Here is a 113,041-nt window from a genome sequence, read left to right as displayed (position 1 = left end):
GCCGCCCGTCGATGCAGACGCAATGGGCGCGGCGTTGTCGCGCTGCCGTTCGAGGGCCTGTTGCGCCTGCTCGGCGTCGATCAGGTTGCGGATGCGGGTCCAGACGGCCGGGTCGGGCGCGACGGGCTGCTGCAGCTCGGTCATGCCGGCCAGCCGGCCCTGCCAGACCAGCGCGGCGGCGCGCACGGGCGCCTGCTCGCGCGCCAGGGTTTCGAAGCGGCGGCGGGCGCCGCCGCGCAGCGTGCCCAGCGCATGGCTGGCGGCCAGCAGTTCGAGCAGTTCGGGGTGGGCAAGGAGGTTCATGGGGCGGGTCTCGTGGTCAGGCGAAGCGGCCCATGCAGGTGCGCAGCTTCTCGAGCCCGCGCCGGATCCAGGTCTTCACGGTGCCCAGCGGCAGCTTGAGCTGTTCGGCCAGTTCGCCGTGGCTCATCTCGCGCAGGTAGGCCAGGCTGACCACCTCGCGCTGGCGGCCCTCGAGCTGGCTCAGGCACTGGTGCAGCGCCCAGGCCTGCTCGCTCGCATCGGCCATGTCGGCCGGGTTGGGCGTGTCGGATTCGAAGGTGTCGGCCATCAGCTCGTCGAACTCCTGGGTGAGCTGGGCGCGGTCGGCGGTGCGGCGGCGCAGCAGGTCGAGCGAGCGGCTGCGCACGATGAGCCCCAGCCAGGCCAGCGGCGGACTCAGCGAGGCGCGGTAGTCGCCAGCCACGCGCCAGATGGTGAGGAAGGACTCCTGCAGCACGTCTTCGGCCCATTCGCGCTGGCGCACCACCCGCATCGCCAGCCCCATGAGGCGGGGCGCGGTGCGGTCGTACAGCTGTCGCAGGGCGGCTTCGTCGCGATGGCCGATCCGGTCGATCAGCGCCATCAGTTCGGCGTCGGGGCTGGGGGCTGTCATTCGCGGATTGTGGGGCATCGGTGCGCATGTCCGAGGTACGGCCCGGCGGTGCGGGCGGATTCAGCGCGACCGGTCTGAATCCAACAGCCCTCGGGCTGCGTACAGGGGGCAGGGGGGCGCCGACATGCAGAACTCCAGACGGCGGCTCTTTCTTTTTCACCACCGATCCGACACCGAGGAAACGACCATGCACATCCGCACCCTGACCGTCCTGGCTTCCACCACCGCAGCGGCGCTTGGCCTGGCCGCCTGTTCCGGCATGGGCGCCAAGCCCCTGCCGATGTTCTCGCAGGCCAGCCTGCCCGACGCCGTGAAGGTGCCCGCCGGCCACCGCGTGGCCATGGAAACCGTGGGCGCGGGCGACATCACCTACGAGTGCCGCGCCAAGGCCAACGCGCCGGGCGCGCACGAATGGGTCTTCGTCGGCCCCGACGCCAAGCTGATGGACCGCGCCGGCAAGCAGGTCGGCAAGTACTACGGCCCGCCCGCCACCTGGGAGAACCTGGACGGCTCGAAGCTCACGGCCACGCAGGTGGCGGTGGCGCCGAACGGCAGCGGCAACATTCCCCACCAATTGGTGAAGGCCAACCCCGCCACCGGCATGGGCGCCATGCAGGGCGTGAGCTACATCCAGCGCGTCGCCACGCAGGGCGGCGTGGCGCCCGCCGCCGCCTGCGGCGCCACGAACCTGGGCCAGAAACAGGTCGTGAAGTACCAGGCCGACTACATCTTCTATCGCGCCAGCTGACGCGTTAAGCGCCCTCATCCCGCCGCCGTTTGGAAACATTCGGCAACGTATACTGCGCCGCAAAACGGAGCGGGACCGCGTGCGCGCGGGGGCGGGAATGAAGCAAATTGCGATCGTGATCGCGCTCTGCGTGGGCGCGTGGTTCTTCTTTGTCGGCGGCCGCAAGCTCGACGAGGCGATGGTGCGCGACTACTACCGGAAGGACGCCCACGCCGTGTACTCGCGCGACGCCGAGGCGATCTGCAAGCAACTCAGCCGCAAGGCGGTGATCGAGAGCAAGGTCACGGCCATGGGCCGCACCCTCGAGACCACCCAGAACCGCGACGAAGCCTGCGACACGGTGAAGGAAAACATCGAGCTGTTTCGCACCGTCGGCGACCGCATGGGCGGCATCCTCACCATCGAGTACGACTACCACATCGACAGCATCGAGGTGGCCACCGACCGCAAGAGCGCCACCGTCACGGGCACCAGCGTGCTGAAGATGGGCGAGTCGGTGCTGCAGTACAAGAGCAGTTTCACCCAGCGCCTGGAGCGCGAACTCGGCCAGATGCGCCTCGTGCATTCCAACGGCGTCACCGTGGTGCGCCTGGGCGGCGCGGGCGCGATGAGCCAGAGCGACTTCTTCCGCAAGTAGCCGCATCAGCACCCCAGGCCCCGCCATGATCGACCGCGACTCCCTGCCGCCGCCCCCGCCGTTCTGGCACCGCCTGAACAGCTTCTTCGCCTTTCCGCTCCAGCTGCGGCCGCTGGCCTACGGCCTGGTGCTGTCGTTCTGCAGCCTGCTGTTCGAGGCCGTGTTCTTCCTGCCCGATGCGCTGGCCTTCGTCGTCATCGAGGTCGGCATCATCCTGGCGGCCAGCCGCTACGGCTTCAAGGTCATTGCGCTGGGCGCGCGCGGCATCCGCGACTCGGCGGACTTCGGGCGCGAATCGAGCGACGAGTGGACCTACCTGCCGTGGAAGCTCTTCGCCATTTCGCTGGTGCAGACGATGCTCATCGGCTGGCTCGCGTGGTACGAGCCGGTGCTGGGCACGGTGGGGCTGTTCATCATGTCCTTCACCTTCCCGGCCGCGGTGATCGTGCTGGTGCAGTCGGGCAGCTTCTTCCAGGCCATGAACCCGGGCTACGTGATGGACGCGATGCGCACCATCGGCTGGCCTTATGCGCTGCTGTGCTTCTTTTTGTTCCTGTTGAGCACGGGCGCGCAGGTGGCGATCTCGATGGTGCTGCCGGTGTTCGACGGGCGCATCGTGCTGCCGATCGTCAACTTCGCGTTCATCTACTTCGGCTGGGTGATGGCCAGCCTCTTGGGCTACGTGATGTACCAGCACCACGACGCCTTCGGCATCGACCTCGTGCCCGGCGCGGGCGCGGACATCGGCGCCCCGGTCGACCGCCGCACGCCCGCGCAGATCGCCGCGCAGCGCACCGACGCCGAGGTGGCGCAGTGCATCACCGACGGCGACCTGCCTGCCGCGCTCGGCATTGCCTACGAGGCGCAGCGCACCGCCGACGCCGACGACCTGGCCGCGCAGCGCCGCTACCACCGCGTGCTGGCGCTCATGCCCGACAAGAAGGACACGCTGTTCGACCACGCGCGCCGCTTCATTCCGCTCTTGATGCGGCGCGACCTGGCATCGGACGCGCTGAAGGTCTTCAAGGCCTGCCGCGCCATCGACAAGACCTTCGTGATCGACGACCCGGCGATGGTCATCGCGATGGCGCGCGCCGAATGGCGCGGCGGCGACGCGCACGGCACGCTGGCGCTGCTGTCGGGCTTCGACAAGCGCTTCCGCGGCCACGCGGCGATCCCGCAGGCCTACGAACTCGCGGCCCGCGCGCTGGTGCAGGGGCTGGGCCGCGCGGACATGGCGCAGCCGATCCTCACGACGCTCGAGGCCCGCTACCCCGAGAGCGAACAGACGCAGGAAGTGCGCTGGCTGCTGCGGCCGGCGGCCTGAGAGGGAGCCGGCCCGCGGATCAGGGCAAAATTCCGCACGCCGCGCCGGCCGGACCTGCGGACCTGCCTCCCATGCCGCCCCTTTCGCCCGAACCGTCCCTTCCTGCTTCCTCTTCTTCTGCATCGCCGGCGCGTTCCCGCCGCCGCGCACTGGTGGCCTGGGCGGGCGCCGTCGCGCTGGCGCTGCTGCTGATCGCCGTGGCCGGCCAGTGGGCCGCGCGGCGCGAGGCGAACTTCCAGGCCGACTCGATCCGCCGCGCCATGGAGGTGCACGTGCTCGGCCTGCGCGACGCCGCCGGCAAGTACGGCTACCTGCCGTTCACCGCCGGCATGCACCCCGACGTGCTCGCCGTGCTGGCCCATCCGCAGGACCCCGCCGCGCGGCAGCGCGCCAATCACCACATCGAGGAAGTGAACCGCCTCGCGGGCTCCGACGCGCTGTACCTCACCGACCCGCAGGGCCTCACGCTGGCCGCGAGCAACTGGGCCACGCCGCAGAGCTTCGTGGGCGAGTCGTACGCCAACCGGCCGTACTTTCTCGATGCGCGGGCCGGGCGGCGCGGCCTGTTCTACGGCGTGGGCCAGACCACGGGCGAGCCGGGGCTGTTCATGTCGGCACCGGTGCGCGCCGAGGGCGGCGGCGAGGTGCTGGGCGTGGTCACCGTCAAGGTCAGCCTGCGCCAGCTGCACGACGCCTGGGCTTTCGTGCGCGATCCGATCCTGCTGACCGACGCGCGCGGCATCGTGTTCCTGAGTTCGGTGCCGGGCTGGATGTACCAGGCCACGCGCGCGCTGAGCCCCGCCGACCTGGCCGGCATCGAGCACGACCAGCAGTACGGCGCGCGCACCCGCTTCGCGCCACTGCCCTGGCGCGTCGAGCACATCGAGGGGGCGCCGGGCTACCTGGTGCGCACCACGGTCGGCGGCAAGGCGCGCCGTTTTCTCGCCGTCGACGAGCCCTTGCCCGACCTGGGCTGGACCCTGACGGTGATGGCCGACCACGCCGAAGTCACCCGCGCGCGCGAGCGCACCTGGATGCTCGGCCTGCTGGGCGCCGGCGTGCTGCTGCTGGGCGCGCTGTACTGGCGGCTGCGCGAGCGCCGCTTCGCCGAGCAGCGCGACGCGCGGCGCGACCTGGAGCTGCGCGTGCGCGAGCGCACCCACGAGCTGGACCAGGCCCACGCCTTTCGCAAGGCGATGGAAGACTCGCTGCTGGTCGGCATGCGCGCGCGCGACCTGCAGGGCCGCATCATCTACGTCAACCCGGCCTTCTGCGAGATGACCGGCTACGGCGCCGACGAGCTGCTGGGGCGGCTGCCGCCGTACCCCTACTGGCACCCCGACGACGTGACGCAGCACTGGTTCCACTACGAGGCCATGATGAGCGGGCAGCCCGCGCGCTCGGGCTTCGAGTCGCGCCTGCGGCACCGCGACGGGCACGAGGTCATCACCATGGTCTACACCGCGCGGCTCATCGACGCCGACGGCCGCCACAGCGGCTGGATGAGCTCGGTGGTCGACATCACCGAGCAGAAGCGCGCCGAGCTGCGCCAGCGCCAGAACGACGAGCAGCTGCAGCACGCGCAGCGCCTGGCCAGCCTGGGCGAGATGGCGTCCACGCTGGCGCACGAACTCAACCAGCCGCTGATGGCGCTGAGCAACTTCGCCAGCGCCGCCAAGGCCTTCGCCGCGCAGGGCAACCAGCCGCTCCTGGCCAGCAGCCTCGACGAGACCGTGGCGCAGGCCAAGCGCAGCGCCGAGATCGTGCGGCGCATCCGCGGCTTCGTGCGCCAGCGCACCGCCGGCACCGAAGACTGCGCCGTGGCCGCGCTGGTGAGCAATGCGCTGGCGCTGCTGCAGGGCGAGATGCGCCAGCGGCAGGTGCGCGCCGAGGTGCGCATTCCGCCCGCGCTGCCGCCGGTGCGCGGCGATCGCGTGCTGCTCGAACAAGTGCTGCTGAACCTGCTGTCCAACAGCCTGCAGGCGATGCAGCAGGGCACGCCGCCCGAGCGGCGCGTGGTCGAGGTCGAGGCCGAACTGCGCGAAGGCCGCGTGCACATCCGCATCGCCGACCACGGCCCGGGCATCGACGCCGCGCTGGCCGAGCAGGTCTTCGCGCCCTTCTTCACCACCAAGGCCGGCGGGCTCGGGCTGGGCCTGAACATCTGCCGCACCATCGTGGAGGCCCACCGCGGCCGGCTGTCGTTTACCGATCGGCCTGGCGGCGGCACGGTCTTCACTCTCGAACTGGAGGCTTCCCCGTGAACGCACCCCTGCTTGCCAACCACCTGTGCGTCGTCGACGACGACGAGGCCGTGCGCCGCTCCCTGGGCCTGCTGCTGCTGTCGCGCGGCCATGCGGTGCAGGCCTTTGCCTCGGGCGAGGCCTTCCTGGCCGGCGCCGACCTGCAGCGCCCGGGCTGCGCCATCCTCGACCTGCGCATGGAAGGCATGAGCGGGCTGCAGGTGTTCGACGCGCTGCGCGCGCAGGACAGCCCGCTGGTCGTGATCTTCCTGTCCGGGCACGGCGACATCCCGATGGCGGTCGAGGCGGTGCAGAACGGCGCCTTCGGCTGGCTGGAAAAACCCTGCAACGACGAGCGCCTGCTCGACAGCATCGCCAAGGCGTTGCAGAAGGCCGAAGAGGTTGCCGTGCGCCGCCAGGCCCGGCAGGCCGCGCAGGCGCTGTGGGCCAAGCTCACGCCGCGCGAGATGCAGGTCGCCCGGCTCGTGGCCGAAGGCCTGCCCAACAAGCGCATCGCGCAGGAGCTGGCGCCGCTGGAGCTGCGCACGGTGGAAACGCACCGGGCGCACATGTTCGCGAAGCTGGGCTTTTCGAGCAGCCTGGAGCTGGATCGCTTCCTGCGCGAGCACGGGCTGTAGGTTTGTTCGGGGCGCGTGCCCAGGCCACCGGGTACTTCCCTCCGCGAATGTCCCCCGGCCTGCGGCCTCCTCCTTGATTTCGCTGCGGGAAGCACCCGGTGTCCTGGGCACAGGGCACGCTGTGGGTGCTCAGCCGATCAACGACTGCACTGAACACGCTCACGCCGATGGGGTGCCTTGCGCAGCGAAATCAAGGAGGAGGGCGAAGCCCGGGGGACATTCGCGGAGCAAGGTGCCCCGTCGGCGGGAGCGTCGCCCTGAAGGCGCCCCAACTTCTGGCTAGAACTTAGGGTTTACCCCTGCGTACCGGTACGCAGTCCCGCGGCGGGGGCCCTACGGACGACAGCGTGCCCCCGGCGGACCAGACTCCCCGGCACGGCTTTCCGCGGGCTTCGCGGGGGCTGCAGCCAGAGACAAGGACCCCCCGCATGACCGCCATTGCCAGCAGCAGCACGAGCGCCGGCGCTTCCATCCCGGACGCGACCCGCGACACCACCCCCTACACCTTCGAGGAAAAGCGCAAGCGCATCTTCGCCATCTTTGCCGCCTCGTCCGGCAACCTGGTGGAGTGGTTCGACTTCTACGTCTACGCCTTCTGCGCGATCTACTTCGCGCCCTCGTTCTTCCCCAAGTCGGACCCGACGGTCCAGCTGCTGAACACCGCCGGCGTGTTTGCCGCCGGCTTCCTGATGCGCCCGATCGGCGGCTGGCTGTTCGGCCGGCTGGCCGACCGCAAGGGCCGCAAGACGTCGATGGTGACCTCGGTCGTCATGATGTGCGTGGGCTCGCTGGTCATTGCCTGCCTGCCCACCTACGCGCAGATCGGCGCCTGGGCGCCCGCGCTGCTGCTGGCCGCGCGCCTGCTGCAGGGCCTGTCGGTCGGCGGCGAATACGGCACCACCGCCACCTACATGAGCGAAGTGGCGATGCGCGGCCAGCGCGGCTTCTTCTCGTCGTTCCAGTACGTCACGCTGATCGGCGGCCAGCTGCTGGCCGTGGTGGCCGTGGTGGTGCTGCAGCAGCTGCTCACCGAGGCCGAGCTCAAGGCCTGGGGCTGGCGCATTCCCTTCGTGCTGGGTGCCCTGGCCGCCGTCGTGGCGCTGATGCTGCGCCGCACGCTGACCGAAACGGCCAGCACCAAGACCCGCGCTGCCAAGGGCGCCGGCAGCGTCGCCGAGCTGTTCAAGCACCACAAGCGCGCCTTCCTCGTGGTGCTGGGCTACACGGCCGGCGGCTCGCTGATCTTCTACACCTTCACCACCTACATGCAGAAGTACCTGGTGAACTCGGCCGGCATGTCGATCAAGACCGCCAGCAACGTGATGACGGCGTGCCTGTTCCTGTACATGTGCATGCAGCCGCTGTTCGGCGCGCTGTCGGACCGCATCGGCCGTCGCAGCAACATGCTGCTGTTCGGCGCCCTGGGCGCGCTGATGACGGTGCCCGTGCTGAGCAACCTGCAAAGCGTGAGCAGCCCGCTGATGGCCGGCGTGCTGATCACGCTGGCGCTGGCGGTGGTGAGCTTCTACACCTCGATCAGCGGCATCGTGAAGGCCGAGATGTTCCCGCCCGAAGTGCGCGCGCTGGGCGTGGGCCTGTCGTACGCGGTGGGCAACGCCATCTTCGGCGGCAGCGCCGAGTACGTGGCGCTGGGCCTGAAGTCGATCGGCCACGAGTCGTATTTCTACTGGTACGTGACGGCGATGATGGGCGTGGCCTTCCTGGTCAGCCTGCTGCTGCCGAAGCAGGCCACCTACCTGCACAACGACAAGTAAGCGCAGCGGTGCTTCATCAATGAACCCGGCCTCGCGCCGGGTTTTTTACGTGCGCTGCAACGCGCGCGTGACCATGTCGTTGGGCGCCAGCCGCAGCAGGTGCGGCAGCAGGCCCAGGGCGCGATCGCGTTCGCCCGCATGCAGCAGGCCGTTGGCGCACACCGAGAGCGTGTCGGCCAGCTCGGGGTGGTCGGGCGCGGTCTTCAGCAGGATGCGGCAGAGCTTGTCGGCGTCGCCGAACTGGCGGATGCGCGCGAAGCGGCGCGCCAGCCGGGCCATGTCGTCGGGCTTCAGGCGCACGCCGGGTTTGGCCTGGTCGAGGTAGGTCGTGAAGCTGGCGTGCTGCAGCGCCAGGGTGTCGGCGTCGGTGGCGGGCAGGCGGAAGATGCGGCGCGCGGCCTGGTGGAAGTCGTCGCTCGCGGGCTGCAGGCGCGCGGTGTGGAACCAGGCGCGCAGCGTGTCGGTGTCGCCGGGGCGCAGGGCGGCCGCGGCGCGCCATTCGGCGCAGGCGGGCTCGAACTTCATGGCCGCCGACAGCTTGCGCGCGGCGGCCACGTGCTGGTCGAAGCGGTGGTCGTCGGTCACCATTTCCGACTTCACGGTCTCGGGCGTCTTCACGCGGCCCAGCCACATGGCGCCGGCCATCAGCGCGGCGCCCGTCAGCAGGCCGCCCAGGTGGGCCATGTAGGCGATGCCCTGGCCGCCGATCCAGTGCTGCACCAGCTCGTTGGCGATCCAGGCCGGCAGCAAGAGCAGGGCGGGCGCCGTGACGTAGTTGAAATAGAAGAACAGTTGGTAGAAAAAGCGGATGCGCCGCAGCCGGTACATCACGGCGTACATGCCCATCAGCGCCGAGATCGCGCCCGAGGCCCCCAGCCCGTAGCCGCCCTTGCCCGCGTAGGCCCAGCCGGCCAGCAGCGCGGAGCCCACGCCGCCCAGCAGGTAGAAGCTCAGGTAGGTGCCGCGCCCCAGCGCCAGCTCGACAGAGAAGCCGAACAGGAAGAGGAACAGCATGTTGCCCAGCAGGTGGCCCGTGCTGCCGTGCAGGAAGGTGGCGGTGAGCCAGGTCCAGGGTTTGAATTCGGCGTCCTTGCCGTAGTCCTGCGACCAGCGCGCGGTGAACGGCGCGGGCAGCATCGCCTCGTACTGGCGGCGGTCGCGCTGCCATTCGTCGAAGCGCGGGTTCGCGGGCGTCACGACCTGGTCGGCGCGCAGCTTTTTCAGAAAGGGCTGGTCGTTTTGCAGGCCTTCGAGCAGCTGCGGGTAGGCCTCTTCATGGGCCAGCATGCGGCGCGCCAGCTTGCCGCGCTTGGGGTCGGTCTTTTCGAGCCACTCGACGAAGGGCGGCAGCTCCAGTTCGGGCAGCACGCTCTGCACGTAGAACTGCGCCGCGCGCTCGCGGCCGTTCTCTTCGCTGCGCTGCGGCCCCCAGAACACGAGCATGTTCAGGAGGATCAGCAGCACCGTCATCCACGGCGGGTTGCGCCAGCTCGGCTTGTTTTCGAGCGGGATGGCGTAGAACATGAAGCGCGGCCCTCGGTGGCGTGGCCGCGGGCTTCAGCCCAGGCGCGCGCGGTGGCGGGCGACCTGTGCTTTCACCTGCACGGGCGCGGTGCCGCCCAGCACGTTGCGGGCGTTGAGCGAGCCGCGCAGGCTCAGCACGTCGTACACGTCCTTCTCGATGTTCGGGTTGAACTGCTGCAGCACCGACAGCGGCAGCTCCGACAGGTCGACCTGGTGCGAGGTGGCGGCCTTCACGGCGTGGGCCACGGTTTCGTGCGCGTCGCGGAAGGGCAGGCCCTTCTTCACGAGGTAGTCGGCCAGGTCGGTGGCGGTGGCGTAGCCGCGCAGCGCGGCGGCTTCCATGGCCTGCGGCTTCACGGTGATGCCGCCGATCATCTCGGCAAAGATGCGCAGGGTGTCCTTGAGCGTGTCGACGGTGTCGAACAGCGGCTCCTTGTCTTCCTGGTTGTCCTTGTTGTAGGCCAGCGGCTGGCCCTTCATGAGCGTGATGAGCGCCATCAGGTGGCCGACCACGCGGCCGGTCTTGCCGCGCGCCAGCTCGGGCACGTCGGGGTTCTTCTTCTGCGGCATGATCGACGAGCCGGTGGTGAAGCGGTCGGCGATGTTGATGAAGCCGAAGTTCTGGCTCATCCAGATGATGAGTTCTTCGCTCAGGCGGCTCACGTGCACCATGCACAGGCTGGCGGCGGCGGTGAACTCGATCGCGAAGTCGCGGTCGCTCACGGCGTCCAGGCTGTTCTGGCAGACGCTGTCCATCTTCAGGGTGCGCGCCACGAGCTCGCGGTCCAGTGGGTAGCTGGTGCCGGCCAGGGCGGCGGCGCCCAGCGGCAGGCGGTTGACGCGCTTGCGCACCTCGCCCATGCGCTCGGCGTCGCGGCTGAACATTTCCACGTAGGCCAGCATGTGGTGGCCGAAGCTCACGGGCTGGGCCACCTGCAGGTGGGTGAAGCCGGGCAGGATCACCTCGACGTTCTTCTCGGCGATGTCGACCAGCGCCTTCTGCAGCTCGACCAGCAGGTCGCCGATGAGGTCGATTTCGCCGCGCAGCCACAGGCGCACGTCGGTGGCGACCTGGTCGTTGCGGCTGCGGCCGGTGTGCAGGCGCTTGCCGGCGTCGCCGACCAGTTGGGTCAGGCGGGCCTCGATGTTCAGGTGCACGTCCTCGAGGTCGAGCTTCCATTCGAAGCTGCCGGCCTCGATCTCGCCGCGGATCTGCGTCATGCCGCGCTCGATGGCGGCGTGGTCCTGCACGCTGATGATGCCCTGGGCCGCGAGCATGCCGGCGTGCGCCAGCGAGCCCTCGATGTCGGCCTGCCACAGGCGCTTGTCGAAGAAGACGCTGGAGGTGTAGCGCTTCACCAGGTCGCTCATCGGTTCGGAGAACAGGGCCGACCAGGCTTCGGATTTCTTGTCGAGTTGGTTTTGGGTCATGGGAGCCGTCCAGGAAGGCAATAATGGGTTGGTCACCCGATGGATCTGATGTCTGCGATGCGCAACCCGGCGATTTTATCGGCCAGCTCCCCCTCCACGTCCGCTTCGTCGCCGGAACGCGTGCGCGCGCCCGTGCGCGGCGGCCCGGCGCTGTTCGACGCCTGCCAGATCGGCGTGGTGCTGCGCACCGTGGTGTTCGTCGAAGCGGTGGTGGCGGTGGCCACGCTGTTCGTGGTCGGCACCTTCGGCGAATGGCTGGTGCAGGCGGCCACGGTCACCGGCGGCGCGCTGCCCGCCACGCTGCTGTGGCTGGTGGCGGCCTGTGGGCTCAAGAAGCAATTGCGGCGCCTGCCGCCCCCGGGCCAGTACGCCGCGGGCGCCGTGCTGGGCGCCGTGGCCTCGCTGTACGGCTGCGGCCTGCTGCGCCTGACCGGCGTGATCGCCAGCGCCCCCTGGCTGGCCAGTGCGCTGGCCGGCGGCCTGTTCGCGGGGCTGGTGATGGCGGCGATGGTGCTGCGCGCGCGCGGCCAGACGCCGGCCGCCACCACGGCCCGGCTCGAAGAGCTGCAGTCGCGCATCCGCCCGCACTTTTTGTTCAACACGCTCAACAGCGCCATCGCGCTGGTGCGCGAGGAGCCGGCCAAGGCCGAGACCATGCTCGAAGACCTGGCCGAGCTGTTCCGCCAGGCGCTCACCGTGCCCGGCGAATCGGGCACGCTGGCCGACGAGATCGCGCTGGCCGAGCGCTACCTGGCCATCGAGCAGGTGCGCTTCGGCGAGCGCCTGCGCATCCGCTGGGACCTCGATGCCGCCGCCAGCGACGCGCGCCTGCCGCCGCTGCTGCTGCAGCCGCTGGTCGAGAACGCCATCAAGCACGGCGTGGAGCCCAGCCCCGAGGGCGGCAAGCTGCGCATCCGCACCGAGCGGCGCGGCGGCATGGTCGTGATCGAGGTGGTCAACAGCCTGCCGCCGCTGCGCTGGGCCGACGAGCCGCTGCCGCGCGGCCACGGCATCGCCCTGGACAACGTGCGCGAGCGGCTGCGCCTGCTGCACGACATGCAGATGCAGTTCAGCGCCGGCATGGACCAGAAGAACTACCGCGTACGCATTGCCATTCCCGCCGAATCATGAGCCTCAAGACCCTGATCGTTGACGACGAAGCCCTGGCCCGCTCGCGCCTGCGCACGCTGCTGCGCGACTGCACCTCGCCCGCCGCCGAGGTGACGGCCGAGGCTGCGCAGGGCGAAGAGGCGCTGGCCCACCTGGCCGCGATGGACCTGGACCTGGTGCTGCTCGACGTGCACATGCCCGGCGTCGACGGCATCGAGGTGGCGCGCGCGCTGCGCCACCGGCCCGACGCGCCGGCCGTGGTGTTCGTGACGGCGCACGCCAGCCACGCGGTCACGGCCTTCGAGCTGGAAGCGGTCGACTACCTCACCAAGCCCGTGCGCGCCGAGCGGCTGCAGCAGGCGCTGCAGAAGGTCGAACGCTTCCTGAAAGAGCGCCGCGCCGCCCAGCCGGCCCCCGAGGCCACGCCCGAGTGCGTGCTGATCCAGGACCGGGGCCGCGCCGAGCGCGTGCCGCTGTCCGAGGTGCTGTACCTCAAGTCCGAATACAAGTACCTCACGGTGCGCACCGCCACGCGCAGCCACATCCTCGACGGCTCGCTCAACGATTTCGAGGAGCGCTACCCGAACCGCTTCCTGCGCGTGCACCGCAACGCGCTGGTGGCGCGCTCGGCCATCCGCGCGCTCGAGCGCTACGACGACGGCGAGGACGCTGATGGCTGGGCGCTGCGGCTGGACTCGGTGCCCGAGCCCGTGGCGGTGTCGCGCCGCCAGCTGGCCGCAGTGCGCGAGATGCTGAAGGAATCGCGATGACCGACGACACCCCGGCCGGCCCGAAGCCGGCGCCTGAACGGCCGGTGGCTGCGGATGAGCCGCCGCCTGCGCCTGCACCCGCTCCGGCGCCGCCGCCGCCGGTCGAACCCGTCGAGCCCGCTGCGCCGGTCGAGGCGAGCGCGACCGCCGAAGAGGCCACCTCCGCCTTGCGCAGGCGCTTCGTGCTGCACATGCCGGTCGACGTGCGCAGCGCCTCGCTCGTGGTGCTGGCCGTGCTCGCCAGCGTCTTCGCGCTGCGCTGGGGCCAGGCCGTGTTCGTGCCGCTGATGCTGAGCCTGCTGCTGAACTACGCGCTGTCGCCGTTGGTCGAGCGCCTGCACCGCTGGTACGTGCCGCGCTGGATCGGCGCGGCGGCGATCCTGCTGGGCCTGTTCGGCGGGCTCGGGTGGACGGGCTATTCGCTCTCGGGCAGCGCCTCGCAACTGCTCGACTCGCTGCCGGTCGCCGCGCAAAAACTCGGCCAGGCCATGCGCCGCGACAAGAACGCCAGCGCCACCCCGCTGGACAGCGTGCAGCAGGCCGCCGCGCAGCTCGAGAAGGCGGCCGAGGAAAACTCCGCGCGCGTCGCCTCGCGCAAGGGCGTGGCGCGCGTCGTGATCGAGCGGCCGGGCTTCAACGTGCGCGACTACCTGCTCAGCGGCACCGTCGGCCTGCTCAACGCCTTGGGGCAGCTCACGCTGGTGGCCTTCCTCACCTACTTCGCGCTGTGCTCGGGCGACACCTTCCGGCGCAAGCTCATCAAGATCACCGGGCCCAGCCTGCAGAAGAAGAAGGTCACGGTGCACGTGCTGGACGACATCACGCGCAACATCGAACGCTACCTGCTGGTGCAGATTTTGGTGAGCGGGTTGGTGGGGCTGACCACCGGCCTGGCGTTCTGGCTGCTCGGCGTGGAGAACGCGGCCGTGTGGGGAATCATCGCGGCCGTGACCAACCTCATTCCCTACATCGGCTCGGTGATCGTGCTGGTGGCGGCGGGGCTCGTGGCCTTCCTGCAGTTCAGCAGCATCGAGATGGCGCTGCTGGTGGGCGGCGTGTCGCTGGCCATCCACACGGTGGTGGGCAACCTGCTGATGCCCTGGCTCACCAGTCGCACCAGCCGCATGAACCCGGTGGCGGTGTTCGTGGGCGTGATCTTTTGGGGCTGGCTGTGGGGCATCTGGGGGCTGCTGCTGGGCATCCCGATCACCATGGTCATCAAGTCGATCTGCGACCGGGTGGAAGACCTGCAGCCCATCGGCGAACTGCTGGGCGAATAAACCGGCCCTTCAACCCCTTCAGGAGGGTGCATCGTCCGATGCTGTAAATTATTGCGAATCAATTCGCAATAATCAAATGCCCGACGTTTCATCCGCTTCCTTGCCACCCGGGGCCGGCGCCCCGGCCCGGCTGCTCTCCATCGACGCGCTGCGCGGCCTCGTGATCCTGTTCATGCTGCTGGACCACGTGCGCGAGACCTTCTACCTGCACCACCAGGTGCCCGACCCGATGCTCGTGGCGCAGACGCCGCCGGCGCTGTTCTTCGGCCGCCTGCTGGCGCACCTGTGCGCGCCGGTGTTCGTGTTCCTGACCGGGCTGTCGGCCTTTCTCTACGGTGCGAAGCAGGCGGACGGCCGCGCGGCGGCGTCCTCGTTCCTGTGGAAACGGGGTCTGTTCCTCGTGCTGCTGGAGGTCACGGTCGTCAACTTTGCCTGGACCTTCCAGTTCCCGCCGGCGACGATGTTCCTGCAGGTGATCTGGGTGATCGGGCTGTCGATGCTGGCGTTGTCGGCGCTGGTGTGGCTGCCGCGCCGGGCGCTGGTCGTGTTGGGTGTGGTGCTGGTGGCGGGGCACAACCTGCTCGACGGCGTGCACTTTCCCGTCGGCCATGTGCTGCATGTGCCTTGGGCCGTGCTGCACGACCGGGGCTGGATCGAGCTGTCCGACGCCTTGAGGCTGCGCACGTCGTACCCGCTGCTGCCGTGGATCGGCATCATCGCGCTGGGCTATGTCACCGGGCCGTGGTTCCTGCCCGGCGCCGATGCGCCGCAGCGCCAGCGGCGGCTGCTCGCATGGGCCGTGGGCCTGCTCATTGGCTTCGTGGCGCTGCGCGCACTCGATGCCTACGGCGACAAGCCCTGGGCAGCAGGCGACAGCGCGCTGACGACCGTGATGGCCTTCCTCAACGTCACGAAGTACCCGCCGTCCTTGCTGTTCATCGCGCTGACGCTCGGCGTGGGGCTGTGGCTGCTGCGCCTGTTCGAGCGCCGGCAGGGCGCGCCCTGGCTCGCACCGCTGGCCGTGTTCGGCGCGGCGCCCATGTTCTTCTATGTGCTGCACCTGTACGTGCTCAAGTTCCTCTACCTGGGGGCCGAGGCGGTCTGGGGCCCCAACCAGGGCCGGCTCTTCGGGTTCGACAGTGTCTGGATGGTGTGGCTCACCACCGGCGTGCTGGCCTTCGCGCTGTACCCCGCCGTGCGCGCCTTTGCCGCTCTGAAGGCGCGCCGCCGCGACATCGCGTGGCTCAAGTACCTGTGAAGGGCCGGCGATGAAGCGGGTCTGCGGCGCGGCCCTCGCGATGCTGGGCACGTCCGCCCTCGCGGCCGAAGGTGGCGGCTTCGTCGAGGACACGCGCTGGCACGTGCTCCAGCGCAGCGTGTACGAGCACCGGAGCTACCTGCACGGCGACCGCAGCAACGGCGGGCGCAACGCCACGCTGCCGAAGGCGCGGCGCAGCGACTACGCGCAGGAGTGGGGCTACGGTGTCATGGGCACCCTCGCGTCGGGCTTCACCCCGGGCTGGATCGGCTTCGGCGTGGACGCGCATGCCTCGCTCGCGCGCAGCCTCGACGGCGACGATCTGCGCGTCGGCAAGATCCGCATGCTGCCGGTGGACGGCGCGGGCTACGCGCAGGACGGCATCGCGCGCGGCGGCGTGGCGCTGAAGGCGCGCATCTCCGCCACCGTGCTGACGGTGGGCGAGCAACGCGTCAAGACGCCGGTCTTCAGCGCGTCCGATTCCCGCCTGCTGCCCGAGACCATGCGCGGCTGGCTGCTGACGAGCCGCGAGTTCGACACGCTCACGCTGCAGGCCGGCCGCTTCACCGGGTCGACCGACCGCCATGCGCGCGGCACGAACCACCCGTTGATCGTCAATTACCTCGACCCGAAGTCACCGCGTGGCGACGTGTTCGACTTTGCCGGCGGCACCTGGAAGGGCAGCGCTTCGCTGTCGCTCACGGCCTATGTCGCACGCCTGAAGGACACCTGGCGCACGGGCTACCTGGGCGCCCACTACACGGTGCCGCTCCCGGAGAAGCGTGCGCTGTCCTTCGACCTGCAGGTGTACCGCAGCAAGGACACGGGCCGCGCGCTGGCCGGCCCGGTGGACAACACCACCGCGAGCCTCATGACCAGCTACGCCCACGGCCCCCACCGCCTGGGCCTGGGCTGGCAGAAGGTCGCGGGCGACACGCCGTTCGACTACGTGACGCGCGGCGCCGTCTGGCTCGGCAATGCAGCGCAGCTGTCCGACTTCAACGCGCCGCATGAGCGGTCGTGGCAGCTGCGGTACGAAGTGGATGCCGCGCGTTGGGGCGCACCCGGGTTGAGCCTGGGCGCGGCCTACATCCGCGGCAGTGGCATCGACGGCAGCCGGGTGCCGCCGAGCGGAGGCTACGCATGGCTGGGCTACGGGCAGGGCGGCCGGCACTGGGAGCGCGACCTCTGGCTGCGCTACACGGTCCAGCAAGGCAGCGCCAAGGGCCTGGCCTTTCTGCTGCGCTACGGCGAGCACCGCAACAACAAGGCGCAGGCCGAACTCAACACGCGCCAGATCCGCGTCGCGCTGGAGTACCCGATCGGCAACGACTGAGCGGGCGGCGCTGTCAGGGGGCCGTGACGGGCAGCTTCTTCACGAAGGTCGCGGTGGGGTCGAGCGGCTGGCCGTCGCGCGTGCGCAGGTCGATCGGCGCTACCGGCTCACCGTTCTCGCGCTCCAGCAGCACCGAATGCGGCTCGCCGGGCGCGAACAGGTTCGCCTCGCCCCAGTGCCGCAGGCCGACCACCACGGGGAACAGGCCGCGGCCCTTGGCCGTCAGCGCGTACTCCTGGTAGAGCGAGCCGTCCGAGGCCGGTACGAGGTCGAACACGCCTTCCTGCACCAGCCACTTCAGCCGGTCGGCCAGGATGTTCTTGGCCACGCCCAGGCTCTGCTGGAACTCGCCGAAGCGCCGCATGCCGTCGAAGGCGTCGCGCACGATCAGCAGCGACCACTGGTCGCCGACGATCTCGAGCGCGCGCGCCATCGGGCAAGCGTCGAACCTCAGACTTTTTCTCCTGGCCATCGTGTGTTTCCTGTGCGTCCCTGGGATGGCGGGATTAGACCGTAGCGCTGGATTGGTTGCAAATTAAAACCGATGCGACTAGCATCCGAATGGTTTTAATTTGAAACCTGAAATGGCCATGACCCTCCCGACCCCCGCTCCCCATGACATTCCCTCCGGCGGCGACGCCGTACCCGGCCTGCGCGCCAGCCCCGTGCGCGTGGCCGTCGTGCAGTTCGACCCGCAGGTCGGCGTCGAGAACCTCGCGCGCAACGCCGCCGCGGTGCGCGCGCAACTCGAAGCGGCGGTGGCCGGCGGCGCGCAACTCATCGTGCTGCCCGAACTGGCGACCACCGGCTACTGCTTCAACGGCCGCGCCGAGGCCTTCGCCCACGCCGAGCCCGTGCCGCACGGCCCCACCGTGCAGGGCTGGGTCGCGTTCGCGGCAAAACACGGCGTGTACCTCGTCGGCTGCCTGGCCGAGCAGGACGGCATGCAGCTGTTCGACACCGCCGTGCTCGTCGGCCCCGAGGGCTACATCGGCCGCTACCGCAAGACGCACCTGTGGAACAACGAGAAGCTGTGGTTCACGCCCGGCAACGAGGGCTACCCGGTGTTCGAGACGAAGATCGGCCGCATCGGCCTGCTCGTGTGCTGGGACATCTGGTTTCCCGAGGCGCCGCGCATCGTGGCGCAGCAGGGCGCCGACATCATTTGCGTGCCCACGGGCTGGGTCTGGACGCCGCCGCCGCTGTACGACGCCAGCGGCGTGTGCATGGCGGCCTACCTGACGATGACGGCCGCGCACGCCAACAACGTCTTCATCGCCACCGCCGACCGCGTGGGCCGCGAGCGCGGCACGGGCTTCATGGGCAACTCGCTGATCGCGGGCACGAACGGCTGGCCGATGGGGCGCATCGCCGGGCCCGAGGAAGAGACCATCCTCTATGCCGACGTCGACCTGGGCGCCGCGCGCTCCGCGCCGATCTGGACGCCGCTCAACGACCTGCACCGCGACCGGCGAACCGATCTGTACGACGCGATGCTGGGCTATCGGGGCGGTGTGGCCCTACCGCGCTGACTCGCGCTGAGCCGCGCAAAACGCACGATCATCCACGGCCCGAGCAGCGCCCCGAGCCCGACCGAGCTCCACGCCGCCACCCACGCGTACGTGCTGCCGAAGCCGAACCGCGCCTGCCCCCAGTCGAGCGCCAGCCCGAACACCCAAGGGCTGAGCGCGCCCGCGCCGAAGCCCATCACCGAGCGCACCGAGAACGCCACGCCGAGCCGGTGCGGCGCCACCACGTCGGCCAGTGCGGTCGAGTAGACCGACGAATCGGCGATGGCCAGCAGGTTGTACAGCGCCGCCATCGCGGCCAGCGCCCACAGCGGCCAGGTCCACATCCAGCCGAAGGCGAACGACAGGGCCAGGCTCGCAAGGGTGGCGATCATCATCACGCGCGCGCGGCCCAGCCGGTCGGAGGCCGCGCCGCCCACCACGCTGCCGAACACGCTCACGAGGTGCGCGAACGCCGCCAGCGCGATGCCCGCGGCCGGCCACGCGGTCGCGCCGCCGCGGGACGAGGCCATGAGGTAGGCGGGCAGCCAGGCCCACAGCGCCATGAGTTCCCAGCAGTGGAAGGCGTAGGCCCAGTTGCCGGCCATCGCGGGCCGGTCGCGCACGGTCGCGTTCAGCGCCTGCAGCACGCCCTCGCGCGGCGCACCGGCGAGCCGTGGCGCAGGCGGTGCCATGCGCCGCAGCGCGAGCTGGGCCAGCAGCACGCCCATCACCGTGCAGCCCGCCGCCACCAGCAGCCCGGTGCGCCAGTGCGCCACCACGCTGAAGCCCGCCACCACCGCGAGCGACAACGCATAGCCCATCGATGCCGCGCCGAGGAAGAGCCCCATGGCACGCCCGCGCACCGCCGGCCCGGCGTTGAGCGACAGCAGCTGCAGTCCCGGTGTGTACGAGGCACCTGCGCACAGCCCCGCCAAGCCGTACAGCAGCAGCGCCGAGCGGTGGTCGTGCGCGAAGAGGGCGAAGGCCAGCGAGGCGGCCGCGCCGATCACGCCACCGACCGCGAAGATGCGGTGCGGGCCAAAGCGGTCGGCCAGCAGGCCCACGGCGAACAGCGAGCTCATGTAGCCCACGTGCCAGGCGCTCTGGATCGAGCCGGCCTGCGCGGCCGTCATCTGCCAATCGTCGCGCATGAACGGCAGCACGCCCGAGTAGGCCGTGACGATCATGCCCTGCAGCAGGCGGCTCGCGCACAGCAGCGCGAGCCATCCGCGCCGCGGCGACGCTGGGGTGGGGTCAGCGCAGTGCACGCTGCATCAGCACGGTGTCGACCCACCGGCCGAACTTGAAGCCGACGTGGCGCAGCACGCCGACCGTCTCGAAGCCCAGGCGCGCATGCAGCCGCTGCGAGCCCGCGTTGCCGCTGTGCCCGATGCACGCGACCATCTGCGTGAAGCCGGCCTCGGTGCAGCGGTGGATCACCGCCTGCAGCAGCGCCGTGCCGATGCCGTGGCCGTGCATGTCGGGCGCGACGTAGATCGAGTCTTCCACCGTGTGCCGGTAGGCCGAGCGCGCGCGGTAGGGGGCGGCGTAGGCGTAGCCGGCCACCTCGCCGTCCTTCAGCGCCACGAGGTAGGGCAGGCCGCGTTCCTGCACGTCGATGCGGCGCGTCTGCATCTGCGCGACGGGGGGCACTTCTTCCTCGAACGAGCACAGGTCGTGCAGCACGTAGTGGCTGTAGATGGCCTGCACGCGGGCCATGTGGTGGGGCTCGGCATCGGCGATGTCTAGCGCGGTGAAAGCAAGGGTGGGGGAGGACATGGCTCGATCTTGACGAGGCGAGAGCTATAAGTGAAGCTGGGTTCACCTATGCAGCGCATAAGGAATACTTTGGAAAAAAACCTCAACCTCGACCAACTCGCCACCTTCGGCCTGGTGATCGAAACCGGCAGCTTCTCCGCCGCGGCCGATCGGCTCGGCCTGTCGCAGCCGGCCGTGAGCCTGCAGGTGCGCCAGCTCGAACGACGGCTGGCCGTGCGGCTCATCGAGCGTGTCGGCAAGCGCGCGCGGGCCACGCCGGCTGGTGCGGAATTGCTGCGTCACGTGCCGCAGATCGAGGCCGCGGTCGAGAACGCCGTCGACGCGGTGGCCGACCATGCGCGCGGCGTCACGGGCCGCGTGCGGCTGGGCACGGGCGCCACGGCGTGCCTGTACTTTCTGCCGGCCGTATTGCGCCAGTTGCGCGAGGCGTTCCCCGCGCTCAGCGTGGTGGTGAGCACCGGCAACACCGACGAGCACGTGCGCAAGGTGGAAGACAACAGCATCGACCTCGCGCTGGTCACGCTGCCAGCGGCGGGGCGCTCGCTGAGCGTGATCCCGGTGTGCGACGACGAGTTCGTCGCCATCGGCCGCGCCGACCTCGCGCCGCTCAAGGCCCGCGTGACACCGGCCGACCTCGCGACGCTGCCGCTGGTGTTGTTCGAGCCCGCGGCCAACACGCGCAAGCTGGTCGACCGCTGGTTCGCGGCCGAGGGCCTGCAGCCGCAGCCCGTGATGGAGCTGGGCAGCGTCGAGGCGATGAAGGAGATGGTGGCCGCGGGGCTGGGCTACGGCCTGGTGCCCGGCATGTCGATGGCGGGGCGCGGTGCCCATCCGGCGCTGAAGGCCAGCCGCCTGGCCCCGCGCATGCACCGCACGCTGGCGGTGGTGATCCGTCGCGACAAGCCGCTCAACAAGGCGCTGCGCACGGTGCTCGAGGCGATCGTGGCGGCCGGCAGGAAGCCCGGCCGCCGTTGAAGGTACTTACTCCGGAATGGCCGCCAGCGGCGCCGCACCGCCGCGTGCGCGTCCCAGCGTGCCGACGATGAGCGCGGCGATCAGCACCAGCACGCCGCTGAGCACCATGGTGGGCGAGATGCCGCGGCTGTCGACCATCAGGCCGCCGATCAGCGCGCCCGAGGCAATCGCCACCTGGAAGCCCGTCACCAGCAGGGCCTGGCCGGCTTCCTGCGCGTCGGGCACGGCTTCCATCATCCAGCCGGTGAGCGCCACCGGGATCAGGCCGAAGGCCACGCCCCAGATCACCACCACCACCGCGCCGGCCACCATGCCGGTGCCGATCAGCGTCGACAGCAGCAGCGCCGTGGCGAGCATCAGCGCCGCCAGCAAGGTGGTGCCGCGCACGCTGCGCGCCACCAGGCTGCCGCCCAGGAAGGTGCCGATGAAGCCCACCGCGCCGTAGACCAGCAGCAGCGTCGAAACCGCGTTTGCCTGCAGGCCGAACACCTGCTGCAGCAGCGGCTTCAGGTAGGTGTACGCCGCGAAGTGGCCGGCGATGAAGAACAGCACGGCGAGCAGGCCGACCTGCGCCATGCGGCGCGTGAGCGGCGTGAGCAGGTCGCGCGCACCGATGGCGCGTTGCGGCGGAATGGCGGGCAGCAGCCACAGCTGCACCAGCAGCACGGCCGCGGCCAGCGCGCCGGTCACGGCGAACGAGGCGCGCCAGCCGAACATCGTGCCCAGCCACGAGCCCGCGGGCACGCCGAGCACCGTGGCGGCCGACACGCCGGCCAGCACCAGCGACATGGCGCGTGCCTTCGAGGCGTCGGGCACCAGCTGCGTGGCGGCGGCGGGCGCGAAGGTCCAGAAGCCGCCCACGGCCAGGCCGAGCATCAGGCGCGCGACCAGCATGGTCGTGAAGTTGGGCGCGAACGCGGCCAGCAGGTTCGAGGCGATCAAGAGCAGCGTGAGCGCGATCAGCACCGTGCGCCGGTCGAGCCGGCCCGACGCGACGATCAGCGCCGGCCCGGCAAAGGCGGCGAGCACGCCGGGCATGGTGATCATCAGGCCGGCCGTGCCGTCCGACACGCTCAGGCCGCGCGCGATGTCGGTGAGCAGGCCGATGGGCATGAACTCGGTCGACACCATCGCGAAGGTGCCGACGGCAATGGAGCCGACCGCGAGCCACGCGGAGCGGGTGGGGGCGGCCACGGCGTCGCGCGCGGGCGCCGCCAGGTCGTCGATGCAGGGGGTGCTGCCGGAAGAATTCATCATGGAGATGCAGTCCTTGAACGCATCGGCGATGAAGACGCCAATGCCGGTGAGGGGGCATTGGAGTGTGCGAGCCGGCCGCCTTGCGACCAAGGGGCGGTGGAGCAGTAGACAGTTTCCCTGCGGCGAACAATCGACCCCTTTGCTGTCTGCAGCCGCCCGGGGATGCGGCAATGGCGCCTTTCGCCATCACCGTCTTTTTGAGTTGCCGAGATTAAGTGTGGGCAGGGCGCAACTGCAGCGCCTGTCCATCGGCCACGAACGATTCGTCGACCAGCACGCGAAAGGCCGTGCCCTGCACGAACTTCGGCTGCGCGACGGCCGGCGAGAGGAACTCGATGTCGAGCGCGACCGGCGTGCCGCGCACCAGCGATTCGCCCTGCGGCACGCGCCAGCGCGCCGAGAAGCCTTCGGTGTCGAGCACCAGCGCGCCCCGGTATTCGCCGGGGCCCAGCGGCACGTCCTGCGCCGGCACCGAGGGGCGGCGGAAGGTGAGCTCCACGGCCAGGTGCGGCGTGAACTCGGGCAGCGCGTCGAAGCCCGCGGGCGGGGCCTGCTTCGGCGTGCGGCGCGGCAGCTTGCCGATGAGCCACCCGATCACGTTGCCGATGATCGGCACCCACAGCACCATCAGCAGCGTGGCGATGTCGCGCGTGGTGGTGCCGGGCGCCGCGTAGTGCCGCACGATGCCGCCGCCCACGGCCACGCACAGGAGGATCAGGACGATGACGCGTCGGCGGAACTGGATTTTGGTCATGAATGCGCGGGGTGAAAGCGGGTCCGGACCATAACCTACGCCGTCATCTGCCCCTTGCCTGCCGCTTGAGCGACCCGCAGCACCGCATCCGCCGGCAGCGCCTGCCAGTCGATCCATTCGCCCACCGCCACATGGTGCGTGGGCGCGGCGGCGCCTTCGACGGTGCCCCATTGCAGCGTCAGCCGGTGCGTGCCGAGCCGCAGCGCGAGCTCGAAGCCTGGCCAGTGCGCGGGCACATGCGGCGTCATCGACAACTGCCTGCCCTTCACGTTCAGGCCCAGCAAGGTCTCGACGGCCGCGCGGTGCAGCCACGCGGCCGAGCCGGTGTACCAGCTCCAGCCGCCCCGGCCCACATACGGCGCGGCGCCATAGACGTCGCCCGCCATCACATAGGGCTCCAGCTCGTAGACCGGGCCGCGCGCGGGGTGCTGCGAACGGTGGGCCGGGCTCAGGCCCTCGAAGCTCTGCCAGGCCGCTTCATGGTCGCCCTGCAACGCCTGCGCCATCAGCGCCCACACGGCGCCGTGCGAGTACTGGCCGCCGTTCTCGCGCACGCCCGGCGGGTAGGCCTGGATGTAGCCCGGGTTGGGGGTCGACTGGGCAAACGGCGGCGCCAGCAGCCGCAGCAGGCCGGCCGGTTCGTCGTGCAGGTGCTTGCCGATGGCGGCCATGGCCGGGCCGGTGTGGGCCGCGTCCGAGGCGCCCGACAGCACCGACCAGGCCTGTGCGATCAGGTCGATGCGGCACTCGCTGTTGATCGACGAACCCAGCGGCGCGCCGTTGTCGAAGAAGGCACGGCGGAACCAGGCGCCGTCCCAGCCGGCGTCGTGCAGCGCGGTGATCCAGCCCGTGCGCGCTTCGGTCCAGCGCGCGGCGCGTTCGTGTTCGCCGCGCGCTTGCGCGATGGGCGCGAAGCGCTCGACGACGCTGCACAGGAACCACGCGAGCCACACCGATTCGCCACGGCCCTCGTGGCCGACGCGGTTCATGCCGTCGTTCCAGTCGCCGGTGCCCATCAGCGGCAGGCCGTGCACGCCGGTCTTCAGGCTGCGGTCGATGGCGCGCGCGCCATGGTCGAACACGGTGGCCATGCGGCCGCTGTTCTGCGGCGCGTAGTAGGCGTCTTCGGCGCCCTCGGGAATGCCGGGGCCTTCGATGAAGCCGACCATCTCGTCGAGCAGCGAGGCGTCGCCCGTCACCTCGATGTAGTGCGCCGACGCGTAGGGCAGCCACAGCAGGTCGTCCGAGAAATGCGTGCGCACGCCGGCGCCGCCGGGCATGTGCCACCAGTGCTGCACGTCGCCTTCGGGGAACTGGCGCGCTGCGTTCACGAGGATCTGCGCGCGCAGGCGCGGCGGGTCGGTGAGCGCGAAGGCCATCGCGTCCTGCAGCTGGTCGCGAAAGCCGAAGGCGCCGCCGGCCTGGTAGAAGCCGGCCTTCGACCAGAGCCGGCAGGCCAGCGTCTGGTACACGAGCCAGCGGTTGACCAGTGCGTCGAACAGCGGGTCGGGCGTGCGCACCTGCAGGCGGCCCAGCAGCTCGTCCCAGAAGCCGCGCACCTGTGCCAGTGCCTCGGGCACGTCGCGCTGCCGCCAGCGGCGCGCGAGCTCGAGCGCCGCATCGGCGTTGCCCGCGTGGCCCAGCACGAAGCTGAAGCGCGCGGTCTCGCCGGCCGCCACGACGAACTCACCGCCAATCGCCGCGCAGGCATCGAGCCCGCTGCCGGCGCGCCGCGCCAGCGTGTCGGGCACTTCGACGATGCCGCGGCCGGCGAAGAACTCGCTGCGGTCGCAGGTCCATTGCGTGGCCCCGGTTGTCGCGCCTTGCAAGCCAGCGAGCAGCAGGAAGGCCGCGCTGCCGCCGAAGCCCGCGCTCGATTCGCGCTGCTGGCCGAACACGGCGGGCTGGTCTTCGGGCTTCCAGCAATGCACGGTGCGCCGTTCGCCGCGCGCGGCGCCCAGTTGCCACTCGACCATCGCGAGCGCGCGCAGGCGGCGCTGGCCGGCGCCTTCGTTGCGCACGCGCACGTGCACCAGCTTGACGGCCTCGTCGCGGTCCGCGAAGAAGGTGGTTTCGAGTGCGAGGCCGCCCTGGCGGCATTCGAAGACGGTGTAGCCCTGGCCGTGCCGCACGCGGTGGCGGGTGGCGCCGTCGCCACCGCCAGCGGGCGTGAGCGGCAGCATCTCGCGTGTCGTGACGTCCTGCAGCAGGTAGTGCTCGAAGGCCGGGTCCTGCACCGGGTCGTTCGACCAGGGCGTGACCTGGTGCATGCGGCTGTTGCCGGCCCAGGTGTAGCCGGTGCCCCACTCGGACACTTGGAAGCCGAAGGTGGCGTTGGCGATCACGTTGATCCAGGGGCGCGGCGTGCGGCGGTCGGGGCCGACCTCGAAGCGGAACTCGCCGCTCTCGGCATCGAAGTCGCCGGTGGGTGCGGTGACATTCGACGAGGTTGCCTGCCGCGTCAGCAGCGGCGTGCGGTGCTGCACAGGTGCGCTGCTGTCGTCCGCAATCGTCGGACTGCGTGCCTCATGCAACGCCGCCACCTGCACTTCGAGCGCACGGCCGTCGGCCGTGAACACCACGCGCGCCAGGCTGGAGAGCGCGGCCTTTTCCGACGGCACCACGTCTTGGTCGCGCAAGAGGTAGAAGCCGGCGGTGTCGTTGCGCGGAAAGCTGTTCTGCGTCTGCTGCGCGACGCGCGTGCGCAGCATCTCGATCTCGCGCTGCAGCGGCATGAGGTACGAGTTGGGTTCGCTGTTGAGCACCACCAGGTCGCAGGCCACGCCGCCGAAGCCCCACCACGGCTGCGCGCGCAGCAGCGTGTTGATCAGGCCCATGCCGTTCATCGAGTGGATGTAGACCAGCACGATGGGCTTGTCGCCCGAGATGCCGAAGCGCCAGATCTGGCGCAGGTCGATCAGCCCGCGGTCGCTCATCACGCGCGGCGTGGTGTAGGTGAGGATGGTCGTCAGGTCCTGCAGCGCCAGGTTCTGCGCGGGCGCGATGCTCAGGTCGCGCAGCCGCACCTGCGCCAGCGTGGCGGCCATGCGGGTGGCGCGCTCCACGTGCATGGGCTGCAGGTAGCGGTCGATGCAGGGCATCAGCGCCTCGATGCTTTCGTCGGCGGCGGTGGCGAAGCTCAGGCGCGCGGTGGTGCCCGGCGCGATCGACAGGCGCACGCGCAGGCAGGCGATGGGGTCCAGGCCGTTCACCTGCTTGCCCTGGGCCGTGAGCGGTTGCGGGTCGAGCGCAGGGTCGGCCAGCGTGCGGTTGCGGCCGATGAAGGCGCGCCGGTCGGTCATGCAGTCGATCGACAGCACGTTGGCATCGACCGAGGCCACAAAGTGCACCGCGGCCACCACCGCATCGCCATGCAGGCGCGGCTTGCGCGACAGCAGCAGCGCGCGCCATGCCGGTTCCCAACGCGATTCGACGAACAGGTTGGCAAAGGCCGGATGCGCCTCGTCGGCCTTGGGGTTCGACAGCACGGGCTCGAAGTAGGAGACGAGTTCGAGCGTGCGCGTTTCGTCGCCGCTGTTGTGCAGCGTGATGTTGCGCAACTCGGTGTCGTCCTCGGGGCTGATGAGCACCGTGGTGCGCACCTGCAGCCCGGGGCCGGTCGCATCGAACTGCACCTGGTCGGCCAGGAAGCGGGTGCGGTAGTGCCAGTCGGCGCCGGGCGCGGGCAGGGCGGTGAGCGAGGTGAGCTCGGCTTTCCCTTCGTCGCGTACATAGAAGAAGGTGCCGTAGCTGTCGCGCAGCGGATCGTCGCGCCAGCGCGTCACGTTGAACGCGCGCCAGCGGCTCACGCCCGCGCCGTTGGCCCGCAGCGCCACCGTGTAGCGGCCGTTCGACAGCAGGTGCGTGGGCTGGAAGCCCGGCCCCGTCGGGTCGACCACGCGCGGCTGGAACAGCGGCGCCAGCTCGGCCCGGCTGGGCTCGGGCGGCGTGCGCGGGTCGGCGCTGCCGATGATCTGGCGCGGCGTGCGCTCGTGCAGCAGCGACTCGTGCGCCTGCACCAGCGCGGCGCTGCCGAACCAGCGGCGCGGCGCGTCGTCGCGCAGCACGTTGCACAGCGCCACCAACGACATGCCCTGGTGGTGCGCCATGAAGTTGCGCACCACGGTGAAGTCCTGGCCCTCGGCCTGGCGCGAGGTGGTGAAGTCGATCGCGTCGTGAAAACCGAACTCGCCGCGCGCGCCGAGCGATTCGAGCAGCTCGAGGTTGCGCACCGCCGCTTCGGGCGCGAACGGCGCGGCCATCAGGCTGGCGTAGGGCGCCACCACGCGGTCGGTCGGCGGCGTGCGCCGCAGCGCCAGGCGGGGCACGCCGAAGGGCGAGTACTGGTACGCCAGCGAATGGTCTTGCGCGAAGTAGGCCGACTCGGACACGCCCCACGGCATGTTCTGCGCGCGGCCGAAGGCCTGCTGCTCGGCGATGGCCGCGGCGTTGGCGACCTGCAGCAGGCCGTCGGTGGGCTCGGTCATCACGAGGGCCGGCATCAGGTACTCGAACATCGAGCCCGACCATGATTTCAGGCTGGGCTGGAAGCCCACCAGAAGGAACGGCCGGCCCAGTGCCATCCAGTGGCGGCGCGGCACGTCGCCCTTCGCAATCGCCAGGAAGCTCAACAGGCGCGACTCGGAGGCCAGCAGGTCGTAGTAGCTCGCGTCGAGCACGTTCTCTTCGACGCGCAGGCCGATGTGGAACAGGTGGCGCTTGGCGTCGTAGAGGCCGCTGAAATCCATGCCGTCGTGCAGCGCGTCGCAGCGTCGGGCCAGTGCTTCCAGTGCGGGTGCTTCATGGGGCTGGCAGCTTGCGTCCGCTGCGAAGGCGCGGCAGGCCTGTGCCACGGCCACGAGGTGGCCCGCGAAGTTGCCGCTGTCCACGCTGGACACATAGTCCGGCGGCAGCGGCTTGAGCGTCTGCGTGTCGTACCAGTTGAACAGGTGGCCGTTGTGCTTGTGCATGCGGTCGACGGTGTCGAGCGTGGCCGTGAGGCGCGCCAGCAGGGCTTGGGTGTCGATCCAGCCGAACTCGCGCGCGCAGCAGGTGGCCAGCAGGTACATGCCGATGTTGGTCGGCGAGGTGCGGTGCGCGAGGGTCGGCTGCGGCTCGAGCTGCAGGTTGTCGGGCGGCAGGTGGTGGTCGTCCGGGCCCACCACGTGCTCGAAGAAGCGCCAGGTGTCGTGCGCCAGCGTCTCGAGGTAGCTGCGTTGCGCGGGCGCGAGCGGGTCTTCGGGTTGCACGTCGACACGGCTGCCCCACCAGGCCGCAATGGGCGCCAGCGACCACAGCACGAAGAGCAGGGGGCCGAGCACCGGCCAGGCGCTCCAGTTGGCGAGCACGGCCAGCACCAGGCACACCGCGCTGCTGAGGGCCGCGCTGCGCACGAAGGGCTTCAGGCGCTGGCTCGATTGCGCCTGCGCCTGGTCGGCCGTCGTCCACTGCAGCAGGTGCCTGCGGCTCACGACCAGCCGCCAGGTGGCGAGGAAGGCCGCGTCGAGCAGCAGGCGCGTCTGCGCCGCCAGCTGCACGAACTGCCAGGCCGCACCGGCCAGGGCGCGCAGCAGCTCGACCGCGCCCGCGTCGAAGAAGTGGCGCAGCTCGATGGCGCGGCGTGTCGGCACCAGGCCGGCCAGTGCGCCCAGCAGCGGGCCCAGCGTGAGCGCCGCGCCGACGGCCGCCAGCGCCCAGCCCAGCGGCATGGCCTGCGTGAAGATCACCAGCACCAGCAGCGCGAAAGACGCCGGCACCACCAGCGACCGGCGCAGGTTGTCGCTCATCTTCCACAGGCCCAGCGCGTCGATGCCGAAACGGCGCGCGCGCCACATCAGCGGCAGCAGCTGCCAGTCGCCGCGCACCCAGCGGTGTACGCGCGAGGCGGCCACGCCGGCATGGTGCGGATGGTCTTCGACCAGCACCACGTCGCTGACCATCGCGCAGCGCGCGACGCTGCCTTCGAGCAGGTCGTGGCTCAGCACGGCGCTGTCGGGCAGGCGGTCGTTCAGCGTGGCGTGCACCGCGCGCACGTTGAGCAAGCCCTTGCCGGTGAAGGAGCCGCTGCCGAACACGTCCTGGTAGATGTCGGAGGCGCCGCTGCCGTAGGGGTCGAGCCCGCACTGCCCGGCGAACACCCAGTGGAAGAAGGAGCGCTCACTGCGCATCGGGAACGGCGTGACGATGCGCGGCTGCAGGATGCCGAAGCCCGCGACCACGCGCCGGCTCGGCATGTCGATCTCGGGCGCGTTCAGCGGATGCGCGGCAATCGACACGAGGTCGCGCAGCGCGCCGGGCGGCAGGCCCGTGTCGCTGTCGAGCGTCAGCACATAGGGCGTGCGGCCGGGCGCGAGCTGCTGGCCCGGTGCGAGCGGCAGAAAGCCGCTGGCGTCGCCGCTGGCCAGCAGGCGCATCAGCATTTCGAGCTTGCCGCGCTTGCGTTCCCAGCCCATCCAGCGCTGCTCGGTCTCGCTCCAGCTGCGTGGACGGTGCAGCAGCAGGAAGCGCGGCGCCGTGCCTTCGGCCGGCGGGTACTTGGCGTTGAGCGCGGCGATGCGTTGCTGGGCGTCATCGAGCAAGGGCGCGTCGTCGGGCATCGCCGCTTGCGAAGCGTCGGCCCAGTCGGTCAGCAGTGCGAACTGCGCGTGGGGCTCGCGGTTGGCGAGCCAGTGCAGTTCGAGGCGGTGCGCGAGCCTGGCGTTGTTCGCGGTCGAACCCAGCATCGTGGGCATGACGACGAGCGCGCGGTGCCGCTCGGGAATGCCGTTCGCGAAATCGAGGCGTGGCAGGGCCTGCACGCGCACCGACTCCGCCATGATGCGTTGCGCCAATGCAATCAGCGCCTCGGACAGCGGCCACGCGAGCAGCAGCAACGCCGCGACGGCGGTCCAGTCGCCGCGATGCGGCAGGCCGTGCACCACGGCGGCCAGCAGCAGCGCGGTGCCGAGGGCGACGGACCCCACGTAGACGGGCAGACGCCAGCCGCGATGGCTGCGCGCGGGGCGTGTGTGCGCGGTGCGTGCGGCTTGGCCCGGCGCTGCGTTCGCCTGCAGCGACGCGATCAGCGCGGGCCGGCCCTGGCCGAAGAGGTAGTAGCCGGCGGTGCCGTCGGCGCGGTCGGTCTCTGCGCCGGCTTCGTCGGCCGGCGCACTGAACGCCAGCGTGACCACGGCCTGCGCCACTTCGCGCTCGGGCCGTTCGGTGCTGCGCGCCACCTGCTCCATCGCATGCGTGATCTGCTGGCGCGTGAGTTCGCTCTCGTTCGCAAAGCTTGGCAGTTCGCGCAGCACGCGCAGCGAGCGGCTCACCGGTTCGATGAGGTCGCTCCACTCGACCTGGCCGATCATGCGCAGGGTCGTGATGATGTTGCCGACTGTGAGGTTGGCCGCGGCCTGCGCGTTCTGCGCGTCGCCGATCAGCGCCGGGCCGTTGGGGCAGTGCTGTTCGGTCCAGCGCACCAGCGCGGGCATGTCGTCGCCGTGCTCGACGGGCAGGCGCTGCCACAGCTGCGTGAGGTAGCTGTCCTGCAGGCCGTGGCTCTGCAATGCGCGGTAGAGCACGTCGAGGTCCTGCACCGGGAGGTGCGGCGCTGCGTCCCAGGCCGCATGCGCGATCTCGCGCGCGACCTTGTTCTCGGCGATGCGCTCGGCCACGCGGCGCAGGTTTTCGAGCAGCACCACGCGCAGGGTGGTGGGCAGCGCCCACAGCTCGCCGAGCATGAGCTCGTCGATGTCCTGGTAGGCGTTGAGGAAGGCCGTGAACAGCGTCTTGTTGAGCACGCTGTCGGTGTGCGCCACATAGGCCCACGCAATGCCGTACACGCGCGGCAGTCCCGCCAGCGGCGGCGTGACGAGCTTGGGCAGGCGCGCGTAGTAGCTGCGCGGCACGCCGTCATGGATCTGCTGGAGCTGCGCCTCGACGAGGTGGAAGTTGTCGAGCAGCCATTCGGCTGCCGGCGACACATAGCGCCCGCTCAGCGAGATCAGCGCGATGTAGTCGAAGGCGGCGCGCAGCGACTCGAGGTTCTCGTCGACCCGCGGAAAGAAGGGCGCGCCTTTGCGCGCGCGGTGGTGCTCGTCTTCCACCACCTGGGCACGGGCCAGGCTGTGGCCGTGCTGTTCGAAACGTTGGGCACCGAAGAGTTCGGCGCGAATCGGGAGGGCTACCGGGTCGTGCGGACCGAGCAGAAGGGTCCGGGCGTAGTGACTGAGCCCTTGGAGGCGGTCGACGACGGCAGCGGCGCTCAAGTGACCGCGAACAGGCCGATGCCCAACACCACGGCCACGCAGGCCATCGTGACAATGCGACCCGCAGCGAGCGCGCGCACACGTTGCATGTGGCTTCGCAGCGAGAACCATCGCCCATGGGCACGTGCACAGTGGTGCATGTGGGAAGCCAGGGCTTCGAAATCGCTGCCGACGAAATCGATCTGAGAATGGGAAAGGGACTGCGGGACGGACATTGCAACGGGCTCCTGTGAAACGACTTCGAGCTGCCGCGCGATTGCGAGAACTGTGAACGTGTCCCGACCGTACCCTTTTAAATGACCTTACAGGTACCTCATTGCCGACAGCGCACGTAGGAAAGGGCGCACAAGGCGCCCTTTGTCCATGGAGGCCGTGTGCAGGTCAGCCCGTGTTGCGCAGCCCCGCCGCCACCCCGTTGATCGAGATGTGGATGCCGCGCTGCAGCCGCTCGCCGCCGTCACCCGCGCGATAACGCCGCATCAGCTCGACCTGCAGGTGGTGCAGCGGGTCGATGTAGGGGAAGCGATGGCGCACCGAGCGCTGCATCTCGGCATTGCCCTCGAGCCGCTGCTTGGCGCCCGTGATGAGCGTGAGCGCGTCCGAGGTGCGTTGCCATTCGGCCTCGATCATCGAGAACACCTTCTGGCGCAGCTTGCGGTCGGTGACCAGCTCGGCATAGCGCGAGGCCAGCGCGAGGTCGCTCTTGGCGAGCACCATGTCCATGTTCGACAGCAGCGTGCGAAAGAACGGCCACTGCGCGTACATGCGCTGCAGCAGTGCCTGGCGTTCCTTCTTGCCCGCGGCGGTGCCGGCGGCGGCCAGGAACTGCTCCACGCCCGAGCCGAAGCCGAACCAGCCCGGCAGCGTGAGGCGGCACTGGCCCCAGCTGAAGCTCCACGGCACGGCGCGCAGGTCGTCGATCTTGTGGCTCGGGTTGCGCGAGGCGGGGCGCGAGCCGATGTTGAGTTCGGCGATCTCGCGGATCGGCGTGGAGCCGAAGAAGTAGTCGCCGAAGCCCGGGGTCTCGTACACCAGCTTGCGGTACGCGGCCATGCTCGCGGTCGAGAGTTCGCCTGCGGCCGAGAGGAAGTTCGCCGGCGCCGACTTGCCCTGCGGCAGCAGAGTCGCTTCGAGCGTGGCGGCCACCAGCGTTTCGAGGTTGCGCCGGCCGATCTCGCGGTTGGCGTACTTCGAACCGATCACTTCGCCCTGCTCGGTGAGGCGGATCTGGCCGCGCACCGTGCCGGGCGGCTGCGCCAGGATGGCCTGGTAGCTCGGGCCGCCGCCGCGTCCCACCGTGCCGCCACGGCCGTGGAACATGCGCAGGCGGATCGGGTTCTTTTTCTTCTTGTTCAGCTCGTCGAACAGCGACACCAGCGCGATGCCCGCGCGATACAGCTCCCAGTTGCTGGTGAAGATGCCGCCGTCCTTGTTGCTGTCGGAGTAGCCCAGCATCACGTCCTGCTCGGCACCCGAGCGCTCGATGAGCGCCTGGATGTTCGGCAGCGCATAGAAGGCGCGCACGATGGGCGCGGCGTTGCGCAGGTCTTCGATGGTCTCGAACAGCGGCACCACGATCAGGTCGCAGGTCGCGTTGCTGTCCATCGCGCCGCGCAGCAGGCCCACTTCCTTCTGCAGCAGCAGCGCCTCGAGCAGGTCGCTCACCGTTTCGGTGTGGCTGATGATGTAGTGGCGGATGGCCGCCGCGCCGTAGCGTGCACGCGCGGTGCGTGCGGCGGCGAAGATGGCCAGCTCGCTTCGGGCGAGCGGCGAGTAGTCGGCGTCGGGCACGCGCAGCGGACGCGCGTCGTCGAGCAGCTTGAGCAGCAGGGTCTGCTTGGCCTCTTCGGCCAGCGACGCATACGAGGGCTCGATGCGCGCGGTGGCCAGCAGCTCGGCGATCACGGCCTCGTGCTTGTCGGAGCTCTGGCGCAGGTCGACCGTGGCCAGGTGGAAGCCGAACACCTCCACCGCGCGGATCAGCGGACGCAGGCGCGGCGCCGCGAGCACGGTGCCGTGCTTCTCGACCAGCGACTCCTCGATGGTGCGCAGCTCGGCCAGGAATTCTTCGGCGTTCGCATACGGGTTCTGCGGCGCGACCGCATGGCGCGCGGCCTCGCCGCCGCTGAGTTCGCGCAGCGTGGCCGCCAGGCGCGCGTACACGCCGGTGAGGGCGCGGCGGTAGGGCTCGTCCTTGCGGTGCTCATTGGTGTCGGGCGAACGCTCGGCCAGCGCCTGCATCTCGACCGACACATCGACCAGCGTGGCCGACAGCGACAGCTCGCCGCCCAGGTAGTGCACCTCGGTGAGGTAGTGGCGCAGCGCGAGTTCCGACTGGCGGCTCAGCGCGTACTCGAGCGTCTCGGCCGTGACGTTGGGGTTGCCGTCGCGGTCGCCGCCGATCCACTGGCCCATGCGCAGGAAGGGCGCGACCGAGGGCGTCTGCCCGCCTTGCACCAGCGCCTTCTCGAGGTCGGCGTACACGCGCGGGATCTCGCGCAGGAAGGTGGCTTCGTAGTAGCTCAGCGCGTTCTCGATCTCGTCGGCCACGGTGAGCTTGGAGAAACGCAGGATGCGCGTCTGCCAGATCTGCGTGACGCGGATGCGCACCTGGGTTTCGTTGTCGGCCAGCTCGATGGGCGAGAGCGCGTCTTTTCCGCCCGCATAGGCGTTCTGGCGCAGCTTGATCTCGTCGCGCGTGGTCAGCAGCAGGGCGATGGCGCGCTCGGCGTCGAGGATGCTCTTGCGCTGCACTTCGGTCGGGTGCGCCGTGAGCACGGGCGACACGTAGCTGTGGGCCAGCGAGGCGACGATCTCGTCGGGCTTGATGCCGGCCTTGCGGATGCGGGCCAGGGCGGTCTGCAGGTCGCCGTCGGCCTGCACGCCTTCGCGCTCGGCCTCGGTGCGGCGGCGGATCTGGTGGCGGTCTTCGGCCAGGTTGGCCAGGTGGCTGAAGTAGGTGAAGGCGCGGATCACGCGCACCGTTTCGGCGGCGCTCAGGCCCTTGAGCAGGTTCTTCAGCGCGCGGTCGGCGGCGTGGTCGGCGTCGCGCCGGAACGACACCGACAGGGTGCGGATCTTCTCGACCAGCGCGTAGGTTTCGTCGCCCTCCTGCTCCCGGATCACGTCGCCGAGGATTCGGCCCAACAGCCGGATGTCGTCGATCAATGGCTGGTCTTCGGTCTGGCGGCGCTTGGCGGGAGATGCAGGAGTCTTGCTGGCTTTCATTCGATGTTGTTCCTGGGGACTTGAATGGACGCGCCGCCTCCGTTGCTGCGGCGCAACATGCTAGCATTCCAGAGGTCAGAAACCATGTACTTTTTTGGGAGCGATCTTGAGCAACATCGTGATCGCCACGCGCGAAAGCCGGCTGGCCCTGTGGCAGGCCGAACACGTGCAAACGCTTTTGCAAGAACGAGGCCACACGGTCAGCCTGCTGGGCATGACGACCCGTGGTGACCAGATCCTGGACCGCACGCTGAGCAAGGTCGGCGGCAAGGGCCTCTTCGTCAAGGAACTCGAAGCCGCGCTCGAAGACGGACGCGCCGACATCGCCGTGCATTCGCTCAAGGATGTGCCGATGGAGCTGCCCGAGGGCTTCACGCTGGCCTGCGTGCTGGAGCGCGAAGACCCGCGCGACGCGCTGGTGTCGCCGCGGTACGCCTCGCTCGACGCACTGCCGCAGGGCGCGGTGGTCGGCACCTCCAGCCTGCGCCGCGTGGTACTGCTGCGCGCGCAGCGGCCCGACCTGCGCATCGAACCGCTGCGCGGCAACCTCGACACCCGCCTGCGCAAGCTCGACGAAGGCCATTACGACGCCATCGTGCTGGCGGCGGCCGGGCTCAAGCGGCTGGGCCTCGAAGACCGCATCCGCGTCGCCTTCGACCCCGACACCATGCTGCCCGCCGCGGGGCAGGGCGCCCTCGGCATCGAGGTGCGCGCCGACCGCCAGGACCTCATCGACCTGCTGGCGCCGCTGGCGCACCGCGGCGACTGGCTCAGCACCACCGCCGAGCGCGCCGTGAGCCGCGCGATGGGCGGCAGCTGCTCCATGCCGCTCGCAGCCCATGCGCGTCGGCAGGCCGACGGCACGCTGCGCATCGACGCCGCCTGGGGCGACCCGGAAGGCGACGCGCCGCTGGTGCGCGTGCACGCCCAGGCCGAGGCCGGCGACTTCGCGGGGGCTGATGCCCTCGGCCAGCACGCCGCCGGGCTGCTGCGCGACGCCGGTGCCCACTGATCACGGTGGGCGCCGAGCGATGCGCGCGGGGCCTGTCATCGTCACGCGGCCGGCGCACGAAGCGGCGGCGTGGGTCCGTGATTTCCAGTCGGCCGGGCTCGAGGCCGTGGCGCTGCCGCTGATCGCCATCGCGCCTGCCCTCGATGTGGAGCCGCTGCGCGCCGCGTGGGCGCGGCTCGCGGACTACGCGGCGCTGATGTTCGTGAGCGCCACCGCCGTCGATCACTTCTTCCAGCACCGAGGCAGCTCGACCCTCGCCGGTTGCCGCTTCTGGGCCACCGGCCCCGGTACCGAGCGCGCACTGTTGCGTGCCGGCGTGCCGCCCGCCGCCATCGACGCCCCACCACCCGGCGCCACGCGCTTCGACTCCGAGGCGCTGTGGGCGCTGGCCCACGGGCAGGTGTCGCCGGGCGTGCGCGTGCTCATCGTGCGCGGCGGCGACGAAGCCGGCCAGCCGGCCGGGCGCCAATGGCTGGCCCGCGAGATCGATGCCGCCGGCGGCGTGCGCGACACCGTCGTGGCCTACCGGCGCCTGGCGCCCGCGCTAGACGAGGCGCAGCGCCGCATCGCGACCGAAGCTGCCGCCGGATATGGCATCTGGCTCTTCAGCAGCTCGGAGGCCATCGGCAACCTGCAGCGCGCCATGCCGGGCACCTCGTGGCAGGCCGCGCGCGCCATCGCCACGCATGCACGCATCGGCGAAGCCGCGCAGGCCGCGGGTTTCGGGGCGTTGCGTGTCTGCACACCCCTGCGGGAAGCGCTGATCGCGTCGATAGAATCCTTCGCATGAGCGCCGCGTCCCCGTCCGACGACCTTTCTCCCCCTTCCGCCGCCCCGGTGCAGGTGCCCGCCACGGTGGCGCCGCACCAGACGCCCGCCGCCCAGGCGGCCGCGGCCACCCTGCTGGCACGCATCGGCATGGGCCTCGTGGCCCTCGTGGCTCTGATCGCGCTGCTGTCGACCATCGCGCTGTGGCAGAAGGTCGGCGGCATGAAGGAACAGCTCGCGCGCCAGAGCGCCGAGGCCACCGCCCAGTCGATGGAAGCGCGCACGCTGGCGCGCCAGGCCAGCGACACGGTGCGCGACGCCGCCGCCCGCGTGGCCCTCATCGAGACCCGCGTGGCCGAAGTCGCGTTGCAGCGCTCTCAGCTGGAAGAACTCATTCAAAGCCTCTCGCGTTCGCGCGACGAGAACCTGGTGATCGACATCGAATCCGCCGTGCGCCTCGCGCTGCAGCAGGCACAGGTCACCGGCAGCCTCGAGCCGCTGCTCGCGGCGCTCAAGGCCGGCGACCTGCGCATCGCGCGCGCCGCGCAGCCCCGGCTCGCGCCCGTGCAGCGCGCCATGCAGCGCGATGCCGACCGCCTGCGCAGCAGCGCCAGCACCGACAGCGCCGAAGCGCTGCAGAAGCTCGACGAACTGGTGCGCAGCGTGGACGACCTGCCCACGCTCAATGCGGTGGCCGTTCGCGGCAACGGCGTCAACGCCTGGCGTCCCGAACCCATTCCCGCCGATGCGCCCTGGTGGCAGCGCGTGCTGCTGACGATCCGCGGCGAGGCCCGTTCGCTGGTGCGCGTGGGCCGCATCGAGAGCCCCGAGGCGGTGCTGCTGGCGCCCGAGCAGTCGTACTTCCTGCGCGAGAACCTCAAGCTCAAGCTGCTCAACGCGCGGCTGTCGCTGTTGTCGCGCCAGATGGACGCCGCGCGCGGCGAACTGGGCCAGGTCACCACATCGCTCAACCGCTATTTCGATCCGGCCTCGCGCCGCACGCAGGCCGCGGCCACGCAGCTGCAGCAACTGCAGCAGCTCGTGCGCAGCACGGAGCCGGTGCGCATCGACGACACGCTGGCCGCGCTGACCACCGCGGCCGCAGGGCGCTGATCCGTTCATGCGCGCTGCAATCTGGCTCCTCGCGCTGTTCGCCGTCGCTGCGGCGGTGGCGCTGTTCGCCGGCAACAACCAGGGCACGATCACCGTGTTCTGGCCGCCGTGGCGGGTCGATCTCTCGCTGAACCTCGTGCTCGTGATCCTGCTGCTGACCTTCGTGCTGCTGCACGTCGCGTTGCGCGCGCTCGCGGCGCTGTTCTCGCTGCCCACGCAGGCGCGCCACTGGCGGCTGCAGCAGAAGGAACGCATGCTGCACTCCGCCTTGCTCGATGCGATGGTGCAGCTGATCGCCGGCCGCTTCTCGCGCGCCCGCAAGGCCGCGCAAGCTGCGCTCACGCAGGAAAAAACACTGGCCGCGCTCGGCGCCGAGCTGCCGCAGGCGCAGCAGGTGCGTGTGCTGTCGCACCTGCTGGCCGCCGAAAGCGCGCAGGCCCTGCAGGACAAGGCCGCGCGCGACGCCCACCTGCAGCAGGCCCTCAACGAAAGCGCCGACCGCACCGTGCTCGCGAGCCCTGAAACCCGCGAAGGCGTGCAGCTGCGCGCCGCACGCTGGGCGCTCGACGACCGCGACCCCACGGCCGCGCTCGCACGGCTCGAAGAACTGCCGCAAGGCGCGCAGCGCCGCACGCTGGCGCTGCGGCTGCGGCTCAAGGCCGCGCGCCAGGACCGCCGCACGGTCGAGGCGCTCGACACCGCGCGCCTGCTGGCCAAGCACCGCGCCTTCTCCGACGCGGCGGCGCAAAGCATCGTGCGCGGCCTCGCGACCGAACTGCTGACCGGCGCGCACGACCCGGCGCAGCTGCTGCGTGCGTGGTCCGAACTCGATTCGGCCGAACGGCAGATGCCCGAGGTGGCCATCCACGCGGCCCAGCGCATGGTCGCGCTGCGCGGTGACTTGGCGCTGGCACGCGGCTGGCTGCTGCCGGCCTGGGAGCGCATGGTGGCGAACCCGCGCGGTCTCGGCGACGGGCTGCGCGTGAAGCTCACGCGCGCGCTCGAGGCGGGGCTCGATTCGGTCGACGCCGACTGGCTCGCACGCATCGAAAGCGCGCAGCGCAACAACCCGCGCGACGCCAACCTGCAGTACCTTGCCGGCATGGCCTGCATGAAGCGCCAGCTGTGGGGCAAGGCCCAGCAGCTGCTCACGCAGGCCGGGCTGGGCCTGCAGGACCCCGACCTCTACCGGCGCGCCTGGCTCGCGTTGGCCCAGCTGGCCGAGGCGCGCGAAGACCACGCGCAAGCAGCCGACGCGTGGAAGCGCGCGGCGCAGGTCGACAACACGCCCTGAGCGTTGTCTCGGTCCGCCGGCTTCAAGAGCATGCGGATTCCTTGGCGGTCGCCAGGCCCGTTGTTCGCACCGACGGCTTGCCATTGCCGAAGATCAGCAGGCTGAAGCCGGCCAGCACCCACACCCCGATGCCACCGTAGAGCATCACCCATCCGAAGCTGTTCACCAGCGCCGCATGCACGGCGGCGCCCGATGGGTCGGCCTGAGACAGCGCCGGAAAACTCTCGGTCAGCGACGCGAAACTGCCCGCCGCGACCTTCTCTGCCAGCGCGCGCAGCTGCACCGCGTCGAGCGACGCGGACAGGGCGCTCTTCAGGTGCGAGTGAATGCCTTCGAGCAGGAGGAAGCCCATCAGCGCGATGTTGATGGCCAGCGTGATCAGCCGTGCGCTCATGTCCATGCCCGAGGCCATGCCTGCGCGTGCACTCGACACCGAACCGGTGGTGGTGTTGGTCACGGGCGTGTTCGTCAGCCCCAGCCCGATGCCGGCCAGCAGGCAGCCGGGCAGCAGCGTGAGCCAGCTCGCATGCGCCACGCCGCTGCCCCAGCGCATCGCGATGAAGCCCAGCCCGATCACGAACAGCCCCGCCGGGATCACCACGCCAGGCCGGTAGCGCATCGACAGGCGCTCGGCCAGCGGCGGCAGCACGAGCGTGGGCAGCGTGTAGGCCAGCAGCGCCGAGCCGGCCGTGACGGCGTCGTAGCCCAGGCCGCTCTGGAAGTAGATCGGCAGGTAGATCATGAACGGCCAGAAGCTGAAGTTCATGCCGATGGAGCCGACAATCGAGCCCGAGAAATTGCGGATGCGGAACACCGAGAAGTCGAACATCGGGTGCGGGTTGATCTTCTCCACCCACACGAAGACCGCGAAGCAGGCCAGCGTCGCCACGAGGATGGCCACGGCCACAGGGCTCGCGAACCCGAGGCCCGGCCCCTGCGTGATGAAGTAGGTGAGGCCGAACACCGCGAGCGACAGCGTGACGATGCCCGGCAGGTCGAGCTGTTTCGCGTCGGGGTCGCTGGACTCTTCCACGCTGCCCAGGACCAGCGCCAGCGCCACCACGGCCAGCGGCACATGGACCAGGAACACCCATTGCCAGCTCGACAGCGCAACGATCGCGCCGCCGACGATCGGCCCGAAGCCCAGCCCCATGCCGAACACCACGCCCCAGATGGCGAAGGCCTTGCTGCGTTCCTTGCCTTCCTGGAACTGGTGCGAGAGCACCGCGAGCTGGCAGATCAGCATCGCGCCGCCGGCCAGGCCCTGCAGGAAGCGGCTGACGATCAGCACCGGCGCGTTGCCCGCGATGCCGCAGGCCAGCGAGGTGGCGCCGAACAGCACCACGCCGACGATCAGCACGCGCTTGCGGCCGTAGCGGTCGGCCAGCGTGCCGGCGGCCATCAGCACCGTGGTGCAGGCGATGGTGTAGGCGTTCATGATCCACTGCATGTCGCTGAAGTCGCCGTGCAGTGATTTTTCGAGCGTGGGAAGAATGACCGGCACGCTGGAGATTTCCAGGCCGAACATCAAGGCAATGAGGCAGACCGCGGACAGGGCGATCCGGTTCTTGCCGGCAGGGGAGAGGGACATCGGACGGTTTCCAAAAAGGCAGAGCGGCCGATTCTGGTGAAACCCTCTTCATGATGGAAATGATTTGATTTCCTAGAATTCATTAGGAAACATCATTTATTCAGGATCGCCATGGACTTCGACCCCACGCTGTTGCGCGCCTTCGTGGCCGTCAAGGAAACCGGCGGCTTCACGCGCGCCGCCGAGCGCCTGCACCTGACCCAGTCGGCCATCAGCCACCAGATCCGCAAGCTCGAAGAGCAGGTGGGCCGGCCGCTGCTGCACCGCACGACGCGCCGCCTCACGGTGACCGAGGACGGTGAAGACTTCCTGCGCTACGCGACGCAGATCCTGGACACGCTCGACGCGATGACGCGGCGCTTCCAGCCCTCGCCGATCTCGGGCGTGGTGCGCTTCGGCGTGCCGGACAACTTCATGGGCGACCGCCTGCCGCCGCTGCTCTCGCAGTTCGCGCGCGGGTTCCCGGCCGTGCGCATGGAGGTCTGCGTGAGCATGCACACCGACTTGCGCGCGGCCATCCGCGCCGGCGAGCTCGACCTCGCGGTCGTGATGTCGCCGCCCGACGTGGTGGAGGGCACCTGCCTGCGGCGCACGCAACTGGTGTGGGCCGCGGCCGAGGCCTTCGAGGCGCCGAAGGGCGCGTCGCTGCCGCTGGCCTTCTTTCCGAAGCCGTGCGTCAACCGGCAGGTGGCCGGGTCGGCGCTCGACCTCACGTCGTCGCTCGACTGGCACGTGGTCTTCACCTCGGCCAGCCCGCAGGGCATTCGCGCCGCGGTGCTGGCAGGGCTGGCGGTGACGGTGCTCACGCGCGAGGAGGTGGAGCCGGGCATGAAGATCGTCGACGGCCGCTACGGCCTGCCGCCGCTGCCGAGCGTGAACTTCTCGCTGATCTGGAGCGAGAACGGCAAGACGCCGTGCGCCTGCCGCTTCGGGCAACTGATCCTGGAGATGCCGGACCTGCCTGGTGTCGAGGCGCTGCCGCAGCAGGCCTGAACTCCGAAGCAAAAAAAAACGGCGCCACGAAGGCGCCGTTTTCATTTGCGAGGAGGCAGGGCTCAGAGCGAGCGCTGCTGTTCCTGCGGCTGCTGTTGTTGCTGCTCGAACGGCAGCGACATCGAGCCGAGGTCGCGGCGGGTTTCGACCAGAACCAGCGGGCCTTCGTCGAGCACGATCACCGGCGGGCGTTCGCGCGGCACGTGCACCGGCTTCGGCTCGGCGGCGATCGCGGCGCGCGCCTGCGCGATGCGTTCGGCGTCCGAGTTGACCCACTGCAGGCCCGAGCTTTCGGCAATCTGCGCGAGCTCGTTCAGCGGCAGTTCGAAGGCCTGCACCTTGGGCAGTGCGCGGCCGTTGCCGGCGGGCGCTGCTGCTGCGGGCTTGGCTGCGGCTTCGACCACGATGGGCGCTGCGACGGGTGCCGGTGCCGGTGCGGCGGGGCGCTCGAAGCGCGGCTGCTCCTGCACCTGCGGCGCGGGTTCGCGCACTTCGACCGCGGTGGCGACCACGGCCACTGCAGCGGCTTCCGCCACCAGCGGCAGTTGCTGCTGCGGCTGGCGCTCGGCCTGGCCTTCGGCAGCCACGGCGCCTTCGGCGACCGGTGCGGCGTCTGCGCCGTTGGCTTCGTTGCCACCGTTGCCGGCGTCGTCACGCGGACCGCGTTCGCGGCGGTCACGGCCGTAACGGTCGCGCGAACGGCCGCGGCGCTCTTCGCCTTCGCGGCGCGGGGCTTGCTGCTCGTTGCCTTCGTTGTTGCCTTGCTCGGCATCGCCGGCGGCAGCCGATTCGGCCACGCGTGCATCGCCTTCGTTGGCGGCAGGCGCGTCGTTGCGGCGCTCGCGGCGGCCGTCGTTGCGCTCACCGCGCGGGCCGCGCGACTCGTCGCCACGGCCGTTGCGGGGCTGGCGCTCGCCGTCGCCGGCGGTGGCTTCATCGCGCGGCTGTTGCTGCTGTGCGTCGCCGTTGCGCTCACCGCGCTCGTTGCGTTCGCCGCCACGTTCACCACGCTCGCCGCGCTCACGGCGCTCGCCGCGGGCGCGGGGTGCGCGTTCCGCTGCGGCATTGCCGTTTTCGTCGCCGCCGGGTGCCGGCTGCTGTTGTTGCGCGTCGAGGTTCAGGTTGCCGTCGAGCAGGGCTTCGGCCGGCGCGTTGCGGCCTTCGCCACCTTCGCGGCGCTCGCCGCGACCGCCACGGCGTTGTTCGCCGTCGCGCGGTGCGCGTGCTTCACGGGGCTCGCGTTGCTCGCGTGCCGGGTTGGTGCTGTCGTTGCGCTGCTCGGTGTTGCGAGCCTCGCCGCGGCGTTCGCCACCGCCGCCTTCACGGCGCTCGCCGCCGCGTCCGCCACGGCGGTCGCCGTCGCGTCCACCCGAACGGCCGCCGCCTTCGCCACGGCTTTCGCCGCCGCGTCCGCCGCGGCGCTGTTCGCCGTCGGCGCCACGTGCACCGCGCGTTTCGCCGTCACGGCCCGGGCGACCGCCTTCGCGGCGGGGCTTCGGTGCTTCGACCGGAATGGCGCTGGGCGCCGGTGCCGGTGCGGGTGCCGGCGAGGCGCCGCCGAAGAAGCTCTTGATCCAGGCCATGAAGCCGGTCTGTGCCGGGGCCGGAGCGACCACCGCGGGCGGGGCCACCGGGGCGGGAGCGGGCGCAGCGCGCACCGCTTCGGGCTTGGGCGGCACCACCGGCGCGGGTGCGTCGGGCAGCACGCCCTTGATGACCGGCGTCTGCTTGTTGGTGGGTTCTTGCGAACGGCGCGTGACCGAGGTCGGGTCTTCGATCTCGTCGGCCATCTTGTAGCTGGCTTCGATGTGGTCCAGGCGCGGATCGTCGTGCTTCAGGCGCTCGAGCTTGTAGTTCGGCGTTTCGAGCGTCTTGTTGGGCACCATCAGCACGGTGACGCGCTGCTTGAGCTCGATCTTGGCGATTTCGGGACGCTTTTCGTTCAGCAGGAACGAAGCGACTTCCACGGGCACCTGCACATGCACGGCGGCCGTGTTGTCCTTCATGGACTCTTCCTGAATGATGCGCAGGATCTGCAGCGCGCTCGATTCGGTGTCGCGGATGTGGCCCGAGCCGCCGCAGCGGGGGCAGGGGATCGACGAACCTTCGGACAGCGCCGGCTTCAGGCGCTGGCGGCTCATTTCCATCAGGCCGAACTTGCTGATCGAGCCGAACTGCACGCGGGCGCGGTCTTGCCGGAGCGCGTCGCGCAGGCGGCTTTCGACTTCGCGGCGGTTCTTCGACTCGTCCATGTCGATGAAGTCGATGACGATCAGTCCGCCCAGGTCGCGCAGGCGCATCTGGCGGGCCACTTCGTCGGCGGCTTCGAGGTTGGTGCGGGTGGCGGTTTCTTCGATGTCGCCGCCCTTGATGGCGCGGGCCGAGTTCACGTCGACCGACACCAGTGCTTCGGTGTGGTCGATCACGATGGCGCCGCCCGAAGGCAGCTGCACGGTGCGGGCGTAGGCCGACTCGATCTGGTGCTCGATCTGGAAGCGGCTGAACAGCGCCGCGTCGTCGCGGTAGCGCTTCACGCGGGCGGCATGCTCGGGCATGACGTGCGCCATGAACTGCTGCGCCTGGTCGTAGATGTCGTCGGTGTCGATCAGGATGTCGCCGATGTCGTGATTGAAGTAATCACGGATGGCGCGGATGACGAGCGACGATTCCTGGTAGATCAGGAAGGCGCCCTTGCCGCCCTTGGCCGCGCCGTCGATGGCGGTCCACAGCTTGAGCAGGTAGTTCAGGTCCCACTGGAGTTCGGGCGCCGAGCGGCCGATGCCGGCGGTGCGCGCGATGATGCTCATGCCCTTCGGGTACTCGAGCTGGTCCATCGCCTCCTTGAGTTCGGCGCGGTCGTCGCCCTCGATGCGGCGCGACACGCCACCGCCACGGGGGTTGTTGGGCATCAGCACGACATAGCGGCCGGCCAGCGAGATGAAGGTGGTGAGGGCTGCGCCCTTGTTGCCGCGTTCTTCCTTTTCGACCTGGACGGTGAGTTCCTGGCCTTCACGGATCACGTCCTGGATGCGGGCCTGGCTGGCCGACACGCCTTCGGCGAAGTACTGCTTGGAGATTTCCTTGAACGGCAGGAAGCCGTGGCGGTCTTCGCCGTAGTCGACGAAACAGGCTTCGAGCGACGGCTCGACGCGGGTCACGACCGCCTTGTAGATGTTGCCCTTGCGCTGTTCGCGCCCTTCGATTTCGATTTCGTAGTCGAGCAGTTTCTGCCCGTCGACGATGGCCAGGCGGCGTTCTTCGGCCTGCGTGGCATTGATCAGCATCCGCTTCATGATGCGTTGTCCTTATATGTATCGTTCTACCGGCTCATGACGAGCCAACGATGCACGGACGACGCCCGCGAAACCAGGGAATTGCCGCTTGGCCCCGGATGCTGTGACTGCCGCGCCAGGCGCGAGCAGGCCTCTCGAGCGTCAGCTCAAGAAGACAGCCGGGGTGGGGGCGCGTGGATGGGCGCGAGCCAGATTCGGTGTTGGGTAGCTATCTTTTTGATAGCCGATTGCGCAAGGGTGGCGCGCACTGCGGGCGATTCAATGCCTGAGGCGACTGGTCGAAACCAGGTCGACCAGCGCAGGCATATTTGAATCAGCAGCATCAACACAACAAGGGACTCGCTTCGATCCGCCTGCAGCTTGGAAGCTGCAGGCTGGGTATTCCGTATCGGTGTTTCGTGGGTGTCGGCTTGACTTGGGTGCCTGGCCTGCCACTTTGCGCGATTGCGCGGGGTTTGCGGGCTGGACGCCAAAGCGGCATCGACCTCACAGCATGGTCGTCAGTGCTCTAAACTTCTGTCTAATCAAGCACTTACACGACCGCGCTGGTGAAAAACATTATAGGTGCGAAGAAAAGCCCCGCGGGGGCTCCAAATCCCGCGGATCGACCCGCGGGCGCCGACACCGGCACGCCGCACGCCGCCATCCACTTCCTGACCGTCGACGCCGAATCCGCCGGGCAACGGCTCGACAACTTCCTGTTTCGCCATCTGAAAGGCGTGCCGAAGACGCACGTCTACCGGATCATCCGGTCGGGCGAAGTGCGCATCAACAAGGGCCGGGCCCAGGCCGAGACCCGCATCGAAGACGGTGACCTGGTCCGGATTCCGCCGGTCCGCATATCGCCGCGCGCCGAAGAGGGCGCCACGCCGCCCGCGCCGGCGCGCGAGTTTCCGGTGCTGCTCGAAGACGAGGCCGTGCTGGCCATCGACAAGCCGGCCGGCGTGGCGGTGCACGGCGGCAGCGGCGTGAGCTTCGGCGTGATCGAGCAATTGCGCACGGCCCGTCCGGGCGCCAAGTTCCTGGAACTGGTGCACCGGCTCGACCGCGAAACCTCCGGCATCCTGCTGGTCGCCAAGAAGCGCAGCGCACTGGTGGCATTGCAGGACCAGTTTCGCGAGCGCGAGACCGGCAAGACCTACCTGGCGCTGGTCGAAGGCGACTGGCCCGCCAACAAGAAGGTGCTCGACGCGCCGCTGGCCAAGTACCTGCTGCCCGACGGCTCGGGCGCCGGTGCCGGCGAACGCCGCGTGCGCGTGGTCGCCAAGGACCACCCCGACGCCATGCGGGCCGTCACGCTGGTGCGCGTGCTGGCCCGCCTCAGCCTGCCGGGCGACGCCACGCCGCTGTCATTGCTGGCGGTGACCATCAAGACCGGGCGCACCCACCAGATCCGCGTGCACCTGGCCTCGGCCGGGCATCCGATTGCCGGCGACGACAAATATGGCGAGTCCGAGCGCCAGCGCGCCTTGCACAAACTCGGCCTCAAGCGCATGTTCCTGCATGCGTGGCGGCTGCAATTCAACCACCCGGCCAGCGGCGAGCGCATTGCGCTGCAGGCCGGGCTGCCGCCAGAGCTGCATGCGCTGATGTCGCGTGCGGCGCTCGAGGCGATGGCCCAACACCCCACCCCCACGGCCCATGACTGATTCTTCCGCCCGCCCTGCACGTTCCCCTCGCTTCGACCTGATCGCCTTCGACTGGGACGGCACGCTCTACGACTCCACCCGCCTGATCGTGCGCTGCATCCAGGCGGCCGTGGTCGATGTCGGCGGCGCCAAGCCCAGCGAGGACGATGCCGCCTGGGTGATCGGCCTGGGCCTGGCCGAGGCGCTCGCGCGCGCGGCGCCCGACGTGCCCAAGGAAAAGTACCCCGAGCTTGGCGCCCGCTACCGCTACCACTTCCTGCAGCACCAGGACGACCTCGTGCTGTTCGACGGCGTGCTGCCCATGCTCGACGCGCTGCGCGCGCGCGGCCACAAGCTGGCCGTGGCCACGGGCAAGTCGCGCCGCGGCCTCAACGAGGCCCTGAAGACGGTGGCGCTGCGCGACCGCTTCGACGCCTCGCGCACCGCCGACGAAACCTTCGGCAAGCCGCATCCGCGCATGCTGCTCGAACTCATGGAAGAGCTCGACGTGCCGGCCGAGCGCACGCTGATGATCGGCGACACCACGCACGACCTGCAGCTGGCGCAGAACGCCGGCTGCGCCAGCGTGGGCGTGGGCTTCGGCGCGCACGCGTCGTCGACCTTCGACGAATTCAAGCCGCTGTACGTGGCGCAGTCGATCGCCGAGCTGCAGGCCTGGCTGCTCGACAACGCCTGAGGGACGCTGCATGAGCGACCAGCGCATCCCGTTGTGCAATGCCTCGGACCTGGTCGAGGGCGGCAACGCCGTTCCCTTCGACGTGGTCCACGGCGGCGAAACCTGCCGTGCCTTCGCGGTGCGCTTCGAGGGCCTGCCGCATGCGTACCTCAACCGCTGCAGCCATGTGGCGATGGAGATGGACTTCCAGCCCGACCGCTTCTTCGACGACAGCGGCCAGTGGCTGCTGTGCGCCACCCATGGCGCCGTCTACAAGCCCGACACCGGCGAATGCGCGGGCGGGCCCTGCCGCGGCGGGCTCGTGAAGATCGCGCTGAGCGAAGAAGACGGCGTGGTGCACTGGCATACTGACTGGAACCTCCAACCTCTTTCCTTCTGACATGACCGATCCGAACCGCAGGGAACCCCAGGGTTTCGAACCGCTGGAGCCGGCCGTCCCCCTCACGACATCCCAAGACAGCCCCCGCACCATGGCCCAAGACCCCACGCAGCGCCCCGGGTGGGAGCGCGCCACGCTCGAGAAACTCGCGTTCGCCTCCCTGAATGAGCAGAAGGCCACGCGCCGCTGGAAGACCTTCGTGCGCCTGGGCTGGCTGGCCTTCTTCGTGTTCCTGGCCTGGTTCGCGTTCTCGCGCAGCACGCCCAGCACCGCCAAGACCACGGCCCACACGGCCGTCGTCGAGATCAAGGGCGAGATCGCCAACGGCGGCGACGCCAGCGCCGAGTTCGTGATCGCCGCCATGAAGACGGCCTTCGAGGACGAGGGCGCCAAGGGCGTGGTACTGCTGATCAACTCGCCCGGCGGCAGCCCGGTGCAGGCCGGCATCATCAACGACGAGATCAAGCGCCTGAAGGCCAAGCACAAGAAGCCGGTCTACGCGGTGGTCGAAGAAACCTGCGCCTCGGCGGCGTACTACATCGCTGCGGCCGCCGACAAAATCTTCGTCGACAAGGCCAGCATCGTCGGCAGCATCGGCGTGCTGATGGACGGCTTCGGCTTCACCGGCGTGATGGAAAAGGTCGGCGTCGAGCGCCGCCTGCTGACGGCCGGTGAAAACAAGGGCTTCCTCGATCCGTTCAGCCCGATGAATGATGCGCAGCGCGCGCACGCCCAGGCGATGCTCAACCAGATCCACACCCAGTTCATCAACGTGGTGAAGACCGGCCGTGGCGACCGCCTCAAGCTCGACACCCCGGGCCTGTTCAGTGGCCTGTTCTGGAGCGGCGAGCAGGCCGTGGAGTTCGGCCTGGCCGACCAGCTGGGCAACGTCGACTTCGTGGCACGCGAGGTGATCAAGGCCGAGGAAGTCATCGACTACACGCGCCGCGACAACGTGGCCGAGAAGCTGGCCAAGAAGTTCGGCGCCGCCATGGGCGCGGCCTCGGTGAGTGCGCTGAAGACCTCGCCGGCGCTGCGCTGAGCGCGGCTTTTGTCAGGCGGCGCTGCTGTCGCCGCTGCCGGTGAACCGGGCCGAGGCCGCCAGCGCGGCGGCAAAGGCCACCACCACATAGAGCGCGGCGGTCAGCGAGCTGACCCGCGCCAGCAGGCCGATCACCGCGGGCCCTGCCATGAACCCCAGGTAAGCGATGGCCGACACGGCGGCGATGCCGTTGGCAGGCGCCACGCCCGGCACGCGGGCCGAGGCGCCGAACAGGATCGGCACCACGTTCGCGAAACCAACGCCGACGCCTGCGAAGCCCAGCAAGGCGAGCCAGGGCAGGTCGGTCAGCAGCACCAGCGTCATCGCCCCGGCCGCGAGCAGGCCGCTGCCGCGTAGCAAGGCCGTGGGGGAGAAGCGGGCGCGCATCGCGTCGCCGCCGAAACGCGCGGCTGCCATCGCGGCGGAAAAGCTCGCATAGGCCAGCGCGGCCTGCTGCTGCGGGCTGCCCAGTTCCTGCTGCATGTAGAGCACGCTCCAGTCGTAGATGGCGCCCTCGGCGATCAGCCCCAGCGCGGCCAGCACGCCGAGCACCGCGAGCACACCGCGCGGCAGGCGAAAGCCGTGGTCCGCTGCAGCCGCGCCGCCGGCGGGTGCGGCCGGCGTGGGCAGCATGCGCGTCGACGCGATTGCGACCAGCCCGATCATCACCACGGCCACCGTCCACAAGTGGGTCTGCGGCGCCATGCCGGCGGCCAGCGCCGCGCTGCCGCTCGCGGCACCGACCATGCCGCCGAGGCTGAACATGCCGTGCATGCCGCTCATCAACGGCTGATTGCCGCGCAGTTCGAGCTGCGCAGCCTCGGTATTGATCGCCACGTCGAACACGCTGGTGACCAGGCCGAACACCGCCAGCAGGCCCAGCAGCGCAGCGTAGCCCGGCATCGCGATGAGGCCGGCGATCAGCAGTGCGTAGATGCAGCCGCAGAGTGCGGCCATACAACGCGGGCCGTGGCGGCCGATCCAGCGCCCGGCGCTGGTCAGGCCCACCATCGCGCCGGCGCCGGCCGCGAGCATGGCGAGCCCGAGCTGCGCCTCGTCGATGGCGTAGTGCGCCTTGACCGTCGGCACGTGCACGCCCCAGGTCGCGAAGATGAAGCCTGACGCGAAGAACTGGGCGCGCGACGCCCAGCGCGTACCGGCCGTGACGCCCGGCCCCACCCTCAGCGCCCGATCGCGAACACGGCGGGCAGGCGCTCGTCGGTCGTGGCCTGCGGCTTGGCGGCGCGCCAGGCTTTCACCGTCTCGCTGCGCACCTGCGCGGTCGCCAGCGTCAGGCCGCGCGCGACGGCGAGCCGGGTGTTGTGCTGCAGCGTCTGCACCAGCGCCTGCAGCAGGGCCGCGTTGCGGTACGGCGTTTCGATGAAGAGCTGCGTCTGGCCGGTCTTGAGTGCGAGCGCTTCGAGCTCGCGGATGCGCGCCTGGCGTTCGCCGCCGTCCTGCGGCAGGTAGCCGACAAAGGCGAAGTTCTGTCCGTTCAGGCCGCTTGCTGCGAGGGCCAGCAGCAAAGACACCGGCCCGGTGAGCGGCGCGACGGTGATGCCCAGGTCGTGCGCGGCGCGTGCCACCGACGAGCCCGGGTCGGCCACCGCGGGCATGCCGGCTTCGCTCAGCAGGCCGACGTCGTGGCCTGCGAGCGCGGCGGCCAGCAGGGGGCGGGCGTCGAACTGGCCGGCGTGGTCGCCTTTCTTGTGCACTTCGCGCGGCAGTTCCTGGATGTTCTGCGCCTGCAGCGGCGCGGCCAGCGGCACGACGGCATCGATGCGCTTCAGGTAGGCGCGGGCCGACTTGGCGTTCTCGCAGATCCAGTGCGTGATGCCGGCGGCGGCCTGCAGCGTGCCCAGCGGCAGGGCGTCCTGCAGCGGGGCCTGGAGATCGCAGCCGAAATCGAGCGGCGCGGGGACGAGGTAGAGCTTGCCTTTGGTGGTCACAGCAGGTCGACCCCCGCGGCGCGCAGCATCCGGCAGGTGCGGATCAGGGGCAGGCCGACCAGCGCGGTCGGGTCGTCGCTGTCGATGGCATCGAGCAGCGCGATGCCGAAGCCCTCGCTCTTGGCGCTGCCGGCGCAGTCGTAGGGCTGTTCGGCTAATAGATAGCGCTCGATGGCGGTGTCGGAAAGGTCGCGGAACACCACGCGCACGGGGGCGATGTCGCGCTGGACGAAGCCCGTGGCGTGGCAAACGACGGCCACGGCGGTCTGGAAGATCAGCGTCTGGCCGCGCATGCGGCGCAGCTGGGCGGTGGCCCGTGCGTGGTCGCCGGGCTTGCCGAGCGCGTCGCCCGCCAGGTCGGCGACCTGGTCGGAGCCGATCACCACCGCGTCGGGAAAGCGCGCGGCCACGGCGTTGGCCTTTTCCAGTGCCAGGCGCTCGGCCAGCGCGCGGGGCGTTTCGCCGTCGAGCGGGGTTTCGTCGACTTCGGGGGCGTGCACCTCGAAGGGCAGATGGAGGCGGGTGAGCAGTTCGCGCCGGTAGCGCGAGGTCGAGGCGAGGATCACGGTGCGTTGCATGCAGCGATTGTGCGTGAGCGACCGGACCCGACCGGCTCGGCGGGTTGCTCGCCTGGGAGGCCGGCCGGCGCGCTAGACTGGGGCAGATGAAGAGAGAATTTGCCCCCGAAAGGCTCAATGTGCCCGCGTTCACCGCGGCGGCTGCCACGCTGGATGGTGCCGATCCGGTCCCGGGTTTCGCACGCCTGGTCGCCGAACTGGCGACGCCGGCCACCGACGCCGTGGTCCGCTGGGAAGCGACCGGCGAAGAGCGCCCCGGCGCCGACGGTAAGGCGACGCCCTGGCTGCACCTGGATGTCGAAACCACCGTGCCCCTGGTCTGCCAGCGCTGCCTGTCGCCGGTCGATACAGAACTGTTCGTGGACCGCTGGTTCCGCTTCGTGGCCGACGAGGCCACGGCCGAGGCGGAAGACGAGGAGTCCGATGAAGACTTGCTGGTCGTCAGCCGCGATTTCGACCTGCGCGGGCTGATCGAGGACGAGCTGCTGATGGAAATCCCCGTCATGCCGGTCCACGACGTGTGCCCGACGCCGGTGCGCCTGTCGTCCAGCGACGACGATTTCCAGGCGGCCGAAGAGGCCAAGCCGAACCCCTTTGCCGTGCTCGGCGCGTTGCGTCCGCGCAAGCCCGAAGAGGGAAAGTAGCCCTTTCTCCGTGGCTGGGCTATAATCATGGGCTTCGCGCGCGCCGCCGTGAGCAGCAATGCATACAAGGCAAAGGCAGAACGTGGCATTCCATGCATGCCGCCGGAGCTTTCGCCTCATTGCCACCGCTTGAGCCCGCATCCAGTCACCCACCTAACCGTCCAGGAGCCATCATGGCCGTCCAGCAAAACAAGAAGTCGCCTTCCAAGCGCGGCATGCACCGTTCCCACAACGCCCTGGGCGTGCCCGGCATCGCTGTCGAGCCCACCACCGGCGAAACGCACCTGCGCCACCACATCAGCCCGAACGGTTTCTACCGCGGCCGTCAGGTGCTCAAGAACAAGTCCGAAGCCTGATCTCGAATCCCAAGGCCAAGGCCCGAAGCTACTTTTGCTGTAGCGTCGGGCCTTTGTTTTGATGGCTGCGCCTTTTTCTCCCGAACTCACTGCTGCGCCCGCCGCAATCACGCTCGCCGTGGATTGCATGGGGGGTGACCATGGGCCGCGTGTCACGCTCGCGGCCTGCCGCGCGTTTCTCGAGCGGCACAGCGAAGCCTCGTTGCTGCTCGTCGGTGCGCCGGCCGCATTGGCGGGGTTTGCCGATCATCCGCGAGCCCGCATCGTGCCGGCCAGCGAAGTGGTCGGCATGGACGATCCCATCGAAATCGCCCTGCGCAAGAAGAAAGACTCTTCGATGCGCGTCGCGATCCAGCAGGTCAAGGATGGCGCGGCGCAAGCGGCGATATCTGCCGGCAACACGGGTGCATTGATGGCGATCGCGCGCTATCTGCTTAAAACGCTCGACGGCATCGACCGGCCTGCCATTGCGCCCCAGCTACCGAACGTGAAGGGTGGGGCGACCACCGTGCTCGATCTCGGTGCGAACGTCGATTGCGATGCCGAGGATCTGCTTCAGTTCGCCGTGCTGGGCTCGGCGCTCGTTTCGGCGCTGACCGGCAACGAATCGCCTTCGGTCGGCTTGCTCAATATTGGCGAAGAAGCCATCAAGGGCAGCGAAACCATCAAGAAGGCCAGCCAACTGCTGCGTGCAGCTGCCAACTCCAAGGATCTGAACTTCTACGGCAACGTCGAAGGGAACGACATTTTCAAGGGCACGACCGACATCGTCGTGTGCGACGGATTTGTCGGCAATGTGGCGCTGAAGGCCAGCGAAGGCGTCGCGTCGATGATCGGTGAGTTCATTCGCGTCGAGTTCTCGCGAAACATTCTCACGAAATTGGCGGCTATTGTTGCTTACCCGGTTCTAAAAGCGTTCAAAGGTCGTCTGGATCACCGTCGCTACAACGGCGCGGCCCTGCTCGGCCTGCGCGGGCTGGTGTTCAAGAGCCATGGCTCGGCCGACGAAGTGGCTTTCGGCCATGCGTTGGATCGCGCTTATGATGCCGCTCGCAACAACCTGCTCGATCGCGTGCGGGCCCGCATCGCCCACGCCGCGCCTTTGCTCGCGCGGCAGGAGTCGGCGGCGCCGGCCGACGCGACAGCCCTTCACGCTTGATGACCCCTTTTTCGCGCATTACCGGCACCGGCAGCTACCTGCCCCCTCGCCGCGTCACCAATGACGACCTTGCCAAGGATCTGGCGACACGCGGCATCGAAACTTCCGATCAGTGGATCGTCGAGCGCACCGGCATCCACGCGCGCCACTTTGCGGCGCCCGATGTCAGCAGCAGCGATCTCGGCCTTGAAGCCGCGAAGCATGCGCTGGAAGCCGCCGGCCGCAAGGCGAGCGACGTCGACCTGATCATCGTCGCGACATCGACGCCCGACATGGTGTTTCCGTCGTCGGCCGCGATCCTCCAGCACAAGCTCGGCATTGCCGGCTGCCCGGCCTTCGACGTCCAGGCGGTCTGCAGCGGTTTCGTCTACGCACTGACGGTGGCCGACGCGATGATCCGCACGGGCACCGCGCGCTGCGCGCTGGTGATCGGCGCCGAAGTGTTCTCCCGCATCCTCGACTTCAACGACCGCACCACCTGCGTGCTGTTCGGCGACGGCGCGGGCGCGGTGGTGCTCGAGGCCTCCGACGAGCCCGGCATCCTGGCCAGCGACCTGCATGCCGACGGCAAGCACGTCGGCATCCTGTGCGTGCCGGGCCATGTGTCGGGCGGCAACGTGCTCGGCACGCCGCTGCTGCACATGGACGGCCAGGCCGTCTTCAAGCTGGCGGTCCGCGTGCTCGAAGACGCCGCGCGCGCCACGCTCGCCAAGGCGGGCAAGACCGAGGCCGACATCGACTGGCTGATCCCGCACCAGGCCAACATCCGCATCATGGAAGGCACAGCCAAGAAGCTGAAGCTGCCGCGCGAAAAGCTGGTCGTCACGGTGCACGAGCACGGCAACACCTCGGCCGCCTCGATCCCGCTGGCGCTCGATGAAGCCGTGCGCTCGGGCAAGGTGAAGAAGGGTGAGACCCTCATGCTGGAAGGCGTGGGCGGTGGCTTCACCTGGGGCGCGGTGCTATTGAATCTGTAGTGCGTCGCGGCGCCCCGAAGCGGGCGTCGGCGCGGTGACGAAGAAACAACAATGAAATCCTTTGCTTTTGTCTTTCCGGGTCAGGGCTCGCAGGCGGTCGGCATGCTCGACGCCTGGGGCGATCACCCGGCCGTGGTCGAGACCTTGCGCGAAGCCTCCGAAGCGCTGGGCGAAGACATCGGCGCGCTGATCAGGAACGGCCCCAAGGAAGAACTGGCGCTCACCACCAACACGCAGCCCGTGATGCTGGTGGCTGGCGTGGCCGCTTGGCGTGCCTGGCTGGCTGAAGGCGGCGCCACGCCGTCCGTGGTCGCCGGTCATTCGCTGGGCGAGTATTCGGCGCTGGTGGCCTCGGGCGTGCTCACGCTCTCGCAGGCCGCGCCGCTGGTGCGTTTCCGCGCGCAGGCCATGCAGCAGGCCGTGCCGGTCGGCGTCGGCGCGATGGCGGCGATCCTCGGCATGGCGTCCGACAAGGTGGTCGCCGGCTGCGCCGAAGCCACCGCCACGTTCGGCCCCGGCAGCGCCGAAGTGGTCGAGGCCGTGAACTTCAACGATCCGATGCAGACCGTGATCGCCGGCAGCAAGGCCGCGGTCGACAAGGCCTGCGAGCTGCTGAAGGCTAACGGCGCCAAGCGCGCATTGCCGCTGCCGGTGTCGGCGCCGTTCCATTCGAGCCTGATGAAGCCCGCGGCCGAAGCCCTGCGCGAGAAGCTCGCGAGCGTGGCGTTGGCTGCGCCGCAGATTCCGGTGCTCAACAACATCGACGTGGCCGTCGAGACCGATGCCGACCGCATCCGCGACGCCCTGGTGCGCCAGGCCGCCGGTCCGGTGCGCTGGGTCGAGAGCGTTCAGGCCTTGAAACTGCGCGGTGCAACCGCCATCATCGAGTGCGGTCCCGGCAAGGTGCTGGCCGGCATGGTGAAGCGCATCGCCCCCGAACTGGAAGCCGCGTCGGTGTACGACCCGGCCACCCTCGCGGACGTCCGACAATCGCTCGCCGGCTGAACGCCGCCAGGCCCCGATACTTTTTCTCTTTTATGAGCACTCCCAAATTCGAAGGCCAGGTCGCCCTGGTCACCGGCGCAACGCGCGGCATCGGCGCTGCCATTGCACTCGAACTCGCGCAGCGCGGCCTGAAGGTCGTGGGCACCGGCACCACCGACGACGGCGCTGCCAAGATCACACAGGCGCTGAGCGCGTTCGACGGCCGCGGCCGTGCGCTCGACGTGAACGACGGCGCTGCCGTCGAAGCCCTGATCGACGAGATCGTGCAGGCTTACGGCGCGATCCACGTGCTGGTCAACAACGCCGGCATCACGCGCGACACGCTTGCCATGCGCATGAAGGACGACGACTGGGATGCGGTGCTCGACACCAACCTCAAGGCCGTGTTCCGCCTCTCGCGCGCCGTGATCCGCCCGATGATGAAGCAGCGCTATGGCCGCATCATCAGCATCACGAGCGTGGTGGGCGCATCCGGCAATGCCGGCCAGGCCAACTACGCGGCCGCCAAGGCCGGCGTGTCGGGCATGACCCGTGCGCTGGCCCGCGAACTCGGCAGCCGCAACATCACGGTCAACTGCGTCGCGCCGGGCTTCATCGAAACCGACATGACGGCCAGCCTGCCGGAAGCCCAGCAACAGGCGCTGCTCTCGCAGATCCCGCTGGGCCACCTGGGCAAGCCGGCCGACATCGCGCATGCGGTGGCCTACCTCGCATCGCCGCAGGCCTCGTACGTGACGGGGCAGGAACTGCACGTCAACGGCGGCATGCACATGTAGCCGAAAGGCGCAATCTTTTTCCGTACCGGAGCGCGGGGCAAATGCCACGGGCCGCCCGGCTAAAATCCACCAGTTACCTACAACCCTTAGAGGGAATCAAATGAGCGATATCGAAGCACGTGTCAAGAAAATCATCGCCGAGCAACTCGGCGTGGAAGAGTCCCAAGTGACGAACGAAAAGGCTTTCGTGGCCGACCTCGGCGCTGACTCGCTCGACACGGTCGAACTCGTGATGGCACTCGAAGACGAGTTCGGCATCGAGATCCCGGACGAAGACGCAGAGAAGATCACGACGGTGCAGAACGCCGTCGACTACGCCACCAAGAATCAAAAGGCCTGATCGGCCAGCTGACACTGCAACGACGGCCGGCGGCTCTTTTTTCAACCGCCCGCGCCGCTCGGCAGCTGCTCAGCGCTTCCAGAAAGGTTTGCCGGCATGACCAAACGCCGCGTCGTCGTGACCGGACTCGGTTGCATCGCTCCTGTCGGAAACACCGCAACCGAATCCTGGACCAACCTGTTGGCCGGGAAGTCGGGCATTGCGAACATCACTGCGTTCGATGCAAGCGCCTTCGCCTGCAAGTTCGCCGGTGAGGTCAAGGGTTTCGACATCACCCAATACATCTCGGAGAAAGAAGCGCGTCACATGGACCGCTTCATTCATCTGGGTCTCGCCGCCGCCATCCAGGCGGTGCAGGACAGCGGACTGCCGACCGGCGACGCGCTGTCTTATGAAAAGGCCGTGCGCATCGGCTGCAACATCGGCTCGGGCATCGGCGGTCTGCCGATGATCGAACAGACGCATGGCGAATACGCGAGCCGCGGCCCGCGCCGCATTTCGCCGTTCTTCGTGCCGGCGTCGATCATCAACATGATCTCGGGCCACGTCTCGATCAAGTACGGCTTCAAGGGCCCGAACATCGCAGTGGTTACCGCCTGCACCACCGGCCTGCATGCCATCGGCACGTCGGCACGCATGATCGAGTACGGCGATGCCGACGTCATGATCGCGGGCGGCGCCGAATCGACCATATCTCCGCTCGGCATCGGCGGCTTCACCGCGCCTCGCGCATTGAGCACCCGCAACGACGATCCCGCCACGGCCTCGCGCCCGTGGGACAAGGACCGCGACGGCTTCGTGCTGGGCGAGGGCGCCGGCGTGCTGGTGCTCGAGGAGTACGAACACGCCAAGGCGCGCGGCGCCAAGATCTACGCCGAGGTCTCTGGTTTCGGCATGACCGGCGACGCGTACCACATGACCGCGCCCGACGTCGACGGCCCGCGCCGTTCGATGGCGATGGCACTGGCCAATGCGGGTGTCAACGCCGACGAGGTCCAGTACCTGAACGCGCACGGCACTTCGACGCTGATCGGTGACCTCAACGAGACCAACGCGGTCAAGCTGGCGTTCGGCGATCACGCGAAGAAGCTCGTCGTCAATTCGACCAAGTCCATGACCGGCCACCTGCTGGGCGGCGCGGGCGGCATCGAATCGGTGTTCACGGTGCTTGCGCTGCATCACCAGAAGAGCCCGCCGACGATCAACATCTTCAACCAGGATCCGGAGTGCGATCTCGACTACTGCGCCAACGAGGCGCGCGATCTGAAGATCGACGTCGCGGTCAAGAACAACTTCGGCTTCGGCGGTACCAACGGTACGCTGGTGTTCAAGCGCGCTTGAGCGTCGCTCTCCCATGCACAGCGCACCGTCGGTGACCTATCCGGTGGGGCGCACCCGCGGCGCGACCCGGATTCTTCTGGCCCTTTGGACTCTGGGCGTCTGCTGCGCCGGCGCGGCCTGCTATCTGTTCGATAGCAATGGCTGGCGCCAGCTGCTGCTGCTCCTCAGCGTCGTCTTCTCTGGTGTCGCGGCAGGCTTCGGCCTGCGGCGGGACGGTGCGGCCACGCTGCATTTCGATGGCTTGCACTGGTCGCTGACCGGTGCCGATCCGTCGCGCGGCGTGCTCGCTGCGCGCGCCGTCGTGGCGCTCGATTTCCAGTCGCTGCTGCTGGTCCGTCTGGCCGAACCCGGCCGCGCGGCCCGCTGGGTCTGGCTCGAGCAGCGGGCCATGCCCGAGCGCTGGCGCGACGTGCGCCGTGCGGTCTACGCGCGGCCCCCGGTCGCCGAGGTGGCCGGCGACCCCTGGCGCGCGACCGCTCCGGCCGACGCGCCCTGATCCGTTTCGATGACCACTTCCTTGCCTCCCGTGCCTCCGGAGTCCGCGCTGCCCGATGAGGCGGCGCAGGCGCCGCGCCCGGGTGAGGTCGATTTCCAGCTGGTGCAGCGCACCGTCGCGGGCGACCAGAAGGCGTTCGAGCTGCTGGTCATCAAGTACCAGCGCCGCATCGAACGGCTGATCGGGCGCATGGTGCGCGATGTCGACCTGATCGAGGACATCGCCCAGGAAACCTTCATCCGCGCCTACCGCGCGCTGCACCAGTTTCGCGGCGAGGCCCAGTTCTACACCTGGCTGTACCGGATCGCCGTCAACACCGCCAAGAAGGCGCTGGTGGACATGAAGCGCGATCCGACCGTCTCCGAAAGCGCACTGCGTTCGTCCTCGGACGACGAAGATGAAACTTACCGTCCTGGAAACGAACCAACCAGCGATGAAACCCCCGAATCGGTCATGGCGGCGAACGAAATCGCCAGTGCCGTCGAGGCTGCCATGGAAGCGCTCCCGACCGAGTTGCGCCAGGCGGTCACGCTGCGCGAGATCGAGGGGATGAGTTACGAAGAGATTGCCGAGGTCATGGATTGCCCGATCGGCACGGTGCGCTCGCGTATTTTCCGGGCGCGCGAGGCCATTTCGGCCAGGGTCAAGCCGCTGCTGGACAACCAGTCCGGCAAGCGTTGGTAGATCAGCAGGTGAATGACATGAATCAGACGATGACGGTTCGGGAACAGGTGTCCGCACTCGCGGACGGCCATTTGCAGGGCGAGGCGTTCGCGCGTGCGATCGAATCCGTCTGCGCCGAGGACGACTCGCGCGACGCCTGGCACGCGTACCACGTGGTGGGCGACGTGCTGCGCTCGTCGGCGCATTCGCGCTGCAGCGACAGCTCGGCCTTCCTGGCGCGTTTCCAGCAGCGGCTGGCGCAGGAGCCGGTCGTGATGGCGCCGCCCGCGGCCGTGGCGCCGCTGGCCGCCGTGCCGGCCGCGATGCCCGTGCGACAACGCGCCGAGGCGGCCAACGAGCCGGTGTTCCGCTGGAAGCTGGTGGCCGGCGCCGCGTCGCTGATGGCCGTGGCGGCCATCAGCTGGACGCTGGTCGGCAACGGTGCCGCGGTGCCGAACGGCGGTGCCCAACTGGCCGCGGTGCAGCCGCCCGTGGCGAACTCGGTGCTCGCGGCCGCGGCCGGTGGCAGCGCGGCGCCCGGCAGCGGCGCTCTGACGCCGACCCGCGTGCTGGTCGGCAATGGCAATCCGCAGGTCATGCTGCGCGATCCGCGCCTTGACCAGCTGCTCGAAGCCCACCAGCAGGCCGGTGGTGCATCGCAAATGCCGTCCGGTTTCCTGCGCAACGCCACCTTCGAGGGCCCCACGCGCTGATTGCGCGACCGTCGCCGCCTGCAATGACCGTTGTTCACATGCCGATTTCCGCACGCACCCTGGTGCTCGCGTTTGCTGTTCTTTGCCTGGGGCAGATGGCCACCGCGCAGACCCGCTACGGTGCGGCGAACACGAAGAGCGTGCCCTCGGTGCAGACCGACGAACCGCCGGCCATGGGCGTGACCGAGTGGCTGCAGCGCATGCATGCGGGCGCACGGCAGCGCAGCTATGTGGGCACCTTCGTGGTGTCGGCCCCGGGCGGGGACCTGTCGAGCGCGCGCATCTGGCATGTGCGCGACGGCGATCACCAGCTGGAGCGCATCGAAGCGCTGTCGGGCCCGCCGCGCTCGACCTTCCGGCGCAACCGCAACGTGATGACCTTCCTGCCCGAGGCGAAGGTCGTGAAGGTCGAGAAGCGCGAGAACCTCGACCTCTTCCCCAATCTGCCCGACAAGCCCGATTCGTCGGTGGGCGACTACTACGACGTGCGCGCCATCGGCAAGGACCGCGTCGCGGGCTTCGATGCCGACGTGGTGCAGCTGGTGCCGCGCGACGGCCTGCGCTTCGGCTACCGCATCTGGAGCGAACGCCGCTCCGGCCTCGTGGTGAAGCTCCAGACCGTCGACAGCGACACCCGCGTGGTCGAGCAGTCGGCGTTCTCCGAGCTGCAGCTCGATGCGCCCGTGAAGGCGCAGGCACTGGCGCAGATGATGGCCAACACGAGCGGCTACCGCATCGAGAAGCTCGAACTCGAGCGCAGCACGGCGCAGGACGAAGGCTGGATGCTGCGCACACCCGTGGCCGGATTCAAGCCCCGAAGCTTCTTCCGACGCCCCGCGCTGCCCGCCGGCGACGGCAAGCCGCCCAAGCCCGAGGCGACCACCGTCCAGTGGACCTTCTCCGATGGCCTGGCGACGGTCTCGCTCTTCATCGAACGCTACGATCCCACGCGCACGCCGGGCGACGGCGTGCTGACCATCGGCGCCACCAACGCGATCCGCCGGCGACTGCCCGCACCGGCCAGCGACTGGTGGCTGACCGCGGTCGGCGAGGTGCCGCAGCAGACGCTCAATGCCTTTGCCCAGAGCCTCGCGCGCACGCGCTGACGGGCGATGGGCTGACGCCGTGCAGGCGTTCGGGCTGAACCAAGCCGGCGCCGGGTACTCATAGCCTCTGTCGTTATTTGCAGCTCTGTTCTTTTTGAAAGACAACCGATGATGTTCAAAGTCGAGGGACACAAGCTTCGTTCCGGTCTGCTGGCCTTTGCGCTGGCAATGACGGCCGGCGCCACTTTCCTGCCGGTCGAGTCGGTGCATGCGCAGACGCGCACGCTGCCCGACTTCACCGACCTGGTCGACCAGGTCGGTCCGTCCGTGGTCAACATCCGCACCGTCGAGAAGGTCGCGCAGCGCGGCGGCGGCAACGGCGAGATGGACGAGGAGATGCAGGAGTTCTTCCGTCGCTTCTTCGGCCAGCCGCTGCCGGGCACGCCGCGCCAGGGGCCGCGCCCGAACCGTCCGCAGCAGGAAGAAGAGCGTCCGCGCGGCGTGGGCTCGGGCTTCATCCTGACGGGCGACGGCTACGTCATGACCAACGCACACGTGGTGGAAGACGCCTCCGAGGTGCTGGTCACGCTGCCCGACAAGCGCGAGTTCAAGGCCAAGATCATTGGCGCCGACAAGCGCACCGACGTGGCCGTGGTGAAGATCGAAGCCACGGGCCTGCCCGCGGTGAAGGTGGGCGACATCTCCAAGCTGCGCGTGGGCGAGTGGGTGATGGCGATCGGCTCGCCCTTCGGCCTGGAGAACACCGTCACCGCCGGCATCGTGAGCGCCAAGCAGCGCGACACAGGCGAGTACCTGCCGTTCATCCAGACCGACGTGGCCATCAACCCCGGCAACTCGGGCGGCCCGCTGATCAACATGCGCGGCGAAGTGGTGGGCATCAACAGCCAGATCTATTCGCGCTCGGGCGGCTTCATGGGCATCTCGTTCTCGATCCCGATCGACGAGGCCATCCGCGTCAGCGAGCAGCTGCGCACCTCGGGGCGCGTGTCGCGTGGCCGCATCGGCGTGCAGATCGACCAGGTCACGAAGGACGTGGCCGAGGCCATCGGCCTGGGCAAGGCGCAGGGCGCGCTGGTGCGCGGCGTCGAAGCCGGTTCGCCGGGCGAGAAGGCCGGCGTGGAGCCGGGCGACGTCATCACCAAGTTCGACGGCAAGGCGATCGAGAAGCCGAGCGACCTGCCGCGCCTCGTGGGCAACACCAAGCCGGGTACCAAGAGCACGTTGACCGTGTTCCGCCGTGGCAGCTCGCGCGACCTCAGCGTGACCATCGCCGAGATCGAGCCCGACAAGCCCGCCAAGCGCGCAACCGACCGCGATGAGCCGGCTGCGAAGCCGTCTGCTTCCGCGGCCCTCAAGTCGCTCGGCCTCGCGGTCAGCGACCTCAGCGATGCACAGAAGAAAGAGCTCAAGCTGAAGGGCGGCGTGAAGGTCGATGCCGCCAACGACGCCGCGGCACGGGCCGGCCTGCGTGAGGGTGACGTCATCCTCGCGGTGGGCAATCTCGAGGTGGCGAATGCCCGCGAATTCGAGGCGGCGGTCGCCAAGGCGGACAAGGCCAAGTCGCTCAGCGTGCTCTACCGCCGGGGCGACTGGGCGCAGTACGCCCTGATCCGACCCGCACGCTGATACGGCGGCGGCGTCAAGTGGCCCCACCCGGCAGTCGGGTTTGGGGCCATTTTTTCGAGGTGTTTACGACGCTTCGGCGTCGGCCTCTAAAAAAATCCGGGGCCTTGAAAACGCCAAGATTTGTTTGCGATCACTAACTTATAAAATGGCTAAGGACGAATTTCGGTAGAATAGACAGCTCCTGGCGGCCAGTCAGCGCATAAAGAGGGCGATGGCCTTCACGATGCGAGATGTCACACAGCCGTCCACCGGTGCTCCACAGATCGCCCACAAGTTGTTCAGCTACTGCTCCACCGATCCTGTTGATAAGTTGTGAGTATCTTTGATGTTGTGGACCTGCAACGAGCCCTTTGGACCCTGTTCCCGGATGTACGTGCTTCCCTTTTTGCCTACAATGAAGTTCCAACTACTGCAGTTGCCATTGCTTGTTGGTTCAGGGCGCGTCTCCAGAAGACGCGCCCTTTTTTCTTGGCCCCGCCCCTCGGCGCCCGAGCCAATTCAAGTACTTAAGCGTTCCCGTTGATGAATCACATCAGAAATTTTTCGATCATTGCGCACATCGATCATGGCAAGTCGACGCTCGCAGACCGTTTGATCCAACGTTGCGGCGGCCTCGCGGAACGCGAGATGGAAGCGCAGGTGCTCGACTCGATGGACATCGAAAAAGAGCGTGGGATAACCATCAAGGCGCAGACCGCCGCGCTGCACTACAAGGCACGCGATGGACAGGTCTACAACCTCAATCTGATCGACACGCCGGGCCACGTCGACTTCTCGTACGAAGTGAGCCGCTCGCTGTCCGCGTGCGAAGGCGCATTGCTCGTTGTCGACGCATCGCAAGGCGTCGAAGCGCAGACGGTGGCCAACTGCTACACCGCGCTCGACCTCGGCGTCGAAGTGATCCCGGTGCTCAACAAGATCGATCTGCCGAATGCAGACCTCGACAACGCGCGCACTGAGATCGAAGACGTGATCGGCATCGATGCGACCGACGCGATTCCGTGCTCCGCAAAAACCGGTGTCGGCATCGACGACATCCTCGAGACCATCGTCGCGCGCATGCCCGCACCGCGCGGCAATCCCGACGGCCCGCTGCGCGCGATGATCATCGACAGCTGGTTCGACCCGTACGTCGGCGTCGTGATGCTGGTGCGCGTGGTCGACGGCCGCCTCGTGAAGGGCGAGCGCATCAAGATGATGGCGTCGGGTGCGATGTACAACGCCGACAGCATCGGCGTCTTCACGCCCGCCAACGAAGCGCGCGCGTCGCTCGAAGCCGGCGAGGTGGGCTACATCATCGCGGGCATCAAGGAGCTGCAGGCGGCCAAGGTCGGCGACACGGTCACGCTGATCCGGCCCGGCACTGGTGGCGCGGCCGCCACGGCCACCGAGGCGCTGCCCGGCTTCAAGGAAATCCAGCCGCAGGTGTTCGCGGGCCTGTACCCGACCGAAGCCAGCGAGTACGACTCGCTGCGCGACGCGCTCGAGAAGCTCAAGCTCAACGATTCGTCGCTGCGCTACGAACCCGAAGTGAGCCAGGCGCTGGGCTTCGGCTTCCGCTGCGGCTTCCTGGGCCTGCTGCACATGGAGATCGTGCAGGAGCGCCTGGAGCGCGAGTTCGACCAGGACCTGATCACGACCGCGCCCAGCGTGGTCTACCAGGTGGTGCGCAACGACGGTGAAGTGATCATGGTCGAGAACCCGTCCAAGATGCCCGACGTCGGCAAGATGGCGGAGATCCGCGAGCCCATCGTCACCGTGCACCTGTACATGCCGCAGGAATACGTCGGCTCCGTCATGACGCTGGCCAACCAGAAGCGTGGCGTGCAGCTGAACATGGCCTACCACGGCCGCCAGGTCATGCTGACCTACGAGATGCCGCTGGGCGAAATCGTGCTCGACTTCTTCGACAAGCTGAAGTCGGTGAGCCGCGGCTACGCCTCCATGGACTACGAGTTCAAGGAGTACCGCGCCTCCGACGTGGTGAAGGTCGACATCCTGCTCAACGGCGACAAGGTCGATGCGCTGTCGATCATCGTGCACCGCAGCCAGTCGCAGTACCGTGGCCGGGCCGTGGTGTCGAAGATGCGCGAGATCATTTCGCGCCAGATGTACGACGTGGCGATCCAGGCGGCCATCGGGGTCACGATCATTGCGCGTGAGACAATCAAGGCACTTCGCAAGAACGTGCTCGCCAAGTGCTACGGCGGCGACATCTCCCGCAAGAAGAAGCTGCTCGAGAAGCAGAAGGCGGGCAAGAAAAGAATGAAGCAGATCGGCTCCGTCGAAGTCCCGCAAGAGGCCTTCCTCGCGATTCTGCAGGTCGAAGACTGATCACCACGAACATGGCATACCTCACCACCCTGGTTCTCGCGGCGTTCGCCAGCTACGTCGGCGCCTGGTATTTCGGCGCGCTCGAAGGCAACTTCGCGCTGCTGCTGTTCGTGGCCACGGTGGTCACCGGGGTCTACTGGCTGGCCGAGCGCTTCTACTTCCTGCCGCAGCGCGAACGCGCCGCCGCCACGCTCGAGAGCTCCATCGCCGAACGCAACACGCGGCTGGCGGGGCAGGGCATCACCCAGGTCGACACCACCGACGCCAAGGCCAGCGAGCGCCTGCTGATGCAGCCCTGGTGGCTCGACTGGACGGCGGGCCTGTTCCCGGTGATCCTGGTGGTGTTCCTGCTGCGCTCGTTCCTGTACGAGCCCTTCAAGATTCCCTCGGGCTCGATGATGCCCACGCTGCTGACCGGCGACCTGATCCTGGTCAACAAGTTCACCTACGGCCTGCGCCTGCCGGTCGTCAACACCAAGCTCACCGACGGCACGCCGCTGGCGCGCGGCGACGTGGTGGTGTTCCGCTACCCGCCCAAGCCCAGCATGGACTACATCAAGCGCGTGGTCGGCATCCCGGGCGACGAGGTGGCCTACCTGAACAAGAAGCTCACGATCAACGGCCAGCCGGTGGGCAAGGCCCCGATCGCCGACTACCTCGATGGCGAGTCGATGCGCATCCTGAAGCAGTTCGACGAAGACCTCGGCGGCAAGCAGCACAAGATCCTCAACGACGAGAACGCCCCCGCCTTCGTGCCGGGTGCCAGCGACTTCCCGTTCCGCGAGAACTGCCGCTACTCGGTCGAGGGCGTGGTGTGCAAAGTGCCCGAAGGCAACTACTTCATGATGGGCGACAACCGCGATAATTCGGCCGATTCCCGTTTCTGGGGATTCGTACCGGACAAGAACATCGTGGGCAGGGCCTTCTTCGTCTGGATGAACTTCGGCGATCTCGGTCGCATCGGTCCGTTTCAATAATTAATCAACAGTCAACGTTACTGTTCGAGGGGTAAGAGGGCATGAGAACCAACAGTCGGTCCGTCCGTGGCAGTGCCGCGCACCAGCGCGGCATCTCGTTCATCGGCCTGGTGTTCGTCGCGGCGGTGCTGGGCTGCGTGGGCGTTGTCGTCGCGCAGGTCATTCCGACGCTGATCGAATGGCAGGCCATCGACAAGGCCGCCAACAAGGCCAAGGAAGGCGCCACGGTGCCCGAGATCCGCGCGATCTTCGACCGTGCCCAGGCCATCGACGACTTCAAGTCGGTCAGCGGCCGGGACCTCGAGATCAAGAAGGTGGGCGACAAGGTCGTCGTGTCGTATGCGTACGAGCGCGAGATCCCCCTGTTCGGGCCGGCCTACCTGACGCTCAAATACAAGGGCGCGTCCCGCTGACCGCGGTGTCGAACAAGAAGGTGGACGGCAGCCTCGTCGCGCTGCAGGCGCGCCTTCAGTACACGTTCTCGGACCCGCGCCTGCTCCAGCTCGCGCTCACGCACCGCAGTTTCTCGGCCGACCACAACGAGCGCCTCGAGTTTCTCGGCGACTCGGTGCTGAACCTGGCCGTCTCGCACCTGCTGTACATCCGTCTCTCGGAACTGCCCGAGGGCGACCTGTCGCGCGTGCGGGCCAACCTGGTCAAGCAGGACACGTTGCACCGGCTCGCGCTGGGGCTGGCGCTGTCGCCGCTGCTGCGCCTGGGCGAAGGCGAAGCCCGCTCGGGCGGCCCGAACCGGCCTTCCATCCTGGCCGACGCGCTCGAAGCGCTGATCGGCGCGGTCTACCTGGACGCCGGCTTTGCCGCCGCGCAGGCGCTGGTGCACCGGCTCTACGAGGCGGTCGAGATCAATCCGCGCATGGAAGCCGCCGCGAAAGACCCGAAGACCGAATTGCAGGAATGGCTGCAGGGCCACAAAATGAAGCTGCCGGTGTACCGCGTGGCAGCGACGCTGGGTGCAGCGCACAAGCAGACCTTCGATGTCGAGTGCGAGGTGCCCGAGCTGGGCCTTCGCGAGCGCGGCATCGGCGGCTCGCGCCGCGCCGGCGAGCAAGCTGCCGCGGCCGCCATGTTGATCCGGCTCAAGGCACGCGGCGCCGCGTGAAATCAGAATGAACGATGTAACCAATCCCGCAGCGGGACCCGAAGACACCGCAGGCGAAACGCCTGCCACGGGGCCGCAGCACTGCGGCCTGATCGCCATCGTCGGCAAGCCCAATGTGGGCAAGTCGACGCTGCTCAATGCGCTGGTCGGCCAGAAGATCAGCATCACCTCGCGCAAGGCGCAGACCACGCGTCATCGCATCACCGGCATGCGCACGCTGGGCGCCACGCAGTTCGTGTTCGTCGACACGCCGGGTTTCCAGACCCTGCATGCCAACGCGCTGAACAAGTCGCTCAACAAGACCGTGCAGGGCGCGGTCGGCGACGTCGACCTGATCCTGTTCGTGGTCGAGGCCGGCAGCTTCACGCCGGCCGACGAGCGCGTGCTCAAGCTGCTGGGCAAGGGCATCCCCACGGTGCTGCTGGCCAACAAGCTGGACAACGTGCACCGCCGCGGCGACATCGCGCCCTGGCTGCAGACCATGCAGGCCAAGCACAGCTTCGCGGAGTTCGTGCCGATGTCGGCCAAGAACGCGAAGGACGTCGAGCGCCTGTTCGGCATCTGCGAAAAATACCTGCCCGAGCAGCCCTGGTTCTACGACGAGGACGAGCTCACCGACCGCAGCGAGAAATTCCTCGCCGGCGAGCTGGTGCGCGAAAAGCTCTTCCGCCTCACGGGCGACGAGCTGCCCTACACCTCGACCGTCATCATCGACAAGTTCGAGGAAGAGCCGCCCCAGAAGAAGGGCCAGAAGCGCCTGCTGCGCATTGCCGCCACCATCGTGGTCGAGCGCGACGGCCACAAGGCCATGGTGATCGGCGACAAGGGCGAGCGCATCAAGCGCATCGGCATGGAAACCCGCGTCGAGCTCGAGAAGCTGGCCGACGCCAAGGTGTTCCTCGAGCTGTGGGTGAAGGTGCGCTCCGGCTGGGCCGACGACGAGGCGCGCGTCCGTTCCTTCGGCTACGAATGAAGTGGCCGCCGCTCATCGCGTTTCGCATGAACCGGCTTACGTGCTCCATCGCTACGACTGGAGCGAGTCGAGCCTGATCCTCGAAGTCTTCACCCGCCACCACGGGCGCATCGCGCTCGTGGCCAAGGGGGCGAAGCGGCCGAGTTCCAATTTCCGTCCCGTGCTGCTGCCGCTGCAGCCGCTGCAGCTCAACTACGGCGGCGACGCCGAGATCCGCACGCTCAAAGGCGCTGAATGGATGGGCGGCCACGTCATGCCGACCGGCGAGGCGTTGCTCTCGGGCTACTACGTCAACGAACTCCTGTTGCGCCTGCTGGCGCGCGACGATGCGCACGAGGCGCTGTTCGACGCCTACGCAGGCGTGGTGCAGGTGCTGGCCGGCGACCATGCGGGCGCCCAGGCCGCGACGCAGGCCGCCGCGCTGCGCGCCTTCGAGCTGCTGCTGTTGCGCTCGGTCGGCCTGCTGCCCTCGCTCGACGTGCAGACGCTCACCCTGGAGCCGCTGGCGGCCCGCACGCGCTACACGCTCGTGCCCGAAGCCGGCCTGCGCCAGGCGGCCAAGGACGAGGCCGCGCTGGCCGGTGCCGACTGGCAGGTGCTGCAGAGCGTGCTCGACGACCGCACCCCGTTCACCGCCACCCTGCGCGAGGTCGCGACCATGAACGCCGGCAGCAACAGTGCCCTGCGCAACCAGCTGCGGGCCTTGCTCAACTACCATTGCGGCGTGACCACGCTGCGCACGCGGCAAATGATGAGAGACCTGCAAGCGCTCTAGCCCGGCGCACGATCGATCGAAACGCCAACCTGAGAACCGAAGCCATGCGTCTGGGTGTCCTCGTCTACGTCGACGACAAGAAAGAAATCGTCGACGAGTTCCACTGGCTGTACCGGAGCATGATCGTCTCCGGCGTCTTCGCGCGCGGCGGCGAACTGATCGCGGTGTGCCACCCGAACGTCATCGCGCAGCTGCCCACCGACGACCGCGTCGTCGTGATTCCGGGCCTGCCCTACGCCGACCAGCACCCCGGATGGGCCGGCTACGGCTACATCAATTCGATCGCGAACCTGTGCGACCCGGCGGTGCTCGCCGTGTGCCGCAACTACGACGCGATCCTCAAGACCGACTGCGACACCTTCGTCACGCCGGCGCTGGCCAGCTTCGAGCCGACCGGCCTGTGCTTCGGCTTCGGCGCCTATGCGTACCAGGAAGAGGTGCGCCGCAAGCTCTCCGAATGCAGCGCGCGCTGGGGCTTTCCGCATTCGGGGCTGCACAACGTCGGCGCGTCGGTGCTGGGGCCGACCGAGTTCGTGGGCAACTTCGTGCAGGCCCAGCTGGACTACTGCCACAAGCTGCTCGACGAGGAGTTCCGCGATTTCCAGGGCGAGTGGCCCGGCTGGTGCAAGAACGTGCTCACCATGTACGCCGGCGAGCTGGCGCTGCGGCGCACCTACCCCCAGCGCTGCTCGCTGGGCCTGCTCGACCACTTGCCGTACACCGACCGCAGGCTGGGCGGCGACGTGCTGCACATCCACGGCTGGCACACCGACCAGTACTGGTCCAAGCATCATTTCCGTGCCGGCGCCTACGACCACATGGCGCCCGGCGACATCGACAGGACGACGCTCGGCGGCTACTGTCACTGGCTTGCCGTCACCCCCACCGACGACCTTCGGGCCGGCGCGGGCGGCGAATGAACGAAGAGAAGAAAGCGATTGCGTCCATGAGCGATACCTCGTCCTCCCTCCCTCGCACCACCACGGCCCTGTCGGTCAACCTCAACAAGGTGGCCCTGGTGCGCAACACGCGCCACCTCGGCATCCCGAGCGTGGTGGGCGCCGCCCAGGCCTGCCTGGCGGCGGGCGCGCAGGGCATCACCGTGCACCCGCGCCCCGACGCGCGCCACATCCGCGCGCACGACGTGAGCGACCTGTCGGAACTGCTCGCGCGCGACTGGCCGAACATCGAGTTCAACATCGAAGGCAACCCCTTCCACAACCTGATGGATTTCGTGCGCGACCTGAAGCCGCACCAGGCCACCTTCGTGCCCGACAGCGAAACCCAGTCGACCAGCGACCACGGCTGGAGCTTCCCCGAAGACGCCGAGCGCCTGCGTCCGCTGATCGCCGAAGCCAAGGCGCTGGGCGTGCGCGTGAGCCTGTTCATGGACCCGATCCCCGAGATGATGGCCGCCGTCAAGGCCGTGGGCGCCGACCGCGTCGAGCTCTACACCGAAGGCTACGCCGCCTCGCGCGGCACGCCGCAGGAAGCCGCCGTGCTCGCGCGCTACGTGGCCGCGGCGCAGGCCGCCCATGCGGCGGGCCTGGGCGTCAACGCCGGCCACGACCTGAGCCGCGACAACCTCACGCCGTTCCTGCGCGCCGTGCGCGGCGTGCACGAGGTGTCGATCGGCCATGCCTTCGTCGCCGATGCGCTCGAACTCGGGTACGCCGCGACCACGCGCGACTACCTGCGCTGCATCGCCGACGCCGCATGATCTACGGCATCGGGACCGACATCTGCGACGTGCGCCGCATCGCGGCCACTTTCGAGCGCCAGGGCGAGCGCTTCGCCCGCCGGGTCCTGAGCGACGCCGAGTTCGCCATCTGGCAGGCCCGTGCCGCACGCTGGCCCAAGCGCGGCCTGAGCTACCTCGCCACGCGTTTTTCCGCCAAGGAAGCCTTCAGCAAGGCCATCGGCCTGGGCATGCGCATGCCGATGAGCTGGCGCCTGTGCGAGATCGCCAACCTGCGCAGCGGCAAGCCGGTGATCGTGCTGCACGGCGAGCTCAAAGACTGGTTTGATGCGCAGGGCCTGACGGCGCACGTGACCGTCACCGACGAAACCGAGTACGCCGCCAGCTTCGTGGTGGTGGAAAAGGCCTGAACGAATCTCCGGCGCCGTTGCGCCTTGCCGACCGATCGACCGACATGACCGACCTGAACCACGCGCCGCTCCTCATCGATGTGGCCGGCACCGAACTCACCGCCGCCGACCGCCAGCGCCTCGCCAACCCGCATGTGGGCGGCGTGATCCACTTCACCCGCAACTGGCAGGACCGCGCGCAGATGACCGCGCTGAACGCCGAGATCAAGGCGATCCGGCCCGACCTGCTGATCTGCGTCGACCACGAAGGCGGCCGGGTGCAGCGCTTTCGCACCGACGGCTTCACGCGGCTGCCCTCGATGCGCAGCCTGGGCGAGCTGTGGATGCACGATGCCCTGCGCGCTACGCAGGTCGCCACTGCGGCCGGGCAGGTGCTGGCCGGCGAGCTGCGCGCCTGCGGCGTCGACTTCAGCTTCGCGCCGGTGCTCGACCTGGACTACGGCGGCAGCAGCGTGATCGGCGACCGCAGCTTCCACCGCGACCCGCGCGTGGTCGCGCTGCTTGCCAAGAGCGTGATGCACGGCATGCTTCAGATGGGCATGCGCAACTGCGGCAAGCACTTTCCGGGGCACGGCTTCGTGCAGGCCGATTCGCACGTCGAGATTCCGGTCGACCGGCGCAGCCTGAAGGCCATCCTGGCCGACGACGCGCGGCCCTACGACTGGCTGGGCGGCACGCTCGCGGCCGTGATGCCGGCGCACGTGATCTACCCGAAGGTCGACAAGCGGCCGGCGGGTTTCTCCGAAAAATGGCTGAAGGACATCCTGCGCCAGCGCTTCGCTTTCGACGGCGCGGTGTTCAGCGACGACCTGAGCATGGAGGCCGGTCGCTACATCGACGGCCAATTGCTGAGCTACACCGACGCCGTGCTGGCGGCCCTTGCAGCGGGTTGCGACCTCGCGCTGCTGTGTAACCAGAGCATCGGCGAAGGCCGGCCGCTGGACGAGATGCTGGACGGCTTCACCGCCGCGGCGGCCGATGGTCGCTGGCAGGGCGATGCGGCCAGCGAGGCGCGGCGTCGGTCGCTGCTGCCGGGCGACGAAGCGCTGGGTTGGCAGGCGCTCAAGGCCTCGGCGCGCTACGTGCAGGCGCAACGCCTGCTGGCCGGCGCTCAGCCCCGGAAGGGCCGCACCGGCAGCTGATTCGCCGCGGGGCCGAGCAACGCGGCCACCTCGGGCGTCTCGAACAGCGACTCCAGCCAGAGCTTGTCGGCCAGGCCGGCCTGGAAGAACACCTGCAGCAGCCGCAGGGTTTCGGTGCGCAGCGCGCGCGTCAGCATTTCAGCGTCGATCCGCGGCGTGCCGGCGGGCGCTGCGCAGGCGTGTGCCACGGTGCGCAGCAGCTGTTCGGCGAAGTCGCGCTGCGGCGGCCACAGGTGGGCGTAGAGCTGGGCGATGAGGTCGATGTCTTCCACACGGCTGCGCGGCAGCAGGTGACGCAGCACCGCGCGCCGCGCGCGCATGGCGAGCGAGGCGGCCTGCGCGAGGTCGGCGGGCGGCGCGACCGGTGCCGCGCGGTGCAGCAGTTCGGGAATGACCGCGAAGCGTGCGCCGGCCACGATGCAGCGGCACAGCATCTGCAGGCTGTCGTGCACCGCGAACTCGGGGTCGTGGCGTACGCCGGTGCGTTTCAGGAAGCGGCGGCGCACCAGGCAGGCCGACAGCCGCAGCGGCTCGGGGCCCAGCGCTTCGGCCACGATCTCGTCGTGCCGCTGGGCGTATTTCAGCAGCCCGGCCGGCGTCTCGCTCCAGCAGCCGACGATGTCCAGGTCCGGGCAGGCGGCGAGCAGTGCGGCCTGCCGCTGCAGGCGGCCGGGCAGGGCGCGGTCGCCCGCATCGGCGAAGACGACGTGCTCGCCGGTGGCTTGTGCGAGCGCGAGGTTGCGCAAGGTGGCGCGGTCGCAGGCCATGGGCAGCGCGATCCAGCGCAGGTCGGGGGCGATGGCGCGCGCCTCGCTTTCGGCCGCTGCGGGCAGGCCTGCCGCCACCACGACCAGTTCCAGCGCCACGTCGGCTTGTGTCGTCCAGTCGCGCAGGTCCTGCAGCCAGTCATCACCGCTGCCGTCGGGTGTCAGGCAGACCGACACGCGCGGCATCGCCACGGGCGGCACGCGGTCGGGCTGCTGGGCGCGCCAGACGAAGTAGCGTTCAAGCGCGGGGCCGATGTCCGGCGGCGCGAAGGCCCGCTCGAGCGTGTCGAGCCCCTCGCGTTCGAGCTGCGCGCGGCGCGGCGCATCGGCGACCAGCGCGACCACGGTGTCGACCAGCTGGTCGTAGGGCACGCCCACCACCGCATCGCGGAAGGCGGGGTCGATCTCGCTGTCGGGGTAGAGCTCGCAGACCACGGCCTTGCGATGGCGCAGCAGGATCGACAGCCGCGGCGTTTCGACCACGCGGGACGCTTCCCAGTTGTGCAGGTTCAGCATGACCTTGGCGCGGCGCATGCGGTCTTCGCGCTCGGCCTGGGTCCAGAACCCGCCGCGCGTCATCTCGACGCGCAGGCCGCGCGCCATCAGCGCTTCCAGCACGTCGATCCGACGCTGCGTGAACGAGCCGAAGAAGCAGACGTCGATGTCGCGCTCCTCCTCGGGCAGGACTTCCGACAACGGCAGGATGCGGGCCGCGTCGGGTTCCCAGCCCAGCGGCACGTAGTCGGCGTTCTGGTAGCCGAGCTCGCGGTGGCGATGGAAGTTGGTCTTGCTGTACTCCCACAGGTAGCAGCGCGGGAGCAGGTCGAGGTAACGGTCGTTCCAGGCATGCGTGCCTTCGACCATCGGCTCGAAGTTGACGACGATGCAATTCGGGTGGAACGGCTCGAGGCTCTTCCAGGGGAAGTTCCAGAAGAAGAACAGGATGTTGATCGCGCCGGGGTCGATGTTCGCCGGCGTGTAGCTCGTCGGGTAGCCCAGCCGCTCGGCCGCCAGCCGGTAGGTCCGCACGATGTCGCCGCAGACCGCGTCTTCGGACAGTGACGTGAAGTGCAGCCGTGGCAGGGTCATGGGCGACGACTGTACCGGGTCAGTCCGCGGCCGGCGCGCCCACCGCCGCGGGCCACAGCGGCGCACCGCCCGCCTCCAGGTGCGTCAGGTACAGGCGCAGCTCGAACTCGAAGCGGTGGTACTCGGGCTCCATGTGCGTGCACAGCGCGTAGAAGGGCTTGTCGTGGTTCTTCTCGCGCGTGTGGGCCAGCTCGTGCACGACGATCATGCGCAGCCATTCGAGCGGCACGGTCTTGAACAGGCTGGCCACGCGGATCTCGCGCTTGGTCTTGAGCTTGCTGCCCTGCACGCGCGCGATGGTGGTGTGGGTGCCCAGCGCATGGCGCACCACATGCAGCTTGTTGTCGAACACGGCCTTGGCCAGCGGCTCGGCCTTGCGCATGTACTCGCCCTTGAGCTCGCAGGCGTAGTCGTACAGCGCGCGGTCGGTGCGGATGTCGTGCAGGCCGGTGTAGCGTCCGCGCAGCAGGGCGCCGAGCTTGTCGGCGGCCATCAGCTCGCTCACCTGCGCGAGCAGCGCGGGCGGGTACGCGGACAGGTACTTCATCGGTGACTCACCCCGCCGTGCGTGCCGAATAGGCGAGCCCGGCCGCCACGCCGCCGAGCAGGTCGCCTTCGATCAGCGGTACGCCCGCGAAGCTCGCGCGCAGCGCCCGCTGGAACGGGCGCAGGGCCGACGAGCCGCCGGTGAGGTAGATGGCGTCGAGGTCGCCGCTGCGCAGGCCGGCGCGCTTCACGCAGGCGTGGGCACAGGCCACCACGTTCTCCAGCGGTGCCGCGAGCTGCTGCGCCATGTCGGTCGGCGTCAGCGCCGAGGCCAGCCCCGCCTCGATGCACGACAGGTCGATCTGCACCTCGGCGTCGCTGACCGAGCCGTTGATCTTGGCCTGCTCGACCTCACTGGCGATGCGGTGGCCGTGGCGCTCCTCGAGCACCGTCATCAGGCGGTCGTGCAGCTGGCGGTCGCTGTAGCTGGTGCGCAGCTCGCGCGCCTGGCGCACGGCCTTCGGGGCGTAGAGCCAGTTGATCAGGTGCCATGACGACAACTCGAAGAACACCTTGCTGGGCACCTCGCGCCCGCTCGGGCCGAGGTGGCGCAGCCCGAGCAGCGGCATCACGCGCTCCAGGTTCAGGCGCTGGTCGAAGTCGGTGCCGCCGATGTGCACGCCGCTGGTGGCCAGCACGTCGTCGGCGCGGTCGGCGCGCGCCATGCGCTCGGGGCCCAGGCGCACCACGGTGAAGTCGGAGGTGCCGCCGCCGATGTCGACGATCAGGATCAGCGATTCGCGCGTGACGCGCTGCTCGTAGTCGAAGGCCGCCGCAATGGGCTCGTACTGGAAGGACACGTCGCGCAGGCCGGCCGCGCGGGCGGCGTGGCGCATGCTTTCCTCGGCGCGCTGGTCGCGCTTGGCGTCGTCGTCGACGAAATGCACCGGGCGGCCGATGACCACGCGTTCGGGGCGCTGGCCCAGCTCGCGTTCGGCGCGCGTCACCAGCTCGTGCAGGAAGCGCGCGATGATGTCCTCGAAGCTGACCAGCCCGTCGTAGACGGCGGTTTTTTCCTGCATCAGCGGGCTGCCGAGCAGGCTCTTGAGCGAGCGCATGAGCCGGCCTTCGACGCCGGACAGGTACAGCGCGATGGCGTCGCGGCCGAAGTGCGTGCTGCGGTCCTCGGCGTTGAAGAAGAGGGCGGTCGGCAGGGTGGTGGCGCTGCCCTCGATGGGAAGCAGGCGCGCGGCCTCGCCGGGGGAGGCAAAGGAAACCGCGGAATTCGAAGTGCCGAAATCGATGCCGATGGCCGGGGTGCGTAAGGGATTCATTCAAGCAGGAAATCGGAGGGCCCAAGAGTGTAGAGGGTCGGCCGGAGCGCGCGATAGACTGCGCCCCAATGACCACCCCACCCGGACGCCGTCGATGCCGCTGTGCCTGACCTTCTTCGACCGGCTCGACGAGCCGGTGCTACGCAACCACAGCCACTACTGCCGCCGTTTCGGCTACCCCCATGCCTGGGTGGAGAGCGAGCGCGCCGGGCACCCCGCGCTGCGCGACTGCGCGAAGTACGCCGAGATGCTGCGCCGCCTGCGTGGGCTCGATGAGGGCGACTGGCTGCTCTTTCTCGACGGCGATTCGGTGGTGTTCCACCCGGTGGCTGTCGAAACGCTCCTGGAAGGCCGCGACCTGCTCGTGGTGGACGGGCCCAAGGGCCTGCCGCTGTGCAACCTGATGATCCTGCGCAACACGGCGGCCAACCGCGCGCTGCTGCATGCGCTCATCCGGGCGGCGAGCCAGGTCGTCGCGCGCGTCACGCCCCGCCTCGACGCCGCGGCGCTGCTGCGTCCGGCCGGCATGCTGTCGTGCAACGGGCTCATCGGCGACTGCTACGTGAACGTCTCGTGGCGCATCGCGAACTGGTTCACCGCCCGCATCTTCGTGGTGCACCTGGCACCCCTGGTGGAGCTGGATGCCGAAGGTCGCGTGCTGGACGAGCTGCTGCACGACGCGAACCTGCAGCGCCTGCTGGTGCGTCGGGTGAACGCGGCGCTGATCGACGGCGAGCCCGTGCTGCCGCCGCCGGCCTATCCGGCGATCTCGGAAGACGTGTATTCATGCGTCAACCCGCAGGCGCCCATTGCCTTCGTCACGCTCTACACGCACCACATCAACGACTACGCGCGCGTGTCGGAGCACAATGTGCGGCGCTACTGCGAGCGGCACGGGTACGGCTACCACGTCTACCGCGCCATCCCGGACGAGCTCGATCCGTCGATCAGCGGCGCCTGGGTGAAGAGCTGGCTTGTGAAGCGGCATCTCGCGCAGCACCAGTGGGTGGTCTGGATCGACGCCGACACCCTGTTCGTCAACCAGGCCCAACGCATCGAGCCGCTGCTCGAAGGTCGCGACCTGCTGTTCGCCAAGGACATCGGCGCGTGGGACGTCAACTCGGGCGTGATGGGGTTCCGCCACACCGAGCGCAACCTCGAACTGCTCACGCAATTGTGGGAGCGCATCACCGGCGTCGACGACAAATCGACCGTGTACGCCAGCCAGGGCGACCAGTACTACACGAACGTGGTGCTGGGCGAGCACGGCCTGATCGGCGACGCGGTCGTGACCGACCTGCTGAGCATCAACACGCCGCCGCACCTGGCAGGCGACGACAGCCTGCTGGTGCACTTCGTGGGGCTCGGGGAGCCCTACCGGTCGGTGTACATGGCGGACGTCGACGCGCGGTCGAAGCGCCTGGGCTGAGCGGGCGGCGCGCTTCAGCCGCCGAAGGTGTAGGTCGTCGGGTAGCTGTTCGACGCCATCTCGCGCTCGCTGTCGTCGCGGAAGTCGCCGTGGTGCGGACTGAGCAGGTAGAGGTTGCGATCGGCGCACAGCCGCGCCAGGTCGTCGGCCGATGCGACCTGCAGCGAGAGCCCGCCCAGCGTCAGCACCAGGGGGAAGGGCTCGGCCTGGTGGCGCTCGTAGATGCCGCGGCCTTCGCCGAGGTAGTCGAGCCGGTGGTCGATCACGCGAAAGCCCGTCTGGTAGAACATCTTGCGCGCGTCGAAGTCCGTGAAGAAGCGCAGGTGCGTGAAGTCGAGCAGGCCCCAGTGGGTGTAGCGCCAATGCCCGCGCATGGCGTCGTACAGCATCGGCAGGTTGGACGCGTTCGGCAGGCTGACCAATATCTGCGCATCCGGCGCAACGATGCGCTTCAGGCCGCTGAGCAGCTGCCACGGATTGACGAGGTGCTCGAGCACGTCGAACAGGCACACGAGGTCGAAGGGGCGCGTGAGGCCCATCGCGGCGAAGTCGACGGTTTCCACGTCCTGCTCGACGACCTTGTCGAAATGTTCGCGCGCCACCTGCGCCGCCGAGGCGTTGAACTCGCAGCCCCAGAGTTCGCAGCCGGGGTGGCGCCGGCGCAGTTCGTGGCCCACGCCACCGGAGCCGCAACCGATGTCGAGGGCGACCGTGGGAGGACGCTGGATCATGTCCAGGCACTCGGGCCTGGGGTTGAACGGGTAGACGTATTCCTTCTTGTCGCGGTCTTGCCAGAGAAAGTCGGTCACGGACAGCGTCCCCGTCGGGTGGGTCAGCCTTCCCGGCGCAGCGCCGGGAACAGGATCACGTCGCGGATGCTCGGCGAATCGGTCAGCAGCATCATCAGGCGGTCGATGCCGATGCCGCAGCCGCCGGTGGGCGGCATGCCGTATTCGAGGGCGCGCACGAAGTCGTGGTCGTAGAACATGGCTTCGTCGTCGCCGCTGTCCTTGGCGGCCACCTGCGCGTTGAAGCGCGCGGCCTGGTCTTCGGCGTCGTTCAGCTCGCTGAAGCCGTTGCCGAATTCGCGGCCCGTGATGTACAGCTCGAAGCGCTCGGTGACCTCGGGGCGCTCGTCGTTGGCGCGCGCCAGCGGCGAGATCTCGGTCGGGTGCTCCATGATGAAGGTCGGCTGCCAGAGCTTCTCTTCCACGGTCTCCTCGAAGTACATCACCTGCAGGCTGGCGAGGCTGCGCTGCGAGAGCTTGTCTTTTTCTTCGCTCAGGCCGAGCTTGCGCAGGGCGTTGATGAGCCAGGCGCTGTCGTCCACGCCATCGCCCGCATCGGTGTGCTTGAGGATCGCTTCGCGGATCGTCAGGCGCTCGAAGGGCTGCGTCAGGTCGACGGCCTTGCCGCCATAGGTGAGCTGCTGCGTGCCCACGGCCTTGTCGGCGATGGTGCGGATCAGCGTCTCGGTGAAGTCCATCAGGTCGCGGTAGTTCCAGTAGGCCGCGTAGAACTCCATCATCGTGAACTCGGGGTTATGCCGCACCGAGATGCCCTCGTTGCGGTAGCTCCGGTTGATTTCGAACACACGCTCGAAGCCGCCGACGATCAGGCGCTTGAGGTACAGCTCGGGCGCGATGCGCAGGAACATCTCCTGGTCGAGCGCGTTGTGGTGCGTCTTGAACGGCTTGGCGTTCGCACCGCCCGGGATCGGGTGCAGCATGGGCGTCTCGACTTCGAGGAAGTCGTTGGCCACCATGAACTCGCGCAGCGCGCTCACGGCCTTGCTGCGCGCGGTGAAGCGCACGCGGGCCGACTCGTCGGTGATCAGGTCGACATAGCGCTGACGGTACTTCTGCTCCTGGTCGGCCATGCCGTGGAACTTGTCGGGCAGCGGGCGCAGGCTCTTGGTGAGCAGGCGCAGGCGGCTGACCTTGATCGACAGCTCGCCGGTCTTGGTCTTCATGAGCGTGCCTTCGGCACCGAGGATGTCGCCGAGGTCCCAGCGCTTGAAGTCGGCGTACGCCTCTTCGCCGATGGCGTCGCGCGTCACGTACAGCTGGATGCGGCCGGTGGCGTCCTGCACGGTCGCGAAGCTGGCCTTGCCCATCACGCGCTTGAGCATCATGCGGCCGGCCACGCTGACGGCGACGGCCTGTGCTTCGAGCGCCTCGGGCTCGGTGCCGCCATGCTGTTCGACTAGCGCCGCGGCGCGGTGGCCGGGTTTGAAGTCGTTCGGGAACGCGACCCCCTTGCCTTCGGTCTGCGCGGTGCGCAGCAGCTTGAGCTTTTCGCGGCGTTCGACGATGAGCTGGTTGTCGTCGGCCGTGGCCGTGGGAGAAGAGGAGGGCAGTTGTTCGTCGGACATGGGAGGCGTGTGGGGGCGCAGCAAGAAGAGGGAGGGTGTGCGCGGGCCGTGCATTTTAGCCCATCGGCCTTGAGCGGAATCGGCCTGAAGCGCCCGTCAGTTCTGTGAGGGTTGCTATCAAAAGTAGAGCTTAACCTTCAACGTTTTCAGCCGTTCGGCAGTGTCGCGGCGTCTGGCGTGCCCGCGTGGCGGTGCGTGATCCGTTGGGCGTCGTGCTGCATCACCAGCGTGCGCAGGCGATCCGGGTAGCCCATGTAGTGCAGCATGAAGCTGTCGCCGTCGTACAGCGCGGGGTGCGAATTGAAGGACACGCCGTCGGAACGCGGCATGGCCGCGTCGCCGCCGGCCTCGGCCCAGGCGGCGACGAAGAAGGCCTGGTCGCCGCCCGAGGCGTAGACACCGCGCTTGTCCTGCACGGCGTCGATGAGCGCCTGCACGCGCTGCAGGTAGGCGATGCAGGCCGGCGTGTTCGAGAACACCATGAAGCCGCTGTTGAACTCGTAGCCCGACACGTCGCGCGCCAGCGCCACCGGCCGGCCACGCAACAGGGCAGCCAGCGGCCGTGCGCGGTCGTGGATGAGGATGTCGGCGTCGACCCACGCGACTTGTTCGTGCTCGGCCAGGTGCTTGAGCAGCAGCCGGGGCTTGATCCAGTTGCCGGCCACGCGGCCCCGCAGGTCGGCGGGCAGGTCGCGGTAGACGTGGTGGGTGTGGCCGTGGTGGTCGGCGTACGCGGCGATGCTGCGCTCCGACAGCGTGGCGTAGCCGGCGATGTTGGGCGTGTAGCTGGTCAGCAAGGCGACGGGGCGGCCGGGGTTGCGCACTTCGTAGTCCGGCTGGCCCGTGGGGGCCGGCGGCAGGTCGTCGTAGAGCTGGCCGTCGCGCGCGAGCACCGTGTTCAGGTGCGCGACGAAGATGCCTCGCACCCGCATGTCCTGGACATCGATGTGGACGGCGGGATTGAACGAGAGCACGAAGGCCGAGACCTCCGGCAGGTAGTGGCCGAAGCGGGCGAACAGCAGGTTGGGGTAGTGCCGGCCGTCGATGAGCTGGTGGTGCGGATGGGCCGCAAGGCCTTCGAGCTCCCGGTGCGCCCAGCGGTCGGTGCCTGCGTCGGGCACGATGCGCAGGCGTTCGAGCACGGAAGCCACCAAAGCCGTGGCCTCGGGGCCGGCGCGCAGCATGAAGCAGCTGCCTTCGGGGCGGTGGTGGTGCTCGTTCTCGGCGATCCAGTGGGTCGCGTCGCCGATCACGGCCGGTGCCGGCAGGGGCGCGAGAAAGGCCGCGTCGTCGTCCGCGAAGACCAGCAGCGTGCCTTCGGGCGCATCGGCCAGCGCGGCGCTCACCACGCTGTACTTGTAGACCAGCAGCGTGCGCGCGCTGTTGTGCGGCGTGCCGATGGCGTGCAGGCGGTGCGCGTAGCCCCAGCGGGCGCAGTAGGCGCGGTGGTTGTCCGCGAGGGCCTCCGCGCCCGCGCGCAGCAGGATCGAGTGGAAGCGGACCGGCGCCGGGCTCATCTCGCGGCGGGCCGTGTCTAGTCGGTGATGCCGGTGCGTGCCAGCAGGTCGCTGACCAGCTCCAGGCGCATCAGCGGGCTGTCGAGTTCCATCAGGCGCTGCTTGAGTTCGAGCTGCATCGGCACCAGCTCGCACCAGCGGTTGGCCACCCAGCCGCAATCGTCGAGGCGGTGGGGCGCACCGATCGGCAGGCGTACCGTGTCGCCCTGCGCGTGGCGGCGCTCTTCGAGGGTGTCGATCAGGCGGCGCAGCGCGGTGGCGGTGTGGCGCAGGTCATCGGGGATCTCGAGGTCGACGTCGTCGGCGACGGCTTCGACCTCGGCGATCCACAGGCCGTGCTTCTGCAGCTCGCTGCTGCGCACGCGAAAGCGCTGCGTGCCGACGCATTCGATCTGCAGCAGGCCGCTTTGCGGCGCGTCGAACGTGCGGATGTCGGCGAGCGTGCCGACGGCGGCAAAGCTTTCGGCTTCGGCGCCGGCCTTGCGCACCTCGGCGCCGCTCGTCAGGCTGACGACGCCGAACGGGGTGCCGGCCTTGCGGCACTTGCCGACCATGTCGAGGTAGCGGACCTCGAAGACACGCAGCGGCAGCAGGCCGCCGGGAAACAGGACCGTACCGAGCGGAAAGAGAGGAATGCGCACGTTGAAAAGGCCGGGCCAGTCGCCGCGGTCAGCTGGGTTGAAGGATCAGGTTGAGGACGGTCGCGTGCTCGGGCCGCAGTATCCCCTGCATCTGGAACGCGTGGCGCGCGTGGTTGAGCAGGTTGAGGATCGACTGCTGGCACTCGCCGGCGCTCTGGCCCCAGCGCGTGTCGACCTCGGACAGGGCGCTGTGCGCCGCGCGATGCAGGTCGACCAGGTGGGCCAGCGTCTGGGGCATGTCGCCGGGGTTGCGGTACAGCGTCAGCAGCTGTTCGCACTCGCGGCCCCGCAGGCGCGGGAAGACCAGCGGCAGCAGGCGCCGGTAGATGCGGTCTTTCGAGGCGTAGAGCCGGTCGCGCGGCAAGGTGCGGGAGGTCATGCCCGGGTGGATGCGGTAGCGCGTCAGCGGCTCGGGCAGGTTCGCGAAGCGCGCGCCGTGCAGCATGCAGTCGACCCAGAACCCGAGGTCGTCGACGGCGTAGAGGTTGGGGTCGAACTGCAGCCCGTGCGCGCGGTAGAAGTCCAGGCGCCCGGTCGTGCTCTGGTTCGCGAGGTAGTCGTAGCCTTCGACCATGCGGGCCTTGATCGTCGCGTCGTCCAGCGGCAGGCCGGTGACGCCGGCCTGGTCCTGGAAGTGCTCGAGCTGGCTGCCGACGACGGTGACCGACGGGTTGCTTTCCAGGAACGCGACCTGCTTGGCGAAGCGCTCCGGCGTGGCGCAGTCGTCGTGGTCGACGCGCGCCAGGTAGGTGCCCCGGGCCATCGCCATCGCGAGGTTCATGTTGGCCGGCAGGCCGACGTTGCAGGCGTTGCGGTGCCGCCGGATGCGCGGGTCGTCGAAGGCGGCCACGCGCTCCCAGGTGCCGTCGGTGCTGGCGTCGTCCATGACCAGCAGCTCGAAGTCGGTGAAGGTCTGTGCCTGCAGCGACTGCAGCGTCTCGATGAGGAACTCGCCGCTGTTGAAGGTGGGGAGCACGACGCTGAGCAAAGGCATGGGGTTCCGTAGGGCGGTGTGGCCGGGGGCGAGGCTTGTGGTCCAGAATCGGAGCAGTCGCGCGCGTGCGCACCTCCCTGCCCATCCGACATGTTGTACCAGATACCCTCGTTTCTTCTCGACGTGATCGTCGGCCTGCTCGGCGGCGCCTGCCTGCTGCGCCTGTACATGCAGTACCACCGCGTGCCCTTCGGCAATCCGCTGGGGCGTTTCGTGTTCGCCATCACCGATTGGATCGTGCTGCCGCTGCGGCGCATCGTGCCCGCGGTGAAGCGCTGGGACCTCGCGAGCCTGATCGCGGCCTGGCTGCTGGTGATGCTCAAGTTCCTGGTGCTGTGGCTGCTGGCCGGCAGCCTGGCGCGGATCATGGCGCTGCCGCTGGTGTCGCTGGTCGGCCTGCTGCAGCTGGCCGTGTCGGGCCTGACGGCGCTGCTGGTGGTGTACGCGGTGCTGTCGTGGATTCCCGGCGCTTCGCCGATGCTGCTCGACCTGATCTCGCGCCTGGCCGAGCCGCTGGTGCGGCCGTTCCGCCGCTTCATTCCGCTGATCGGCGGTGTCGACCTGTCGCCGCTGGCCGCCATCGTGGTGCTGCAGGTGGTGGCGATCGTGCTGGGCAACCTGCTGGTCTTTGCGTTCCGGCTCGGCGCCTGACGCGTCGGGGTACCCCAGACAGCAAAACGCCCGCACCGCCTTTCGGCGTGCGGGCGTTCAGGCCGAAGCCTGAGCTACGGTGAAGGTCAGAGCACCGCGTCGGCCGGCTGGCGCAGTAGCATGGCCAGCGTGCTGGCGATGGTCTTGCGCAGTTCGCGGCGGTCGCTGATGAAGTCGATCGCACCTTTGGTCTGCAGGAACTCGGCGCGCTGGAAGCCTTCGGGCAGCGTCACGCGCACGGTCGATTCGATCACGCGCGGGCCGGCAAAGCCGATCAGCGCCTTGGGCTCGGCAATGACCACATCGCCCACGAAGGCGAAGCCGGCGCTCACGCCGCCCATGGTCGGGTCGGTCAGCACGCTGATGTAGGGCAGGCCCTTCTTCGCCAGGCGCGTGAGCGCGGCGTTGGTCTTGGCCATCTGCATCAGCGAGAGCAGGCCTTCCTGCATGCGCGCGCCGCCGGTGGCGGTGAAGCACACGAAGGGCACCTTCTGCTCGATGGCGGTCTCGACGCCGCGCACGAAGCGCTCGCCGACCACGCTGCCCATGGAACCGCCCATGAACTCGAACTCGAAGCAGGCCACGACCACGCTGATGCTGTGGACGGAGCCGCCCATGACGACCAGCGCGTCGGTTTCGCCGGTGTTCTCCAGCGCTTCTTTCAGGCGCTCGGGGTACTTGCGGCTGTCCTTGAACTTCAGGGCGTCGACCGGCAGCACTTCCTGGCCGACTTCGTAGCGGCCTTCGGCGTCCAGGAAGGCGTCCAGGCGGGCGCGGGCGCCGATGCGGTGGTGGTGGCTGCAGCTCGGGCAGACGTTCTGGTTGTGCTCGAGGTCGGTCTTGTAAAGAACGGTCTCGCAGGCCGGGCATTTGATCCACAGGCCCTCGGGCACCTGGCGGCGCTCGGACGGGTCGGTTTGTGCGATCTTGGCGGGTAGCAGTTTTTCAAGCCAGCTCATGGGGGCTCCTTGTGAGGGCAGTGATTATCGACCAGCCGCGTTCTTGGCCGTGGCGGCCGGCAGGGCGTCGAGCGCCTCGCGGATGCCGGCCAGGAATTCGCGCACCGTGGGCACCACGTTGTCGCGGGGCTGGTCTTCGATGAGTTGAATGATCTTGGTGCCGATGACCACGGCGTCCGCCGCCGAGCCGATGGCCTGCGCCGTGCGCGCGTCGCGGATGCCGAAGCCCACGCCGACGGGGATGTTCACGTGCTCGCGGATGCGCGGGATCATGCGCCCGACCGCCTCGGTGTCGAGGTGGCCGGCGCCGGTCACGCCCTTGAGCGACACGTAGTACACGTAGCCGCTCGCGATGCGCGCTACCTGCGCCATGCGCTCGGGGGTGCTGGTGGGGGCCAGCAGGAAGATCAGGTCGATGCCGGCGGCTTTCAGGTCGGCGGCGAAGTCCTCGCATTCCTCGGGCGGGTAGTCGACGACCAGCAGGCCATCGACACCGGCCGCGGCCGCGTCGCGGATGAAGGCCTTCTTGCCGTGCACGAGGTCGTAGCGCTCGACCGGGTTGGCGTAGCCCATGAGCACGACCGGCGTGGTCGTGTCCTGGGCACGGAACGCGGCCACCATGGCGAGCACCTGCTTCATGCCGACGCCCAGCGCCAGCGCGGCCTCGCCGGCCTTCTGGATCACGGGGCCGTCGGCCATCGGGTCGGAGAAGGGCACGCCCAGCTCGATCACGTCGGCACCGGCCTCGACCATGCCGTGCATGAGCTCGGGCGTGATGTCGGCGAAGGGGAAGCCGGCGGTGACGTAGGGGATCAGCGCGCGACGGCCTTGCGTCTGCAGGGCCTGGAACTTGGCGGCAATGCGGCTCATCACTTGCCTCCCTTCACGCTCAGGCCGCGCATCGAGGGGCGGTCGTAGAAATCGACGCCCGACAGGTCGGCGACGGTGCCGATGTCCTTGTCGCCGCGGCCCGAGAGGTTCACGAGGATGGACTGGTCGGGGCGCATGGTCTTGGCGAGTTTCAGGGCGTAGGCCATGGCATGGCTGGATTCGAGCGCGGGAATGATGCCTTCCGTGCGGCACAGGTAGTGGAAGGCTTCGAGCGCCTCGACGTCGGTGATGCCGACGTACTCGGCGCGGCCGATGTCGGCCAGGTAGGCGTGCTCGGGGCCCACGCCCGGGTAGTCGAGGCCCGCGCTGACGCTGTGCGTCTCGGTGATCTGGCCGTCGTCGTTCTGCAGCAGGTAGGTGCGGTTGCCGTGCAGCACGCCGGGGCTGCCGCGCAGGATCGAGGCGGCGTGCTTGCCGCTGTCCAGGCCTTCGCCGGCCGCTTCCACGCCGATGAGGCGCGTGCCCGCGAACGGAATGTAGGGGTGGAAGATGCCGATCGCATTGCTGCCGCCGCCCACGCAGGCCACCACCGCGTCGGGCTGCCTGCCCTCGGCTTCACCGGTGATGCCGTCGGCCGCGAGCATGGCGGGCATCTGCGCGATGCACTCGGTGCCGATCACGCTCTGGAAGTCGCGCACCATGGTCGGGTAGGGGTGCGGGCCCGCCACCGTGCCGATGATGTAGAAGGTGTTTTCGACGTTCGTGACCCAGTCACGCATGGCCTCGTTGAGCGCGTCCTTCAGCGTCTTGCTGCCGGATTCGACGGGCACGACGGTCGCGCCCAGCAGGTTCATGCGGTAGACGTTGGGGCTTTGGCGCTTCACGTCCTGGCTGCCCATGTAGACCACGCATTCGAGGCCGTAGCGGGCGCAGATGGTGGCCGTGGCCACGCCGTGCTGACCGGCGCCGGTCTCGGCGATCACGCGGGGCTTGCCCATGCGGCGCGCGAGCATCGCCTGGCCGATCACGTTGTTGATCTTGTGGGCGCCGGTGTGGTTCAGGTCCTCGCGCTTCAGGTAGATCTGCGCGCCGCCCATTTCGCGGCTCGTGCGCGCGGCGTGGTAGATCGGCGAGGGGCGGCCGACGAAGTGCTTCAGCTCGTAGTGGAACTCGGCCAGGAAGGCCGGGTCGTCCTTGAACTTCGCATACGCGTCGCGCAGCTCGTTGATCGCGTGAGTGAGCGTTTCGCTCGCGAAGGTGCCGCCGTAGGGGCCGAAGTGGCCGCTGGCGTCGGGTTGCTGGTAGTCCTGGAATTGGCTTTGCATGGTTCTCGATCGATGGGCCGCAGCCCGAATGCGATCGGGTGCGGCGGCTAACTGGAGAAGGACGAAGCGTCGGCTGCCGAGGCTTTGACAGTGTTCGCCGCATCTGCGGCTCTCACGGCGGCGACGAATGCCCGGATCTTTCCGGCGTCCTTGAGGCCCTTGTGCCCGGGACCGTCGATTTCGACGCCCGAGCTCACATCAACGGACAGCGTCTTGCAGCGCGTCCGCAGGCTGTGAATGCCATCGCTCACGTTTGCAGGTGTGAGCCCACCACTCAAGACGAGGTGAGCGTCGACGGCGGGTGGAAGAAGTGACCAATCGAAAGCCTTGCCGCCTCCGCCATAACCTTCGACATGGGCGTCGAGCAGGATGGCCTGGGCGCGGGAGTAATCGGACGCGTATTTTACGAGGTCGAAGCCGGCCCCGGCAGCCCCCAGCGGAATCCGGGCGGCACGCATGTAACGAAAGCGCCCCGGACCGGTGGCTTCCTCGCACTGTTCGGGCGTTTCTTCCCCGTGGAACTGCGCGATGGCGCCTTTCACGCGGGCCAGGGAGGCCAGGACCTCGGGAGCGTCCGCGTTCACGAACAGCAGCACCGGCGTGATGAAGGGCGGCAGGCGCGAGGCCAGTTCGGCGGCGCGCTCGGCGGTCACGGCGCGCGGGCTCTTCGGGTAGAGCACGAAACCGATCGCGTCGGCGCCAGCCTCGACCGCCGCGTCGACGTCGGCCTCACGCGTGAGGCCACAGATCTTGATGCGCGTGCGTGGGGCGAGAGGAGCAGGGGATGTCATGGCGGGCCATCATACGAAGCCCGCTCGCCCTGGAACGTGGCCTCGGCCGGCAGACCCCACTTGGCGTCGTACAACGGGCCGAGAAAGTACAGGCCATCGGCGGAGAAGGTGGGCGCGGCCACCTTGCGGCTGCGCGCCTCGAGCACCTCGGTGATCCATTCGGGCCGTTCGTCGCCGCGGCCGATGCGCACCAGGCTGCCCATCAGGTTGCGGATCATGTGGTGCAGGAAGGCGTCGGCCTCGAACTCGAAGTGCCAGCGGCAGCGTTCGCCGTCGCCCACGCGCGTGATCTCGAGGCGCCGCAGGTCCTTGACCGGCGAGAGGGCCTGGCAGGCAGAGGCGCGGAACGAGCTGAAATCGTGCCGGCCCACCAGCAGCGCCGCCGCGGCGCGCATCGCATCGCCGTCGAGCGGGTACATCGACCAGCCGACCCGGCCCGCATCGAGGCTGGGGCGCACGGGCGACTGCGAGAGCACGTAGACGTAGCGGCGCGCCAGGGCGCTGGCGCGGCAATGGAATTCGTCGGGCACCGGGTGCGCCCACTGCACCGCGATGTCGTCGGGCAGGTAGCGGTTGGTGCCGCGCACCCAGGAGAACGGATCGCGTTCGATGTCGGTGTCGAAGTGCACCACCTGCATCAGCCCGTGCACACCGGCGTCGGTGCGGCCGGCGCACAGCGTGCTGACCCGGCTGCCGGCGGGCAGGCCGGCGAACTTCGCGAGGGCGGCTTCGAGCTTGTCCTGCACCGTGCGGCCCGAGCGCTGGCTCTGCCAGCCCTCGTATGCCTGGCCGTTGTAGCGGATGCCGAGTGCCAGCCTCACGAAGCGATCAGAAGGGCAGTCGGCAACCGGCTCAGCGCAGTTCGGCGAGCAGCTGCTTGGCTTGCGACTTGAGGTCGCCGGCGCTTTCGGCTTCGACTTCCTCGACCAGCGAGCGCGCGCCTTCGACGTCGCCGATGGCCTGCAGTTCGCGGGCCAGCGAGAGCTTCACGGCGTGCGGGTTGTCGTCACCGTCGTCGTCCAGGGCGGACGGCGAGGTGGCCACGGCCGCGGAGCGCGGTGCTTCGGCGGCGGCAGAGCGGGCCGGCAGGCCGGCGAGGGCGCTCATGTCGAACTCGATGAAGCCCGAATCGGCAGGCAGCGTGTCGCGCAGCATGGCCGGGCGGGTGTTGTGCTCCGCGTCGTTCAGCGATGAGGGGCGCGTGTGGGCGGTCAGGGCGCCGGGCGCCGTGTCGAAGTCGTTTTCGAGATCGACAGGCGCTGCGGCGTGGCCGTTGCTCAGCGGGGCCGGTGCGGCCGTCGGCGCGTAGACCGACTTCGGCAGGCTGGCACCCACGGGGGCGGGCACCGGTGCGGGCGGCTGGGTCAGGTCGAGGTCGAAGTCCAGCGGCGCGACCGAGGGCATGAAGGCCGGCGGGGCCGATGCCACGGGCGGTGCGGCCGGGGGCGGCGGTGCCACGACGGCGGGTGCGGCGACAGCAGTCGGCTTGGCGGCGGCGGCCAGCGCGCCGGCGAATGCGGCGGTTTCGGCCTGGCTGGCGCCTCGCGCGGTGCCCGTGCCCGATTCGTACAGCGGGTTGCCCGGGTCGAGGTCCTTGCCCATGTCGACCACGCGGTTCCATTCGGAGCCTGCGCCGTTGGTCAGCTTGTGCACTTCGGTGGCCAGGCCGTCGAAGGCCCGCACATCGCGGCGCTTGGCGTGGATTTCGAGCAGCTTGAGGTGGATCGCGGTGCGGTCCGGGTTCAGGCGCAGCGCTTCACGCAGGATTTCCTCGGCCTGCAGGTCGCGGCCATAGGCGAGGTAAACGTCGGCTTCGGCGACCGGATCGACATCGCCCGCGTCGAGCTGGCTCGGCGAGTACGACAGCGACGACACGGTGGAGTCGCCGCGGTTCTTGGTGTCGACCGATTCGCCGCCGCTGGCGCCGAAGAACGAGTCCTTGGGGATGCGGCTCTCGAGGAACACGCTTTCGCTCATCTCTTCGCGGCGGCGGCCCAGCACGCGGTACAGCAGGAAGCCGACCAGCAGCGCGATCAGCGCGGCGCCGGCGAGCATCAGCGGGTTGTCGAGCAGCTCGTCGAGGAAGCTGCGTTCCGGTGGGGGCGGCGGCGGTGCGGCCTTGACCACGGGCTTGGGTGCGACGACGGGCGCGGCGGCTGCAACTGCAGCGCTGGCTGCGGCTGCCACGGGCAGGGCGGCTGCGTCGGTGGCCGACGGTGCGGCGGCTGGGGCGGGTGCTGCAGCGGAGGCCGCGGCGACCGGGGGCGTTGCAGCGGGAGCGGCTGCCGGCGCTGGCGTTGCGGGGGCTGCGGCGGCAGGGGCCGCAGTGGGCGCAGGAGCGGCCGCGACCGCTGGCGTCGGCGTCGTGGCACCAGTCAGCGGCGCAGGAACGGCGATGCCGGGCGTGGTGGCCGGCGCTGCGGGCGCGGCGGCGGCAGCGGACGATCCGGTGCCCGTGCCGGTACCGGCCTTGAGCTTGTTCAGCTCGTTGATGTTCTTCGTGAGCTCGGCGACGCGGTTGCTGCTGTCCTGCGCCTGGCGGGCTTGGGCGACCTTTTCGTCGGCGGCGCGCGCGGCGGCGTTGCCTTGCGACACCGTGAGCTTGTCGGGCGCGCTGGCGGCGGCATTGCGGTCTTCCACGCTGGCCTGCAGCTTGCCCGAGGCCTGGCGGCTCGCGGCGGCCACGTTGGTGGTCGGGGCGTTTTCGGCGAGGCGCTGGCGGTAGCTGCCGAAGTCGCGGCTTTGTGCGGTGATCGTGCGGCGTGCGTCGGCGGCCGGCACGGCGGCCGCTGCGGCGGCGTTCGGCAGGTCGAGCACGGCACCGGCCTTCATCCGGTTGACGTTGCCGCCGACGAAGGCGTCGGGGTTGGCGTTCAGCAGCGCGACCAGCATCTGGTCGAGCGAGACGTCGGCCGGCTTGTGGGCCGAGGCGATCTTGCCGGCGGTGTCGCCACGGCGCGTTGTGACTTGCTCGCCACTGCCGCCACTTCCGCCGCTTGGGGCTGCGACGGCGGCACGTGCCGGCGCAGGAGCCGGTGCGGCCGCAGGGGCCGGCGCCGCCGCAGCGGGTGCGGGCGTTGCGGCAACTGCAGGCGCAGGCTCGCGGCGCACGCGCGGGGCGGGCGCGGGGCGCTCGACCGGTGTGGCGATCTGCGGTGCGATGGGCGTCACCGGGGCGGCTGCCGCCTGGCGCGTGGCCGGCGGATCGAGCAGCACGGTGTAGTCGCGCACGATGCGTCCCGAGGCGCCATTGGCTTCGAGCAGCAGGTCGATGAAGGGGTCGTTGAGCGGGCGGTTGCCGGCCAGGCGCACCACGTACTGGCCGCCGGCGCGGCGCTGCAGCGTGGCTTTCACGTCGCCGAGGGCCGCGTTGTACGGGATGCCTGCGTTCTTGAAGGCTTCGGCCGTGGCGATGTTGATCTTCAGGCCTTCCGCCTCGTTGGCGGCCATTTCAGTGACATCGATCTCGGCGCGCAGCGGTTCGCCCAGTGCCGACTGCACCCGCAGCGGTCCCAGCGCGAAGGCGCTGGCGTCGGCGCTGGCCAGTCCCAGCGTCAGGGCCGCAGCGGCACCCAGGATGGAAAGGCGCCAGCCATTCGACGGCAGGGCGGGGCGGGCGGCCGAAGGGCGGGCCGCGGGCAACAGATGTCTTGTCATGCTGATAGGGGCGGCTCAGGCCCTGAATTTGTAAGAGGACGTTAGCATCATCAACATGCACTGACAAGGCAATGCGCCTGATCTACCCAGTGCGCGCATACTTCCGATGACATCCTGTGTTGCCTTTTGGCAACATTTTTGTATTTCAAGGCCCTGAGTTGCCCGCATCAGGCTTCGAGCAGGATGCGCAGCATGCGGCGCAGCGGTTCGGCCGCGCCCCACAGCAGCTGGTCGCCGATGGTGAAGGCGCCGACGTACTCGGGGCCCATCGCCAGCTTGCGGATGCGGCCGACCGGGATGTCCATGGTGCCCGTCACGGCCACCGGCGTCAGGTCCTTCACGGTGGCTTCGCGCGTGTTCGGCACGACCTTGGCCCAGGGGTTGTCGGCGGCGATCATCGCTTCGATGTCGGCCACTGGCACGTCCTTCTTGAGCTTGAAGGTCAGGGCCTGGCTGTGGCAGCGCATCGCGCCGATGCGCACGCAGAAGCCGTCCACCGGCGTGGCGGCGGTGCCGAAGCCAGCGCCCTGGCCGAGGATCTTGTTGGTCTCGGCGCCGCCCTTCCACTCTTCCTTGGACATGCCATCGCCCAGGTCCTTGTCGATCCAGGGGATCAGCGAGCCGCCCAGCGGCGCGCCGAAGTTGGCGATTTCGGAGGCGCTCAGGTTCTGCTGCTTGTGCAGCACCTTGCGGTCGATCTCGAGGATGGCCGACTTCGGGTCGTCGAGCAGCGCACGCACTTCGGCGTTCAGGGTGCCGAACTGGGTCAGCAGCTCGCGCATGTGCTGCGCGCCGCCGCCCGAGGCTGCCTGGTAGGTCATGCTGGTCATCCACTCGACCAGGCCGGCCTTGTAGAGGGCGCCCACGCCCATGAGCATGCAGCTGACGGTGCAGTTGCCGCCGACCCAGTTCTTGCCGCCCTTGGCGAGCGCGTTCTGGATCACGGGCAGGTTGACGGGGTCGAGCACGATGATCGCGTCATCGTTCATGCGCAGCGTGGAGGCCGCGTCGATCCAGTGGCCGTTCCAGCCGGCGGCGCGCAGCTTGGGGAAGACCTCGCTGGTGTAGTCGCCGCCCTGGCAGGTGATGACGATGTCGCACTTCTTCAGTGCCTCGATGTCGTTCGCATCCTTCAGCGCGGTTTCGTTCTTGGCCATCGCCGGGGCCTTGCCGCCCGCGTTCGAGGTCGAGAAGAAGACCGGCTCGATGAGGCCGAAGTCGCCTTCGGCCTGCATGCGGTCCATGAGGACCGAGCCGACCATGCCGCGCCAGCCCACGAGGCCGACCAGAGGTTGCTTGGATGCGTTCGCCATTTCAGTTTGCCCTTAGTGAAGAAAGAAAAAATCAGTCTTTTTTGCCCCCGACTCGTCGGCCGGGGGAGGGCGTGACGAAGCGGGCTGCGGTTAGCCGGTAATCGTCTTTTTGGTGATGGCTGCTACGACCGCGTCGCCCATTTCGCGGGTGCCGACGCGCTTCGTGCCTTCGGACCAGATGTCGCCCGTGCGCAGCCCGGAGGCGAGCACGTGCTTGACCGCCGACTCGATACGGTCGGCAGCTTCGGGCTGGTTGAGGGAGAAGCGGAGCATCATGGCAGCGGACAGGATTGTAGCCAAAGGATTGGCAACCCCTTTGCCAGCAATGTCGGGGGCGCTGCCATGGCTGGGCTCGTACAGGCCCTGGTTGCTCGCATTGAGCGAGGCCGAGGGCAGCATGCCGATGGAGCCGGTGAGCATCGCGGCCTCATCCGAGAGGATGTCGCCGAACATGTTGCCGGTGACGACCACGTCGAACTTCTTGGGCGCCTTCACGAGCTGCATGGCCGCGTTGTCGACGTACATGTGGTCGAGTTCGACGTCCGGGTACTCCTTGCCGACCTCGGTCACGATGTCCTTCCAGAACTGGAAGGTCTCCAGCACGTTGGCCTTGTCCACGCTGGTCACGCGCTTGCTGCGCTTGCGGGCCGCTTCGAAGGCCACGCGGGCGATGCGCTCGACCTCGGGGCGCGAGTAGCGCATCGTGTCGAAGGCTTCCTCGGCGCCGGGGAAGTGGCCGTCGGTGGCGATGCGGCGCCCGCGCGGCTGGCCGAAGTAGATGTCGCCGGTCAGCTCGCGGATGATGAGGATGTCCAGGCCCGCGATCAGCTCGGGCTTCAGGCTCGAGGCGTCCACCAGCTGCTCGTAGCAGATGGCGGGGCGGAAGTTGGCGAACAGGCCCAGGTTCTTGCGCAGCCCCAGGATGGCCTGCTCGGGACGCAGCGGGCGGTCGAGCTTGTCGTACTTCCAGTCGCCGACGGCGCCGAACAGCACCGCGTCGGATTCCTTCGCGAGCTTCAGCGTCGATTCGGGCAGCGGGTGGCCGTGCGCCTCGTAGGCCGCGCCGCCGACCAGCGCCGATTCCATCTCGAACTTCAGGTCGAGGACTTCGAGCACCCTGACGGCTTCCGCCACGATTTCGGTGCCGATGCCGTCACCCGGGAGAACTGCGATTTTCATAAATTGGTCTGAGGTTTTTTCTTGAAAACGGAAAGGCCGCCGATCACGAGATCATCGTGTGCGCGAGCCAGGGCTTCTGCGCCAGGCGCTCGGTCTCGAAGGCCTTGATCTTGTCCTTGTGGCGCAGCGTGAGGCCGATGTCGTCCAGCCCGTTGATCAGGCAGTACTTGCGGAAGGCCTGCACGTCGAACGCGAACTCCTGGCCGTCGGGCTTCACGACCACCTGACGCTCCAGGTCGATGGTCAGCGTGTAGCCCGGGAAGGCGAAGGCTTCGTCGAACAGCTGCGAGACCTGCGACTCGGGCAGCACGATCGGCAGCAGGCCGTTCTTGAAGCTGTTGTTGAAGAAGATGTCGGCGTAGCTCGGCGCAATGATCGCGCGAAAGCCGTACTGGTCCAGCGCCCACGGCGCGTGCTCGCGCGACGAGCCGCAGCCGAAGTTCTTGCGCGCCAGCAGCACCGAGGCGCCGGCGTAGCGCGGCTGGTTCAGTACGAAGTCGGGGTTCGGCTTGCGGCTGGCCGGGTCCTGGCCCGGAAAGCCGGCGTCCAGGTAGCGCCATTCGTCGAACAGGTTCACGCCGAAGCCGGTCTTCTTGATCGACTTGAGGAACTGCTTGGGAATGATCGCGTCGGTGTCGACGTTCTCGCGGTCCATGGGGGCCACGAGGCCCTTGTGCACGGTGAATTTCTGCATGTGATGTCTCCAGATCAGGCGAAGGTGCGCACGTCGACGAAGTGGCCGTGCACCGCGGCGGCGGCGGCCATCGCCGGGCTCACGAGGTGGGTGCGGCCACCGGCGCCCTGGCGGCCTTCGAAGTTGCGGTTGCTGGTCGATGCGCAGCGCTCGCCGGGCTCGAGCCGGTCGGCGTTCATCGCCAGGCACATCGAGCAGCCGGGCTCGCGCCATTCGAAGCCCGCGGCCTTGAAGATCACATCGAGGCCTTCGCGCTCGGCCTGTTCCTTCACCACGCCCGAGCCGGGCACGACCATCGCGAGCTTCACGTTCTTCGCGACCTTCTGGCCGAGCTTCTTCACCACGGCGGCGGCTTCGCGCATGTCCTCGATGCGGCTGTTGGTGCACGAGCCGATGAACACCTTGTCGATGAAGATGTCGTTCATGGCCTTGTTGGGCTCCAGGCCCATGTAGACCAGCGCGCGCTCGATGGCGCTGCGCTTGCTGGCGTCCTTTTCCTTGTCGGGATCGGGCACGCGGCCGTTGATCTCGACCACCATCTCGGGCGAGGTGCCCCAGGTGACCTGCGGCTGGATTTGCGCGGCGTCGAGCTCGACCACGGCGTCGAAGGTCGCGCCGGGGTCGGACTGCAGCGTGCGCCAGTAGCTCACGGCCTGGTCCCATTCGACGCCGGTGGGCGCGAGCGGGCGGCCCTTCACGTAGGCGATGGTCTTTTCGTCGACCGCCACCAGCCCGGCGCGTGCGCCGGCCTCGATGGCCATGTTGCAGACCGTCATGCGGCCTTCCATGCTCAGGTCGCGAATCGCCGAGCCCGCGAATTCGATTGTGTAGCCCGTGCCGCCGGCGGTGCCGATCTTGCCGATGATGGCCAGCACGATGTCCTTGGCGGTGCAGCCCAAAGGCAGCTTGCCTTCGACCTTCACGAGCATGTTCTTGGCCTTCTTGCCCAGCAGCGTCTGCGTGGCCATGACGTGCTCGACCTCGCTGGTGCCGATGCCGTGCGCCAGCGCGCCGAACGCGCCGTGCGTGGAGGTGTGCGAGTCGCCGCAGACGACAGTCATGCCCGGCAGCGTCGCGCCCGATTCGGGGCCGATCACGTGCACGATGCCCTGGCGCTTGCTCAGGAACGGAAAGAACGCGGCGGCGCCGAATTCCGCGATGTTCTTGTCCAGCGTGGTGACCTGCTCCTTGCTGGTCGGGTCGGCGATGCCTTCGTAGCCGCGCTCCCAGCCGGTGGTCGGCGTGTTGTGGTCGGCCGTGGCCACCACCGAGCTGATGCGCCAGAGCTTGCGGCCGGCTTCGCGCAGGCCTTCGAAGGCCTGCGGGCTGGTGACTTCGTGCACCAGGTGGCGGTCGATGTAGAGGATCGCGGTGCCGTCGTCCTCGGTGTGGACGACGTGTTCGTCCCAGATCTTGTCGTAGAGCGTGCGTGCCATGTCGGTCTCTTCTTTCGTGGGGAAATGGATTGTCTGTCGAGGCGGTCTAGGCCGCGAGTCGTTCGGTGGCGTCGGCCGAATCGGCCGCCGCGTGCAGGTGGTTCACCAGCGTGCGCGCCGCCACCGGCAGGGTGGAGAAGTCGCGCGCCACCAGCCGGATTTCGCGCGCCGCCCAGGCGTCGTTGAGCGGCACGCTCACGAGGCCGCGGCCGATGCCGTTGTGCATGAGTTCGAAGGCGCGCTGCGGCATCACGCCGATGCCCAGGCCGTTGTCGATCATCCGGCACATGGCGTCCAGGCCCGTGACGTGGATGCGCAGCTTCACGCTGCGGCCGGCGCTCAGGGCCGCTTCGTGCATCGCCACGTAGATCGAGCTGTTGGTGTGCAGGCCGACGTGGTCGAAGGCCAGCGAGTCGACGAAATCGATCGTGTCCTGCGCGGCCAGCGCGTGCCCCTCGGGGATGATCAGCGCGAGGCGGTCGTGCCGGTACGAAAGGCTCTGCAGCTCGCCCGCGCCGCCGGCTACGTGGCACACGCCCAGGTCGGCCGCGCCTTCCTGCACCGCGCGGATCACTTCGCTGCTCAGGTGCTCCTCGAGGTCGATCTTGATGGCCTCGTGCGCGCGCGAGAACACGCCCAGGTCTTCCGGCAGGAACTGCACGATGGCCGAGATGTTGGCGTGCACCCGCACGTGCCCGCGCACGCCGTCGGCGTATTCGCTGAGCTCGCCCTGCATCTTCTCGAGGCTGTAGAGCACCGAGCGGGCGTGGTGCAGCAGGCTTTCGCCGGCCGGCGTGAGGTCGACGCCGCGCGCATGGCGGTAGAGCAGGGCGGTGCCGAGCGTGGCTTCCAGGTCGGACAGCCGCTTGCTCACGGCCGAGGCCGCAATGAATTCGCGCTCCGCCGCGCGCCCGATGCTGCCCAGCTCGCACACGGCCACGAACAGCTGCAGCGACGTGAGGTCGATGCGGCGGGCAAAGTTGCGTTCGGACGTGCTCATGGGGGCTTGGGCATCGCGTTTGGCGATGAGTTGGCTATTTTCTTCCTGTTTTGAAGCCATTGCCATCGCGATGCGCGATGACCTCGCTGCCGACTGGCGAGGAGGGCATGCCGAACGGGCAATAAAAAAGCTGCCCGGAGGCAGCTTTTTCAGGGAGCGGAGGGTTCCGCAGCCGGTCGATCAGCGGGCCGAGATCGGCTTCACGTCACGCTTGGGCGAGCCTTCGAACAGCTGGCGCGGGCGGCCGATCTTGTACTCGGGGTCGCCGATCATTTCGTTCAGCTGGGCGATCCAGCCGACCGTGCGGGCCAGCGCGAAGATCGCGGTGAACAGCGGCACGGGGATGCCGATGGCGCGCTGCACGATGCCCGAGTAGAAGTCGACGTTCGGGTAGAGCTTGCGCGACACGAAGTACTCGTCTTCCAGGGCGATCTTCTCGAGTTCCTTGGCGAGCTTGAACAGCGGGTCGTTTTCCAGGCCCAGTTCGGTCAGCACTTCGTTGCAGGTTTCCTGCATGAGCTTGGCGCGCGGGTCGTAGTTCTTGTACACGCGATGGCCGAAGCCCATCAGCTTGACGTTCGAGTTCTTGTCCTTGACCTTCTTGATGAACTCGCCGATCTTTTCCACGCCGCCTTCGCGCTGGATGTCGTACAGCATGTTCAGCGCCGCTTCGTTGGCGCCGCCGTGGGCCGGGCCCCACAGGCAGGCCACGCCGGCTGCAATGGCCGCGAAGGGGTTCGTGCCCGACGAGCCGCACAGGCGCACGGTCGAGGTCGAGGCGTTCTGCTCGTGGTCTGCGTGCAGGATGAAGATGCGGTCGAGCGCGCGCTCGAGCACCGGGTTCACCTTGTACTCTTCGCACGGCGTGGCGAACATCATGTGCAGGAAGTTGCCTGCATAGCTGAGTTCGTTCTTCGGGTACATGTACGGCTGGCCGACGGTGTACTTGTAGGCCATGGCCACGAGCGTGGGCATCTTCGCGATCAGGCGGATCGCGGCGATCTCGCGGTGCTCGGGATTGTTGATGTCCGTGCTGTCGTGATAGAAGGCCGACAGGGCGCCCACGAGGCCGGTCATGATGGCCATCGGGTGGGCATCACGGCGGAAGCCGCGCAGGAAGAACTGCATCTGCTCGTTGACCATCGTGTGGTTCGTCACGAGCTTGGTGAAGCTGGCCTTCTTGCCTGCGTCCGGCAGCTCGCCGTACAGCAGCAGGTGGCAGGTTTCCATGAAGTCGCAGTTGGTCGCGAGCTGCTCGATGGGGTAGCCGCGGTACAGCAGCTCGCCCTTGTCACCGTCGATGTAGGTGATGGCCGACTGGCAGGCGGCGGTCGACATGAAGCCCGGGTCGTACGTGAACATGCCGGTCTGTGCATACAGCTTGCGGATGTCGATCACGTCGGGCCCGATGGTGCCCTTGTAGATCGGCAGTTCGACGTTGTCGCCGCCATTGCTGAACGACAGCGTGGCCTTGGTATCGGATGCTTTCATTTCGGTTTACTTTCAGAGGTGGATTCAGGACGAAGGAGAAAAAATGGCAGGACGCTGAGCGCCGTCGGTACGCATCAGCTGCAGCAATGCGACCACCTCGGCCCCGGCCCATGCGGGCTCGGGCTCCTTTCTGCACAGCAGCAGGTCGAGGAGGTCGTTGTCCGACAGGTCCATCAATGTCTCCATCGCTCCCGCTTGACCGACGGTCATGTGGGATTCGTGCCGCTCGAAGAAGCGGGCGATGAACAGGTCGTTCTCCAGCAGGCCGCGCCGGCAACGCCACTTGAGCTTGCTCAGCGCGCGTTCGCCGAGCAGCGTATCGGGGGCGTTGGCGGGGGTCGACATAAGTAAGGCTTTTCGGAAAAACCGTCAGATGGCGCGACGCACCATCAGTTCCTTGATCTTGCCGATGGCCTTGGTCGGGTTCAGGCTCTTCGGGCACACGTCGACGCAGTTCATGATCGTGTGGCAGCGGAACAGGCGGTACGGGTCTTCCAGGTTGTCCAGGCGCTCGGCGGTGGCTTCGTCGCGGCTGTCGGCGATGAAGCGGTAGGCCTGCAGCAGGCCGGCTGGGCCGACGAACTTGTCGGGGTTCCACCAGAAGCTCGGGCAGCTCGTGGAGCAGCTCGCGCACAGGATGCACTCGTACAGGCCGTCGAGCTCTTCACGCTCTTCGGGCGACTGCAGGCGCTCCTTCTCGGGCGGCACGGTGTCGTTCTGCAGGTACGGCTTGATCGAGTTGTACTGCTTGAAGAACTGGGTCATGTCGACGATCAGGTCGCGGATGACGGGCAGGCCCGGCAGCGGCTTGAGCACGACGGTGCCCTTGAGCGTGTTCATGTTGGTCAGGCAGGCCAGACCGTTCTTGCCGTTGATGTTCATCGCGTCGGAGCCGCAGACGCCTTCGCGGCACGAGCGGCGGAACGACAGCGTGGGATCCTGCGCCTTGAGCTTCATCAGGGCGTCCAGCAGCATGCGTTCGTGGCCGTCGAGTTCGACCTCGACCGTCTGCATGTAGGGCTTGGCGTCCTTGTCCGGGTCGTAGCGGTAGATCTGGAATGTGCGCTTCATCGTATGGACCTTGTAAATATTCTTAGAACGTGCGGACCTTGGGCGGCACGGATGCCACCGTCAGCGGCTGCAGCTTGACGGGCTTGTACGAGAGGCGGTTGTCCGCGCTGTACCAGAGCGTGTGCTTCATCCAGTTGGCGTCGTCGCGGCCCAGCGGTGCGACCGGGTCGTCCGCGGGACGCTCGTAGTCTTCCACCGTGTGGGCGCCGCGGCATTCCTTGCGGGCGGCGGCCGAGACCATGGTGGCCTGCGCCACTTCGATCAGGTTGTCGACTTCCAGCGCTTCGATGCGGGCGGTGTTGAACACCTTGGACTTGTCCTTCAGGCCGATCGACTTGACGCGCTCGCGCACGGCGGCGATCTTGACCACGCCTTCGTCCATCGAGGCCTGCTTGCGGAACACGGCGGCGTGCTGCTGCATGACGGCGCGGATCTCGCCGGCCACGTCCTGGGCGTATTCGCCGCCGGTGGAGGCTTCGAGCTCGTTCAGGCGCTGCAGGGTGCGGTCGGCCGCATCCTTGGGCAGTTCCTTGTGTTCCTTGAGCTTGTCGTTGAACTCGACGATGTGGTTGCCGGCCGCGCGGCCGAACACCAGGAGGTCGAGCAGCGAGTTGGTGCCCAGGCGGTTGGCGCCGTGCACGCTCACGCAGGAGCATTCGCCCACCGCGTACAGGCCGTTGACCACGGCGCTGTTGTCTTCACCCTTCTGGATGACGACCTGGCCGTTGATGTTCGTCGGGATGCCGCCCATCTGGTAGTGGATGGTGGGCACCACGGGAATCGGTTCCTTGGTGACGTCGACGTTGGCGAAGTTGATGCCGATCTCGTAGACCGACGGCAGCCGCTTGTGGATGGTGTCGGCACCCAGGTGGTCCAGCTTCATGTGGATGTAGTCCTTGTTGGGACCACAGCCACGGCCTTCCTTGATTTCCTGGTCCATCGAGCGCGAGACGAAGTCGCGCGGTGCCAGGTCCTTCAGGGTGGGCGCATAGCGCTCCATGAAGCGTTCACCGTTGCTGTTCAGCAGGATGGCGCCTTCGCCGCGGCAGCCTTCGGTCAGCAGCACGCCCGCGCCGGCCACGCCGGTGGGGTGGAACTGCCAGAACTCCATGTCCTGCAGCGGGATGCCCGAACGTGCGGCCATGCCCAGGCCGTCGCCGGTGTTGATGAACGCGTTGGTGGACGCACCGAAGATGCGGCCTGCGCCGCCGGTGGCCAGCAGCACGGTCTTGGCCTGCAGGATGTGCAGGTCGCCGGTTTCCATTTCGAGGGCCGTGACGCCGACCACGTCGCCTTCGTTGTCGCGGATGAGGTCCAGCGCCATCCATTCGACGAAGAACTGGGTGCGGGCTTCGACGTTCTTCTGGTAGAGCGTGTGCAGCATCGCGTGGCCGGTGCGGTCGGCCGCGGCGCAGGCGCGTTGCACGGCCTTCTCGCCGTAGTTGGCCGTGTGGCCGCCGAACGGACGCTGGTAGATCGTGCCGTCGGGGTTGCGGTCGAAGGGCATGCCGAAGTGTTCGAGCTCGTACACGACCTTCGGGGCTTCACGGCACATGAACTCGATCGCGTCCTGGTCGCCGAGCCAGTCGGAACCCTTGATCGTGTCGTAGAAGTGGTAGTGCCAGTTGTCCTCGCTCATGTTGCCGAGCGAGGCGCCCACGCCGCCCTGGGCAGCGACGGTGTGCGAACGGGTCGGGAACACCTTGGAGAGCACGGCCACGTTGAGGCCGGCACGGGCGAGTTGCAGCGAGGCGCGCATGCCGGAGCCGCCGGCACCGACGATGACGACGTCGAACTTGCGCTTGGTGATGTTTTCTTTTGTGTAGGTCATGGTGGGTCAGATCTTCCAAAGCACTTGAATGGCCCAACCCGCACAACCGACAAGCCAGACGATGGTGAAAACTTGCAGCACGAGACGGATGGCGACAGGCTGGACGTAGTCCATCCACACGTCGCGCATGCCGACCCACACGTGATAGAGCAGGGCAACGATCACGGAGAAGGTCAGGACCTTCATCCACTGTGCGGCGAAGATGCCGGCCCACAGGTCGTAACCGATGGGGCCGCGCGAGAAGATCAACTGCGCGAGCAGGATGATCGTGAACAGCGCCATCAGGGCGCCGGTGATGCGCTGGCTGAGCCAGTCGCGCAGACCGTAGTGCGCGCCGACGACGATGCGCTTGGAGCCGTAATTCACAGACATGGGGGGCTCCTTCTCAGTACAGGCCGAACAGCTTGGCGCCAAGCACCAGCGTGAGGATGACGCTCGCAGCCAGCGTGAAGATGGCCGAGCTGTGACCGAACTCCTTGGTCACGGCGGAGTGGCTCACGTCCATCCAGAGGTGACGCAGGCCGGCGATGAAGTGGTGCAGGTATGCCCAGATGAGCGCCAGTGCGACGAGCTTGAAGAACCATCCCGGAGCGAAGCCGACGCCGATGTTGAAAGCAGACTTGAATTTCGCGAACGAATAGTCAGATGACAGCGAGGTGTCGAACATCCAGATGATGAAGGGCATCAGCAGGAACATCAGCACACCGCTCACGCGGTGCAGGATCGACACGATGCCGGCCGGCGGCAGCCGGTAGGTCGTGAGATCGGTGAAGGCGTTGATGTTCCGGAATTCGCGACGCGGCGGCCGGGGGGGAGTTGCAAGCTCTGTCATAGGGAGATGGCTTTCGTGGCTTTGTGACTTGTTGGCTTGTTCTGAGAGCGAACGCTTTTGTTTCTTCTGCGGAATGCAAACAACGCAAAATTCTATTGCAATGCACCATCGCGCACCGGACGCACAGGAGTCAACGCACTGTGGCAGTCGGATGCTCGGGGCTCGAGGTTGCGTTGCGCGGGCTGAGTGTGCGCGTTTGTGCCTGCGCGGGCGAGGTTCTTCGGCGCCATCGGATCAGCCCAGCTGGTTGCGGTAGTGGTGGGTGTCGGTGCGGTACAGGCCGCGGCGCAGTTCCATCGGCATGTCGTGGTACGTGTGCGCCACGCGCTCCACGCTCAGCAGCGGCATCTGCAGCGGCACGTCGAGCAGTTGCGCCTGTTCGGCATCGGGCAGCACGGCGCGGATCTTTTCTTCGGCGCGCACCATGCGCACGCCGAACTCGGTTTCGAACATCGCGTACATCGGGCCCGGCCAGGCGCGCAGCCGGTCGGCCGTGAGGCCCTTGAAGGGCGCGCCGGGCAGCCAGAGGTCTTCGAGGATGGTCGGCACGCCGCCGTAGGCGAGCACGCGGCGCACCTGCAGCACGGCGTCGCCGGTGCGCAGGCTCAGCGCACGCGCCACGTCGGCCGAGGCGCGCAGGCGCTTGCAGTCGACGATGGTGCGCTCGGCCGGACCTTCGGCGCTCGGGCTGCCGGCGTCGGGCACGAGCTTGAGAAAACGGTACTGCACATGCTGCTCGGCATGCGTGGCCACGAAGGTGCCCTTGCCTTGGCGGCGCACCACCAGGTTTTCAGCGGACAGCTCGTCGATCGCCTTGCGCACCGTGCCCTGGCTCACGCGGTACCGCACGGCCAGGTCCATCTCGCTGGGGATGGGCTCGCCCGGCTTCCACTCGCCGGCCTGCAGGCTCTGCAGGATCAGGGTCTTGATCTGCTGGTAGAGCGGACTGAAGGACGGCGTCGTGGGCTCGTCGAGGGTGGAGGGCGTGTTCATGGCAGCGGTGGGGTGCGCCGTGGCGGACCCCCAGAGGATATCTTATATAAGACATAAGACGGCCTTTGTCGAATCGGCTTAAAATGCGGGCCGGTCCCGCGCCGCGGGAAAGCTTCCCCCCGCTGGACCGCGGCGCCCCACGAGAGCGCTAACCCGTTTCACCACCTTCTGGAGTCTTCCCATGAGCAAAAAGCCTGTCCGCGTTGCCGTTACCGGTGCCGCCGGTCAAATCGGTTACGCCCTGTTGTTCCGTATCGCTTCCGGCGAAATGCTCGGCAAAGACCAGCCGGTCATCCTGCAACTGCTCGAAATCCCCGACGAGAAGGCCCAGAAGGCGCTCAAGGGCGTGATGATGGAGCTCGACGACTGCGCCTTCCCGCTGCTGGCCGGCATGGAAGCCCACGGCGACCCGATGACCGCCTTCAAGGACGCCGACTACGCCCTGCTGGTCGGCTCGCGCCCCCGCGGCCCCGGCATGGAACGTGCCGAGCTGCTGGCCGTCAACGGCGCCATCTTCACGGCACAGGGCAAGGCGCTGAACGCCGTCGCCTCGCGCAACGTGAAGGTGCTGGTCGTCGGCAACCCCGCCAACACCAACGCCTACATCGCCATGAAGTCGGCACCGGACCTGCCGCGCAAGAACTTCACCGCCATGCTGCGCCTGGACCACAACCGCGCTGCCAGCCAGATCGCTGCCAAGACCGGCAAGGCCGTGGCCGACATCGAGAAGCTCACCGTCTGGGGCAACCACTCGCCCACGATGTACGCCGACTACCGCTTTGCGACCATCAACGGCGAAAGCGTCGCCAAGATGATCAACGACCAGGAATGGAACGCCAACACCTTCCTGCCGACCGTCGGCAAGCGCGGCGCGGCCATCATCGAAGCGCGCGGCCTGTCGTCGGCTGCCTCGGCTGCCAACGCCGCCATCGACCATATGCGCGACTGGGCCCTGGGCACCAACGGCAAGTGGGTCACGATGGGCATCCCGTCGGACGGCCAGTACGGCATTCCGAAGGACGTGATGTTCGGCTTCCCGGTCACCTGCGAAAACGGTGAGTACAAGCTGGTCGAAGGCCTCGAGATCGATGCATTCAGCCAGGAACGCATCAACAAGACGCTCGAAGAGCTCGAAGGCGAACGCGCCGGCGTCGCCCACCTGCTGTAAAGCAAACCCGCCCGCATGCTCGACTGGAACCCCGCGCTCTACCGTCGCTACGAGGACGAGCGCACCCGGCCCGCACAGGAACTCCTGGCGCGGGTCCCGCTTGCCGAGGCCGCCCGCGTGGTCGACCTCGGATGCGGACCGGGCAATTCCACCGAGCTGCTGGCACATCGGTTCCCGAAGGCGCAGGTCACGGGCACCGACAACTCCGAAGCCATGCTGGTCAGCGCGCGCGAGCGCCTGCCGGCGGCGCGCTTCGAGTTGAGCGACATCGCGACCTGGGCGCCGCGTGAAACAGAAGCGCCCGATCTCATCTACGCCAACGCGTCCCTGCAATGGGTGCCGGATCACGAGACGCTGATCCCCCGCCTGTTCGACGCGCTGGCCCCGGGCGGCGTGCTCGCCGTCCAGATGCCCGACAACCGCCAGGAGCCCACGCACCGCCTGATGCGGGCGGTGGCGGCCGAAGCGCCCTGGGCCGAGCCCATCGGCGACGCCGACAAGCTGCGCACCTTGCTGCTGCCGCTCGGCGGCTACTACGACCTGCTGGCCGCGCGTGTGGCCCATGTCGATGTCTGGCACACCATCTACCAGCACCCGATGGCCAACGCCGCGGCCATCGTCGAATGGGTGCGTAGCACTGGGCTGAAGCCTTTCGTCGACCGCCTGCCGCCCGACCTGCAGGCGAGCTACCTCGCCGAATACGAACGCCGGGTGGACGAGGCCTATCCGGTGCGCACCGACGGCAAGCGCCTGCTCGCCTTCCCACGCATGTTCATCGTGGCGCACAAGAAAAAAGACGCATGACGACGAAGAACGCCGCTGCCCATCCCGCGGACGTGCTGCTCGGTGCACAGGCCGGCGCCGTGACCCTGCCGGTGTGCGACCACTACAGCGGCGTCGAAGCCCGCATGAAGAAGAGCCTCGCGCTCCAGGCCGAGATGGCGCAGGAGTTCGGCGCCTGCGTGTTCGACGTCACCCTCGACTGCGAAGACGGCGCCCCGGTCGGCGGCGAAGCGGAGCATGCCGCGCTCGTCACCGAGCTCGCGCTGGCCGCCCAGCCCGGCATGCGTGTCGGCGTGCGCGTGCACCCGGTCGACCACCCGGCCTTTGCCGGCGATGTGGTCACCATCGCCGGACGCGCCGGCCAGCGGCTGAGCCACCTCATGGTGCCCAAGGTCGAATCCGTGGCCGATGTGTGTCAGGCTGTTGCCGCGCTCGACGCCGCCGATGCCGGCGCGCTGCCGCTGCATGTGCTCATCGAATCGCCCCTGGCGGTGCACAACGCCTTCGAAATTGCCGCGCATCCGCGCGTGCAGTCGCTGAGCTTCGGCCTCATGGATTTCGTGTCGGCGCATGCCGGCGCCATTCCCGCCGACGGCATGGGCGCGGCGGGGCAGTTCAGCCACCCGCTGGTCGTGCGTGCCAAGCTGGCACTGGCCTCGGCGGCGCATGCCTACGGCAAGGTGCCTTCGCACTGCGTGGTCACCGAGTTCAACGACACCGATGCGATGCGCCTGGCGGCCCGCAAGGCGGCCACCGAATTCGGCTACACGCGCATGTGGAGCATCCACCCGAACCAGATCCGGCCGATCCTCGAGGCCTTCGCGCCCGACGAGGCGCAGATTCAAATTGCCACAAAAATCATTACAAAAGCCGCAGACGCGGATTGGGCACCGACACAAATTGATGGCACATTGCACGACCGCGCGAGCTACCGCCACTTCTGGCAGGTCCTGACGCGCGCCCACGCAACAGGGCGCGCGTTGCCCTCCGAGGCGAAAGCCTGGTTTGCATCGCGGTCTCCTGAAACCCACTGAATCAGCCTGAAGGAACCCCGCTCATGAAGAAAATTGCACTGATCGCCGCCGTTGCGCTGGCCCTGCCTTTCGCCGCCGTGGCCCAGAACGCCACCGCCACCAAGCCGGCTGCGGCCAAGGCCGAAGCCAAGAAGACCCCGCCGAAGCGCCAGGTCACCCGCAAGGCGGCCAAGGCCGTCGAAGAGGTCACGCCGATCGCCGACGACACCAACATCGTGCTGTCCGAGTCCGACCTGGCCGTGGCGCAACGCGTGTCCACCGGCAAGGCCCAGTGCGAACTCGGCGCCGACGTGACCGTGACGCCCGACGAGAAGAAGCCCGGCTTCTTCACCGTGACCACCAAGGGCCTGAAGTACCGCATGCACCCGGTCGAAAGCCGCACCGGCGCCATCCGCCTCGAAGACCCGCGTGCCGGCGCCATGTGGCTCCAGCTGGGCAACAAGTCGATGCTGATGAACCAGAAGGCCGGCCTGCGCATTGCCGACGAATGCCAGACCGCCGCTCAGGTCGCCTTTGCCGACGAGATGAAGAAGAACCCGCCGAAGGCCCTTTTCGAAGGTGCCGACGCAGCCAAGAAGTAAGAAGAGCACCGAACCCGGGGTGCGGCGCGGCTCTTGCTTGGCCGCTTGAGACCGCAGCGCACGCCCGATAGCCTAGTTTCCGGAGAAAAGAAGATGTTGCAAGCCTACGTTGATCATGTTGCCGAACGCGCCGCGCTCGGTATCCCGCCGCTGCCCCTGAGCGCGAAGCAGACCGCCGAAGCGATCGAGCTCCTGAAGAGCGCGAACGCCAAGGACGGCGCCTTCCTGCTGGACCTGCTCACCTACCGTGTGCCCGCCGGCGTCGACGACGCCGCCAAGGTCAAGGCGAGCTACCTCGCGGCCGTGGCCCACGGCACCGAGAAGAACGCGTTCATCACGCGCGCTCGCGCCACTGAACTGCTCGGCACCATGCTCGGCGGCTACAACATCAGCCCCATGATCGACCTGCTGGACGACGCCGAAGTCGGCGCCGTGGCAGCCGAAGGCCTGAAGAAGACCCTGCTGATGTTCGACCAGTTCCACGACGTCAAGGAAAAGGCCGACAAGGGCAATGCCCACGCCAAGGGCGTGCTGCAAAGCTGGGCCGACGCCGAGTGGTTCACCAGCCGCCCGGAAGTGCCGCAAAGCATCACCGTCAGCATCTTCAAGGTGGCCGGCGAAATCAACACCGACGACCTGTCGCCCGCACCCGACGCCACCACGCGTCCCGACATTCCGATGCACGCCCTGGCGATGCACAAGAACGCCCGCCCCGGCATCGTCCCTGAAGAAGACGGCAAGCGCGGCCCGGTGAAGTTCATCGAAGACCTGCGCGCGCGTGGCCACCTCGTGGCCTACGCCGGCGACGTGGTCGGCACGGGTTCGTCGCGCAAGAGCGCCACCAACTCGGTGCTGTGGTTCACCGGCGAAGACATTCCCTTCGTGCCGAACAAGCGTTTCGGCGGCGTCTGCCTCGGCGGCAAGATCGCTCCCATCTTCTACAACACGATGGAAGACTCGGGCGCACTGCCCATCGAGCTCGACGTGACGCAGATGAACATGGGCGACGTGGTCGAGCTGCGTCCCTACGAAGGCAAGGCCCTGAAGGACGGCCAGGTCATCGCCGAATTCCAGGTCAAGAGCGACGTGCTGTTCGACGAAGTGCGCGCCGGCGGCCGCATTCCGCTGATCATCGGCCGTGGCCTGACGGCCAAGGCGCGTGAGGCGCTGGGCCTGCCCGTCTCGACGCTGTTCCGCCTGCCGCAAAGCCCGGTCGACACCAAGAAGGGCTTCTCGCTCGCACAGAAGATGGTCGGCCGCGCCTGCGGCCTGCCCGAAGGCCAGGGCGTGCGCCCGGGCACGTACTGCGAACCCAAGATGACCTCGGTCGGCTCGCAGGACACCACCGGCCCGATGACCCGCGACGAGCTGAAGGACCTGGCCTGCCTGGGCTTCTCGGCCGACCTCGTCATGCAGTCGTTCTGCCACACGGCGGCGTACCCCAAGAAGGTCGACGTCAAGATGCACCACGAACTGCCCGAGTTCATGGCCAACCGCGGCGGCGTCTCGCTGCGTCCGGGCGACGGCGTGATCCACAGCTGGCTCAACCGCCTGCTGACGCCCGACACCGTGGGCACGGGCGGCGACAGCCACACCCGTTTCCCGATCGGCATCAGCTTCCCCGCGGGTTCGGGCCTCGTAGCCTTCGCGGCCGCCACCGGCGTGATGCCGCTGGACATGCCCGAATCGGTGCTCGTGCGCTTCAAGGGCAAGATGCAGCCCGGCGTCACGCTGCGTGACCTGGTCAACGCGATTCCGCTGTACGCCATCAAGTCGGGTCTGCTGACCGTCGCCAAGCAAGGCAAGAAGAACATCTTCTCGGGCCGCATCCTCGAGATCGAAGGCCTGCCCGACCTGAAGGTGGAACAAGCCTTCGAACTGAGCGACGCCTCGGCCGAACGCTCGGCTGCCGGTTGCACGGTGCACCTGAACAAGGAACCGATCCAGGAGTACATCAACAGCAACATCACGCTGATGAAGTGGATGATTGCCGAAGGCTACGCCGACGCCCGCACGCTGGCACGCCGCATCGCCGCGCAGGAAGCCTGGCTCAAGGACCCGCAGCTGCTCAAGGGCGATGCCGACGCCGAGTACGCCGCCGTGATCGAGATCGACCTGGCCGAGATCCACGAGCCCATCGTGGCCTGCCCGAACGACCCGGACGACGTGAAGACGCTGAGCGACGTGGCTGGTGCCACCATCGACGAAGTGTTCATCGGCTCGTGCATGACCAACATCGGCCACTTCCGCGCCGCGTCGAAGCTGCTCGAAGGCAAGCGCGACATCCCGGTCAAGCTGTGGATCGCACCGCCGACCAAGATGGACGCGCAGCAGCTCACCGAGGAAGGCCACTACGGCGTGTTCGGCAACGCCGGCGCGCGCACCGAAATGCCGGGCTGCTCGCTGTGCATGGGCAACCAGGCGCAGGTGCGCGAAGGCGCGACGGTGATGTCGACCAGCACCCGCAACTTCCCGAACCGCCTGGGCAAGAACACCAACGTGTACCTGGGCTCGGCCGAACTGGCCGCCATCTGCTCGCGCCTGGGCCGCATCCCGACCCGTGAGGAGTACATGGCCGCCACGGGCGTGATCGACGCGTCCAGCGCGCAGATCTACCAGTACCTGAACTTCGACAAGATCGAGGACTACAAGGGCGTGGCGGACACGGTCACGGCCTGAGGGTCGTTGCAGCCGGCGAGCGATTCGCCGGCCTCATGAAAAAGCCCCGCTTCGGCGGGGCTTTTTCATGGGCGGTCGTTCGGTCTCAGCCGTGCGACGGATTGGACTTCAGGTGCTCCTGGCCCTTCAACAGCATCGCCATCCCGGTCGTACCGCCGACTGCATTGGGCAGCGATGCCTGCAGCGAGTGGGCGAAGTCTCCCCGGTACAGCTTGGCGCCCTGGTGGGTCAGGTTCGAATTGGCGTCGATGTAGACCGACTCGCCCAGCCCCGACCACAGCCGACAGAAGCCGTAGTCTTCCGACAGGTAGCGCCGCGTGACCGGGTCGACCATCACGTCGAAGAAGCGGTAGTGCAGCCCGCGGTCGGTCTCGCCGATGCTGTCGGGCGTGTACTGCAGGTCGGGGTAGGCCGCCATGAGGCGTTCGAACACCTGGCGCCGGATCGCCATGAAGCCCGTGGGCGCCTCGGTCATCTTCATGAAACCGTCGGGCTGCACCTCGAGCTCGATCTGCGTTGCGCCTTCCTCGGCCTGGGCATTGACCGTGTAGCGCGTGAAGGCGGCCTCGAACTGCTGTTGCGTGGTGCCTGCCGCCACGCCGTCCTGCGGCCAGTTCTCGCGCTTCAACGGGTACACGCCGGCGGCGATGTCGTAGCCCGACAGCAGCAGGCGGAACGCCGCCTCGGCCGAGAAACCGATGTCTGCGTCGATCCAGAACAGGTGGGTCCACTCGGTGTTGGCCAGGAACTGGGCCACGCAGTTGTTGCGCGCGCGCGTGACCAGGCTTTCGCCTTGGTGCATCAGCACCTGCACCTTCATGCCGGCGCGCTCGGCGCTCACGGTGAAGTTCAGCAGCGAGGCCACGTAGTTCTGGAAGAACTTGCCGTCGTGGCTCGGCGTCACGATCACGGGGTAGAAGTGCCGGAGTTCGGACGGGTCGAGCATGCGAGGGGGCTCCGTGGGTCTAGCGGGCAGGGCGCTGCATCAGGCCCTGCAGCAGGGTGTCGTAGGTTTGCGTGGCCACTGCGTCGCCGGGCAGGTAGCGCGCGATGAGTGCGCGTTGCCGGTCGCGGTAGGCCTGCGCCTGCGCGTCGTGCCCGTCGATGGCTTCGAGCACGCGGGCGCTGCCCGCGGCCACGTCGTTTTCTGCGTAGTAGTAGCCCAGGTCGGCGCACAGGTGGGCGTTGTGCACCAGCGGATAGCCCTGCCAGCAGGTCTCGAGGTAGAAGTAGTTGAGCGGGTTCTCCCACTGGTGGGAGACCACGATGTCGGTGTTCTGCGCCAGGAACACCGGGGTTTCGTGCCGACCCAGGAAGACCGCCTTGTGCTGGCGCACCAGGTCGAGCTGGTTCATCAGCGTGATGAACTCCATGCTGTCCTTGGCCATGCGCTCCACGTTCGTGACCTGCAGCAGCGCGATCGCGTCGGGCCGGGCGCGGTAGGCCAGCTCGGCGATCAGGATGGGGTAGACGCAGAACTTCACCACATTGATGTTCGGCTCCATCACGCTGAGCCGCCGCGGGCCGCTGCGCGGCTGGTACGCGCCGCCGTCGGGCAGGGCGCGGGCGCGCTCTTGCAGGAACACCGGGCTCCAGACGAAAGGCACGGCGCGCGCCTCGGCGCGGCGCAGCACCTCGAAGTAGGGCTGGCTGATGTGGGCCACCTGCGGAACCATCCAGATGTCGTCGTAGCGCTGGTTGATGAACAGGTTGCGGCCCCACAGCGGCTTGCCGAACAGCATCGACTCCATCGCGTGCACGTACTCGAAGCCGCAGCAGTACGACACCAGCCGCGCGCCGCGGCGCTTGAGGTGATCGGTCTGGTCGCCGTCGATCTGGCCGCCCAGTTCGATCAGCACGTCCACGCTGTCCTTGGCCGCCTCGAAGGTCACGGTCGGCCAGCGGGCCTGGTCCCAGGGCAGGGCGGGGGTGATGGGGGTGGCGGTGGTGTTGACCAGCACCACCGAGGCGACGCTGGGGCAGTGCTTCAGCGCCTCTGCCAGGAACACGGCGTTCTGCTTGATGCCGTTGTTCCAGAGGGTCTCGGCCTCGTGGTGGAGGCCGATCGTGATGCCGATGCGCAGGCCGGCACCCGAGGCGGTGGTCATTGGTTTTCGCGGGGGATGTAGCCCGTCAGGCGCCAGCCTTGGGGTTCGAGGCGGAAGCTGACTTTTTCGAAGACCGTCTTGTCGTTGGTCAGGCGGGTGGCGAAGTCGACGTTGGCGTACAGGCCTGCAGGGATGCCGGTGCTGTCGTCCAGGTAGCGGATGCGGGTCACGCTGGCCCAGTCACGGCGGGCCACGACGCCCACGGTCTGGCGCGAGCGTTGCGTGTTGGCAACGAATTCGGCCTTGGGAAAGCGAGTCTTCACAAACGCAGACGCGGTGTCCCAGATCTCTCCCGCCCGGTTCTCATCGATCTGCTTGAGGCTGCTGAGGCCCGCCTGGACGAGTTCGTCGGCGGAGTTGCCGTCCTGCGCCAGGGCGCAGGAACCGGCCAGGGCCAGCGTGCATGCGGCCAGGAAACGGGGGAGAAACGGCTTCATTGGGCACCTTTTATGAGGAAAACCGCTGTGACAGACAGCGGCGGCGATTCTAGGCGGGGCGTTCGGATCGACGTTCCACAGCGACATCGCCGCGCCCGGATTTGTCGCCAATCGTGAAAGTTTGTGAACTAAATCATCATTTCACGGTTTCCGGTAGACCGAAATGGCTGCAAATGTAAACGGCTGCGTACATTACCGCGTCCATTGTGAACGTCAGGGTAACTACGACCCTGGCTGGGGCGACGAATCGCGGGCGGTCGTTGCCTTCCTCCGCCGTTGATACCGCGCCCGCCCTCTGCGAACCGAGCTCGAAGAATATGAACAAGTCTTACCGAAGTATCTGGAATGAAGCCCTGGGGGCCTGGGTAGCGGCGTCTGAAATTACTTCGGCGCGGGGGAAGAAGAGCAGTTCAAGAGTGGCAATCGCGTTGGTGATGGCTGCGTCGGTGAGCTTGTCCTTCACAGCCCATGCAAGCTATACGGCGGGTGGGGGGAGCGCGACGGGTTCGGGTAGCACCGGTCTGGCAATCGGTTCCCTGACCTCGGGCAACGGTTCTGCGGCCACCGCAAGCGGGACCAATTCGGTGGCGATTGGTGGCAATGCCCTTGCTGCCAATACCGGCGCAACGGCACTTGGCTTCAACGCGAATGCCAACGGCAGTGGTGCGACGGCAATTGGTCAGAACTCGATCGCAGCGAATACCGCGGATATCGCTATCGGTCGCGGTGCGAACACCACTGGCAGTGGTGGCTACAACATTGCGATCGGTCAAAACGCCAATGCCACTTCGTCAGGCGGGAGTGCGACGGCCATCGGCTCCGGTGCCAAGGCGACCGGCGGCGGCGGTGCGTTTGCGCTCGGTAACGATGCCAATGCTGACGGCGTGTCGTCTGTCGCCATCGGCGGAGGGAATGGATCGGGCGGAGGGGGCTCCTTGGCCTCGGGCGCTCAGGCAGTTGCCATTGGCCGATACACCAACGCCGTTGGGACAAACAGCGTGGCGATTGGCGGCAATTCAACGGTAGACAGCGGTGCAAAAAGCACCGGCGCGAATGCTGTGGCGATCGGCGCCAGCGCTGTTGCGAGCACCGACAACAGTGTTGCCCTGGGCAACGGCAGCTCAACGGCGGCAGCGACTGGCGTTTCCAGCGCGACTGTCAACGGCATCACGCTGAGCGGTTTTGCCGGCGCCTCGCCGACCGGTGTCGTCAGCGTGGGCTCTGCCAACAGCGAGCGGCAAATCACCAATGTGGCGGCAGGCCGGGTGACCTCCACCTCGACCGATGCGATCAACGGTAGCCAGTTGTTCTCCGTCGCCAGCGCAGTGGGGTCGTTGTCGACCTCGACCTCTACGGGGTTGAGCACTGCCACCAGCGGTATTTCGAGCCTTTCGACTGGCCTAAGCACGACCACGAGCAGCATCTCTAGCCTTTCCACCGGCCTGAGCACTACGAATAGCAGCGTCGCCAGCCTGTCGACCTCTACATCTTCGGGCTTGAGTACGGCGAGCAGCCGCATCAACAGCCTGTCGACCTCCACATCGTCCGGTTTGAGCACGGCGACCAGCGGCATCTCCAGCCTGTCGACTGGCCTGAGCACCACGAACAGCAACGTCAGTAGCCTGTCGACTTCTACGTCGTCCGGACTGAGCACCAGCAGCAGCCGCATCGACAGCCTTTCGACATCGACGTCGAGTGGTCTGAGCACGGCGACCAGTGGCATCTCGAGTCTGTCCACCGGCCTGAGCACAACGAACAGCAATGTCGGCAGTCTGTCGACCTCCACGTCGTCGGGTCTGAGCACCGCAACCAGCGGCATCTCCAGTCTGTCGACTGGCCTCAGCACAACGAACAGCAACGTCGGCAGCCTCTCGACCTCGACGTCGTCGGGTCTGAGCACGACCAACAGCCGCA

At 68.4% G+C, this 113,041-nt stretch carries 99 protein-coding genes (1 of these 99 running past the window's edge); 53 read left to right on the top strand and 46 right to left on the bottom strand.

Annotated features, from left to right (window positions below):
* Together AC07O4_RS14830 and AC07O4_RS14825 are read right to left on the bottom strand one after the other, a co-directional pair.
* Positions 1–303: the beginning of an anti-sigma factor gene (locus AC07O4_RS14830; protein ID WP_095949601.1), read on the bottom strand. 450 nt of this gene lie to the left of the window's left edge; the window shows 303 of its 753 coding nt (coding positions 1–303); its start codon is at positions 301–303; its stop codon lies beyond the left edge, outside the window.
* Between the two features lie 16 nt (positions 304–319).
* Positions 320–895 carry an RNA polymerase sigma factor gene (locus AC07O4_RS14825; RefSeq protein ID WP_235944176.1) on the bottom strand — a complete coding sequence of 192 codons (576 nt, stop codon included), beginning with the start codon at positions 893–895 and terminating at the stop codon, positions 320–322.
* A 187-nt stretch (positions 896–1,082) separates the two neighbouring features.
* Here AC07O4_RS14825 and AC07O4_RS14820 point away from each other — a divergent pair, with 187 nt between their 5' ends.
* From AC07O4_RS14820 to AC07O4_RS14795, 6 genes are all read left to right on the top strand, one after another.
* Positions 1,083–1,643, top strand: a complete 561-nt coding sequence (locus tag AC07O4_RS14820; RefSeq protein WP_495304948.1) for a DUF3455 domain-containing protein — start codon at positions 1,083–1,085, stop codon at positions 1,641–1,643.
* 97 nt (positions 1,644–1,740) lie between these two features.
* Entirely contained in the window at positions 1,741–2,280 is a 540-nt protein-coding gene (locus AC07O4_RS14815) for a hypothetical protein (protein ID WP_070062213.1), read from the top strand.
* A gap of 25 nt (positions 2,281–2,305) precedes the next feature.
* Positions 2,306–3,607, top strand: coding sequence for a hypothetical protein (locus tag AC07O4_RS14810; RefSeq protein ID WP_495304947.1), 1,302 nt, complete (start codon positions 2,306–2,308; stop codon positions 3,605–3,607).
* Positions 3,608–3,678: 71 nt separating this feature from the next.
* Complete coding sequence (locus AC07O4_RS14805; protein ID WP_495304946.1) at positions 3,679–5,871, top strand: ATP-binding protein; 2,193 nt, start codon at positions 3,679–3,681, stop codon at positions 5,869–5,871.
* Positions 5,868–6,488: a response regulator transcription factor gene (locus tag AC07O4_RS14800; RefSeq protein WP_101493265.1), complete on the top strand. Its 621-nt coding sequence runs from the start codon at positions 5,868–5,870 to the stop codon at positions 6,486–6,488. The genes AC07O4_RS14805 and AC07O4_RS14800 overlap by 4 nt, the downstream gene beginning before the upstream one ends.
* A 428-nt stretch (positions 6,489–6,916) precedes the next feature.
* Positions 6,917–8,263 (top strand): MFS family transporter, encoded by a 1,347-nt coding sequence (locus AC07O4_RS14795; protein ID WP_159275605.1) that lies wholly within the window; start codon positions 6,917–6,919, stop codon positions 8,261–8,263.
* Between the two features lie 45 nt (positions 8,264–8,308).
* On the opposite strand, the gene AC07O4_RS14790 is transcribed toward AC07O4_RS14795, so the two are convergent.
* Positions 8,309–9,787 (bottom strand): rhomboid family intramembrane serine protease, encoded by a 1,479-nt coding sequence (locus AC07O4_RS14790; protein ID WP_495304945.1) that lies wholly within the window; start codon positions 9,785–9,787, stop codon positions 8,309–8,311.
* A 33-nt stretch (positions 9,788–9,820) separates the two neighbouring features.
* Entirely contained in the window at positions 9,821–11,218 is a 1,398-nt protein-coding gene (gene argH, locus AC07O4_RS14785; RefSeq protein ID WP_495304944.1) for an argininosuccinate lyase, read from the bottom strand.
* Between the two features lie 57 nt (positions 11,219–11,275).
* Here argH and AC07O4_RS14780 point away from each other — a divergent pair, with 57 nt between their 5' ends.
* From AC07O4_RS14780 to AC07O4_RS14760, 5 genes are all read left to right on the top strand, one after another.
* Positions 11,276–12,349: a sensor histidine kinase gene (locus tag AC07O4_RS14780; RefSeq protein ID WP_495305137.1), complete on the top strand. Its 1,074-nt coding sequence runs from the start codon at positions 11,276–11,278 to the stop codon at positions 12,347–12,349.
* The gene (locus tag AC07O4_RS14775; protein WP_492681560.1) at positions 12,346–13,098 is read left to right on the top strand and encodes a LytR/AlgR family response regulator transcription factor; all 753 of its coding nucleotides are present in this window, start codon (positions 12,346–12,348) and stop codon (positions 13,096–13,098) included. The genes AC07O4_RS14780 and AC07O4_RS14775 overlap by 4 nt, the downstream gene beginning before the upstream one ends.
* Positions 13,095–14,378, top strand: a complete 1,284-nt coding sequence (locus tag AC07O4_RS14770) for an AI-2E family transporter (protein WP_495304943.1) — start codon at positions 13,095–13,097, stop codon at positions 14,376–14,378. The genes AC07O4_RS14775 and AC07O4_RS14770 overlap by 4 nt, the downstream gene beginning before the upstream one ends.
* A gap of 76 nt (positions 14,379–14,454) precedes the next feature.
* Positions 14,455–15,636 (top strand): acetyltransferase domain-containing protein, encoded by a 1,182-nt coding sequence (locus tag AC07O4_RS14765; protein WP_495304942.1) that lies wholly within the window; start codon positions 14,455–14,457, stop codon positions 15,634–15,636.
* A 10-nt stretch (positions 15,637–15,646) separates the two neighbouring features.
* The gene (locus AC07O4_RS14760) at positions 15,647–16,972 is read left to right on the top strand and encodes an OprD family outer membrane porin (protein ID WP_495304941.1); all 1,326 of its coding nucleotides are present in this window, start codon (positions 15,647–15,649) and stop codon (positions 16,970–16,972) included.
* Positions 16,973–16,985: 13 nt separating this feature from the next.
* Here the strand turns inward: AC07O4_RS14760 and AC07O4_RS14755 are convergent, their stop codons facing one another.
* Entirely contained in the window at positions 16,986–17,444 is a 459-nt protein-coding gene (locus AC07O4_RS14755; RefSeq protein ID WP_495304940.1) for a winged helix-turn-helix transcriptional regulator, read from the bottom strand.
* Positions 17,445–17,562: 118 nt separating this feature from the next.
* On the opposite strand from AC07O4_RS14755, the gene AC07O4_RS14750 reads away from it, so the two are divergent.
* Entirely contained in the window at positions 17,563–18,504 is a 942-nt protein-coding gene (locus AC07O4_RS14750; protein ID WP_495304939.1) for a nitrilase family protein, read from the top strand.
* On the opposite strand, the gene AC07O4_RS14745 is transcribed toward AC07O4_RS14750, so the two are convergent.
* Together AC07O4_RS14745 and AC07O4_RS14740 are read right to left on the bottom strand one after the other, a co-directional pair.
* The gene (locus AC07O4_RS14745) at positions 18,474–19,751 is read right to left on the bottom strand and encodes an MFS transporter (protein ID WP_495304938.1); all 1,278 of its coding nucleotides are present in this window, start codon (positions 19,749–19,751) and stop codon (positions 18,474–18,476) included. The two genes, AC07O4_RS14750 and AC07O4_RS14745, sit on opposite strands and share 31 nt — an antisense overlap.
* The gene (locus AC07O4_RS14740; RefSeq protein WP_495304937.1) at positions 19,738–20,262 is read right to left on the bottom strand and encodes a GNAT family N-acetyltransferase; all 525 of its coding nucleotides are present in this window, start codon (positions 20,260–20,262) and stop codon (positions 19,738–19,740) included. The genes AC07O4_RS14745 and AC07O4_RS14740 overlap by 14 nt, the downstream gene beginning before the upstream one ends.
* A gap of 48 nt (positions 20,263–20,310) precedes the next feature.
* On the opposite strand from AC07O4_RS14740, the gene AC07O4_RS14735 reads away from it, so the two are divergent.
* Entirely contained in the window at positions 20,311–21,237 is a 927-nt protein-coding gene (locus tag AC07O4_RS14735; protein ID WP_495304936.1) for a LysR family transcriptional regulator, read from the top strand.
* A gap of 6 nt (positions 21,238–21,243) precedes the next feature.
* On the opposite strand, the gene AC07O4_RS14730 is transcribed toward AC07O4_RS14735, so the two are convergent.
* The 5 genes from AC07O4_RS14730 to ppc form a co-directional block, all read right to left on the bottom strand.
* Complete coding sequence (locus tag AC07O4_RS14730; RefSeq protein ID WP_495304935.1) at positions 21,244–22,494, bottom strand: MFS transporter; 1,251 nt, start codon at positions 22,492–22,494, stop codon at positions 21,244–21,246.
* 211 nt (positions 22,495–22,705) lie between these two features.
* Positions 22,706–23,248 (bottom strand): hypothetical protein, encoded by a 543-nt coding sequence (locus tag AC07O4_RS14725; protein ID WP_495304934.1) that lies wholly within the window; start codon positions 23,246–23,248, stop codon positions 22,706–22,708.
* Positions 23,249–23,283: 35 nt separating this feature from the next.
* Positions 23,284–31,494 carry a glycoside hydrolase family 94 protein gene (locus tag AC07O4_RS14720; RefSeq protein ID WP_495304933.1) on the bottom strand — a complete coding sequence of 2,737 codons (8,211 nt, stop codon included), beginning with the start codon at positions 31,492–31,494 and terminating at the stop codon, positions 23,284–23,286.
* A complete protein-coding gene (locus AC07O4_RS14715; RefSeq protein WP_062474298.1) occupies positions 31,491–31,709 on the bottom strand; it encodes a hypothetical protein in 219 nt (72 codons plus the stop codon). The genes AC07O4_RS14720 and AC07O4_RS14715 overlap by 4 nt, the downstream gene beginning before the upstream one ends.
* Before the next feature lie 166 nt (positions 31,710–31,875).
* Complete coding sequence (gene ppc, locus AC07O4_RS14710) at positions 31,876–34,722, bottom strand: phosphoenolpyruvate carboxylase (RefSeq protein WP_070062227.1); 2,847 nt, start codon at positions 34,720–34,722, stop codon at positions 31,876–31,878.
* A gap of 106 nt (positions 34,723–34,828) precedes the next feature.
* Between ppc and hemC the strand changes: the two genes are divergently transcribed.
* The 4 genes from hemC to AC07O4_RS14690 are packed head-to-tail and all read left to right on the top strand — an operon-like array spanning position 34,829 to position 38,909.
* Positions 34,829–35,734: a hydroxymethylbilane synthase gene (hemC, locus tag AC07O4_RS14705; RefSeq protein WP_495304932.1), complete on the top strand. Its 906-nt coding sequence runs from the start codon at positions 34,829–34,831 to the stop codon at positions 35,732–35,734.
* 19 nt (positions 35,735–35,753) lie between these two features.
* Positions 35,754–36,524, top strand: a complete 771-nt coding sequence (locus AC07O4_RS14700) for a uroporphyrinogen-III synthase (protein ID WP_495304931.1) — start codon at positions 35,754–35,756, stop codon at positions 36,522–36,524.
* Positions 36,521–37,615, top strand: coding sequence for a uroporphyrinogen-III C-methyltransferase (locus tag AC07O4_RS14695; protein WP_062482753.1), 1,095 nt, complete (start codon positions 36,521–36,523; stop codon positions 37,613–37,615). Before AC07O4_RS14700 ends, AC07O4_RS14695 begins: the two co-directional genes overlap by 4 nt.
* Before the next feature lie 7 nt (positions 37,616–37,622).
* Complete coding sequence (locus AC07O4_RS14690; protein WP_062482750.1) at positions 37,623–38,909, top strand: heme biosynthesis protein HemY; 1,287 nt, start codon at positions 37,623–37,625, stop codon at positions 38,907–38,909.
* Positions 38,910–38,931: 22 nt separating this feature from the next.
* On the opposite strand, the gene AC07O4_RS14685 is transcribed toward AC07O4_RS14690, so the two are convergent.
* Positions 38,932–40,500 carry an MFS transporter gene (locus AC07O4_RS14685; RefSeq protein WP_495304930.1) on the bottom strand — a complete coding sequence of 523 codons (1,569 nt, stop codon included), beginning with the start codon at positions 40,498–40,500 and terminating at the stop codon, positions 38,932–38,934.
* Positions 40,501–40,611: 111 nt separating this feature from the next.
* Here AC07O4_RS14685 and AC07O4_RS14680 point away from each other — a divergent pair, with 111 nt between their 5' ends.
* The gene (locus tag AC07O4_RS14680) at positions 40,612–41,493 is read left to right on the top strand and encodes a LysR family transcriptional regulator (RefSeq protein ID WP_487849001.1); all 882 of its coding nucleotides are present in this window, start codon (positions 40,612–40,614) and stop codon (positions 41,491–41,493) included.
* A gap of 62 nt (positions 41,494–41,555) precedes the next feature.
* Here the strand turns inward: AC07O4_RS14680 and AC07O4_RS14675 are convergent, their stop codons facing one another.
* Positions 41,556–44,786 carry an Rne/Rng family ribonuclease gene (locus AC07O4_RS14675; RefSeq protein WP_495304929.1) on the bottom strand — a complete coding sequence of 1,077 codons (3,231 nt, stop codon included), beginning with the start codon at positions 44,784–44,786 and terminating at the stop codon, positions 41,556–41,558.
* A 548-nt stretch (positions 44,787–45,334) separates the two neighbouring features.
* Here AC07O4_RS14675 and AC07O4_RS14670 point away from each other — a divergent pair.
* From AC07O4_RS14670 to AC07O4_RS14655, 4 genes are read left to right on the top strand one after another with little or no spacing between them, the layout of a single operon-like run.
* Positions 45,335–46,435 (top strand): RluA family pseudouridine synthase, encoded by a 1,101-nt coding sequence (locus tag AC07O4_RS14670; RefSeq protein WP_159273189.1) that lies wholly within the window; start codon positions 45,335–45,337, stop codon positions 46,433–46,435.
* Positions 46,428–47,111, top strand: coding sequence for an HAD family hydrolase (locus AC07O4_RS14665; RefSeq protein ID WP_099795552.1), 684 nt, complete (start codon positions 46,428–46,430; stop codon positions 47,109–47,111). The genes AC07O4_RS14670 and AC07O4_RS14665 overlap by 8 nt, the downstream gene beginning before the upstream one ends.
* Before the next feature lie 10 nt (positions 47,112–47,121).
* Positions 47,122–47,490, top strand: coding sequence for a Rieske (2Fe-2S) protein (locus tag AC07O4_RS14660; protein WP_062475569.1), 369 nt, complete (start codon positions 47,122–47,124; stop codon positions 47,488–47,490).
* A 1-nt stretch (position 47,491) separates the two neighbouring features.
* Positions 47,492–48,532, top strand: a complete 1,041-nt coding sequence (locus tag AC07O4_RS14655; protein ID WP_095949576.1) for a S49 family peptidase — start codon at positions 47,492–47,494, stop codon at positions 48,530–48,532.
* A 12-nt stretch (positions 48,533–48,544) separates the two neighbouring features.
* Here the strand turns inward: AC07O4_RS14655 and AC07O4_RS14650 are convergent, their stop codons facing one another.
* From AC07O4_RS14650 to AC07O4_RS14640, 3 genes are read right to left on the bottom strand one after another with little or no spacing between them, the layout of a single operon-like run.
* Positions 48,545–49,711: an MFS transporter gene (locus AC07O4_RS14650; RefSeq protein ID WP_495304928.1), complete on the bottom strand. Its 1,167-nt coding sequence runs from the start codon at positions 49,709–49,711 to the stop codon at positions 48,545–48,547.
* A 2-nt stretch (positions 49,712–49,713) separates the two neighbouring features.
* Positions 49,714–50,481, bottom strand: coding sequence for an SAM-dependent methyltransferase (locus tag AC07O4_RS14645; protein WP_495304927.1), 768 nt, complete (start codon positions 50,479–50,481; stop codon positions 49,714–49,716).
* Positions 50,478–51,059: a Maf family protein gene (locus AC07O4_RS14640; RefSeq protein ID WP_159275627.1), complete on the bottom strand. Its 582-nt coding sequence runs from the start codon at positions 51,057–51,059 to the stop codon at positions 50,478–50,480. Before AC07O4_RS14640 ends, AC07O4_RS14645 begins: the two co-directional genes overlap by 4 nt.
* Before the next feature lie 86 nt (positions 51,060–51,145).
* Between AC07O4_RS14640 and AC07O4_RS14635 the strand changes: the two genes are divergently transcribed.
* From AC07O4_RS14635 to nagZ, 23 genes are all read left to right on the top strand, one after another.
* Positions 51,146–51,703 carry a YceD family protein gene (locus AC07O4_RS14635; RefSeq protein ID WP_095746469.1) on the top strand — a complete coding sequence of 186 codons (558 nt, stop codon included), beginning with the start codon at positions 51,146–51,148 and terminating at the stop codon, positions 51,701–51,703.
* 173 nt (positions 51,704–51,876) lie between these two features.
* Entirely contained in the window at positions 51,877–52,059 is a 183-nt protein-coding gene (rpmF, locus tag AC07O4_RS14630; RefSeq protein ID WP_057592299.1) for a 50S ribosomal protein L32, read from the top strand.
* Positions 52,060–52,120: 61 nt separating this feature from the next.
* Positions 52,121–53,218 (top strand): phosphate acyltransferase PlsX, encoded by a 1,098-nt coding sequence (gene plsX / locus AC07O4_RS14625; RefSeq protein ID WP_139702424.1) that lies wholly within the window; start codon positions 52,121–52,123, stop codon positions 53,216–53,218.
* Positions 53,218–54,195: a beta-ketoacyl-ACP synthase III gene (locus AC07O4_RS14620; RefSeq protein WP_070062242.1), complete on the top strand. Its 978-nt coding sequence runs from the start codon at positions 53,218–53,220 to the stop codon at positions 54,193–54,195. Before plsX ends, AC07O4_RS14620 begins: the two co-directional genes overlap by 1 nt.
* A 51-nt stretch (positions 54,196–54,246) precedes the next feature.
* Positions 54,247–55,200, top strand: a complete 954-nt coding sequence (gene fabD / locus AC07O4_RS14615; RefSeq protein WP_495304926.1) for an ACP S-malonyltransferase — start codon at positions 54,247–54,249, stop codon at positions 55,198–55,200.
* A 32-nt stretch (positions 55,201–55,232) separates the two neighbouring features.
* Entirely contained in the window at positions 55,233–55,976 is a 744-nt protein-coding gene (fabG, locus tag AC07O4_RS14610) for a 3-oxoacyl-ACP reductase FabG (protein WP_062475549.1), read from the top strand.
* A gap of 100 nt (positions 55,977–56,076) precedes the next feature.
* Positions 56,077–56,316 carry an acyl carrier protein gene (gene acpP, locus AC07O4_RS14605; RefSeq protein ID WP_007830471.1) on the top strand — a complete coding sequence of 80 codons (240 nt, stop codon included), beginning with the start codon at positions 56,077–56,079 and terminating at the stop codon, positions 56,314–56,316.
* A gap of 96 nt (positions 56,317–56,412) precedes the next feature.
* Complete coding sequence (gene fabF / locus AC07O4_RS14600) at positions 56,413–57,657, top strand: beta-ketoacyl-ACP synthase II (RefSeq protein ID WP_307694820.1); 1,245 nt, start codon at positions 56,413–56,415, stop codon at positions 57,655–57,657.
* 13 nt (positions 57,658–57,670) lie between these two features.
* Positions 57,671–58,153 (top strand): hypothetical protein, encoded by a 483-nt coding sequence (locus AC07O4_RS14595; RefSeq protein ID WP_062475543.1) that lies wholly within the window; start codon positions 57,671–57,673, stop codon positions 58,151–58,153.
* Positions 58,154–58,162: 9 nt separating this feature from the next.
* Positions 58,163–58,837, top strand: a complete 675-nt coding sequence (gene rpoE, locus AC07O4_RS14590) for an RNA polymerase sigma factor RpoE (RefSeq protein WP_235926394.1) — start codon at positions 58,163–58,165, stop codon at positions 58,835–58,837.
* A gap of 17 nt (positions 58,838–58,854) precedes the next feature.
* The gene (locus tag AC07O4_RS14585; protein WP_495304925.1) at positions 58,855–59,529 is read left to right on the top strand and encodes a sigma-E factor negative regulatory protein; all 675 of its coding nucleotides are present in this window, start codon (positions 58,855–58,857) and stop codon (positions 59,527–59,529) included.
* A 38-nt stretch (positions 59,530–59,567) separates the two neighbouring features.
* Positions 59,568–60,635: a MucB/RseB C-terminal domain-containing protein gene (locus AC07O4_RS14580; protein ID WP_495304924.1), complete on the top strand. Its 1,068-nt coding sequence runs from the start codon at positions 59,568–59,570 to the stop codon at positions 60,633–60,635.
* 108 nt (positions 60,636–60,743) lie between these two features.
* On the top strand, positions 60,744–62,222 hold the full coding sequence (locus AC07O4_RS14575; protein ID WP_070062247.1) for a DegQ family serine endoprotease: 1,479 nt from the start codon (positions 60,744–60,746) through the stop codon (positions 62,220–62,222).
* 522 nt (positions 62,223–62,744) lie between these two features.
* Complete coding sequence (lepA, locus tag AC07O4_RS14570) at positions 62,745–64,556, top strand: translation elongation factor 4 (RefSeq protein WP_070062248.1); 1,812 nt, start codon at positions 62,745–62,747, stop codon at positions 64,554–64,556.
* A gap of 11 nt (positions 64,557–64,567) precedes the next feature.
* Positions 64,568–65,533, top strand: coding sequence for a signal peptidase I (gene lepB, locus AC07O4_RS14565; RefSeq protein WP_062475534.1), 966 nt, complete (start codon positions 64,568–64,570; stop codon positions 65,531–65,533).
* Between the two features lie 41 nt (positions 65,534–65,574).
* Positions 65,575–65,946 (top strand): DUF4845 domain-containing protein, encoded by a 372-nt coding sequence (locus AC07O4_RS14560; RefSeq protein WP_062475531.1) that lies wholly within the window; start codon positions 65,575–65,577, stop codon positions 65,944–65,946.
* A gap of 20 nt (positions 65,947–65,966) precedes the next feature.
* Positions 65,967–66,653: a ribonuclease III gene (gene rnc / locus AC07O4_RS14555; RefSeq protein WP_056572447.1), complete on the top strand. Its 687-nt coding sequence runs from the start codon at positions 65,967–65,969 to the stop codon at positions 66,651–66,653.
* Between the two features lie 7 nt (positions 66,654–66,660).
* Positions 66,661–67,626 carry a GTPase Era gene (era, locus tag AC07O4_RS14550; protein WP_495304923.1) on the top strand — a complete coding sequence of 322 codons (966 nt, stop codon included), beginning with the start codon at positions 66,661–66,663 and terminating at the stop codon, positions 67,624–67,626.
* Position 67,627: 1 nt separating this feature from the next.
* Positions 67,628–68,401: a DNA repair protein RecO gene (gene recO, locus AC07O4_RS14545; protein WP_062475523.1), complete on the top strand. Its 774-nt coding sequence runs from the start codon at positions 67,628–67,630 to the stop codon at positions 68,399–68,401.
* Between the two features lie 44 nt (positions 68,402–68,445).
* The gene (locus AC07O4_RS14540) at positions 68,446–69,321 is read left to right on the top strand and encodes a DUF7164 domain-containing protein (protein WP_495304922.1); all 876 of its coding nucleotides are present in this window, start codon (positions 68,446–68,448) and stop codon (positions 69,319–69,321) included.
* A 26-nt stretch (positions 69,322–69,347) separates the two neighbouring features.
* A complete protein-coding gene (locus AC07O4_RS14535; RefSeq protein WP_495304921.1) occupies positions 69,348–70,121 on the top strand; it encodes a pyridoxine 5'-phosphate synthase in 774 nt (257 codons plus the stop codon).
* Entirely contained in the window at positions 70,118–70,510 is a 393-nt protein-coding gene (acpS, locus tag AC07O4_RS14530) for a holo-ACP synthase (RefSeq protein ID WP_495304920.1), read from the top strand. Before AC07O4_RS14535 ends, acpS begins: the two co-directional genes overlap by 4 nt.
* Before the next feature lie 44 nt (positions 70,511–70,554).
* The gene (gene nagZ, locus AC07O4_RS14525; RefSeq protein WP_495304919.1) at positions 70,555–71,652 is read left to right on the top strand and encodes a beta-N-acetylhexosaminidase; all 1,098 of its coding nucleotides are present in this window, start codon (positions 70,555–70,557) and stop codon (positions 71,650–71,652) included.
* Here nagZ and AC07O4_RS14520 read toward each other — a convergent pair.
* Genes AC07O4_RS14520 through AC07O4_RS14510 form a run of 3 tightly spaced genes read right to left on the bottom strand, consistent with a single transcriptional unit; the run spans position 71,622 to position 75,328 of the window.
* Entirely contained in the window at positions 71,622–73,508 is a 1,887-nt protein-coding gene (locus tag AC07O4_RS14520) for a glycosyltransferase family A protein (protein ID WP_495304918.1), read from the bottom strand. The two genes, nagZ and AC07O4_RS14520, sit on opposite strands and share 31 nt — an antisense overlap.
* A 19-nt stretch (positions 73,509–73,527) precedes the next feature.
* The gene (locus AC07O4_RS14515) at positions 73,528–74,055 is read right to left on the bottom strand and encodes a YgjP-like metallopeptidase domain-containing protein (RefSeq protein WP_495304917.1); all 528 of its coding nucleotides are present in this window, start codon (positions 74,053–74,055) and stop codon (positions 73,528–73,530) included.
* 7 nt (positions 74,056–74,062) lie between these two features.
* Positions 74,063–75,328 (bottom strand): Hsp70 family protein, encoded by a 1,266-nt coding sequence (locus AC07O4_RS14510; RefSeq protein ID WP_095746459.1) that lies wholly within the window; start codon positions 75,326–75,328, stop codon positions 74,063–74,065.
* A 94-nt stretch (positions 75,329–75,422) separates the two neighbouring features.
* Between AC07O4_RS14510 and AC07O4_RS14505 the strand changes: the two genes are divergently transcribed.
* Complete coding sequence (locus tag AC07O4_RS14505) at positions 75,423–76,757, top strand: galactosyl transferase GMA12/MNN10 family protein (protein WP_495304916.1); 1,335 nt, start codon at positions 75,423–75,425, stop codon at positions 76,755–76,757.
* A gap of 14 nt (positions 76,758–76,771) precedes the next feature.
* Here AC07O4_RS14505 and AC07O4_RS14500 read toward each other — a convergent pair whose 3' ends face one another.
* The 5 genes from AC07O4_RS14500 to AC07O4_RS14480 form a co-directional block, all read right to left on the bottom strand.
* Positions 76,772–77,566 (bottom strand): class I SAM-dependent methyltransferase, encoded by a 795-nt coding sequence (locus AC07O4_RS14500; RefSeq protein ID WP_062475502.1) that lies wholly within the window; start codon positions 77,564–77,566, stop codon positions 76,772–76,774.
* 23 nt (positions 77,567–77,589) lie between these two features.
* Positions 77,590–79,131: a lysine--tRNA ligase gene (gene lysS, locus AC07O4_RS14495; protein ID WP_495304915.1), complete on the bottom strand. Its 1,542-nt coding sequence runs from the start codon at positions 79,129–79,131 to the stop codon at positions 77,590–77,592.
* Between the two features lie 146 nt (positions 79,132–79,277).
* Positions 79,278–80,648, bottom strand: a complete 1,371-nt coding sequence (locus tag AC07O4_RS14490) for a hypothetical protein (RefSeq protein ID WP_495304914.1) — start codon at positions 80,646–80,648, stop codon at positions 79,278–79,280.
* 17 nt (positions 80,649–80,665) lie between these two features.
* Positions 80,666–81,289 (bottom strand): LON peptidase substrate-binding domain-containing protein, encoded by a 624-nt coding sequence (locus AC07O4_RS14485; RefSeq protein WP_159275645.1) that lies wholly within the window; start codon positions 81,287–81,289, stop codon positions 80,666–80,668.
* Between the two features lie 28 nt (positions 81,290–81,317).
* The gene (locus AC07O4_RS14480; RefSeq protein WP_495304913.1) at positions 81,318–82,283 is read right to left on the bottom strand and encodes a glycosyltransferase family 2 protein; all 966 of its coding nucleotides are present in this window, start codon (positions 82,281–82,283) and stop codon (positions 81,318–81,320) included.
* 90 nt (positions 82,284–82,373) lie between these two features.
* Between AC07O4_RS14480 and AC07O4_RS14475 the strand changes: the two genes are divergently transcribed.
* Complete coding sequence (locus AC07O4_RS14475) at positions 82,374–82,934, top strand: YggT family protein (RefSeq protein WP_495304912.1); 561 nt, start codon at positions 82,374–82,376, stop codon at positions 82,932–82,934.
* Between the two features lie 86 nt (positions 82,935–83,020).
* On the opposite strand, the gene accD is transcribed toward AC07O4_RS14475, so the two are convergent.
* The 18 genes from accD to AC07O4_RS14385 form a co-directional block, all read right to left on the bottom strand.
* Complete coding sequence (gene accD / locus AC07O4_RS14470) at positions 83,021–83,893, bottom strand: acetyl-CoA carboxylase, carboxyltransferase subunit beta (protein WP_062475492.1); 873 nt, start codon at positions 83,891–83,893, stop codon at positions 83,021–83,023.
* 24 nt (positions 83,894–83,917) lie between these two features.
* Positions 83,918–84,763, bottom strand: a complete 846-nt coding sequence (gene trpA / locus AC07O4_RS14465) for a tryptophan synthase subunit alpha (RefSeq protein ID WP_495304911.1) — start codon at positions 84,761–84,763, stop codon at positions 83,918–83,920.
* Complete coding sequence (gene trpB, locus AC07O4_RS14460) at positions 84,763–86,049, bottom strand: tryptophan synthase subunit beta (protein WP_495304910.1); 1,287 nt, start codon at positions 86,047–86,049, stop codon at positions 84,763–84,765. Before trpB ends, trpA begins: the two co-directional genes overlap by 1 nt.
* 47 nt (positions 86,050–86,096) lie before the next feature.
* Positions 86,097–86,840, bottom strand: a complete 744-nt coding sequence (locus AC07O4_RS14455) for a phosphoribosylanthranilate isomerase (protein ID WP_495304909.1) — start codon at positions 86,838–86,840, stop codon at positions 86,097–86,099.
* Positions 86,837–87,661 carry a tRNA pseudouridine(38-40) synthase TruA gene (gene truA / locus AC07O4_RS14450; protein WP_495304908.1) on the bottom strand — a complete coding sequence of 275 codons (825 nt, stop codon included), beginning with the start codon at positions 87,659–87,661 and terminating at the stop codon, positions 86,837–86,839. Before truA ends, AC07O4_RS14455 begins: the two co-directional genes overlap by 4 nt.
* A 31-nt stretch (positions 87,662–87,692) precedes the next feature.
* Complete coding sequence (locus AC07O4_RS14445) at positions 87,693–90,497, bottom strand: FimV/HubP family polar landmark protein (protein WP_495304907.1); 2,805 nt, start codon at positions 90,495–90,497, stop codon at positions 87,693–87,695.
* Between the two features lie 167 nt (positions 90,498–90,664).
* Positions 90,665–91,810 carry an aspartate-semialdehyde dehydrogenase gene (gene asd, locus AC07O4_RS14440; protein WP_070062265.1) on the bottom strand — a complete coding sequence of 382 codons (1,146 nt, stop codon included), beginning with the start codon at positions 91,808–91,810 and terminating at the stop codon, positions 90,665–90,667.
* Positions 91,811–91,900: 90 nt separating this feature from the next.
* Positions 91,901–92,989 carry a 3-isopropylmalate dehydrogenase gene (gene leuB, locus AC07O4_RS14435; protein WP_101493320.1) on the bottom strand — a complete coding sequence of 363 codons (1,089 nt, stop codon included), beginning with the start codon at positions 92,987–92,989 and terminating at the stop codon, positions 91,901–91,903.
* Positions 92,990–93,032: 43 nt separating this feature from the next.
* Positions 93,033–93,683 (bottom strand): 3-isopropylmalate dehydratase small subunit, encoded by a 651-nt coding sequence (gene leuD / locus AC07O4_RS14430; protein WP_062479700.1) that lies wholly within the window; start codon positions 93,681–93,683, stop codon positions 93,033–93,035.
* 14 nt (positions 93,684–93,697) lie between these two features.
* Positions 93,698–95,119 carry a 3-isopropylmalate dehydratase large subunit gene (gene leuC, locus AC07O4_RS14425; RefSeq protein ID WP_495304906.1) on the bottom strand — a complete coding sequence of 474 codons (1,422 nt, stop codon included), beginning with the start codon at positions 95,117–95,119 and terminating at the stop codon, positions 93,698–93,700.
* A 46-nt stretch (positions 95,120–95,165) separates the two neighbouring features.
* Positions 95,166–96,119 (bottom strand): LysR substrate-binding domain-containing protein, encoded by a 954-nt coding sequence (locus AC07O4_RS14420; protein WP_495304905.1) that lies wholly within the window; start codon positions 96,117–96,119, stop codon positions 95,166–95,168.
* A 180-nt stretch (positions 96,120–96,299) separates the two neighbouring features.
* Positions 96,300–97,610: a citrate synthase gene (gene gltA / locus AC07O4_RS14415; RefSeq protein ID WP_062479703.1), complete on the bottom strand. Its 1,311-nt coding sequence runs from the start codon at positions 97,608–97,610 to the stop codon at positions 96,300–96,302.
* Positions 97,611–97,634: 24 nt separating this feature from the next.
* The gene (locus tag AC07O4_RS14410; RefSeq protein ID WP_062479704.1) at positions 97,635–97,955 is read right to left on the bottom strand and encodes an FAD assembly factor SdhE; all 321 of its coding nucleotides are present in this window, start codon (positions 97,953–97,955) and stop codon (positions 97,635–97,637) included.
* 24 nt (positions 97,956–97,979) lie between these two features.
* Positions 97,980–98,681, bottom strand: coding sequence for a succinate dehydrogenase iron-sulfur subunit (locus AC07O4_RS14405; RefSeq protein WP_062479706.1), 702 nt, complete (start codon positions 98,679–98,681; stop codon positions 97,980–97,982).
* Between the two features lie 22 nt (positions 98,682–98,703).
* Positions 98,704–100,512 carry a succinate dehydrogenase flavoprotein subunit gene (sdhA, locus tag AC07O4_RS14400; protein ID WP_095949551.1) on the bottom strand — a complete coding sequence of 603 codons (1,809 nt, stop codon included), beginning with the start codon at positions 100,510–100,512 and terminating at the stop codon, positions 98,704–98,706.
* 6 nt (positions 100,513–100,518) lie between these two features.
* Complete coding sequence (gene sdhD, locus AC07O4_RS14395; protein WP_062479708.1) at positions 100,519–100,884, bottom strand: succinate dehydrogenase, hydrophobic membrane anchor protein; 366 nt, start codon at positions 100,882–100,884, stop codon at positions 100,519–100,521.
* Positions 100,885–100,897: 13 nt separating this feature from the next.
* On the bottom strand, positions 100,898–101,344 hold the full coding sequence (gene sdhC, locus AC07O4_RS14390) for a succinate dehydrogenase, cytochrome b556 subunit (protein WP_354342788.1): 447 nt from the start codon (positions 101,342–101,344) through the stop codon (positions 100,898–100,900).
* A 234-nt stretch (positions 101,345–101,578) separates the two neighbouring features.
* Entirely contained in the window at positions 101,579–102,337 is a 759-nt protein-coding gene (locus AC07O4_RS14385; protein ID WP_495274231.1) for a GntR family transcriptional regulator, read from the bottom strand.
* A 181-nt stretch (positions 102,338–102,518) separates the two neighbouring features.
* On the opposite strand from AC07O4_RS14385, the gene AC07O4_RS14380 reads away from it, so the two are divergent.
* The 5 genes from AC07O4_RS14380 (at position 102,519) to AC07O4_RS14360 (ending at position 108,582) form a co-directional block, all read left to right on the top strand.
* A complete protein-coding gene (locus AC07O4_RS14380) occupies positions 102,519–103,505 on the top strand; it encodes a malate dehydrogenase (protein WP_042578072.1) in 987 nt (328 codons plus the stop codon).
* A 15-nt stretch (positions 103,506–103,520) separates the two neighbouring features.
* Entirely contained in the window at positions 103,521–104,309 is a 789-nt protein-coding gene (gene tam, locus AC07O4_RS14375) for a trans-aconitate 2-methyltransferase (protein WP_495304904.1), read from the top strand.
* The gene (locus AC07O4_RS14370) at positions 104,306–105,322 is read left to right on the top strand and encodes an HpcH/HpaI aldolase/citrate lyase family protein (RefSeq protein ID WP_495304903.1); all 1,017 of its coding nucleotides are present in this window, start codon (positions 104,306–104,308) and stop codon (positions 105,320–105,322) included. Before tam ends, AC07O4_RS14370 begins: the two co-directional genes overlap by 4 nt.
* 23 nt (positions 105,323–105,345) lie before the next feature.
* Positions 105,346–105,903: a lysozyme inhibitor gene (locus tag AC07O4_RS14365; RefSeq protein ID WP_139702449.1), complete on the top strand. Its 558-nt coding sequence runs from the start codon at positions 105,346–105,348 to the stop codon at positions 105,901–105,903.
* Positions 105,904–105,996: 93 nt separating this feature from the next.
* Positions 105,997–108,582 carry a bifunctional aconitate hydratase 2/2-methylisocitrate dehydratase gene (locus tag AC07O4_RS14360; protein WP_062479720.1) on the top strand — a complete coding sequence of 862 codons (2,586 nt, stop codon included), beginning with the start codon at positions 105,997–105,999 and terminating at the stop codon, positions 108,580–108,582.
* Between the two features lie 85 nt (positions 108,583–108,667).
* Here AC07O4_RS14360 and AC07O4_RS14355 read toward each other — a convergent pair whose 3' ends face one another.
* From AC07O4_RS14355 to AC07O4_RS14345, 3 genes are read right to left on the bottom strand one after another with little or no spacing between them, the layout of a single operon-like run.
* Positions 108,668–109,528 (bottom strand): hypothetical protein, encoded by an 861-nt coding sequence (locus tag AC07O4_RS14355; RefSeq protein WP_495304902.1) that lies wholly within the window; start codon positions 109,526–109,528, stop codon positions 108,668–108,670.
* A gap of 19 nt (positions 109,529–109,547) precedes the next feature.
* Complete coding sequence (locus AC07O4_RS14350) at positions 109,548–110,690, bottom strand: DUF2827 domain-containing protein (RefSeq protein WP_390341969.1); 1,143 nt, start codon at positions 110,688–110,690, stop codon at positions 109,548–109,550.
* On the bottom strand, positions 110,687–111,127 hold the full coding sequence (locus AC07O4_RS14345) for a DUF4019 domain-containing protein (RefSeq protein ID WP_095950584.1): 441 nt from the start codon (positions 111,125–111,127) through the stop codon (positions 110,687–110,689). Before AC07O4_RS14345 ends, AC07O4_RS14350 begins: the two co-directional genes overlap by 4 nt.
* Positions 111,128–111,444: 317 nt before the next feature.
* Between AC07O4_RS14345 and AC07O4_RS14340 the strand changes: the two genes are divergently transcribed.
* A partial coding sequence (locus AC07O4_RS14340; protein WP_495305136.1) for an ESPR-type extended signal peptide-containing protein occupies positions 111,445–113,041 on the top strand: 1,597 nt, incomplete at its 3' end.

The organism is Variovorax sp. GW821-FHT09D04 (assembly GCF_059416405.1).
The sequence above is the reverse complement of the archived record's forward strand: the minus strand, read 5'-3'. Positions and strand labels throughout refer to the sequence as shown.

Excerpts from the sequence above, each read along its gene's own strand:
- AC07O4_RS14345 (WP_095950584.1), bottom strand. The coding sequence starts at position 111,127 with ATGAAGCCGTTTCTCCCCCGTTTCCTGGCCGCATGCACGCTGGCCCTG.
- lepA (WP_070062248.1), top strand. The coding sequence starts at position 62,745 with ATGAATCACATCAGAAATTTTTCGATCATTGCGCACATCGATCATGGC.
- AC07O4_RS14725 (WP_495304934.1), bottom strand. The coding sequence starts at position 23,248 with ATGACCAAAATCCAGTTCCGCCGACGCGTCATCGTCCTGATCCTCCTG.
- AC07O4_RS14475 (WP_495304912.1), top strand. The coding sequence starts at position 82,374 with ATGTTGTACCAGATACCCTCGTTTCTTCTCGACGTGATCGTCGGCCTG.
- AC07O4_RS14735 (WP_495304936.1), top strand. The coding sequence starts at position 20,311 with ATGCAGCGCATAAGGAATACTTTGGAAAAAAACCTCAACCTCGACCAA.
- AC07O4_RS14520 (WP_495304918.1), bottom strand. The coding sequence starts at position 73,508 with ATGACCCTGCCACGGCTGCACTTCACGTCACTGTCCGAAGACGCGGTC.
- AC07O4_RS14775 (WP_492681560.1), top strand. The coding sequence starts at position 12,346 with ATGAGCCTCAAGACCCTGATCGTTGACGACGAAGCCCTGGCCCGCTCG.
- AC07O4_RS14755 (WP_495304940.1), bottom strand. The coding sequence starts at position 17,444 with ATGGCCAGGAGAAAAAGTCTGAGGTTCGACGCTTGCCCGATGGCGCGC.
- AC07O4_RS14780 (WP_495305137.1), top strand. The coding sequence starts at position 11,276 with ATGCGCAACCCGGCGATTTTATCGGCCAGCTCCCCCTCCACGTCCGCT.
- AC07O4_RS14660 (WP_062475569.1), top strand. The coding sequence starts at position 47,122 with ATGAGCGACCAGCGCATCCCGTTGTGCAATGCCTCGGACCTGGTCGAG.
- AC07O4_RS14420 (WP_495304905.1), bottom strand. The coding sequence starts at position 96,119 with ATGAGCACGTCCGAACGCAACTTTGCCCGCCGCATCGACCTCACGTCG.
- lepB (WP_062475534.1), top strand. The coding sequence starts at position 64,568 with ATGGCATACCTCACCACCCTGGTTCTCGCGGCGTTCGCCAGCTACGTC.
- AC07O4_RS14560 (WP_062475531.1), top strand. The coding sequence starts at position 65,575 with ATGAGAACCAACAGTCGGTCCGTCCGTGGCAGTGCCGCGCACCAGCGC.
- AC07O4_RS14825 (WP_235944176.1), bottom strand. The coding sequence starts at position 895 with ATGACAGCCCCCAGCCCCGACGCCGAACTGATGGCGCTGATCGACCGG.
- leuB (WP_101493320.1), bottom strand. The coding sequence starts at position 92,989 with ATGAAAATCGCAGTTCTCCCGGGTGACGGCATCGGCACCGAAATCGTG.
- era (WP_495304923.1), top strand. The coding sequence starts at position 66,661 with ATGAACGATGTAACCAATCCCGCAGCGGGACCCGAAGACACCGCAGGC.
- AC07O4_RS14355 (WP_495304902.1), bottom strand. The coding sequence starts at position 109,528 with ATGCTCGACCCGTCCGAACTCCGGCACTTCTACCCCGTGATCGTGACG.
- AC07O4_RS14815 (WP_070062213.1), top strand. The coding sequence starts at position 1,741 with ATGAAGCAAATTGCGATCGTGATCGCGCTCTGCGTGGGCGCGTGGTTC.
- AC07O4_RS14795 (WP_159275605.1), top strand. The coding sequence starts at position 6,917 with ATGACCGCCATTGCCAGCAGCAGCACGAGCGCCGGCGCTTCCATCCCG.
- AC07O4_RS14540 (WP_495304922.1), top strand. The coding sequence starts at position 68,446 with ATGCGTCTGGGTGTCCTCGTCTACGTCGACGACAAGAAAGAAATCGTC.
- accD (WP_062475492.1), bottom strand. The coding sequence starts at position 83,893 with ATGAGCTGGCTTGAAAAACTGCTACCCGCCAAGATCGCACAAACCGAC.
- sdhD (WP_062479708.1), bottom strand. The coding sequence starts at position 100,884 with ATGTCTGTGAATTACGGCTCCAAGCGCATCGTCGTCGGCGCGCACTAC.
- AC07O4_RS14700 (WP_495304931.1), top strand. The coding sequence starts at position 35,754 with ATGCGCGCGGGGCCTGTCATCGTCACGCGGCCGGCGCACGAAGCGGCG.
- AC07O4_RS14595 (WP_062475543.1), top strand. The coding sequence starts at position 57,671 with ATGCACAGCGCACCGTCGGTGACCTATCCGGTGGGGCGCACCCGCGGC.
- AC07O4_RS14690 (WP_062482750.1), top strand. The coding sequence starts at position 37,623 with ATGCGCGCTGCAATCTGGCTCCTCGCGCTGTTCGCCGTCGCTGCGGCG.
- AC07O4_RS14515 (WP_495304917.1), bottom strand. The coding sequence starts at position 74,055 with ATGAAGTACCTGTCCGCGTACCCGCCCGCGCTGCTCGCGCAGGTGAGC.
- nagZ (WP_495304919.1), top strand. The coding sequence starts at position 70,555 with ATGACCGACCTGAACCACGCGCCGCTCCTCATCGATGTGGCCGGCACC.
- AC07O4_RS14505 (WP_495304916.1), top strand. The coding sequence starts at position 75,423 with ATGCCGCTGTGCCTGACCTTCTTCGACCGGCTCGACGAGCCGGTGCTA.
- AC07O4_RS14365 (WP_139702449.1), top strand. The coding sequence starts at position 105,346 with ATGAAGAAAATTGCACTGATCGCCGCCGTTGCGCTGGCCCTGCCTTTC.
- AC07O4_RS14740 (WP_495304937.1), bottom strand. The coding sequence starts at position 20,262 with ATGTCCTCCCCCACCCTTGCTTTCACCGCGCTAGACATCGCCGATGCC.
- AC07O4_RS14445 (WP_495304907.1), bottom strand. The coding sequence starts at position 90,497 with ATGACAAGACATCTGTTGCCCGCGGCCCGCCCTTCGGCCGCCCGCCCC.
- trpB (WP_495304910.1), bottom strand. The coding sequence starts at position 86,049 with ATGCAAAGCCAATTCCAGGACTACCAGCAACCCGACGCCAGCGGCCAC.
- fabG (WP_062475549.1), top strand. The coding sequence starts at position 55,233 with ATGAGCACTCCCAAATTCGAAGGCCAGGTCGCCCTGGTCACCGGCGCA.
- AC07O4_RS14810 (WP_495304947.1), top strand. The coding sequence starts at position 2,306 with ATGATCGACCGCGACTCCCTGCCGCCGCCCCCGCCGTTCTGGCACCGC.
- AC07O4_RS14535 (WP_495304921.1), top strand. The coding sequence starts at position 69,348 with ATGAGCGATACCTCGTCCTCCCTCCCTCGCACCACCACGGCCCTGTCG.
- AC07O4_RS14805 (WP_495304946.1), top strand. The coding sequence starts at position 3,679 with ATGCCGCCCCTTTCGCCCGAACCGTCCCTTCCTGCTTCCTCTTCTTCT.
- rpmF (WP_057592299.1), top strand. The coding sequence starts at position 51,877 with ATGGCCGTCCAGCAAAACAAGAAGTCGCCTTCCAAGCGCGGCATGCAC.
- fabF (WP_307694820.1), top strand. The coding sequence starts at position 56,413 with ATGACCAAACGCCGCGTCGTCGTGACCGGACTCGGTTGCATCGCTCCT.
- argH (WP_495304944.1), bottom strand. The coding sequence starts at position 11,218 with ATGACCCAAAACCAACTCGACAAGAAATCCGAAGCCTGGTCGGCCCTG.
- AC07O4_RS14730 (WP_495304935.1), bottom strand. The coding sequence starts at position 22,494 with ATGATGAATTCTTCCGGCAGCACCCCCTGCATCGACGACCTGGCGGCG.
- AC07O4_RS14480 (WP_495304913.1), bottom strand. The coding sequence starts at position 82,283 with ATGCCTTTGCTCAGCGTCGTGCTCCCCACCTTCAACAGCGGCGAGTTC.
- sdhA (WP_095949551.1), bottom strand. The coding sequence starts at position 100,512 with ATGACCTACACAAAAGAAAACATCACCAAGCGCAAGTTCGACGTCGTC.
- leuC (WP_495304906.1), bottom strand. The coding sequence starts at position 95,119 with ATGGCACGCACGCTCTACGACAAGATCTGGGACGAACACGTCGTCCAC.
- AC07O4_RS14685 (WP_495304930.1), bottom strand. The coding sequence starts at position 40,500 with ATGTCCCTCTCCCCTGCCGGCAAGAACCGGATCGCCCTGTCCGCGGTC.
- AC07O4_RS14370 (WP_495304903.1), top strand. The coding sequence starts at position 104,306 with ATGACGACGAAGAACGCCGCTGCCCATCCCGCGGACGTGCTGCTCGGT.
- AC07O4_RS14585 (WP_495304925.1), top strand. The coding sequence starts at position 58,855 with ATGAATCAGACGATGACGGTTCGGGAACAGGTGTCCGCACTCGCGGAC.
- AC07O4_RS14510 (WP_095746459.1), bottom strand. The coding sequence starts at position 75,328 with ATGAATCCCTTACGCACCCCGGCCATCGGCATCGATTTCGGCACTTCG.
- AC07O4_RS14655 (WP_095949576.1), top strand. The coding sequence starts at position 47,492 with ATGACCGATCCGAACCGCAGGGAACCCCAGGGTTTCGAACCGCTGGAG.
- AC07O4_RS14760 (WP_495304941.1), top strand. The coding sequence starts at position 15,647 with ATGAAGCGGGTCTGCGGCGCGGCCCTCGCGATGCTGGGCACGTCCGCC.
- lysS (WP_495304915.1), bottom strand. The coding sequence starts at position 79,131 with ATGTCCGACGAACAACTGCCCTCCTCTTCTCCCACGGCCACGGCCGAC.
- AC07O4_RS14575 (WP_070062247.1), top strand. The coding sequence starts at position 60,744 with ATGATGTTCAAAGTCGAGGGACACAAGCTTCGTTCCGGTCTGCTGGCC.
- asd (WP_070062265.1), bottom strand. The coding sequence starts at position 91,810 with ATGGCGAACGCATCCAAGCAACCTCTGGTCGGCCTCGTGGGCTGGCGC.
- AC07O4_RS14750 (WP_495304939.1), top strand. The coding sequence starts at position 17,563 with ATGACCCTCCCGACCCCCGCTCCCCATGACATTCCCTCCGGCGGCGAC.
- sdhC (WP_354342788.1), bottom strand. The coding sequence starts at position 101,344 with ATGACAGAGCTTGCAACTCCCCCCCGGCCGCCGCGTCGCGAATTCCGG.
- leuD (WP_062479700.1), bottom strand. The coding sequence starts at position 93,683 with ATGCAGAAATTCACCGTGCACAAGGGCCTCGTGGCCCCCATGGACCGC.
- acpS (WP_495304920.1), top strand. The coding sequence starts at position 70,118 with ATGATCTACGGCATCGGGACCGACATCTGCGACGTGCGCCGCATCGCG.
- AC07O4_RS14580 (WP_495304924.1), top strand. The coding sequence starts at position 59,568 with ATGCCGATTTCCGCACGCACCCTGGTGCTCGCGTTTGCTGTTCTTTGC.
- AC07O4_RS14405 (WP_062479706.1), bottom strand. The coding sequence starts at position 98,681 with ATGAAGCGCACATTCCAGATCTACCGCTACGACCCGGACAAGGACGCC.
- AC07O4_RS14820 (WP_495304948.1), top strand. The coding sequence starts at position 1,083 with ATGCACATCCGCACCCTGACCGTCCTGGCTTCCACCACCGCAGCGGCG.
- AC07O4_RS14715 (WP_062474298.1), bottom strand. The coding sequence starts at position 31,709 with ATGTCCGTCCCGCAGTCCCTTTCCCATTCTCAGATCGATTTCGTCGGC.
- AC07O4_RS14490 (WP_495304914.1), bottom strand. The coding sequence starts at position 80,648 with ATGAGCCCGGCGCCGGTCCGCTTCCACTCGATCCTGCTGCGCGCGGGC.
- ppc (WP_070062227.1), bottom strand. The coding sequence starts at position 34,722 with ATGAAAGCCAGCAAGACTCCTGCATCTCCCGCCAAGCGCCGCCAGACC.
- AC07O4_RS14410 (WP_062479704.1), bottom strand. The coding sequence starts at position 97,955 with ATGTCGACCCCCGCCAACGCCCCCGATACGCTGCTCGGCGAACGCGCG.
- AC07O4_RS14665 (WP_099795552.1), top strand. The coding sequence starts at position 46,428 with ATGACTGATTCTTCCGCCCGCCCTGCACGTTCCCCTCGCTTCGACCTG.
- AC07O4_RS14765 (WP_495304942.1), top strand. The coding sequence starts at position 14,455 with ATGCCCGACGTTTCATCCGCTTCCTTGCCACCCGGGGCCGGCGCCCCG.
- AC07O4_RS14675 (WP_495304929.1), bottom strand. The coding sequence starts at position 44,786 with ATGAAGCGGATGCTGATCAATGCCACGCAGGCCGAAGAACGCCGCCTG.
- AC07O4_RS14380 (WP_042578072.1), top strand. The coding sequence starts at position 102,519 with ATGAGCAAAAAGCCTGTCCGCGTTGCCGTTACCGGTGCCGCCGGTCAA.
- tam (WP_495304904.1), top strand. The coding sequence starts at position 103,521 with ATGCTCGACTGGAACCCCGCGCTCTACCGTCGCTACGAGGACGAGCGC.
- acpP (WP_007830471.1), top strand. The coding sequence starts at position 56,077 with ATGAGCGATATCGAAGCACGTGTCAAGAAAATCATCGCCGAGCAACTC.
- AC07O4_RS14770 (WP_495304943.1), top strand. The coding sequence starts at position 13,095 with ATGACCGACGACACCCCGGCCGGCCCGAAGCCGGCGCCTGAACGGCCG.
- rpoE (WP_235926394.1), top strand. The coding sequence starts at position 58,163 with ATGACCACTTCCTTGCCTCCCGTGCCTCCGGAGTCCGCGCTGCCCGAT.
- AC07O4_RS14695 (WP_062482753.1), top strand. The coding sequence starts at position 36,521 with ATGAGCGCCGCGTCCCCGTCCGACGACCTTTCTCCCCCTTCCGCCGCC.
- plsX (WP_139702424.1), top strand. The coding sequence starts at position 52,121 with ATGGCTGCGCCTTTTTCTCCCGAACTCACTGCTGCGCCCGCCGCAATC.
- AC07O4_RS14640 (WP_159275627.1), bottom strand. The coding sequence starts at position 51,059 with ATGCAACGCACCGTGATCCTCGCCTCGACCTCGCGCTACCGGCGCGAA.
- gltA (WP_062479703.1), bottom strand. The coding sequence starts at position 97,610 with ATGAAAGCATCCGATACCAAGGCCACGCTGTCGTTCAGCAATGGCGGC.
- AC07O4_RS14455 (WP_495304909.1), bottom strand. The coding sequence starts at position 86,840 with ATGACATCCCCTGCTCCTCTCGCCCCACGCACGCGCATCAAGATCTGT.
- AC07O4_RS14385 (WP_495274231.1), bottom strand. The coding sequence starts at position 102,337 with ATGAACACGCCCTCCACCCTCGACGAGCCCACGACGCCGTCCTTCAGT.
- AC07O4_RS14350 (WP_390341969.1), bottom strand. The coding sequence starts at position 110,690 with ATGACCACCGCCTCGGGTGCCGGCCTGCGCATCGGCATCACGATCGGC.
- AC07O4_RS14620 (WP_070062242.1), top strand. The coding sequence starts at position 53,218 with ATGACCCCTTTTTCGCGCATTACCGGCACCGGCAGCTACCTGCCCCCT.
- AC07O4_RS14360 (WP_062479720.1), top strand. The coding sequence starts at position 105,997 with ATGTTGCAAGCCTACGTTGATCATGTTGCCGAACGCGCCGCGCTCGGT.
- fabD (WP_495304926.1), top strand. The coding sequence starts at position 54,247 with ATGAAATCCTTTGCTTTTGTCTTTCCGGGTCAGGGCTCGCAGGCGGTC.
- AC07O4_RS14790 (WP_495304945.1), bottom strand. The coding sequence starts at position 9,787 with ATGTTCTACGCCATCCCGCTCGAAAACAAGCCGAGCTGGCGCAACCCG.
- AC07O4_RS14680 (WP_487849001.1), top strand. The coding sequence starts at position 40,612 with ATGGACTTCGACCCCACGCTGTTGCGCGCCTTCGTGGCCGTCAAGGAA.
- trpA (WP_495304911.1), bottom strand. The coding sequence starts at position 84,763 with ATGAGCCGCATTGCCGCCAAGTTCCAGGCCCTGCAGACGCAAGGCCGT.
- AC07O4_RS14635 (WP_095746469.1), top strand. The coding sequence starts at position 51,146 with ATGAAGAGAGAATTTGCCCCCGAAAGGCTCAATGTGCCCGCGTTCACC.